This window comes from Amycolatopsis bullii (genome assembly GCF_014654205.1).
GTDB classification, from domain to species: Bacteria; Actinomycetota; Actinomycetes; order Mycobacteriales; family Pseudonocardiaceae; genus Amycolatopsis; species Amycolatopsis plumensis.
The window spans coordinates 224,541-315,558 of the sequence record NZ_BNAW01000006.1; the positions used below are offsets into that span (position 1 = coordinate 224,541).

General features: G+C 70.8%; 88 protein-coding genes and 3 tRNA genes (1 of these 91 running past the window's edge). 54 read left to right on the forward strand and 37 right to left on the reverse strand.

The window, feature by feature from the left end; all coding sequences use genetic code 11:
* On the forward strand, positions 1–603 hold the 3' portion of the coding sequence (locus IE317_RS11005) for an acyltransferase (protein WP_191308941.1). 24 nt of this gene lie to the left of the window's left edge; only the last 603 of its 627 coding nucleotides appear in the window; the start codon falls outside the window, past its left edge; it ends in the stop codon at positions 601–603.
* A 12-nt stretch (positions 604–615) separates the two neighbouring features.
* On the opposite strand, the gene IE317_RS11010 is transcribed toward IE317_RS11005, so the two are convergent.
* Entirely contained in the window at positions 616–1,203 is a 588-nt protein-coding gene (locus tag IE317_RS11010; RefSeq protein ID WP_191308943.1) for a hypothetical protein, read from the reverse strand.
* Between the two features lie 147 nt (positions 1,204–1,350).
* Between IE317_RS11010 and IE317_RS11015 the strand changes: the two genes are divergently transcribed.
* From IE317_RS11015 to IE317_RS11025, 3 genes are all read left to right on the forward strand, one after another.
* Positions 1,351–1,860, forward strand: a complete 510-nt coding sequence (locus tag IE317_RS11015; protein ID WP_191308945.1) for a SigE family RNA polymerase sigma factor — start codon at positions 1,351–1,353, stop codon at positions 1,858–1,860.
* On the forward strand, positions 1,857–2,567 hold the full coding sequence (locus IE317_RS11020) for a hypothetical protein (RefSeq protein ID WP_191308947.1): 711 nt from the start codon (positions 1,857–1,859) through the stop codon (positions 2,565–2,567). The genes IE317_RS11015 and IE317_RS11020 overlap by 4 nt, the downstream gene beginning before the upstream one ends.
* Positions 2,568–2,652: 85 nt before the next feature.
* Positions 2,653–3,993 (forward strand): M20/M25/M40 family metallo-hydrolase, encoded by a 1,341-nt coding sequence (locus tag IE317_RS11025; RefSeq protein ID WP_191309146.1) that lies wholly within the window; start codon positions 2,653–2,655, stop codon positions 3,991–3,993.
* Here IE317_RS11025 and IE317_RS11030 read toward each other — a convergent pair.
* Positions 3,990–4,946, reverse strand: coding sequence for a Gfo/Idh/MocA family protein (locus IE317_RS11030; protein ID WP_191308949.1), 957 nt, complete (start codon positions 4,944–4,946; stop codon positions 3,990–3,992). The genes IE317_RS11025 and IE317_RS11030 overlap by 4 nt on opposite strands.
* Positions 4,943–6,049 carry a DegT/DnrJ/EryC1/StrS family aminotransferase gene (locus tag IE317_RS11035; protein ID WP_191308951.1) on the reverse strand — a complete coding sequence of 369 codons (1,107 nt, stop codon included), beginning with the start codon at positions 6,047–6,049 and terminating at the stop codon, positions 4,943–4,945. The genes IE317_RS11030 and IE317_RS11035 overlap by 4 nt, the downstream gene beginning before the upstream one ends.
* A gap of 149 nt (positions 6,050–6,198) precedes the next feature.
* Here IE317_RS11035 and IE317_RS11040 point away from each other — a divergent pair, with 149 nt between their 5' ends.
* From IE317_RS11040 to IE317_RS11085, 10 genes are all read left to right on the forward strand, one after another.
* On the forward strand, positions 6,199–6,918 hold the full coding sequence (locus IE317_RS11040; protein WP_191308953.1) for a UDP-N-acetylglucosamine acyltransferase: 720 nt from the start codon (positions 6,199–6,201) through the stop codon (positions 6,916–6,918).
* Positions 6,919–6,928: 10 nt separating this feature from the next.
* Positions 6,929–7,174: an acyl carrier protein gene (locus IE317_RS11045; protein ID WP_003096467.1), complete on the forward strand. Its 246-nt coding sequence runs from the start codon at positions 6,929–6,931 to the stop codon at positions 7,172–7,174.
* The gene (locus IE317_RS11050; protein WP_191308955.1) at positions 7,167–7,901 is read left to right on the forward strand and encodes an SDR family NAD(P)-dependent oxidoreductase; all 735 of its coding nucleotides are present in this window, start codon (positions 7,167–7,169) and stop codon (positions 7,899–7,901) included. The genes IE317_RS11045 and IE317_RS11050 overlap by 8 nt, the downstream gene beginning before the upstream one ends.
* On the forward strand, positions 7,898–9,292 hold the full coding sequence (locus IE317_RS11055; protein ID WP_191308957.1) for an AMP-binding protein: 1,395 nt from the start codon (positions 7,898–7,900) through the stop codon (positions 9,290–9,292). Before IE317_RS11050 ends, IE317_RS11055 begins: the two co-directional genes overlap by 4 nt.
* A gap of 73 nt (positions 9,293–9,365) precedes the next feature.
* Positions 9,366–10,418 carry a LuxE/PaaK family acyltransferase gene (locus IE317_RS11060; RefSeq protein WP_191308959.1) on the forward strand — a complete coding sequence of 351 codons (1,053 nt, stop codon included), beginning with the start codon at positions 9,366–9,368 and terminating at the stop codon, positions 10,416–10,418.
* Positions 10,415–11,656 carry an acyl-CoA reductase gene (locus IE317_RS11065; RefSeq protein WP_191308961.1) on the forward strand — a complete coding sequence of 414 codons (1,242 nt, stop codon included), beginning with the start codon at positions 10,415–10,417 and terminating at the stop codon, positions 11,654–11,656. Before IE317_RS11060 ends, IE317_RS11065 begins: the two co-directional genes overlap by 4 nt.
* Positions 11,657–11,668: 12 nt before the next feature.
* Complete coding sequence (locus IE317_RS11070; protein WP_191308962.1) at positions 11,669–12,637, forward strand: lysylphosphatidylglycerol synthase transmembrane domain-containing protein; 969 nt, start codon at positions 11,669–11,671, stop codon at positions 12,635–12,637.
* A 158-nt stretch (positions 12,638–12,795) separates the two neighbouring features.
* Positions 12,796–14,661 carry a hypothetical protein gene (locus IE317_RS11075; protein ID WP_191308964.1) on the forward strand — a complete coding sequence of 622 codons (1,866 nt, stop codon included), beginning with the start codon at positions 12,796–12,798 and terminating at the stop codon, positions 14,659–14,661.
* Positions 14,658–16,097 carry a glycan biosynthesis hexose transferase WsfD gene (gene wsfD, locus IE317_RS11080; protein ID WP_191308966.1) on the forward strand — a complete coding sequence of 480 codons (1,440 nt, stop codon included), beginning with the start codon at positions 14,658–14,660 and terminating at the stop codon, positions 16,095–16,097. Before IE317_RS11075 ends, wsfD begins: the two co-directional genes overlap by 4 nt.
* Before the next feature lie 9 nt (positions 16,098–16,106).
* Entirely contained in the window at positions 16,107–16,835 is a 729-nt protein-coding gene (locus IE317_RS11085; protein ID WP_191308968.1) for a lysophospholipid acyltransferase family protein, read from the forward strand.
* Here IE317_RS11085 and IE317_RS11090 read toward each other — a convergent pair.
* Positions 16,832–17,632, reverse strand: coding sequence for an HAD family hydrolase (locus IE317_RS11090; RefSeq protein WP_191309148.1), 801 nt, complete (start codon positions 17,630–17,632; stop codon positions 16,832–16,834). The genes IE317_RS11085 and IE317_RS11090 overlap by 4 nt on opposite strands.
* Positions 17,633–17,728: 96 nt before the next feature.
* Here IE317_RS11090 and IE317_RS11095 point away from each other — a divergent pair, with 96 nt between their 5' ends.
* The gene (locus tag IE317_RS11095) at positions 17,729–18,610 is read left to right on the forward strand and encodes an LLM class flavin-dependent oxidoreductase (RefSeq protein WP_191308971.1); all 882 of its coding nucleotides are present in this window, start codon (positions 17,729–17,731) and stop codon (positions 18,608–18,610) included.
* Positions 18,611–18,737: 127 nt separating this feature from the next.
* Here IE317_RS11095 and IE317_RS11100 read toward each other — a convergent pair whose 3' ends face one another.
* Entirely contained in the window at positions 18,738–20,810 is a 2,073-nt protein-coding gene (locus IE317_RS11100; protein WP_191308972.1) for a DUF6541 family protein, read from the reverse strand.
* 79 nt (positions 20,811–20,889) lie between these two features.
* On the opposite strand from IE317_RS11100, the gene glf reads away from it, so the two are divergent.
* The 7 genes from glf (at position 20,890) to IE317_RS11135 (ending at position 29,181) form a co-directional block, all read left to right on the forward strand.
* Entirely contained in the window at positions 20,890–22,113 is a 1,224-nt protein-coding gene (glf, locus tag IE317_RS11105; protein ID WP_191308974.1) for a UDP-galactopyranose mutase, read from the forward strand.
* Positions 22,106–22,624, forward strand: coding sequence for a phosphatase PAP2 family protein (locus tag IE317_RS11110; protein WP_191308976.1), 519 nt, complete (start codon positions 22,106–22,108; stop codon positions 22,622–22,624). Before glf ends, IE317_RS11110 begins: the two co-directional genes overlap by 8 nt.
* Positions 22,621–23,580 carry a decaprenyl-phosphate phosphoribosyltransferase gene (locus IE317_RS11115; protein WP_191308978.1) on the forward strand — a complete coding sequence of 320 codons (960 nt, stop codon included), beginning with the start codon at positions 22,621–22,623 and terminating at the stop codon, positions 23,578–23,580. Before IE317_RS11110 ends, IE317_RS11115 begins: the two co-directional genes overlap by 4 nt.
* 108 nt (positions 23,581–23,688) lie before the next feature.
* Positions 23,689–24,303 (forward strand): hypothetical protein, encoded by a 615-nt coding sequence (locus IE317_RS11120; RefSeq protein ID WP_191308980.1) that lies wholly within the window; start codon positions 23,689–23,691, stop codon positions 24,301–24,303.
* A gap of 75 nt (positions 24,304–24,378) precedes the next feature.
* Positions 24,379–25,896 carry a glycosyltransferase family 87 protein gene (locus IE317_RS11125; RefSeq protein WP_191308982.1) on the forward strand — a complete coding sequence of 506 codons (1,518 nt, stop codon included), beginning with the start codon at positions 24,379–24,381 and terminating at the stop codon, positions 25,894–25,896.
* A gap of 112 nt (positions 25,897–26,008) precedes the next feature.
* Positions 26,009–26,533 carry a hypothetical protein gene (locus tag IE317_RS11130; RefSeq protein ID WP_191308983.1) on the forward strand — a complete coding sequence of 175 codons (525 nt, stop codon included), beginning with the start codon at positions 26,009–26,011 and terminating at the stop codon, positions 26,531–26,533.
* Positions 26,530–29,181, forward strand: a complete 2,652-nt coding sequence (locus IE317_RS11135) for a hypothetical protein (RefSeq protein ID WP_191308986.1) — start codon at positions 26,530–26,532, stop codon at positions 29,179–29,181. Before IE317_RS11130 ends, IE317_RS11135 begins: the two co-directional genes overlap by 4 nt.
* A 38-nt stretch (positions 29,182–29,219) precedes the next feature.
* On the opposite strand, the gene IE317_RS11140 is transcribed toward IE317_RS11135, so the two are convergent.
* Positions 29,220–29,975: a decaprenylphospho-beta-D-erythro-pentofuranosid-2-ulose 2-reductase gene (locus IE317_RS11140; protein WP_191308988.1), complete on the reverse strand. Its 756-nt coding sequence runs from the start codon at positions 29,973–29,975 to the stop codon at positions 29,220–29,222.
* The gene (locus tag IE317_RS11145; protein ID WP_191309150.1) at positions 29,972–31,306 is read right to left on the reverse strand and encodes an FAD-binding oxidoreductase; all 1,335 of its coding nucleotides are present in this window, start codon (positions 31,304–31,306) and stop codon (positions 29,972–29,974) included. The genes IE317_RS11140 and IE317_RS11145 overlap by 4 nt, the downstream gene beginning before the upstream one ends.
* 152 nt (positions 31,307–31,458) lie before the next feature.
* Between IE317_RS11145 and IE317_RS11150 the strand changes: the two genes are divergently transcribed.
* Positions 31,459–31,926, forward strand: coding sequence for a GtrA family protein (locus IE317_RS11150; protein WP_191308990.1), 468 nt, complete (start codon positions 31,459–31,461; stop codon positions 31,924–31,926).
* 8 nt (positions 31,927–31,934) lie between these two features.
* On the forward strand, positions 31,935–33,848 hold the full coding sequence (locus tag IE317_RS11155) for a glycosyltransferase (protein WP_191308992.1): 1,914 nt from the start codon (positions 31,935–31,937) through the stop codon (positions 33,846–33,848).
* Positions 33,849–33,899: 51 nt separating this feature from the next.
* Here IE317_RS11155 and IE317_RS11160 read toward each other — a convergent pair whose 3' ends face one another.
* A complete protein-coding gene (locus IE317_RS11160; RefSeq protein WP_191308994.1) occupies positions 33,900–34,145 on the reverse strand; it encodes a hypothetical protein in 246 nt (81 codons plus the stop codon).
* A 116-nt stretch (positions 34,146–34,261) separates the two neighbouring features.
* On the opposite strand from IE317_RS11160, the gene IE317_RS11165 reads away from it, so the two are divergent.
* The 4 genes from IE317_RS11165 (at position 34,262) to IE317_RS11180 (ending at position 37,686) form a co-directional block, all read left to right on the forward strand.
* Positions 34,262–35,026: an ESX secretion-associated protein EspG gene (locus tag IE317_RS11165; RefSeq protein ID WP_191308996.1), complete on the forward strand. Its 765-nt coding sequence runs from the start codon at positions 34,262–34,264 to the stop codon at positions 35,024–35,026.
* Between the two features lie 129 nt (positions 35,027–35,155).
* The gene (locus IE317_RS11170; RefSeq protein WP_191308998.1) at positions 35,156–35,602 is read left to right on the forward strand and encodes a hypothetical protein; all 447 of its coding nucleotides are present in this window, start codon (positions 35,156–35,158) and stop codon (positions 35,600–35,602) included.
* 6 nt (positions 35,603–35,608) lie between these two features.
* Entirely contained in the window at positions 35,609–36,178 is a 570-nt protein-coding gene (locus IE317_RS11175; RefSeq protein WP_229902634.1) for a DUF3558 domain-containing protein, read from the forward strand.
* A gap of 11 nt (positions 36,179–36,189) precedes the next feature.
* Entirely contained in the window at positions 36,190–37,686 is a 1,497-nt protein-coding gene (locus IE317_RS11180) for a hypothetical protein (RefSeq protein WP_191309002.1), read from the forward strand.
* A gap of 51 nt (positions 37,687–37,737) precedes the next feature.
* Here the strand turns inward: IE317_RS11180 and glfT1 are convergent, their stop codons facing one another.
* From glfT1 to IE317_RS11200, 4 genes are all read right to left on the reverse strand, one after another.
* Positions 37,738–38,646, reverse strand: coding sequence for a galactofuranosyltransferase GlfT1 (gene glfT1 / locus IE317_RS11185; RefSeq protein WP_191309004.1), 909 nt, complete (start codon positions 38,644–38,646; stop codon positions 37,738–37,740).
* Positions 38,646–39,461, reverse strand: coding sequence for a galactan export ABC transporter ATP-binding subunit Wzt/RfbE (gene wzt, locus IE317_RS11190; RefSeq protein ID WP_191309006.1), 816 nt, complete (start codon positions 39,459–39,461; stop codon positions 38,646–38,648). The genes glfT1 and wzt overlap by 1 nt, the downstream gene beginning before the upstream one ends.
* A gap of 3 nt (positions 39,462–39,464) precedes the next feature.
* Positions 39,465–40,415: a galactan export ABC transporter permease subunit Wzm/RfbD gene (gene wzm, locus IE317_RS11195; RefSeq protein ID WP_191309008.1), complete on the reverse strand. Its 951-nt coding sequence runs from the start codon at positions 40,413–40,415 to the stop codon at positions 39,465–39,467.
* A gap of 207 nt (positions 40,416–40,622) precedes the next feature.
* Positions 40,623–41,189, reverse strand: coding sequence for a bacterial proteasome activator family protein (locus tag IE317_RS11200; protein WP_191309010.1), 567 nt, complete (start codon positions 41,187–41,189; stop codon positions 40,623–40,625).
* A 134-nt stretch (positions 41,190–41,323) separates the two neighbouring features.
* On the opposite strand from IE317_RS11200, the gene IE317_RS11205 reads away from it, so the two are divergent.
* Entirely contained in the window at positions 41,324–42,523 is a 1,200-nt protein-coding gene (locus tag IE317_RS11205) for a cysteine desulfurase-like protein (protein ID WP_191309012.1), read from the forward strand.
* On the opposite strand, the gene IE317_RS11210 is transcribed toward IE317_RS11205, so the two are convergent.
* Positions 42,520–43,506, reverse strand: coding sequence for an NAD(P)H-quinone oxidoreductase (locus IE317_RS11210; RefSeq protein ID WP_191309014.1), 987 nt, complete (start codon positions 43,504–43,506; stop codon positions 42,520–42,522). The two genes, IE317_RS11205 and IE317_RS11210, sit on opposite strands and share 4 nt — an antisense overlap.
* Positions 43,507–43,587: 81 nt before the next feature.
* On the opposite strand from IE317_RS11210, the gene IE317_RS11215 reads away from it, so the two are divergent.
* Entirely contained in the window at positions 43,588–45,129 is a 1,542-nt protein-coding gene (locus IE317_RS11215; RefSeq protein ID WP_191309016.1) for a M28 family metallopeptidase, read from the forward strand.
* Between the two features lie 68 nt (positions 45,130–45,197).
* Here IE317_RS11215 and ypfJ read toward each other — a convergent pair whose 3' ends face one another.
* Positions 45,198–46,121 carry a KPN_02809 family neutral zinc metallopeptidase gene (ypfJ, locus tag IE317_RS11220; protein WP_191309018.1) on the reverse strand — a complete coding sequence of 308 codons (924 nt, stop codon included), beginning with the start codon at positions 46,119–46,121 and terminating at the stop codon, positions 45,198–45,200.
* 508 nt (positions 46,122–46,629) lie between these two features.
* Here ypfJ and IE317_RS11225 point away from each other — a divergent pair.
* Positions 46,630–47,103 (forward strand): MarR family winged helix-turn-helix transcriptional regulator, encoded by a 474-nt coding sequence (locus IE317_RS11225; protein ID WP_191309020.1) that lies wholly within the window; start codon positions 46,630–46,632, stop codon positions 47,101–47,103.
* A 33-nt stretch (positions 47,104–47,136) separates the two neighbouring features.
* Here the strand turns inward: IE317_RS11225 and IE317_RS11230 are convergent.
* Together IE317_RS11230 and IE317_RS11235 are read right to left on the reverse strand one after the other, a co-directional pair.
* Positions 47,137–47,223, reverse strand: a tRNA-Ser gene (locus IE317_RS11230).
* A 165-nt stretch (positions 47,224–47,388) separates the two neighbouring features.
* Complete coding sequence (locus IE317_RS11235) at positions 47,389–48,228, reverse strand: patatin-like phospholipase family protein (RefSeq protein ID WP_191309022.1); 840 nt, start codon at positions 48,226–48,228, stop codon at positions 47,389–47,391.
* A gap of 81 nt (positions 48,229–48,309) precedes the next feature.
* Between IE317_RS11235 and IE317_RS11240 the strand changes: the two genes are divergently transcribed.
* On the forward strand, positions 48,310–48,744 hold the full coding sequence (locus IE317_RS11240; RefSeq protein WP_191309024.1) for a VOC family protein: 435 nt from the start codon (positions 48,310–48,312) through the stop codon (positions 48,742–48,744).
* A 10-nt stretch (positions 48,745–48,754) separates the two neighbouring features.
* Here the strand turns inward: IE317_RS11240 and IE317_RS11245 are convergent, their stop codons facing one another.
* On the reverse strand, positions 48,755–49,036 hold the full coding sequence (locus IE317_RS11245; RefSeq protein WP_191309026.1) for a DUF2277 domain-containing protein: 282 nt from the start codon (positions 49,034–49,036) through the stop codon (positions 48,755–48,757).
* Between the two features lie 101 nt (positions 49,037–49,137).
* Between IE317_RS11245 and IE317_RS11250 the strand changes: the two genes are divergently transcribed.
* The gene (locus IE317_RS11250) at positions 49,138–50,079 is read left to right on the forward strand and encodes an Ldh family oxidoreductase (RefSeq protein WP_229902635.1); all 942 of its coding nucleotides are present in this window, start codon (positions 49,138–49,140) and stop codon (positions 50,077–50,079) included.
* Between the two features lie 429 nt (positions 50,080–50,508).
* Here the strand turns inward: IE317_RS11250 and IE317_RS11255 are convergent, their stop codons facing one another.
* Complete coding sequence (locus IE317_RS11255; RefSeq protein WP_191309030.1) at positions 50,509–50,733, reverse strand: RNA-binding S4 domain-containing protein; 225 nt, start codon at positions 50,731–50,733, stop codon at positions 50,509–50,511.
* 17 nt (positions 50,734–50,750) lie between these two features.
* Positions 50,751–51,551 (reverse strand): trypsin-like serine peptidase, encoded by an 801-nt coding sequence (locus IE317_RS11260; protein WP_191309032.1) that lies wholly within the window; start codon positions 51,549–51,551, stop codon positions 50,751–50,753.
* A gap of 132 nt (positions 51,552–51,683) precedes the next feature.
* Here IE317_RS11260 and IE317_RS11265 point away from each other — a divergent pair, with 132 nt between their 5' ends.
* On the forward strand, positions 51,684–52,493 hold the full coding sequence (locus IE317_RS11265) for an SDR family NAD(P)-dependent oxidoreductase (RefSeq protein ID WP_191309035.1): 810 nt from the start codon (positions 51,684–51,686) through the stop codon (positions 52,491–52,493).
* 118 nt (positions 52,494–52,611) lie between these two features.
* Positions 52,612–53,244: a hypothetical protein gene (locus tag IE317_RS11270; RefSeq protein WP_191309037.1), complete on the forward strand. Its 633-nt coding sequence runs from the start codon at positions 52,612–52,614 to the stop codon at positions 53,242–53,244.
* Position 53,245: 1 nt separating this feature from the next.
* On the opposite strand, the gene IE317_RS11275 is transcribed toward IE317_RS11270, so the two are convergent.
* Positions 53,246–53,905: a response regulator gene (locus IE317_RS11275; protein WP_191309039.1), complete on the reverse strand. Its 660-nt coding sequence runs from the start codon at positions 53,903–53,905 to the stop codon at positions 53,246–53,248.
* Positions 53,902–55,485 carry a sensor histidine kinase gene (locus IE317_RS11280; protein ID WP_191309152.1) on the reverse strand — a complete coding sequence of 528 codons (1,584 nt, stop codon included), beginning with the start codon at positions 55,483–55,485 and terminating at the stop codon, positions 53,902–53,904. The genes IE317_RS11275 and IE317_RS11280 overlap by 4 nt, the downstream gene beginning before the upstream one ends.
* 192 nt (positions 55,486–55,677) lie before the next feature.
* On the opposite strand from IE317_RS11280, the gene IE317_RS11285 reads away from it, so the two are divergent.
* The 4 genes from IE317_RS11285 (at position 55,678) to IE317_RS11300 (ending at position 59,300) form a co-directional block, all read left to right on the forward strand.
* Positions 55,678–56,484, forward strand: coding sequence for an ABC transporter ATP-binding protein (locus IE317_RS11285; protein ID WP_191309041.1), 807 nt, complete (start codon positions 55,678–55,680; stop codon positions 56,482–56,484).
* Positions 56,474–57,364 carry an ABC transporter permease gene (locus IE317_RS11290; RefSeq protein WP_191309043.1) on the forward strand — a complete coding sequence of 297 codons (891 nt, stop codon included), beginning with the start codon at positions 56,474–56,476 and terminating at the stop codon, positions 57,362–57,364. Before IE317_RS11285 ends, IE317_RS11290 begins: the two co-directional genes overlap by 11 nt.
* Before the next feature lie 25 nt (positions 57,365–57,389).
* Positions 57,390–58,421 carry an ABC transporter substrate-binding protein gene (locus IE317_RS11295; protein WP_444859538.1) on the forward strand — a complete coding sequence of 344 codons (1,032 nt, stop codon included), beginning with the start codon at positions 57,390–57,392 and terminating at the stop codon, positions 58,419–58,421.
* A gap of 186 nt (positions 58,422–58,607) precedes the next feature.
* Positions 58,608–59,300 carry a G1 family glutamic endopeptidase gene (locus IE317_RS11300; protein WP_191309047.1) on the forward strand — a complete coding sequence of 231 codons (693 nt, stop codon included), beginning with the start codon at positions 58,608–58,610 and terminating at the stop codon, positions 59,298–59,300.
* 1 nt (position 59,301) lies between these two features.
* On the opposite strand, the gene IE317_RS11305 is transcribed toward IE317_RS11300, so the two are convergent.
* Positions 59,302–59,910, reverse strand: a complete 609-nt coding sequence (locus tag IE317_RS11305) for a hypothetical protein (protein ID WP_191309154.1) — start codon at positions 59,908–59,910, stop codon at positions 59,302–59,304.
* A 107-nt stretch (positions 59,911–60,017) separates the two neighbouring features.
* A complete protein-coding gene (locus tag IE317_RS11310) occupies positions 60,018–62,927 on the reverse strand; it encodes an ATP-binding protein (RefSeq protein ID WP_191309049.1) in 2,910 nt (969 codons plus the stop codon).
* A gap of 449 nt (positions 62,928–63,376) precedes the next feature.
* Between IE317_RS11310 and IE317_RS11315 the strand changes: the two genes are divergently transcribed.
* Positions 63,377–64,480: a S1 family peptidase gene (locus tag IE317_RS11315; RefSeq protein WP_191309051.1), complete on the forward strand. Its 1,104-nt coding sequence runs from the start codon at positions 63,377–63,379 to the stop codon at positions 64,478–64,480.
* Between the two features lie 90 nt (positions 64,481–64,570).
* On the opposite strand, the gene IE317_RS11320 is transcribed toward IE317_RS11315, so the two are convergent.
* From IE317_RS11320 to IE317_RS11330, 3 genes are all read right to left on the reverse strand, one after another.
* A complete protein-coding gene (locus IE317_RS11320; RefSeq protein ID WP_191309054.1) occupies positions 64,571–64,975 on the reverse strand; it encodes an SsgA family sporulation/cell division regulator in 405 nt (134 codons plus the stop codon).
* Between the two features lie 154 nt (positions 64,976–65,129).
* Positions 65,130–66,338 (reverse strand): MFS transporter, encoded by a 1,209-nt coding sequence (locus tag IE317_RS11325; RefSeq protein WP_191309056.1) that lies wholly within the window; start codon positions 66,336–66,338, stop codon positions 65,130–65,132.
* 20 nt (positions 66,339–66,358) lie between these two features.
* Positions 66,359–66,832: an Lrp/AsnC family transcriptional regulator gene (locus IE317_RS11330; RefSeq protein ID WP_191309058.1), complete on the reverse strand. Its 474-nt coding sequence runs from the start codon at positions 66,830–66,832 to the stop codon at positions 66,359–66,361.
* Positions 66,833–67,033: 201 nt separating this feature from the next.
* Between IE317_RS11330 and IE317_RS11335 the strand changes: the two genes are divergently transcribed.
* Complete coding sequence (locus IE317_RS11335) at positions 67,034–68,023, forward strand: beta-ketoacyl-ACP synthase III (protein ID WP_191309060.1); 990 nt, start codon at positions 67,034–67,036, stop codon at positions 68,021–68,023.
* Here IE317_RS11335 and IE317_RS11340 read toward each other — a convergent pair.
* A complete protein-coding gene (locus IE317_RS11340; protein ID WP_191309062.1) occupies positions 68,011–69,504 on the reverse strand; it encodes an adenylate/guanylate cyclase domain-containing protein in 1,494 nt (497 codons plus the stop codon). The two genes, IE317_RS11335 and IE317_RS11340, sit on opposite strands and share 13 nt — an antisense overlap.
* Positions 69,505–69,568: 64 nt before the next feature.
* Between IE317_RS11340 and IE317_RS11345 the strand changes: the two genes are divergently transcribed.
* Positions 69,569–70,066: an FBP domain-containing protein gene (locus tag IE317_RS11345; protein ID WP_191309064.1), complete on the forward strand. Its 498-nt coding sequence runs from the start codon at positions 69,569–69,571 to the stop codon at positions 70,064–70,066.
* Here the strand turns inward: IE317_RS11345 and IE317_RS11350 are convergent.
* Positions 70,063–70,896 (reverse strand): class I SAM-dependent methyltransferase, encoded by an 834-nt coding sequence (locus tag IE317_RS11350; RefSeq protein ID WP_229902638.1) that lies wholly within the window; start codon positions 70,894–70,896, stop codon positions 70,063–70,065. The genes IE317_RS11345 and IE317_RS11350 overlap by 4 nt on opposite strands.
* A 15-nt stretch (positions 70,897–70,911) precedes the next feature.
* Entirely contained in the window at positions 70,912–71,601 is a 690-nt protein-coding gene (locus IE317_RS11355) for a FadR/GntR family transcriptional regulator (RefSeq protein WP_191309066.1), read from the reverse strand.
* 43 nt (positions 71,602–71,644) lie between these two features.
* Between IE317_RS11355 and IE317_RS11360 the strand changes: the two genes are divergently transcribed.
* Positions 71,645–72,268 carry a GNAT family N-acetyltransferase gene (locus IE317_RS11360; protein ID WP_191309068.1) on the forward strand — a complete coding sequence of 208 codons (624 nt, stop codon included), beginning with the start codon at positions 71,645–71,647 and terminating at the stop codon, positions 72,266–72,268.
* 118 nt (positions 72,269–72,386) lie between these two features.
* Here the strand turns inward: IE317_RS11360 and IE317_RS11365 are convergent, their stop codons facing one another.
* A complete protein-coding gene (locus IE317_RS11365) occupies positions 72,387–73,193 on the reverse strand; it encodes a hypothetical protein (protein ID WP_191309070.1) in 807 nt (268 codons plus the stop codon).
* Positions 73,193–73,717, reverse strand: coding sequence for an RNA polymerase sigma factor (locus tag IE317_RS11370; RefSeq protein WP_191309072.1), 525 nt, complete (start codon positions 73,715–73,717; stop codon positions 73,193–73,195). The genes IE317_RS11365 and IE317_RS11370 overlap by 1 nt, the downstream gene beginning before the upstream one ends.
* A 135-nt stretch (positions 73,718–73,852) precedes the next feature.
* Here IE317_RS11370 and IE317_RS11375 point away from each other — a divergent pair, with 135 nt between their 5' ends.
* Positions 73,853–74,626 carry a sulfite exporter TauE/SafE family protein gene (locus tag IE317_RS11375; RefSeq protein ID WP_191309074.1) on the forward strand — a complete coding sequence of 258 codons (774 nt, stop codon included), beginning with the start codon at positions 73,853–73,855 and terminating at the stop codon, positions 74,624–74,626.
* Here IE317_RS11375 and hisC read toward each other — a convergent pair.
* Complete coding sequence (hisC, locus tag IE317_RS11380) at positions 74,607–75,671, reverse strand: histidinol-phosphate transaminase (RefSeq protein ID WP_191309076.1); 1,065 nt, start codon at positions 75,669–75,671, stop codon at positions 74,607–74,609. The two genes, IE317_RS11375 and hisC, sit on opposite strands and share 20 nt — an antisense overlap.
* A gap of 135 nt (positions 75,672–75,806) precedes the next feature.
* Here hisC and IE317_RS11385 point away from each other — a divergent pair, with 135 nt between their 5' ends.
* The 5 genes from IE317_RS11385 to IE317_RS11405 all read left to right on the forward strand — a co-directional run bounded on the left by IE317_RS11385 (position 75,807) and on the right by IE317_RS11405 (position 80,525).
* Positions 75,807–76,436, forward strand: coding sequence for a dienelactone hydrolase family protein (locus IE317_RS11385; RefSeq protein WP_191309078.1), 630 nt, complete (start codon positions 75,807–75,809; stop codon positions 76,434–76,436).
* An 85-nt stretch (positions 76,437–76,521) separates the two neighbouring features.
* The gene (locus IE317_RS11390) at positions 76,522–78,501 is read left to right on the forward strand and encodes an acetoacetate--CoA ligase (protein WP_191309080.1); all 1,980 of its coding nucleotides are present in this window, start codon (positions 76,522–76,524) and stop codon (positions 78,499–78,501) included.
* Positions 78,502–78,539: 38 nt separating this feature from the next.
* Complete coding sequence (locus IE317_RS11395) at positions 78,540–80,255, forward strand: phosphatidylglycerol lysyltransferase domain-containing protein (protein WP_191309082.1); 1,716 nt, start codon at positions 78,540–78,542, stop codon at positions 80,253–80,255.
* Positions 80,256–80,320: 65 nt separating this feature from the next.
* Positions 80,321–80,410: transfer RNA gene (locus IE317_RS11400), tRNA-Ser, on the forward strand.
* A gap of 41 nt (positions 80,411–80,451) precedes the next feature.
* Positions 80,452–80,525 (forward strand) — tRNA-Arg (locus tag IE317_RS11405).
* A 94-nt stretch (positions 80,526–80,619) separates the two neighbouring features.
* Here the strand turns inward: IE317_RS11405 and IE317_RS11410 are convergent.
* Positions 80,620–80,841, reverse strand: coding sequence for a hypothetical protein (locus IE317_RS11410; protein ID WP_229902639.1), 222 nt, complete (start codon positions 80,839–80,841; stop codon positions 80,620–80,622).
* Positions 80,842–80,953: 112 nt separating this feature from the next.
* Positions 80,954–82,138: a cellulose binding domain-containing protein gene (locus tag IE317_RS11415; RefSeq protein WP_191309087.1), complete on the reverse strand. Its 1,185-nt coding sequence runs from the start codon at positions 82,136–82,138 to the stop codon at positions 80,954–80,956.
* Positions 82,139–82,542: 404 nt separating this feature from the next.
* Between IE317_RS11415 and IE317_RS11420 the strand changes: the two genes are divergently transcribed.
* Positions 82,543–84,162 carry a glycosyl hydrolase family 18 protein gene (locus IE317_RS11420; protein WP_191309089.1) on the forward strand — a complete coding sequence of 540 codons (1,620 nt, stop codon included), beginning with the start codon at positions 82,543–82,545 and terminating at the stop codon, positions 84,160–84,162.
* Positions 84,159–85,508 (forward strand): cellulose binding domain-containing protein, encoded by a 1,350-nt coding sequence (locus IE317_RS11425; protein ID WP_191309091.1) that lies wholly within the window; start codon positions 84,159–84,161, stop codon positions 85,506–85,508. The genes IE317_RS11420 and IE317_RS11425 overlap by 4 nt, the downstream gene beginning before the upstream one ends.
* A 54-nt stretch (positions 85,509–85,562) precedes the next feature.
* Here IE317_RS11425 and IE317_RS11430 read toward each other — a convergent pair whose 3' ends face one another.
* Positions 85,563–86,864, reverse strand: a complete 1,302-nt coding sequence (locus IE317_RS11430) for an aspartate aminotransferase family protein (protein WP_191309093.1) — start codon at positions 86,862–86,864, stop codon at positions 85,563–85,565.
* Positions 86,865–86,948: 84 nt separating this feature from the next.
* On the opposite strand from IE317_RS11430, the gene IE317_RS11435 reads away from it, so the two are divergent.
* Positions 86,949–87,854: a LysR family transcriptional regulator gene (locus tag IE317_RS11435; RefSeq protein WP_191309095.1), complete on the forward strand. Its 906-nt coding sequence runs from the start codon at positions 86,949–86,951 to the stop codon at positions 87,852–87,854.
* On the opposite strand, the gene IE317_RS11440 is transcribed toward IE317_RS11435, so the two are convergent.
* Both IE317_RS11440 and IE317_RS11445 read right to left on the reverse strand, forming a co-directional pair.
* Positions 87,781–88,299 (reverse strand): hydrogenase maturation protease, encoded by a 519-nt coding sequence (locus IE317_RS11440; RefSeq protein ID WP_191309097.1) that lies wholly within the window; start codon positions 88,297–88,299, stop codon positions 87,781–87,783. The two genes, IE317_RS11435 and IE317_RS11440, sit on opposite strands and share 74 nt — an antisense overlap.
* A 47-nt stretch (positions 88,300–88,346) precedes the next feature.
* Positions 88,347–89,390, reverse strand: a complete 1,044-nt coding sequence (locus IE317_RS11445; protein WP_191309099.1) for a tetratricopeptide repeat protein — start codon at positions 89,388–89,390, stop codon at positions 88,347–88,349.
* A 177-nt stretch (positions 89,391–89,567) separates the two neighbouring features.
* Here IE317_RS11445 and IE317_RS11450 point away from each other — a divergent pair, with 177 nt between their 5' ends.
* Both IE317_RS11450 and IE317_RS11455 read left to right on the forward strand, forming a co-directional pair.
* Positions 89,568–90,239 carry an HNH endonuclease family protein gene (locus IE317_RS11450; protein ID WP_191309101.1) on the forward strand — a complete coding sequence of 224 codons (672 nt, stop codon included), beginning with the start codon at positions 89,568–89,570 and terminating at the stop codon, positions 90,237–90,239.
* A gap of 10 nt (positions 90,240–90,249) precedes the next feature.
* Positions 90,250–90,894, forward strand: a complete 645-nt coding sequence (locus IE317_RS11455) for an alpha/beta fold hydrolase (RefSeq protein ID WP_191309104.1) — start codon at positions 90,250–90,252, stop codon at positions 90,892–90,894.
* The last annotated feature ends 124 nt before the right edge of the window (positions 90,895–91,018 follow it).

Here is a 91,018-nt window from a genome sequence, read left to right on the forward strand (position 1 = left end):
CACCGGCTGCGCCCGCAGATCCTGACCGAGCTCGTCTCGCAGTACATGAACGACGCCGAGCGGGCGCAGTTCTACGGGCTGCCTTCGACGTGCCGCGTGCGCGAGCGCGTGAAGATCATCAGCCCCGAGAACCTGAAGATGGGCGACCACTGCTGGGTGGGCGAAGGAGCGGCTCTCGACGCGAGCGGCGGCCTGGAGATCGGCGAGCACACCAGCATCGGCCTGAACACGCTGATCTTCACGCACTCGAGCTGGCTGGCGAACATGACGCTGCAGAACCATTCGGGCAGCGACCTGATCGAGCGCAAGCCGGTGAAGATCGGCAAGGGCTGCTTCATCGGCGGCCTGGTGGTGATCATGGCGGGCGTGACGATCGGCGACTTCGCGACGGTGCAGCCGAACTCGGTGGTGGCGAAGGACGTCCCGCCGAGAACGCTGGTGGCGGGGAATCCGGCGCGGGTGTTCCAGCGGTACGACGAGGAGTACATCCAGTCCGAAGTGGACCGGGTACGCGCCGAGAACGCGCGCCGGCGGGAGATCGCGGAGTCCCGCGGTGGCGACGCGTCGGGCTGGGGCGCGCCCTCGGGTGACTTCTCGGAGTAGCTTCCGCGGCGGCTAGAGCCGGTCTCCCAGGAGCTTCGCCACCGAGACGTACACGTCCTCGCGGTTCGTCGGCGTGTAGAACTGCGCGAACCGGCTCTGGCCGTGCCCGCGCTTCCCGATCGCGACCATCTCTTCGCCGTCCGGGAACTTGCAGTGGCTCGCGTACTCGCCCGCGCCCGGGATCGGCTTCGCGGGCTCCTTGCAGTCCTTGTTGAGCCGCCCGATGGTCGCCGACGGGCTCTGGGCGCCGGGGATCGCCACGACCACCAGTTCCCCGTTCAGCCCGTACCCGCAGTGGTAGGCCGTGCCCGGGTTCACCGCCTCGGACTCGCCCTCCTTGCCCTCACCGCTCTCACCCGGCCGGCCCGTGAGTTCCCGGACCTCCGAGCCGCCCAGGAACGGGCAGGCCGCGGTCACCTTGTCCGGTGACACGACCGCGGCGAAGGTCGGCGTCGGCGTGGCGGTGGTCGGCTTGCTCGCCGAAGTGGATGACGGCGGCGTCGGCCTCGGCGCCGACGCCGCCGTCGTGGAGCCGCCCGAACACGCTGTGACGCAGGTCAGCAGGCATGCGGCGGCGAAGATTCCCCCGTAATGGCGCACGCACCACAATCTAGTACGCAGTGACCCAGCGCGAGATATCGGTTACGCAACGTTTCGACCGCTGGTAGCCGCGGTGAACGGTAGCAGAGTGGCAGGCAACCTTTCCCCGCCCCGGCCGTCGCTGGGAAGGACGGAACGAGGTGACGCATGGCGCGGGGCGACGAAGAATTCGCGGAGTTCGTCCGCGCGTCGTCGGCCCGGCTCACGCACGCCGCGTTCCTGCTCACCGGCGACCGCCACCAGGCGGAAGACGCCGCTCAGACCGCCTTCACCCGCACCTACGCCGCCTGGTCGCGGGTGCGGCACAAGGACGCCTACGGCTACGCCCGGACCGTCCTGGTGAACCACGTCATCGACGGCTGGCGGCGGCCGATCCGCGAGTACGCCGCCGAGACCCTGCCCGAGCAGCAGGACCGCCTCGACGTCGGCAAGGCCGTCACCCAGCGCGAGTGGCTCACCGCGGTGCTCAAGAGGCTGACCGATCGTGAACGCGCCGTCGTCGTGCTGCGGCACTTCTTCGACCTCCCGGAAGCCGATGTGGCCCGTGAGCTCGGCGTTTCACTGGGTACCGTGAAGAGCACGAACTCGCGGGCACTGGCCAAGCTGCGGGTCGAGGCGGACCCGGAGGACACGCTGATCGGGAGGGGCGGGCGGTGAACGAGCTCGACGGCTTCCGCGCCGCCCTCCGGCAGCCGCCCGAGGAGCCCTTCGCCGAACCCGATCTGGCCAGGATCATGGCCGACGGCACGCGCCTGCGCCGTCGCCGCCGCGTGCTGACCGGCGCCGCGGGGGTGGCCGCGGCGGCCGCCGTCGTGCTCGTCGTCGTGTTCGCCATCCAGCTGCGGCAGCCCGCGCCCGCGCCGGTCGCGCAGCCGCCGTCACCGGCGCCCACCGTGTCCGCGACGTCGACGGCGGCACCCGCCGAGCAGCCGATGGGGGACGTCGTCGGCACCGGGATCCGGACCTCGGACGGCGAGATCGTCCTGTACGCGCGGGCTGTCAACGAGCCGACCCTGCCGAACGTCCGCTTCGGCCTGGTGGCCGGCCTCCGGTCCGGGAGCTCGCTGCAGGCCGTGCTGGCGACGAACGAGACCCGCGGAACCGACCTGTCGTTCGGGTTCCACGCCACCGACGGCGGCGAGGTGGTCCGCAACCAGCCCATCCCGGTCTTCGGCTACTTCTCCGGCCGGGCGGCGCGGATCACGACGACGGTGCACGGCAAGACGGTCGAGGCCCGCCTGGCGACGTGGACCGCGGACTCGACCGTGGTCATCTTCTGGTTCGATCCCGCCGAGGTCCCGAACTCCGCCGTCCTGACCCCCCTGATCGCCTACGACGCCGACGGCAAGCGGCTCACCAAGTAGGCGGTACCCGCCCACCCCATGCGGGCGTAAGACGTGAACCGTGACCTCTCGACGAGCGTTCCTTACCGCGTCGGCCGCGCTGGGCATGGTGGCCGCCGTCCCGGCCGGCGCCACCGAACTCGGCGACCGCGGACCCGGTGTCCCGACGCGGCCCCAGCGTCCCGACGCGGAGCTGCGGGCCCTGCTCCGCCAGGTCGACGAACGGCGGATCGAAGCGACCGTGCGGCGGCTGGCCGCGTTCGGCACCCGGCACACGCTGTCGGCGCAGGACGACCCCGTGTGCGGCATCGGCGCCGCGCGTGACTGGCTCTTCGCGCAGTTCCAGCAGGTCGCGGCGGCCTCCGCGGGACGGCTGACCGTCGAGCTGCAGTCGTACGTCCAGCCACCCGCCGACCGGATCCCGGTGCCGACGACGATCACCAACGTCGTCGCGACGCTGCACGGGTCCACCGATCCCGGCCGCGTGTACGTCGTTTCGGGGCACTACGACTCGCGCCGCTCCGACGTCATGGACTTCACCGGGGACGCGCCGGGTGCCGACGACGACGCTTCGGGCGTCGCGGTCGCCCTGGAGCTGGCCCGGGTGCTCTCGACCCGGCAGCCGGCCGCGACGATCGTCTTCGCCGCCGTCGCGGGCGAGGAACAGGGCCTGTACGGATCGCGGTTCATGGCCCAGCAGTTCAAGGCGGCCGGCACCGACGTCCAGGCGATGTTCACCGACGACATCGTCGGCTCGAGCCGCGCCGACGACGGCACGCGCGACCCCTTCACCATCCGCCTCTTCGCCGAGGGCGTCCCGACGGCCGAGACGCCGGCCGAGGCGAACCTGCGCCGCAGCATCGGCGGCGAGAACGACTCCCCGCCGCGGCAGCTGGCCCGGTTCGTGAAGTCGGTGGCCGAGAACGACGCGACCGGCATGACCGTCCGGGTGATCTACCGCCGCGACCGCTACCTGCGCGGCGGTGACCACATCGGCTTCCTGGAACAGGGCTACCCGGCGGCGCGGTTCACCGAGCCGAACGAGGACTTCGCCCACCAGCACCAGGACGTCCGCGTCGAAAACGGCGTCCAGTACGGCGATCTGCCCCGGTTCTGCGACTTCCCGTTCATCGCGCGGGTCGCCCGGGTGAACGGCGCCGCGCTGTGGTCGCTGGCCACCGCGCCGGGCACGCCGAAGGGCGTGAAGATCCGCACGGCGGCGCTGACCAACGACTCGGACCTGCTGTGGACCGCCACCCCGGGCGCGACCAGCTACGAAGTCGTCTGGCGCGAAACGACGGCCCCGGACTGGACGCACGCCATCGACGTCGGCCCGGCGCTGACGGCGAAGATCGACCTGTCGAAGGACAACGTCTTCTTCGGCGTCCGCGCGGTGGGGCCGGGCGGACGCCGGAGCCCGGCCGCGTTCCCGGCGCCGGTGAGCTAGGCCGCGGCCTGGGTCAGGACCTGCTCGACGACGTGGTGCGAGGGCAGGATCAGGTCGCGCTCGGTGTCGGCGTCGATCTTGCCCTCGAGCAGGTCGCAGAACCGGTCCAGCTGGGTCGCGAGAGGTTCCCGGGCCGTGACGAGCTCCGGGATCTCGATGACCGTCTGCTGCCGGTAGCCGAGGCCGTCCGGGGTGACCGAGTCGTGCGAGACGTGCCGGTAGATCGTGACGTCGCGGCGCAGCAGGTCGATCTCGATCAGCCGGTCGAGCTCGGACACCACCAGCGACCGGACCTTCTTCTGGCCCAGCCGGGACGCCGACACCGTGGCCAGGCCGGTCGGGAAGGACAGCACCGTCTCGATGGTGTCCTCCGCGCCCTCGACCGACTGCGGGTGGAAGTAGCCCGCGCCGGAGGTCACCCGCGACGGCGTCGCGCCGCCGAAGAACTGGATCGCCAGGTCGACGTCGTGCACCAGCAGGTCCCACGCCACGCCGGTCTTGATGCGGGGCGCGTACGGGCCGTGGCGGCGGGCCATCAGGTGCACCGGCTCCTGCACCAGCGCCCGCGCGGTCATCACCGCCGGGTTGTAGCGCTCCAGCAGCCCGCACATCAGCGGGATGTCGTTCTTCGCCGACAGCGCGACGATTTCCTGGGACTTCTCGAAGCTGTTGCAGACCGGCTTCTCGACCAGCATCGGCTTGCCCTGGCGGAAGATCTCCTGCGCCAGGTCGTAGTGCACCTCGGTGGCCGACGCGAGCACCACGGCGTCCACATCGGACAGTTCGCCGATCTCCGGTGTCCACTGCGTTTCGTACCGCTCGGCGACGGTCTTGCCCGCTTCCTCGCGCGGATCGATCACGCGGACCAGGTCGACGCGCTCGTTGCCGGCGAGCACGCGGGCGTGGAGGGAACCCATGTTCCCGGTACCGACCAGAGCGATCCGATGCGTCATGCGCCCAGTACCTCGCGAACGGTTTCGATGATGGTTTCCAGGTCGGATTCGGACAGGTGCGGGTGCACCGGCAGCGACAGCGCCTGCTCCGCAACGCTGCGAGCCACCGGGAAGTCCTCGACGCGTGCGCCCGGGATCAGCTCGTGCACCGCGTAGCAGTCGTAGTCGAAGACGATCTTCGGGTAGTAGATGCCGTTGCCGATGCCGCGCTCGGTCAGCGCCGCGGCCAGCTCGTCGCGCGAGAGCATCGCGTGCGGCCCGACTAGCACGGTGTACTGGTGCCACACGTGCTCGCGGCCCGGCAGCACCTGCGGGACTTCCAGGCCCGGCGTGCCGGCGAGCCCCTCCGAAAGCCGCTTCGCGTTCGCCTGGCGGGCCGCGGTCAGCTGGTCGAGCTTCGCCAGCTGCGGGATGCCGACGGCGGCGTGCAGGTCGGTCATCCGGTAGTTGTGGCCGGCGACCTCGTACTGGTAGCGGGCGCGCATGCCCTGGTTGCGCAGCACGCGCAGCTTGTCGGCCAGCTCGTCGTCGTCGGTGGTGATGACGCCGCCCTCGGCGGTGGTGATGTTCTTCGTCGCGTACAGCGAGAAGCAGCCGATGCCGAAGGAACCGGCCGGCTTGCCCTCGAACGACGCACCGACGGCCTGCGCCGAGTCCTCGATCACCTGCAGGCCGCGCTCGGCGGCCAGGGGAGCGAGCTTGCCCATGTCCGCCGTCTGGCCGTAGAGGTGCACCGGCATGAGCACCTTGGTGCGGTCCGTCACGGCGGCCGCGGTGTTCTCGGGGTCCATCGCGAAGTCGTCGCGCCGGATGTCGGCGAACCGGACGGTCGCGCCCGCCTCGAGGATCGCGTTCAGCGTCGCCACGAAGGTGAACGGCGAGGTGACGACCTCGTCGCCCGGCTGCAGGTCCAGCACCTGGAGCGCCGCGACCAGCGCGGTGGTCCCGTTGTTGACCGCGATCGCGTGCTTCGTCCCGGAGACCGCCGCGAAGGCGTCTTCGAAGCGCTTGACCATCGGTCCCTGTGCGATGGACCCGGAGCGCAGCACCTCGACGACGAGGTCCTCCGCGTCGCGGACGTCGACCACGGTGATGGGGATCATGGGCTGTCTCTCTCGGCAGGCGATTTCGGTGCGTCCGGTACAGTGAGCCGCCGGTTCTGCGCCCGGCTGCCCTGCAGCAACGCGGGCCACACGTTACCGGGCGCGGCAGCACGCCCAGTACCCAGCCGCCGACGAACGGATACCCGCCCGTGGCCAACCGCATCCACCCGACCGCCGTCATCGGCGAGGGCGTCGAACTCGGCGAGGGCAACGTCATCGGCCCGTTCGCGGTGATCGCCGGGCCGGCGCGGATCGGCGACGGCAACTGGATCGGCCCGCACGTGACGATCGGCACGCCCGGCGAGGACCGCGGCCGTCCCCACCCGGCGGCGTGGGAAGAGGCCCCGTCCGGTGACCCGGATCACGACGGCCACGGCGTCGTCATCGGCAGCCGCAACCGGATCCGCGAGTACGTGAGTGTCCACCAAGGGACCTGGCGGACGACGACGGTCGGCAGCGACGGCTACTACCTCCGCAACTCCCACATCGCACATGACTGCCTGGTCGGCGACGGCGTCACGATCGCCTCCAACGCGGTCACCGGCGGCCACTGCCACATCTGGGACGGCGCGAACCTCGGCATGGGCGCGATCCTGCACCAGAAGGTCGTGATCGGGCCGGGCGCGATGATCGGGATGGGCTCGGCGGTGCGGCGCGAGATCGGCGCGTTCACCATCGCCGTCGGCAACCCGGCCCGCGTCACCGGCATCAACGTCGTCGGCCTGTCCCGCCGCGGTCTCGACGAGGAGACGATCGAGGCACTCGGCCCGTGGCTGAAGGGCAAGGAAGGTCTCCCGGACGTCACGCTGCCCGGCGACCTCTCTACCTTGGTAAAGGCGTGGGACGCTCGCCCGCGCGAAGAGCACTAGGAGCTGTCAGATGTCGGAAGTCGCCCCCAAGCTGCGCGAGGTCTTCGTCGAGGCGCTGGACCTCGACGGCGGTGTGGACGTCGAAAACCTGAAGTACCGCGACATCGAGGCGTGGGACTCGGTCGGCCACATGGCGCTGGTCGCGGCGATCGAGGACGAGTTCGACGTCGAGTTCGACACCGACCAGGTCATCGACATGTCCAGCTTCAAGGTCGCCGTCGACATGGTGACCGAGCTGCAGTCGAAGAATGACTGATCAGGCCCTGTCCGGTCGCGTCGCGCTGGTCACCGGCGGGACGCGGGGGATCGGCCTGGCCACCGCCCGCGCTCTGGTGGAGGCGGGCGCGACGGTGGTGCTGACCGGCCGTGACGAGGCTCGCGCGAAAGAGGCGGCCGCCTCCGTGGGCGCCTCCGGGCTCGCCCTCGACGTCACCGATGCCAAGGCGGTGTCTTCGCTGGTCAGGGGAGTCGCGAAGGAGCACGGCAAGCTCGACATCGTCGTCGCGAACGCGGGGATCATGGAGGACGCGCTCCTCGGGATGATCCGCGAGGAGGCCGTCGACACGACGCTGAGCACGAACGTCGCCGGCACGCTGCACACCGTCCAGGCCGCGGCCCGGGCGATGATGCGGAAGAAGACCGGCTCGATCGTCGTGCTCGCTTCGATCGTGGGCGAGTACGGAAGCGCTGGTCAGACGCTGTACGCGGCCTCGAAGGCCGCGGTGGCGAACATCGCGCGGTCGGCGGCGAAGGAACTCGGCCGGTCCGGTATCCGCGTCAACGCGGTCGCGCCGGGCGTCATCGAGACCGACCTCACCGCGGGCCTGAGCGAGGACGCGAAGGCCGAAAACGCGAGCCGGACGCCGCTCGGGCGGCTGGGCCGTCCCGAAGAAGTGGCGAAGGCGATCCGGTTCCTGGTGAGCGACGAGGCGTCGTTCATCACCGGCCAGGTGCTGGGGATCGACGGAGGCTTGGTGCTGTGACGTTGCTGGGTGCGGGGGCTCGGCTGGTGGACGTGGCCGGGGGCCGCACGCTGGCGGGCGCGGAACTGGCGGCCGAGGTCGGACGGCGGATGGACGAGCTGGCGGCGCTGCCCGCCGGCGTCGTCTTCGCGCGGATGTCGGTCGACCTGCCGAGCGTGCTGACCTACCTGGGCGCCTTCGAATCCGGCCGGGCGATCGCGCTGATCGATCCGGCGCTGGACGCCGACGTGCTGGCCGGGCTGGTCTCGCGGTTCCGCCCGGCCGCGGTGCTGTCGGCTTCGGGTGACGCGCCGTCCGGCTACACCGGGCAGGGTTCCGACTGGGTCCGCGCTTCGGCCGACGGGGTGGTCCCGCACCCCGACCTCGCCGTCCTGCTGCCGACCAGCGGCTCGACCGGCAACCCGAAGCTCGTCCGGCTTTCCCGGCAGGCGATCCTCGCGAACGCCGACGCCATCGCGCAGGTGCTGCACATCGACGCCGACGAGGTCGCGCCCACCTGCCTGCCGCTGCACTACAGCTACGGCCTGTCGGTGCTGAACTCGCACCTGGTGCGCGACGCGACCATCGTGATCGAGCCGTCCGGCGTGCTCGGCCGCGGTTTCTGGGACGCGGTGGACACCTACGGCGTCACGTCGCTGTCCGGCGTGCCGTACCACTACGAAATGCTGCGGCGGCTCAAGTTCGACCCCGCGAAGTACCCGACGCTGCGGACGTTGACGCAGGCCGGCGGGAAGCTGCGCGACGAGCTGATCGCCGAGTTCAACGACAAGATGCTCGCCGTCGGCGGCCGGATGTACGTCATGTACGGCCAGACCGAGGCGTCGCCGCGGATGACGACGGTGCCCGCGGAGAGGCTGGCCGAAAAGCTCGGTTCCGCCGGGCCGGCGGTGCCGGGCGGGAAGTTTTCGGTGCGCCGGGACGACGGCTCGGAGACCACGCACCCGAAAATTGTCGGTGAGGTCGTCTACCGTGGGCCCAACGTGATGATGGGCTATGCGGACGACGAGTCCGGACTGGCCAAAGGCGACGAACACGGTGGCGTGCTGGCCACCGGTGACCTCGGGTACCTCGACGAAGAGGGGTACCTGTTCATCACCGGCCGGCTCAAGCGCATCGGCAAGGTCTTCGGCAACCGCGTCAGCCTCGACGACCTCGAGCAGGCCGTGCGCACGGCGGCGGTCGGGATCGACGTGGTCGCCGCGGTGGCCGCCGGCGACAAGGTGGTGCTGTTCGCCGAAGGGGCGGACAAGGAGATCTGCAAGGACGCGTCGCGGGCGCTGTCTGAGCGGCTGCACCTGCACGTCAGCGGGTTCGATGTCCGCCCGATCGACACCGTGCCGCTGCTGGCCAGCGGCAAGATCGACTACCGGACCTTGGAGGGGCGGGCATGAGGGAGCTTGCGAGCGAATCATTCAACACAGCGCTTGCCGCTCAGGCCGAACTGAGCGTCAGCGAGGTCGGCGCATGAGTGTGTTCACGCGGTCGCAGGCCGACCGGGAAGCCTTGCTGCTGCCCGAACTCGCCGACCTGACGGCCCACCACCGGGCGAATTCCGAGGGCTACGACCGGATCCTTTCCTCGCTGGGCATCGCTTCGGATGCGGCGTTCGGCTCGATCGCGGACCTGCCGTGGCTGCCGGTGCGGATGTTCAAGACGCACGACCTCAAGTCCATCCCGGACAGCGAGGTCTTCAAGACGCTGACGTCGTCGGGCACCACCGGCGCCGGCGCGTCGCGGATCTACCTGGACAAGGCGGCGGCGGGCGCGCAGACCAAGCAGCTGGGCGCGACGCTGCAGGAAGTCCTCGGCGGCGAGCGGCTGCCGATGCTGATGGTCGACACGATCGGCATCATCAAGAACCGCCGGTCGTTCTCCGCGCGGGGAGCCGGTGTGCTCGGCATGGCGAACTTCGGCCGCAAGCACACGTACGTGCTCGACGAGAACGACCAGCCGGACGTCGAGGCGGTCAAGAAGTTCCTGGCCGAGTACGGCGACAAGCCGTTCCTGATCTTCGGCTTCACGTTCATGGTGTGGCTGTACCTGTACGAAGTCGCGCGGGACCACAACCTCGACCTGTCGAACGGGATTCTCATCCACAGCGGTGGCTGGAAGAAGCTGATCGACCGCGCGGTGGACAACACGGAGTTCCGGCGGCGGTTCAAAGAGGACACCGGTCTCACCCGGATCCACAACTACTACGGGATGATCGAGCAGATCGGCACCGTGTTCCTCGAGGGCCCGTCCGGGAACTCGCTGTACTGCCCGGACTTCGCCGACGTCGTCATCCGGAACCCGGAGACGTGGGAAGAGCAGCCGGTCGGGGAGCCGGGCGTGATCGAGGTCGTCTCGACGCTGCCGCGGTCCTACCCCGGGCACGTGCTGCTCACCGAAGACCTGGGCGTCTGCAACGGCATCGACGACGGCGACTGGCCGGGCAAACACTTCTCCGTGCTCGGCCGGCTGCCGAAGGCCGAGGCACGCGGCTGCTCGGACACGTTCGCGGGAGCGGCGGCATGAGTCTCACCCAGCGATTCCCGGCCGGTCCTTCGGTCGAGGTCGGCGCGTTGGTCGACCAGCTGCGTGCCGAGCCGCCGGGCGGCCGGTTGCGCGTGGGCGACCCGCGGATCGTCGAGTTCGTCACGAAGTTCGCGCGCAAGCTGCTGGCCCCGGCCACCGCACGCCGGTTCCCGGAGCTGGCGTCGCTCGGCTTCTTCCTGCGCAAGGGCGAAATCGCCAAAGCGTTGTCCACACTGGACACTCCGGGTAGCGCGCTGCGGTTCCCGCGCGGGCTGGTGTTCCACGTGCCGCCGGCGAACGTCGACACGATCTTCGTCTACTCGTGGGCGCTGTCCGCGCTGGCGGGCAACCACAACGTCGTGCGGGTCTCCTCGCGTTCGGCCGGGGCCGCCGAGGCGGTACTGGAGGCGCTGAACGCGGCATTGTCCGAAGTGGACGCTTCGGTGGCGGAAGCCATCACGGCGACCCAGCGCATGGTGACCTACGACCGCAGCGACGAGGTGAGCGGCGCGCTGTCGCTGGCCGCCGACCTGCGCGTCATCTGGGGCGGCGACGGCTCGGTCGCGGCCCTGCGGAAGTACCCCCTCGCGCCGCACGCGCGGGACCTGACATTCCCGGACCGCTCGTCCTTCGCCGTCGCGTCGGTAGCGGGCTGGCAGCGCGCGTCCGCCGAAGAGCGCCGCACGGCCGCCGAGGGCTTCTACAACGACTCGTACTGGTTCGACCAGGCCGCCTGCTCGTCGCCGCGCGCGGTGTTCTGGGTCGGCGACGAGCCCGGCGCCCAGACGGCGGGGAGCGAGTTCCGCGCGCTGCTGGCGGCGGTGCTGGAGACTAAGCAGCACGTCACCGAGCCCGCGATGGCGGTCCAGAAGCGGGTCTCGGCGTACGGTGCGGCGGTCGACGGGCTGGTCAAGGAGATCGCGTTCGAGGGCAACGGCCTGGCGACGCTCGAGCTGACCGACCCGGCGGTGCTGCCGCGCGAGTGGCTGGGAGCGGGCACCTTCGCCAACGCGCGAGTGTCCTCTTTGTCCGATCTGGTGCCGATCGTGCTCCGGAAGGACCAGACGGTCAGCCAGTTCGGCTTCACCGTCGAGGAACTGACGGCGTTCGCGCACGAGCTCGCGGGCCGCGGCGTCGACCGGATCGTGCCGTTCGGCTCCGCCCTGACCTTCTCGGCGGTGTGGGACGGTTACGATCTGCTCTCCGAGTTCAGCCGCCTGGTCACGGTGCAGGCCTGAGGAGAGCCGTCGATGACGACAGTTGAGGACCTGCCGGCTGCGGGCAAGCAGCCGAAGTCCACCCGGGCGAGGATCCTCGACGTCGTCCGGTGGGTGGCGATCCTGCTGGTCCTCGGCTTCGCGGCGAAGCAGCTGGCGGCCAACTGGGGCGAGTTCTGGCACACCCTGCGTGACGTCGCCTGGGAGTCGTCGCTGCTCAGCCTGGCCGCCCTGGTCGCGGCGATCCTGGTGTCGACCTGGGGCTGGCAGATGATGGTCGACGACCTCGGCGAGCCGATCGGCTACGCCCGCGGCGCCCAGATCTGCCTGGTCGGCTCGCTCGGCAAGTACGTGCCGGGCTCGGTCTGGGCGTACCTGCTGCAGATGGAGCTCGGCCGCAAGGCGGGCCTGGCCCGCGCCCGGATCTTCACCGGCTCCCTGATCCAGCTCGGCGTGGGCGTGGTGTCGGCGCTGGTGGTGTCGCTGCTGGCGGCGCCGGCGGTGTTCAGCAACAGCCCCCGCGCGCTGTGGCTGTTCGTGCTCATCCCGCTCGGCCTGGCGATGCTGCACCCGAAGATCCTCACCTGGGGCACCTCGCTCGTCCTGCGGATCCTCCGCCGGCCGCCGCTGCAGCACCCCTTGGGCCGGCGGGTGATCGGCAAGGTGTTCGGCGCCTCGACGGCGGCGTGGTGCCTGCAGGGCGTCCACCTGTGGCTGCTGGCCAATTCGGTGGGCGCGCCGGGCCTCGGCGGCTTCGTCCTGTGCGTGGGCGCGATGGCCGTGGCGATGACGGTGGGCACGTTCGCGTTCATCCTCCCCAGCGGCGTCGGCGTCCGCGAGGTCGCCCAGGTCGCGGTCCTCACGGCCAGCGGCCTGACGGTCGGCCAGGCCACGGCGTTCGCGGTGGCCTCCCGCGTGATGTTCACGGTGGCGGACCTCCTGACGGCCGGCTTCGCGGCTGTCGCGGCCCGCTCGGCTCGTTCGGCGGCCACCTCCGCCTGATCTCCGGGGCGGTTGTCCACAGCCTGTCCCCAGCGTTCCGGTACTTGTGGACAACGCCGATCAGCTGGTGGGGTGACACTCGCCTGCCACGGGAAACGCCCCGCCGCCGCTGGTCGATAACCTGGCGGCAAGTGCGGGTGACGAGGTGAGGGGGCCGGGTGGTCTACGCGGTCGTGGTGGCGTGGCTGGTCGTCGCCGCGATCGTCGTGCTGACCTGGAACCGCCTCGACACCGACCGCGGCTGGCGCGGCTTCGTCCTCAGCCTCACGCTCGGGCTGTCCCTGCTGCACCAGCTGCTGTTCGCGACGGTCACCGAAGACGCGCTGGTCACCTTCCGCTACGCGCAGAACATCGCCGACGGCAACGGCCCGGTCTTCAACCCCGGCGAACGCGTCGAGGGTTACACGAACTTCTCCTGGCTGGTGCTGGTCGCCCTGCCGCGCGCCGCGTTCGGCGCCGACATCCGCACCACGGCCGTCGTCTTCGGAGTCCTCGCCGCGCTCGGCTGCGTGCTCCTGTCCTGCTTCCTGGTCAACCGGATCGTCGCCGCGGCCGCCCCGGACGGCGCGGCCCCGCGCCCCGCGATCGGGGTGGCCGCCGCGGTGCTCACCGCGAGCGCCGGCGGCCTCGCCGTCTACGGGGCTTCGGGCTCCGAAGTGCCGCTGTTCGTACTGCTGGTCCTCGCCGTCGGTTACGCGCTCGCGGCGCGGCGCCCGGTGGTCGCCGGGGTGCTCGTCGCCTTCGCCGTGATGACCAGCCCGGAAGGCCTCGTGATCGCCGTGCTGGCCGGCCTGTGGCTGGTGGGTGCCGCCCTCCGGGGGAGGCACAGCTGGTGGGCGCCGGTGGGGTACGCGCAGGGTGCGCTGGTCTTCCTGATCCCGAGGCTGGCCTGGCGCGCGACGTTCTACCAGCACTTCCTCCCCGCGCCGCTGGCCGCGAAGCTCGGTGGCCCGCTGGGCGAGCACGTCGCCACCGGCTGGCCGTACCTGGCCGGGTTCGCCCTGGCGCACCAGGGTTTCCTGCTGCTCGGCCTGGTCGCCGCGGTCGCGCTGGTGCTGCGTCGCACAGCTCCGTTTCGGGGGGTGCGGGTCGCGGTGTCGCGGACACGCGGTGAAGGCCGGGGTGACACCGCTCGTGCTTCGGGAGCTCCGGCGCAGGGCGAGGCTTCGGACGACTCCGTCCGCGTTTCGGCGGCCCGGGTGGCGGCGCCCCGGGCTCGCGGCGAATCCGCGCGTGGCACCGCCCGCGTTTCGGGGGCGCACGGCGAATCTTCGGATGACCCCGCTGTCGAGGCGCGGGCCCTGCTCTGGCTGCTGTTCGCGATGGCCGCCGGGCTGGCCGCGGCGGCCGTGCTCATCGGCGGCGATCCCGGTCCGTCGTGGCGGCTGCTGGCCCCGCTCCCGCCGCTGCTGGCCGTCGCGGCCACCGGGGCGTACGGCGTGCTCACCGCGGACTTCGTGGCGAAGCCGTCGCCGTGGCCGAAACCGCTCGCGCCGCGGCTGGTGCCGGTGACCGCCTGCGGGCTGGCCGGCATCGCGGTGCTCGTCTCGGTGTTCAGCCCCGAGATGCTCGACCGCGTGCGCGTTTGGCACTCGCACGGCACCGAACTCGCCGAAATCGGCGGCTGGCTCGGCGATTACCTGCCGCCCGGGTCGGTGGTCAGCGCCGCCGCGCCCGGCGCGCTCGCCGCCCACGGCGGGCAGCTGCTCATCATCGACGTCCTCGGCCGCACCGACGACCACATCGCCCGCGAGGGCCGGCACGACGGCGGCATCGCGACCGACTACGACTACGTCGTCAACGGCCGCCGTCCGACCGTCGCCGTGCCCGCCGACGGCGGCTACGCCGATCGGCAGCACTGCGCGATCGACCCGGTGTACGCGGGCAAGTACGAGGTCGCGACCTTCCGCCGCGTCGGCACGCCCTACTGGGTCTCGGTCTACCCGCGGGCGGAACAGGCGAAGTCCCTGGTCGCCGACCTCGACAAGGGTCCGGACTTCCGCTACGTACCCTGTCCTTCGTGAAGCTCGCGGCCCCGGACCGGCAGCTGGGCGCCGAGGCGCGGCTCGGGCTCGGGGTGTTCGGCGCGGCGTTCGCGCTGTTCGTGGTGCGCTTCCTGGTACCGCGGCCGATCGCGATGTCCAACAACGGCGACGGCGGCCGCGTGCTGTGCGGGGCCGGGATCACCTGGAAGGGCCTGCCCGAGCCGTTCGTCCACCTCGCCTACACGCCCGCGCCGGGCGCGCCGCCGTGCCGGCCGACGTACCTGCTGACGCAGAGCTGGCTCGCGGACCTAGCCGTCCGGATCGGACGGCTGATCGGTCTCCACGGCACGCTGAGCCTCGTCATCCTGGGCCTGCTGAGCAGCATCATCGCGGCGGCGGCGATCACCGCGATCGTGCTCGGCCTGCCGCACCCGCGCCGGACCCGGCTGTTCGTGGCGGCCGGATTGCTGCTGGTCGTCGCGGACTCGGCGTTCTTCGGGTACTTCGCCGCGATCCTCGGCGAAGGCGCGGCCTTCCTCGGCCTGCTGCTCGCCGCCGGCGGCCTGCTCCTGACCGCGCGCGAGGGCCGGTGGAGCTACGCGGGCATGGCCGTGACGTTCGCCGGCGGGGTCCTGGCCGTCAACGCCAAGGTCCAGACGCTCACCATCCTGCCGATCCTCGCGCTGGCGATCCTGCTGGCCCGGCCGGGCTCGCTGCGCGGGGTCAAGCGATGGGCGTCGGCGGCGCTGGTCATCGGCGCGATCGGCGCTGTCACGTTCTTCGCGCAGCAGAGCGTCGAGCCCGCGCGAGCGCCCGATGGCACGTACAGCGCTTTCCCGGGCGACGACTCGCGCGAGATCAACGCCTTCAACTCGATCTTCCTCAACATCGTCGACGGGAAGCACGACACGCAGGCCGACCTGGCCGCGCTCGGACTGCCGCCGGAGTTCGCGCAGTACGCCGGCAACGGCTGGTGGCACCCGCACCCGGCGACCATGGATCCGCAGTACCCGCGGTACCGGGACAGGATCAGCCGCCGGAACGTCGTCACGTACTTCGCGACCCATCCCGGCCGGACCCTCGAAGTGCTCGACCGCGCGGCCACCGACCAGCTCACCGCCCGCCCGGACTACCTCGGCAGCTTCGACCGGGAAGCCGGGTTCCCGCCGCACGCGCAGGAGTACCGGGTGCCGGTGGTCTCGTGGCTGACCGGCCTGATCGCCCCGCTCGGGCTCTTCGCGCTGGTGCCGATCTGGCTGCTCGTCCTGGTCAGGGCCGGGCTGCAACGCCGGACGGCGCTCGCGGTCCCCGTGGTGTTCCTGTTCGCGGTCTCGGTGACGCAGTTCGGCACCGCGGCGCTGGGCGACGGCATCGAGGGCATCAAGCACCAGTCCGTCGCGCTGTTCTCGATCTTGATCGCCCTCGGATTGTGTTCTTCCCCGCTGAACCGCCGTTCCGAACCTACGCTCCCGTAACCTGGCTGGATGGCCGACCTGGTTTACCCGCCCGTGATCGCGGCGGCCCGGACGATGTTCCGGGTACTCGACAACCGCATCCGGATCGAGGGCGCGGAGCACATCCCGCGCCGCGGCGGCGCGGTCATCGCGTGCAACCACATCAGCTACCTCGACTTCATCTTCTGCGGCCTCGGCGCGCGCCCGGCCAAGCGGCTGACGCGGTTCATGGCGAAGAAGGAGATCTTCGACAACAAGATCGCCGGGCCGCTGATGCGCGGCATGCACCACATCTCCGTCGACCGCTCCGCCGGGCTGGCCTCCTACCGCGAAGCGCTCGGAAAGCTGCAGGCCGGCGAGGTCGTCGGCGTCTTCCCGGAAGCCACCATCAGCCGGTCGTTCACCGTCAAGGAGATCAAGTCCGGCGCGGTCCGGATGGCCGCGGCGGCCGGCGTCCCGGTGGTGCCGATGGCGCTGTGGGGCACCCAGCGGCTCTGGACGAAGGGCCGTCCGAAGGACCTGACCCGGCGGCACGTGCCGATCTCCATCCTCATCGGCGAGCCGATGCATCCGGCGAAGGGCGACGACTGGGACGTCGTCACGAAGGAACTCCGCACCCGGATGAGCGCGCTGCTCGACCGGGCCCAGGCCGAGTACCCGGACCAGCCGGCGTCGGACGGGGAACGCTGGTGGCTGCCCGCGCACCTCGGCGGCACGGCGCCGACCCCGGCCGAAGCCGCCGAGCTCGACCTGAGCTAGAACCAGCGCTCGAGGACCTGCGCCACGCCGTCTTCGCCGGCCGGGCCGGTGACCTCGTCGGCCACCGCGAGCAGCTGCGGGTGGCCGTTCTGCATCGCGACGCCGTGGCCCGCCCAGCGCAGCATCTCGACGTCGTTGGGCATGTCCCCGAAGGCGATGACCCGCTCGGGCTCGACGTCGAACCGCGCAGCGACATCGGCCAGGCCGGTCGCCTTGGTGATGCCGTGCGCGGACAGTTCCACCAGGCCGCCCGACGACGAGTACGTGACGTCGACGTCCCGGTCGAAGAGGGCGGTGATCGCGTCCGCCATCTCCTGGGAGGACATCCCGCGGTGGCTGACCAGCAGCTTGATCGCCGGGTGCCCGAGGACCTCGGCGCGCGGCCCGGTGCGGCCCTCGCCGTCGCCCCACGGGTTGTGGTAGTCCGGCTCGATCACGAAGTTGCGCATGTCGTGGTCGACCGCGCCGGTGCTGACCCGCTCGGTCGCCAGCCGGCAGCCGGGCAGCGCCTTGTCGAGCGCGTGCGCGATGTCGTGCAGCAGCGTCGGCTCGAGCAGGCCGTGCACCTCGACGATCTCTTCGCGGCCGCAGTCGTACAGGACCGCGCCGTTCGCGCACACGGCGTACCCGGTGAGCTCGAGCGGCTTCGCGATCGGAGCGATCCACCGCGGCGGCCGCCCGCTGGCCAGCACGAACGGCACCCCGGCTTCGACCGCCCGGCGGACGGCGGCGATCGTGCGGGCGCTGAGCGATTCGGAGGGGCCGAGCAGGGTGCCGTCGACGTCGGACGCGATCAACTGGGGTCTCTCCACCCCGCCATTGTCCCTGACACGTTCGGGTGGGGCCGTCCCCGTCCGTGCGACAGTCGGCGGTTACCGATAGCGTCCGGAACTGTGCGAGTTGGCATCGTCATTCTTCCGGAAGATCGTTGGTGGGCCGCCGAGCCGAAGTGGCGCGCCGCCGAGGAGTACGGCTTCGACCACGCCTGGACCTACGACCACCTGGGCTGGCGCACCCTGGTCGACGGCCCGTGGTTCTCCGCGATCCCGACCCTGACCGCGGCGGCGATGGTGACGTCCCGCATCCGGCTGGGCACCTTCGTGGCGTCCCCGGTCGCCCGGCACCCGGTGCCGTTCATGCGCGAGCTGAACACCCTCGACGACGTCTCGGACGGCCGTCTCGTCCTCGGCATCGGCGCGGGCGTCGACCACACCCACTACGACGGCGCGGTGCTCGCCGCCCCCGAGCTGACGCCGAAGCAGCGCGTGGACCGCTTCACCGAGTTCGTCGAGGCGCTCGACGGGCTCCTCATGACCGACAAGTTCGGCTTCGACGGCGAGTACTACCGGGCCCGTGAGGCCCGCAACCTGCCGGGCCCGGTCCAGCGCCCGCGGCTGCCGTTCGTCGTCGCGGCGAACGGCCCGCGCACGATGACGCTCGCCGCGCGCTTCGGCGCCGGCTGGGTCACGACGGGCAAGGGCGGCGAGACCGCCGACGAGTGGTGGGCCGGGATCAAGCAGCTCACCGAGGTGTTCGACCAGCGGCTGGACGCGGTGGGCCGCGACCGGGCGAGCATCCAGCGGTTCGTCAGCCTGGACGCGTCGCCGGTGTTCTCGCTCAGCAGCGTGGAGGCGTTCCGCGACGCCGTGGGCCGCGCGCAGGAGCTCGGTTTCACCGACGTCGTCTCGCACTGGCCGCGGTCGTCGTCGCCCTACGAGGGCCGCGAAGCCGTCCTGGAGCAGGTCGCGAGCGATGTCCTGCCGGAGCTGCACTAGTCCGAACGAGTGACTTCGGGCTGATCGGGAAACCGATTGCCGCCCCTCGGGCGTCGGTACTGGCAGACACCCCGGGGGTGCGAGAGCCCTCGTGGCCGCGGAGGGGCGCAGCGGCCACGAGGGCGTTCTACTTCACGATCCGGTAGATGACCGCACCCGGGTTCCGGTACACGACCCGCAGGAAGTCGTGCCCGTCCAGGTGCTGCAGGCCCCGCGCGATCGGCGTGTCCCGGCGGATGGTGCCGCTGCCGACCAGCACGTAGTGGATGTTCAGCCGCTGCACGGCCGCGCGCACCTGCGGGTCGCTGTCGAAGTCGGCGAAGTGCTGGGCCAGGTAGAGCGCGTCCGGGGGAGCGACACCGGCGTCGTAGTGGCCGGCCACCGGGTGCACCCCGGTCAGGGCGTACATCCAGGCCGTGCCGTCGAGCCGGTCGTTGAGCACCTTCTGGTCGGCGGGGATGCCGAGCGTGCCGAGGTGGTCCATCGCGTCGATCTCGTCCCGGCTGACCGGCGGGACCACCTCACCGGGCAGGCCGTTGTAGTAGAGCAGCGACACGGTCTTGGCGTTGGCCGCGCGGTAGAACCCGCCGGTCAGCACCCCCATCGCGACGACGAGCAGCACCGCCGTCGCGAGTCCGACCCGGCCGGTCAGCCACGGCCGTGCGCGCACCCACGCGCGTCCGCTCGCCTGCTTCGCGAGCCACCGCTGGGTCTCGCTCATGCCGTGCGCGGCGAGCAGGCACATCGGGATCGACGCCAGCGCCATCAGCCGGAACCGGTCGTTCCACCAGGGCCGCGACAGGCTGATCACCCAGTCTTCGCCGCCGAAGCACGCGACGACCACGAACAACGCCGACAACCCGAGGGCCGAGAGCACCAGCCAGCGCATCCGCCGCAGCGCCACCAGCGTCAGCACGCCGACGGCGAGGAACACCGTCAGCCAGATCTGCGGCACCGGCAGCACCTGCTTGAAGGTCGCCAGCATGGCCAGCGCCTTCCACACCGGCATGTGCGAGCCCCAGGCGTGGTACGGGTACGAGCCGGACGTGAAGCCGATCGCGCCCAGGATCATCGGCGCGGCGATCACCCCGGCCACCGCCATCACCGGCAGCATCCGCAGCACGTCGCCGCCGACGACCCGCCAGGCGCGCGTGCCCTCGGGAACGCCGTCGACGCGGCGGCCGTGACAACCGGAGCTTCGCTCCGGGCCGGGGGCTTCGCCACCCGGACCCCCGAAAAGCCTGCCGCGCAGCGCCCGGTACCAGCGCTGCACCACCAGCGGGAAGGCGAACAGGATCGCCCCGAACAGCGCGCTCGAGTGGGCGGCGAGCAGGCCGGTCGCGCTGAGCGCCAGGACCGCGCCGGTGTCGACGCCCGGCCGCGCGAGGAACCGCTGGAGCGCGATGACCGCCAGCGGCGTCAACACGATGCCGAGGGCGAACGGCAGCAGGCCGCTGGACACCGACTCGTACGCCCCGGTCGTCGCGCCGCCGGCGACCAGCGCGGCACTGCCGGCGAACACCGCCCGGCCGCCGAGCTGGCGCACCAGCGCGGCCATGGCCAGCGCGAACAGCCCGGCGATCGGCATGGTGATCGCGTTCAGCGTGACCGGGATCGACGTCCCCGACAGCTCGTAGACCAGCGCGCCGACCAGGTGGTAGGCGTTCGGGTAGAAGGAGCCGCCGGGGTACCAGTTGATGGTGCCCATGCCGGTCAGCGAGCCGTCGCCGGTCTCGGCGATGTAGCGGATGCCGTTCGCGTGGAACACGGTGTCCCAGCGCTGGAACACCGCCGTCGTCCCGCCGCGGCCGGTGACGACCACGACGATCGACACGGCGACGGCGATCGTGACGCAGGCCGCCACGGCCAGGTGCGCCCGGCGCGTCCACGGCAGCCCCGGCCCCTCGGCGCCCGGGGTGAGCCGGCCGCGCGCGGTGACCAGGCGGCGCAGCCCGTAGAGCACGGCGGCGAGCAGCAGGGTGAGGGCGGCGACGCTGAGCGAGCCGTACGGGACGTGCGCGATCGCCAGCCACGGGCCGGCCAAGCCGGCGATGGCGTAGCTGAGCAGCGGCGCGAGCCCGGCCAGGGCCCAGCCACGCAGGCCGGCGGCCCACCCGGCCAGCCCGCCGGGGACCGCCAGCACGGCCACGTAGGTGGCCACCGCGGCGAAGTAGCTCCAGAAGTCCTCGGGTGCAGGCACTGCTTTCCAGGTGTGTCGTAGGCCGAAATGTGATAGTCGGGTGCGAGCCGGGTCAGCGACCCCCGTACCCTCGACGCCCGTGAGCGCGCACACGAACCCCGCACAGATTACTGAAGCCGATTTCGCAGGTTACGACCTCGTCGTCGTCGGGTCCGGCTTCTTCGGCCTGACCGTCGCCGAGCGGGCCGCGGCCGAGCTGGGCAAGAAGGTCCTCATCCTCGAGCGGCGCAGCCACCTCGGTGGCAACGCGTACTCGGAGCCCGACCCGGAGACCGGGATCGAGGTGCACAAGTACGGGGCGCACCTGTTCCACACGTCGAACAAGCGCGTGTGGGAGTACGTGAACCGCTTCACCGAGTTCACGAACTACCAGCACCGTGTGTTCGCGCGGGTCAAGGACCAGGTCTACTCGTTCCCGATGAACCTGGCCCTGATCAACCAGTTCTTCGGCAAGTCGCACACGCCGGACGAAGCGCGCGAGCTCATCGCGAAGCAGTCGTCGGAGTTCGAGACGGCCAACGCGCAGAACCTCGAGGAGAAGGCGATCTCGCTGATCGGCCGCCCGCTCTACGAGGCGTTCATCAAGGGCTACACCGCGAAGCAGTGGGAGAACGACCCCAAGAACCTGGGCGAGAACATCATCACGCGCCTGCCGGTCCGCTACAACTTCGACAACCGGTACTTCAACGACACCTACGAGGGCCTCCCCGTCAACGGGTACACCGCGTGGCTCGAGAAGATGGCCGAGCACGAGAACATCGAGATCCGGCTCAACGTCGACTACTTCGACGTCCGCGAGCACATCCCGGCCGGCACCCCGACCGTCTACACCGGGCCGCTGGACCGCTACTTCGGCTACTCGGCGGGCAAGTTCACCTGGCGCACGGTCGACTTCGAGTCCGAGGTCGCGCCGACCGGTGACTTCCAGGGCACCTCGGTCGTCAACTACAACGACCAGGAAGTCCCCTACACCCGGATCATCGAGTTCCGGCACTTCCACCCGGAGCGGGACTACCCCAAGGACAAGACGGTCATCTTCCGCGAGTACTCCCGCTTCGCGGGCGAGGACGACGAGCCGTACTACCCGATCAACACGCCGGAGAACCGCGAGAAGCTCGAGGCCTACCGCGAGCTGGCCAAGAAAGAGGCGCGCGAGAAGAACGTGCTGTTCGGCGGCCGCCTGGGCACGTACAAGTACCTCGACATGCACATGGCCATCGGCTCGGCGCTGTCGGCGTTCGACAACAAGATCGCCCCGCACCTGACCGACGGCGCGCCGCTCGACGGGTCGCTCGATGCTTGAGAAGGGACAGCCCGCCGGAGAGGTGGCCGTCCTCGCGAAGGCGCAGGGCTTTCTGAAGAGTGAAGCTTCGGTGAAGGCTGCGCGCGGCCTTTCGCACTTCGGCGAGCACAGCGCCGGGTGGTTCGCGCTCGGCCTGCTCGGGGCGGCGGTCGACAAGAAGCGGCGCAAGGACTGGCTGGTCGCGTCGGCGGGTGTCGTCGGCGCGCACGCCGCCTCCATCGCGGTGAAACGCGTGGTCAGGCGGCCGCGACCTGACCACCCGAGCGTCGAGGTCCTGGTCGGCACGCCGAGCAAGCTGAGCTTCCCGTCGTCGCACGCGACGTCCACGACGGCGGCGGCGGTGCTCTACTCCGGATTGACCGGGCGTAACCTGGTGCCCGCCCTGGTACCGCCGATGCTGGCCTCGAGGCTCGTGCTCGGCGTTCACTATCCGACAGACGTTCTGGCCGGTGCAGCTCTCGGGGGGCTCGTCGGTGGTCTGATACGACGGAAGCTGAAGAAGAACCCATGAGCGAGACGACCGAGCAGCGCGACAGCGACGAAACTGCCGTGACGCCCGAGGCTGTCGAGCCTCCTGCGTCGCGTGGGCCGTTGGGCCTGGTCGGCGGCGTCATCAAGACGGCGCGGCCCCGGCAGTGGGTGAAGAACGTCCTGGTCTTCGCGGCCCCGTTCTTCGCGTTCTCGAAGTCGACCGATCGCACCGGTCTCCTGATCGACGCGATCATCGCCTTCGTGGCCTTTTCGCTGACGGCGAGCTCGGTCTACCTCATCAACGACGCCATCGACGTCGAGGCCGACCGCGCCCACCCGACCAAGCGCAACCGGCCGATCGCGGCCGGGATCGTGCCGGTCCCCGTCGCGTACGGGGCCGCGGTCGTGTTCTTCCTGGCCGGCCTCGGCGTGTCGTTCCTCGCCAGCTGGCAGCTGGCGGTCGTGCTGGGCGTCTACGAGGCCGTCCAGCTCGGGTACTGCTTCGGCCTCAAGCACCAGCCGGTGGTCGACCTGGCCATCGTCGGCTCGGGCTTCCTGATGCGCTCGATCGCCGGCGGTGTGGCGGGCGGCATTGCGCTGTCGCAGTGGTTCCTGCTGGTCACGGCGTTCGGCTCGCTGTTCATGGTGGCGGGCAAGCGCTACGCGGAGATCATGCTCTTCGAGCGGACCGGCGCGAAGATCCGCTCGTCGCTGAAGAAGTATTCGGCGAGCTACCTGAGGTTCGTCTGGGCGACGTCGGCGGCGATCCTGATCATGTCGTACTGCCTGTGGGCGTTCGAGATCCGCCAGACCGAGCACAACTCGGTGTGGGCGCTCATCTCGATGGTCCCGTTCCTGGTGGCGGTGCTCAGGTACGCGGTCGACGTCGACGGCGGCATCGCGGGCGAGCCCGAGGAGATCGCGCTCAAGGACCGCATCCTGCAGGTGCTCGGCGCGACCTGGGTGATCACCCTGTTCCTCGCGTTCTACCTGTGAGCTCTTCGCGAATCGACAGCTTCGCTACAGGTCACGCACAGCTGAGCGGCGCACCCTGAGGTGGTGGGGGCGGGCACTGCGCCCGTCCCCGTGACCACAGGAGCGACGATGAACGACCAGCCGCGCGAGCAGAAGGCCCCGGACCAGCCCGAGCAGCCGACGGCCGAGCAGCCCACAGCGGCGCACCCCACCCCGGCCGCGGCACCGGCCGACCCAGCGGCCCCGCCTGCCTCGGCCGCTGCTGCTGACCAGGGCGATGCCGCAGCGCAAGCACCTCCCACGGCCGCGTTTGCTGCCGAGCCCGCGGAACCGCGCCAACCGGCAGGCCCAGCCGCCACCGCGCCGGCCGCGGGAGCGGCCGATCCGGCAGCGCCCGGATCTGCTCCGGCCGACCAGTCCGGCGTCCACGGCCGGCAACCGCCCCCCGGCGCCGGTCAGCCCTACCCCGCTTGGGGTCCGCCTCCGCCCGCCGCGCGGCAGCCCGGCGGATTCCGGCGGTTCGTCGGCCACCGGGCCACCCAGCTCGTCGCCGTCGGCGTGCTCGGCATGCTGGTCGGCGCCGGGATCGTCGGCGGGCTCGCCGCCGCGAGCCACCACGGCCCGCGGGACGGCCGCCCCGGCGTCCACCGCCAGTACAACGGCCCCGACCAGGGCTTCAACGGCCGCGGTCCCGGCTTCGGCGGCCGCGGGAACGGCGGCACCGGCTCCGGGGACGGCATCTGATCCCGCAGTGTGGCCTGGGCCACCCGTACCCCGCTCAGATCACGAAAGCATCACGGGCGGGGTACGGTGGCCGGGATGCGAAGCGCCTCCGCAGAAGTTCCCCACGCCGTCCGCGCGCTGCCGACGGCCATCCCCGTCGCCCGCTCGTGGGCCCTGCCGGCCGGCGCCGCAGCTGCCTCCGCGCTGGTGTTCGCCCTGGTCAGCAGCCATCTCATCGATGACACCTACATCACGCTGTCCTACGCGAAGAACCTCGCCTTCCACGGTCACTGGGGCCTGATCGAGCAGGGCACGGCGAACACCGCGACCTCCCCGCTGAACGTCCTGGCCCTCGGCGCGGTCACGTTCGTGCTGCGCGACGCCGTGCTGGCCGCCGGGGTCGTGTTCGTCGTCGCGCAGGTGGTGCTCGTGCTGGGCCTGCGCCGCCTGGGTGAGCGCACCGGCCTGCCGACGGCGTTCGCGCCGCTGACGTTCGCGTTGCTGCTGGTCAACCCGCTGTTGCTGTCGTCCGTCGGGCTGGAGGTGACGCTCGGCGCCACCGGCGTCGTGTGGACGCTGGTCTACGCGGGGGAGCGCCGGCCGGGTCGCCTGGGTGTCGTGATCGGGCTCCTCGCGCTCGTCCGGATCGACCTGCTGCTGATCGCCGCGGTGCTGTTCGCCGCCCGCCGCGAGTTCTGGACCGGCATCTGGCGGACGGCGTTCGCGGCGCTCGCCGTCACGCTGCCCTGGTTCGGGTTCAGCTGGGTGGTGCTCGGCTCGGCCGTGCCGGACACGCTCGTCATCAAGATCAGCCAGCAGTCGTGGGGACCGTTCAGCTTCACCAACGGCCCGCTGCTGTACTGGCGCAACTTCCCGGCCGCGGCCACGCTGTCGTTCCTGCCGCTGCTGCTCGCGGGCCTCGCCGGAGCGGCCTGGCTGGTCCAGTACCGCCGCGGCTCGGAGACGGCCCGCCGCCTGACACCGTTCGCGGCGCTCGCCGCCGCCGGCGCGCTGCACTACCTGGCCTACAGCCGGCTGGGCGTGCCGCCCTACCACTGGTACTACGCGCCGAGCATCATCGGCGCGACGATCTTCCTCGCCGCCTGTGCGTCCGCGGTCCCGGAGCGGATCCGGCGCGGAACGTGGACGCTGGCCGGAGCGGCCCTCGCGGCGAGCGTCGCGGTGTACGCGCTGCCGGGCCTGCCCCGCCAGTTCGCGCCGATCACGAGCAACCACGCGTCGACGACGGAGTACCGCGAGATCGGCCACGAGCTGGCGGCCATCGCCAACGGCCGCAAAGTCGAAACGGCGGGCGAGGTCGGCGCACTGGCGTACGCGTGCGACTGCGAGCTGGTAGACGAGTTCTCCGACCGCGGCGCGGTCGACCCGGCGATCACCGAGACCAAGCGCCGCAGCGACGACCTCGGCCGCGCGCTGCTGGAGGCCAACTTCCACAACTTCGACCACAGCGTCGCCCCGATCAGCCCGGACCTGGTCCTGGCGACCACCCGCCACACCCCACCCCGGACCGCGCTGGCGAGCTGGCACATCGACTCACCGTGGGTGGGCAGCCAGAACCTCTACCTGGTCCCCGCCCACGCCACCGGCGGCTGAGCCTCGACCATCCGGATCCAGCAGCTGTCGACCTGCGGCCGTTCAGGCTAAAGGGCTTGCTCCCCCGCGCGGGGGACGGTAGGACGAGTGCCGTCGAACGTGGGGAGGAACAATGGCGGATCCGTTGACGCTTTCCGTACTCGGGGCAACGGTGCTCACCGAAGGCATCAAGTTCGTGTACAACCAGGCAACCGAGCTTCTCAAACGCCGTCGCGAGAAGGCGGCCGCGGCACCGGACGTGTCGGCGCTGGAGGGACAGCTGGCTCCCCTGGACCCGGATCCCGCGGTGCTCGACCGGGTCGAACCCGATCTGCGCGAGCTGCGCAAGGTGCTGCAGGACTACGTCGACGAAATCGAACCCATCAGCACCGAGGACGGTCGGTTGCTCGAGACCACCGACGCCGTCCGGCGGTTGCTCGAAGCCGTTTACCGCCAGCGCATCACCTTCCGGGGTGAGCAGCGCCCGGCCTCCGGCCCGGTGGTCGAAGGCACGGTCGACGTCGCTGCGGTCTCCGGCTATGTCGCCGGGGTTCGCGCGCGGGTCGTCGGCGGAAACGCCCACGTGCGCGGCGCCGTCCGGGCGGACGAGGTTTCCGGGACCGCCGTGGGTGTCGATCTGGACCGGATCGGCGATTGACCGACGAGCAGCCCCGGCTCAGCCGGGACGAGTTGCTGTACGAAAAGGTCATCGCCCGCTACCTCGAGCAGGGGTTCGTCGAGCGCTTCTGGCTGGCCGCGAGGATCGAGCGGCACTTCCGTGACCCGGACTGCCGGTTCGTGCTGGTTTCCGGTGGCCCCGGGGCAGGCAAGAGCACTCTGCTGGCGTGGCTCACCCAGCGCCACGCCCTGTCGCCGCGGTACTTCCTGCGACGGCTCAGCAGCCACCCGCTGGCCAGCGGCGACGCGTGGTCGTTGCTGCTGAGCATCGGGCACCAGCTGGCGTTGCTGCGTCCGGAGCTGATGCGCGTCGACCTGGACGTCCAGGTGACCCAGGCGGTCGGCCGGGTGGCCGAAGCGGGTCGCGTCGTCGGCGCCCGCGTGGGCTTGCTGCACATCTCGCCGTTCCAGCACACGGCCGTGCAGGTGGCGCAGCAGGTCGAGGTCGCGGAAGGCAGTGTCGTCGGGTTCGAGATCGCGCGGATGGTCGCGGATTCGCGCCTCAACGACGTCGGCAACCTGCAGCACCTCGCGCTGATCGAGCCCGCCGTCCGGCTGGCCGCCAGTGACCCCACGGCCATGGTCGTGCTCTGCATCGACTCCGTGGACGAGCTTCGGCACCAAGGGCGTGACGCGGGACGGACGGACATCCTCGAATGGCTCGCCGACTGCCCGGAGCTGCCGGCGAACCTGCGGGTGGTCGTGTCCGCGCGGCCGGACACCGAGCTGCTGAGGCGGTTCCGGCTCGCCCAGGCGGACCGGCTGCGCGAGGAACGGATCGAACCTTCCGCGGCCGAAGTGCGCGAGGACCTGCTCAAGTACGCGCGGGCAGTGGTGTCCGATCCCGGCATCGCCGAGCTGCCGGAGGTGCGCAGAGTCGGCGTGGAGGCGGTCGCCCGGCGCATCGCGGACCACGCCGAAGGCAGCTTCCTTTACCTGACGCTGTGGGCGAGGGGGCTGCGGGACGCGGTGAGCGACGGCGACGGCGAACGGGTGGCGGGGCTCACCCGGCTCTCCGTGCTGCCCGCGGGGCTGGACGGTATCTACGAGTACTTCCTCGTGGTGATTCGTGACACGGTGAAGCGCCGTGAAGGTAACCAGTGGACGCACGTGTGGGCGCGCGTGCACCGGAAGCTGCTGGAGGTGCTCGCCGTCGCCCAGGCGCCGTTGCCGCTGAAGACGCTGCTCCTGCTCACGGATCTGGCCGGCGACCGCGCTCACGCCCGCCAGGCACTCGATGATCTGGCCCAGTTCCTGTCCGGGGACAACCGGGCCATCCGACTGCACCACGTCACGATGGCCGAGTTCCTGACGTCGGCGGACGAGGACCGGATCCTGGATGATTGGCATGTGGAAGCCGACGAAAGCCACCTCGCCCTCGCCCAGCGGCTGCTCACCGAACACGGTGACTCCTGGGCGACCTGCGACGACGCGTACGCCCTGAACAACACGGCCTCGCACCTCGTCGCGTCGATCCGGACCGCCGCCTCGGCCCGCACCCGCCGCCAGGCCGAGCAGCTGCTCACCGACCTGCTGGCCGTGCCCTCCTTCGGGCTCGCCAAGAGTCACCGGGTCGGCGTGGACGACATGCTGGGTGACTACGTGGCTGCCTACGTGGCCTTGTCCGGTTCGCCCGAACTGGAAGAGGGCCTCACCGCGGTGCTGGCACGGTTGATCAACGAAGGCCGGACCGACCTCGCGAGCAGCCTGCACGCGATGCTCCAGCACCGGCACGACGTGGCCGACCTCAACGCGGCGGTGCTGCGCCGGCTGAGCGACTCCGACTACCTCGAGCGGGCCATCCCCAACCCGAGGAACCGTGCGGCCGCGCGAATCGCGTTCTCCCACGGCGAGGCGGGACGGCTGCGCCGGCTGGGCGGCACGGACAACCTGGACGCCGCGCACCGGCTCCTCGCGCAGGCGATCGCGGATGTCGACGACGTCGACCACGTCACGTCGGCGCGGCAGCGATCTTCACTGTTCTACGACCTCGCCTACCTCGAGGCCCTGCACGGCCGGCTCGACCAGGCGCTGACCTGGTTCACCGAATCCGCGGAAGCTGCCGAGGAAGCCGGTGACCGGACCAGCGCATACATCTCCCGGCTGGTGGGCCTGCGGCACGGCTTGCTGGGCGGCGTCGTCGATCCGGAGGAGTACAAAACCGAGCACCTGTCCGCGCTGGAACACTTCGCCGGCGAGGACGCACAAGGGCCGAACGCGTCCCGCTGGGTGATGAACGCGCACGCCCACCTGGCCGACCTCGGGTTGCTGACCGGCGACCTCGACCTGGTCGTCACGCATCTCCAGGCGCTGGAAGACGACCCGTGGATCCAGCAGAACGCCCGCGCCGACCTGGTGCTCATCTTCCGGGCTCGTGCGGCGTGGGCCGCCGGCCACTGGGCCGTGGCCGCCGAGTTGTTCGCCCAAGCACTGGCCGACGACCTGACCGACCCGCCTTCGCACCGCGAGGCGCTCTCCCGCGACTTGTACTACTACGGGCAGGCGATGGCCGGTCTCGGTGACGTCGAACGGGCGCGCGAGCTGTGGCAACTCGGGCTTCGGTGCCCGGACCACGCCGGGAACTGGCCGTGGAAGCCGAAGATCACCGAGGCGCTGAACGAGCTGTGACGCTCAGCTGAGGGCATCCACCACGTCGGTGGCTGCCCTCAGATCGGGAGCTTGCGGAAGATCGGCCGCGGGACGTGCCGCAGCGCCGACATCACCAGGCGGAACTGCGCCGGCGCCCAGACCAGCTCCTTGCCCGCGCGCGCCGCGCTGACCGCGATTTCCGCGACCTGCTCGGCCGTCTGCGCCAGCGGGGCGTCCTTGAGCCCCTCGGTCATCTTGGTCTTGACGTGGCCAGGTCGCACGACCGTCACCTTCACGCCGTGCGGCGCGAGGGCCTCGCCGAGGCCCAGGTAGAAGCCGTCGAAGCCGGCCTTCGTCGAGCCGTAGACGAAGTTGGAGCGGCGGACGCGCTCGCCCGCCACCGACGACAGCGCGATCACCGTGCCGTGGCCCTGGGCCTTCAGCTTCTCCGACAGCGCGACGCCGACCGACACCGCCGCCGTGTAGTTCACCGTCGCCAGCTCGACGGCCTTCGCGTGGTCCTGCCAGACCTCTTCCGGGTCGCCGAGCAGGCCGAACGCCACCACCGCCACGTCGATGTCGCCGCCCTCGAACGCCTTGGCCAGCACGCCGGGGTGGGACGCCGTGTCCTTCGCGTCGAAGTCCACAGCGGACACCTCGGCGCCGCGGTCCTTCAGGCGCTGCGCGGCCGCATCGAGGCGCGGCGACGGGCGGGCGGCCAGCACCACGCGTAGCGGCTTCTCGGCCAGGTACTTCTCGGCGATCGCCAGCGCGATGTCGGACGTGCCGCCGAGCAGGAGCAGGGACTGGGGGTTGCCCACCGCGTCGATCACAGTTCGAGCCTCCGGCTCATGTCAGAGGCGAAAACGCCTTCGGGGTCGATGGAAGCGCGGACCTTGCGCCATTCTTCGAGCCGCGGGTACATCTTCGCGAACGTCTCGGGCGAGGTGCGCGAGTCCTTCGCCGTGTACAGCCGCCCGCCCAGCTCCAGGACGTCTTCGTCGAGCTCCTGGCAGAACCGGCTCAGGCCGTCCTTGATCGGGAAGTCGACGCAGACCATCCAGCCCGGGTGCGGGAACGACAGCGGCGCCGCGTTGCCCTCGCCCATGCGCTTGAAGACGTTGAGGAAGGACACGTGCCCCGACTCGGCGATCTTCTTGACGATCCTGCGCAGCGGCTCGTGCGCGTTCAGCGGCGTCGAGAACTGGTACTGCAGGAAACCCTTCGAGCCGTACGCCCGGTTCCACTCGCCGAACATGTCGAGCGGGTGGTAGAAGGCCGTCAGGTTCTGGATCACGCCGCGGGCGGCCTTCGGCGTCTTGCGGTAGTACAGCTCGCCGATGGCGCCGAAGGTCAGCTTGTTGGCCAGGCCGTTGGGGAAGATGTCCGGCAGCGTCGCCAGCTGCGGGGCGTCGAACTTCAGCGGGTTCGCGCGCAGCTTCGGCGGCAGTTCGTCCAGCTTCGCGAGCGAGCCGCGGCCGAAGGCGGCGCGGCCGAGCTTCGAGCCGGTGGAGATCGTGTCGAACCACGCCGACGAGTACGTGTAGTTGTCGTCGGAGCCGTTGCTGACCAGCTCCAAGGTCTCGTCGAGGTTGTTCGTGCGCTCGTTGTCCGCGAGGAAGTACGCGGTCTCGGTCTTCGTCATCCGGATCTTCGCCCGGACGATGATGCCGGTCAGGCCGATGCCGGCCACGGTCGCCCAGAACAGCTCCGCGTCCGGGCCCTCCGGCGTCAGCGTCCGGACCTGCCCGTCGGCGGTGATCAGGTCCATCGACACGACGTGGTTGCCGAAGCTGCCCGCGCTGTGGTGGTTCTTGCCGTGGATGTCGTTGGCGATCGCGCCGCCGATGGTGACCTGGCGCGTGCCCGGCAGCACCGGCACCCACAGGCCGTACGGCAGGGCTTCGCGCATCAGCTGGTCGAGGCTGACCCCGGCGTCGACGTCGACGAGCGCGCTGTCGGGGTCGATCGAGTGGATCCGGTTCAGTGCCGTCATGTCGACGACCAGGCCGCCGGCGTTCTGCGCCGGGTCGCCGTAGGACCGGCCGAGGCCGCGGGCGATCACGCCGCGCTCACCGGCCTGGGCCACGGCGCGGGCGATGACCTCCACATCGGCGGTGGTCAGCACGTCGGCGGTGGTCGGTGCGGTCCGCGCCCAGCCCATGAGCGTGCGACGCTGTGTGTTGGGTGCTTGGGTCACGCCGACCAGGGTAGCCACGCCCGGAACGTGGCACGGAAGCCCTCCTCTCTACACTTTGCGCATCAAGGCACAAGCGCCCGCGCGGGTGACCCGTGACTCAGTATCGAGGTAATGCAGTGGTGGCGACCGATCCGCAAGCCGACCTGACGGCTGCTCAGTCCTCCCCGGGACTGCTGGGCCAGCTCATCCGCTTTGCCCTGATCGGGGGATTCTGCGCCCTGGTCGACCTGGGCACCTACACCCTGCTGACCCAGGTGGCCGGGATGGCCACCTCACCGTGGGTCGACGTCGCCCGCGCTATCTCTTTCATCGTGGGCACGACCACGGCGTTCTTCCTGAACCGGAAGTTCACCTTCGCCGGCGGGCGCCGCGACGGCAAAGCGCAGATCGGCTCGTTCGTCCTGCTCTACACCGTGACGTTCTTCGTCGCGGTCGGGGTGAACCAGCTGGCGCTGCAGGTGTTGCCGGAGTCCGCCTGGCAGCACACGCTGTGCTGGGCCGTGTCGCAGGCCACCGCCACCGTGATCAACTTCGTGATGCTCAAGTGGGTCGTTTTCCGCGAGCCGTCGACCAAGGAGAACTGAGGACTTCCATGCCCGGCAAGACAGCTACCCCGGCGCCGACCACCGGCGCGGCCGCCGAGACGCGGTTCACCGAGCACACTCCGCAGGGTCGCCTGACGGCGCAGCGCGGGCTCTACGCCGGCCCGGCGCCGATCGTCAGCAAGGACCTCTACGCCGAGCTCGAGTGGGGCGCGGCCGTGCGGGAACGTGCGTCGATCACGCTCGACCCGGCCACCAAGGTGTCGGGCAACACCTACTTCGGCCGGTTCCCGGCCAGCTACTGGCAGCGCTGGACGAACGTGTCCGAGGTCTCGGTCGAGGCCGTCGTCACCGGCACCGGCCTGCTGTCCATGGGCGCGTCCGACGTCGAAGGCGAGCCCCGCGTGGTCGCCGCCGAGCAGATCAAGGACGCCAAGCAGGCGAAGGTGTCGCTGACCGGCAAACTCGACAAGTTCTACGACGGTGGCGCGCTCTGGCTCGACCTCGAGACCGAGGGCGGCCAGACGCTGCGCGTCGAGCAGGTCCGCTGGACGGTCGAGGCCCCGGAGAAGATCCGCCCGACCGCGGTGACGATCTGCACGATGAACCGCGCCGACGACTGCCTGAAGAACCTGCAGGCCCTCGCCGCGGACGTCTCCTCGCTGGACACCCTGGACGCGATCTACGTCGCCGACCAGGGCACCGATCTCGTCGAGTCGCGTGACGGCTTCGAGCAGGTCGCCAAGGACCTCGGCGACAAGCTGCACTACATCAAGCAGCCGAACCTCGGCGGCGCCGGCGGCTTCACCCGCGGCCTCTACGAGGTGGCCGGGCACACCGCCACCGAGCACGCGAACGTCCTGTTCATGGACGACGACGTCCTGCTCGAGCCGGACCTGGTCATCCGGATGACGGCGTTCTCGAACCGCGCCGCCCACCCGATCATCGTCGGTGGCCAGATGCTCAACCTGTTCCACCCGAACCAGCTGCACGTCGGCGCCGAGTACGCCCGCCTCAACACGCTGGAGCCCGGCCAGCCGGTCGAGCATTCGCTGACCACCGCCGACCTGCTCGGCGTGGACGAGGAAACGCTGAAGCCGAACCGCCAGGAACGCCGTCTCGACGCCGGCTACAACGGCTGGTGGTCGTGCCTGATCCCCTACGAGGTCGTCAAGGCCACCGGCTACCCGCTGCCGTTCTTCTTCCAGTGGGACGACGCGGAGTACTCCTACCGGGCCCGCGCGCACGGCTTCCCGACCGTCACCCTGCCGGGCGCGGGCGTGTGGCACGCGGACTTCCACATGAAGGACTGGGACGAGTGGCACCGGTACTTCAACCTGCGCAACTCCATCATCACCGCGGCCCTGCACTCGCCGTTCAACCTGAACCTGCTCTCGCGGGTGCTGATCGCGCAGCTGGTGCGCTACCTGCTCGGCATGCAGTACGGCCTGTCGGCCACCCTGATCAAGGCCGTCGAGGACTTCCTGAAGGGCCCGGAGATCCTGCGTGACGGCGGGGTCGAGGCGATGCAGGAGATCCGCCGGATCCGCGAGAACTACCCGGAGACCAAGCGCCACAAGGCGATCGACGTCCCGGGCATCGCCTCCAGCGACATCGGCATCATCAACACCCCGCCGCGGCCCACCCTGCAGCGCGTCGTGCTGCTCCGGCGGGTCATCGACCGGGTGCTCGGCCGCAGCAAGTTCGGGCTCGGCGCGGTGCCGATCGACGAGGCCAACTGGTGGCACATCGCGCAGTTCCAGACCGCGGTGGTGACCGACGCGAGCCAGGAAGGCGTCCGCGTCCGGTCCTACGACCGGGTGAAGATGTTCGCGCTGGCCAAGCAGGGCGCGCGGGTCGTCCAGCGGCTGCGCAAGGAAGGCGCGGCGGTGCAGGAGCAGTACAAGCGGGCCATGCCCGAGCTCACCTCGCGCGAGAACTGGAAGCGCCTGTACAAGCTCTGAGGTTCGCCGCGAAGGCCGTCTCACGCTCGTCGTGAGGCGGCCTTCGCCGTCTCAGGCGTGGAGGCCGAAGACCTTGCTCTTGCGGGTGAGGTCGTCGATGTAGGCGGCGGCGACGTGCGCGAAGTTCACCGCGACCACCGAGTCGTCCTTGGTCGTCACCGTTTCGACGGCGCCGGTCTTGACGAGCTGGGCGAGCTTGCCCGCCAGCTTCCCGGATTCTTCGGTGGTCAGCGCGAACAGCAGCGGTTCGCCGCCGGTGGCGAGGTGCAGGACGAGGGCGGGTTTCGGGTCAGCCATGCGTCCATCGGACCAGCGGCGATCTTGCCGGGGCAAGTGGGTTCGCTGAGGGCGCAGCTGCGGGGTGGACTACCGTTTTGCGAAGGCCGGACTCATCCGCGGGGGGTTGGAAGCGAATGCCGCACTCGTTCTCGCTGTCGCTGGCGGCGGTGGACATCCTGCTCGAACAGCTCGGGCTCGGGCGCGCGCCGACGCCGTTCGAGGTCCCGCACGTCGGCACGACCGTCGAACAGCGCGCGATGATCCGCGACGCCGTCATCCGCGACCTGACCGGCCGCGGGCTGTGGAGCCGCGGCCGCCTCGACCCGGACGCCGAGCTGGCACTGGCCACGTTCGTCCGCGGCAGCGTGACCATCAACGCGGCCGCTGAGCTGGGCGACCGCCACCTGTTCGCCCGCGTGGCCTCCGACGGGCAGTTCGCGGTGCTCGCCCGCCAGGAGGAGAACCTCATCGTCTTCGAGGAGGTCCGCCCGACCGGCATCGTGCCGGCGATCGTCGACCTGCTCCCGCTGACGCCGGCGGCGCCCGGCCAGTCGGTGACGATCTCGCGCCCGGCCCCGCAGCCCCGCCACCAGCGCCGCGACGAGGCGTACGACCCGTTCGCCGGTGTCACCGGCCCCCGCTCGCAAAGCGGCGGCGGTGGCCCGCAGCTCCGCATGATCGAGCGGGTCTTCCAGGAGCCGAAGAAGCGCGTCGGCCAGTTCACCGCCCAGACCCGCGGGGGGTCGTTCCCCCCGCTGGCCTGGTTCGACACCCCGAACGGCCGCTGGCTGATGTCCTCACGGGCGGCCGCCGACGGTCAGCGCTGGATCACCTACGCCCCGGCCGACAACGCCCGCCTGGCGCAGCAGCTGTACGCCCAGCTCGAAGGCCAGTTCTGACGTTGCGGAACCGCCCGCCCCGCAGCTGCGTCGAAGGTGAAGATCGGTGAACGGCCGTGGCGGAGGGTGCCCGGCTAGTAGACTTCCGGGTGCACACGCACGGGCGAAGCGATTCGGGGTGGAACAGCGATGCTGATTGCCGACGGCGGGGGCGGAGGCTCGATCGCCGACATTGTCAACCCGTTGTCTTCGGGCGCCATGGGCGCCGCGGTGCGCGCGGTCACCGCGGAGACGCAGAAGCTGGTCGACGCGGCCAAAAGCGGTGGTTTCAAGATCACCCCGGAGGGCGTGAAGCCGCTCACGACGGCGCTCCTCGCCCTGGTCGACGACCTGGACATGCTGAGCGACACGACGTACGTGCTCAACCAGGCACCGCAGCTCGGAAACCACCCGTACGGCCACACGATCGCGGCGCACGACCAGAAGGGCGCGGCGCAGGCCGAGGGGTCCGCGACCGTCGTGCTCGACCAGCTCAAGCAGGTGGCCCGGCAGGCCAACGAGGCGCTCGAGCGCGCCGCGGGTCTCTACAACGAATCCGAGAACGCCGCTCTCGGCGGCTTGAAGCCCAAGTCCTAGGGAATGATGAAACTCCTCGTACGCGCCGTTCTGCCCGTCGCCGCGGGTGCCCTGCTGCTGGCCGGGTGCACGGACACCCGGACCGGGACGCCCTCAGCCGCCGGCTCGGCGACGTCCGCGCCATCCACCGGGGAGTCGAGTTCGGCGGATCCGGGCGGCGCGACGACGACGTCGCTGGAGCCCTGCACGCTGCTGACCGCCGCCGACGTGGCCGCTTACGGCACCTTCAAGGACGGCGAGGAGCAGAAGCTCGGTAGTGCCCGAGTTTGCCGATATCAGAAGCAGCGCACCGACGCGAGCGAGGAAGGCGGCATCATCGGCGTCGCCATCCGCGACGATGCCCCGCTTGCCTCGGTCAACGACACCGGCGGCGGTATCAAGGACCTCGAAGTCAACGGCCGCAAGGCCAAACAGGCCTCGAGCCAGTCGCCGCTCGGGTGCACGGTCGCGCTCGGGGTCGGGGACAACGCGCGAGTGGACGTGAACGTGACCGCGGTCGACACCGTCGAGAAGGCTTGTCAGATGGCCAACGACGTGGCCACCAAGGCCGTCGAGCCCAAACTGCCCAAGGCGTGAGGGGAGTTCAGATGACCACGCGACAGAACCCGCCGCCGAAGACCGAGGACAAGTCGCCCCAGGAAGTGCAGAACATGGCGCCCGCCGAGCGGGACGCCTACCTGCAGAAGAAGGCCGAAGAGGGCGTCGACCCCGACAACTGGCTCTTCGGGTGGGTCCAGGACTTCATGGCGCGCGCCCAGGCCAAGAACCAGTCGCAGCAGATGGGCGACAAGAACGTCCGGGAAGCCACCACCGGCCGTGACGTCGAGTACGTCCAGGGGCTGCAGGCGCCGAACGCGGACTACAAGGGCAGCGACCACGCCCAGCTGCAGGCGTTCCTCCAGAGCAACCTCAACGTCGACCAGGTGTCGGAGGTGTCGACCGCCTACCACCAGGTCCACCAGGTCTTCGACAAGTTCGCGCAGTCGATGAACACCGCGGTCAACGCCTCCAAGGGCACTTGGGAAGGCAGCGCCGCCGAGAACGCGCAGCAGTACTTCACCAGCCTCAGCAAGTGGTCCGACGCCAACTCGCAGAACGCCAAGCTGGCCTCGGAAACCATCTACGACCAGGGCCAGGCCGCCGCCACGGCGAAGAACGCCATGCCGGCGCCGATCCCGTTCAGCTGGAAGGACGAGTTCAAGGACTGGGCGACCTCGAACCCCTTCAGCCTGCCCGACAACGTCGACAAGTCGATCCAGAAGCAGAAGGACAGCCAGGCGGCGCACGACGAGGCCGCCAGCGTCATGGCGACGTACGACAAGAACCTCTACGAGGCCGCTTCCAAGCAGCCCGCGTTCGCGCCGCCCCCGAGCTTCAGCACCGGTGGGGGCGGCGATGACCCCACCGGGACCGGCGACAAGAACGGCATCAACAACCCGTCCAGCGTGAACATGCCGGGCTCCCACTCGGTGAACACGCCCGGCGGCACCGCCCAGGGGTTCGTGTCCGGCAACGTCCCGGGCGGCACCGGCGCGCCGGTGCCGCACATCTCCGGCCCCGGTTCGACCACCGGGTCGGGGTTCGTGCCCGCGGGCACCACCACGCCGTCCGGCTTCACGCCCAGCTCGGTCCCGGCGGCCTCGACACAGAACCCGAACCAGCAGTTCGGCGGGATGCCGCCGATGAGCCCGATGCCGATGGGCGGCGGGATGAACTTCGGCGGCGACGAGGCCTACAACTCGAAGGTCGGCGGCGGTGGCGGTGGACGCGGTGGCGGCGGGTTCGGCCCCGGCGGCTCGGGTGCCGCCGGCAACGCGACGGGCGCGGGTGCCGCGTCGGGCGCCGCGCGGCCGGGCGGGATCGGTGCCGCGGAAGCGGCCGCGGGACGCGGGATGGGCGGTCTCGGCGCGGGTGGCGCCGGTCGCGGGGGCATGGGTCCCGGCGGCGGTGGCCTGGGCCGTGGCGCGAAGGGCGAAGGCGACGAAGACACCGAGCACTCGCGCCCGACGTACCTGGTCGAGGGTGACCCCGACGAGGTCTTCGGCACCGACATGCGCACCGCCCCGCCGGTCATCGGCGAATAAGTGTTCAGCAGAAAGGGCCCCCGCGGTGAGCGGGGGCCCTTTCCGTTGGACTCAGTAGCGGTAGAACTTCTCGGCGCGGCCCTGCCGCACCAGCTTCAGCCACTGCAGGAACGCCTTCGGATCCCGCTTCACGCCCACGAAGTACAGTCCGAAGCGGACGATCTCCAGCGCGCCGATCTTCCGCATGCCCGGCTGCGACAGCAGGTAGCCGCGGTTGCGGTAGGTGTAGTAGCGCTTGACCTCGTTCTCCGGGTCCTGCGCGTGGAACTTGCCGCCCAGCATCGGCTTGAACTCGTCGGAGCCGTCCGGGTGCAGGTACTTCGTCTTCAGCGACGTGCCGAACGGCAGCCCCGAGCGGGCCAGCCGGCGGTGCAGCTCGACCTCGTCGCCGCGGAAGAACAGGCGCAGGTCCGGAACGCCGACGACGTCCAAGGTGGACGCGCGGAAGAGGGCACCGTTCATCAGGGACGCGATGCCGGGCAGGAAGTCCGCGCCCAGCTCGGACTGTGACCGCTTCCAGGTCAGGCCGCGGCGCAGCGGGAACGCCAGCTTGTCCGGCGCGTCGATGTTCGACACCACCGGCGAAATCTCCGCCAGGCCCCGCTTTTCCGCTTCCTCGAGCAGGATGGCGAGCACGTTCTCGTCGGCCGGGCGCCCGTCGTCGTCGGCCAGCCAGATCCAGTCCGCGCCCAGCGACAGCGCGTGCAGCATGCCCAGCGCGAACCCGCCGGCGCCGCCGAGGTTCCGGTGCGACGGCAGGTACGTGTGCGGCAGCGGGTAGTTCTCGACGACTTCGCGCGCGGAGTCGTCCGGCCCGTTGTCGACGACCACCAGGTGGTCGACCGGGCGGGTCTGGGCCGCGATGACCTTCAGCGAGTCCGCGAGCAGCTCGCGCCGGTGCCGCGTGACGACCACGCCGACGACCGCGCCGTCGGGCAGCTGCCGGGTCTCGCTGGCCATCATTCCCCGCCGTTCGTCGTCGCCACCGGCTCGATGCCGAAGCGCTCCAAGGTTTCCTGGCTCATGTTTTCGAAGGGGTCACGGCCCTTGTACGACGTGAGGACGTCCCGCAGCGAACCCTGTTGCTTGAGGTGACCTTCGTCCATCCAGATGGCCGAATCGCACAGTTCGAACAGGAACTCGTCCGAGTGGCTGGCGAAGACCAGGATGCCGGAGCGCTTGACGAGGTCCTTGAGCCGGTCGCGCGCCTTGTTGAGGAACGCCGCGTCGACCGCGCCGATGCCCTCGTCGAGGATGAGGATCTCGGGGTCGATCGAGGTCACGACACCCAGCGCCAGCCGCACGCGCATGCCCGTCGAGTACGTTCGCAGCGGCATCTGCAGGTAGTCGCCGAGCTCGGTGAACTCCGCGATGTCGTCGACCCGCTTCTCCATCTCCTTGGCGCTCATGCCGAGGAAGAGGCCGCGGATGATGATGTTCTCGACGCCCGAAATCTCCGGGTCCATGCCGATGCCGAGGTCGAACACCGGCGCGATCTTGCCGTGGATCCGCGCCGAGCCACGGGTCGGCTCGTAGATGCCGGCGAGCAGGCGCAGCAGCGTGGACTTGCCGGCGCCGTTGTGCCCGACCAGGCCGACGCGGTCGCCTTCGCGCAGGGTGAGCGTCACGTCGTGCAGGGCTTCGATGATCGGCACCTTGGTGTCGGTGCCGATCTTGCCGCCGACCTTGCCGAGGACCTTCTTCTTCATCGACCGCGTCTTCGCGTCGAAGATCGGGAAGTCGACGAACGCGTTGTGGACGTCAATGGAGACCATGTGTCACACCCAATAGGAGACGCGGGCACGGTAGTTGCGCATCGCGACCAGCGCGAGAGCCCAACCGACGACGGTGATGGAGCCGACCACGATCCAGTTGCCGACCGAGAACTCCTGCCCCAGCAGCGGCGCGCGGACCACCTGCATGAAGTGGTACAGCGGGTTGATCTTGACGATCGGCAGGATCCAGGAGGCGGCCTCGCGGGTGCCGCCGGTCATCAGCTGGTCGACCGGCCAGACGATCGGCGTGCCGTAGAACAGCAGCTGGATCAGCGAGTTGATGACCTGCGGGATGTCGCGGAAGCGGGTCGAGATGATGCCGAACAGCAGCGTCACCCAGCCGGCGTTCAGCGCCAGCAGCAGGAAGCCGGGGATGGCCAGCAGGATGTTCCAGCTGAGGCCCGGGTGGCAGATGTGGTTGGGGACACACATCCCGTCCCCCAGCAACGAGTACTTGTTGCTGAGCGCGCTGAAGAAGATCGCCAGCACGGCGACGTAGACGATCATGTTGTGGGCGAGCATCAGGGTCTGCCGCCACACCGTGCGCAGCATGTACACGCTCAGCGGCGCCGGGAGCTGCTTGATCAGCCCCTCGTTCGCGATGAACGTCTCCATGCCCTCGGACAGGCAGCCGACGATGAAGCCCCAGATGATGAAGCCCGTGGAGATGTAGGGCAGGAACACCTCGACCGGCAGCTTGAACAGCTGGGAGTACAGCAGCCCGAGCCCGACGGCGAGGACGGCCTGCGTGATCGTGATCCAGAAGGGCCCGATCACCGACCTGCGGTACCGCTGCTTGATGTCCTGCCAGCCCAGGTGACCCCAGAGCTCGCGGGCGTGGAATCCGGCCTTGATATCGGCGAAGGCACGCGAGAACGTCTTGCTGTCCGACGCCGGGGGAGCCGACGTCGCCACGGGTGAGTCTGCGGCCTGAACCGTGCTGGTGGCATGCACGTGGACGAGGGTACCGATGGGCCCGGCACCGGCCTGGCCACCCCGCCCGCAACCAGCGCCCGCGGTGGTGCTGGAGCTGCTGCGGGGCCGGTAATGCCGTGAATGACTCATTCACCGCGTCGGATGTCAGGAATGAGTCATTCACGGCACCCGAGTTGTCCACAGAGGTTGTCCACAGGCCCTCCGGTCTGTGGACAACCTCCTCGGTCAGAGATACTGGCCCGTCCCCGAGATCCCCGGCCCGTGCTCGTGCCCGTGTCCGGCCATCCCCGACGGTCCCGCCGGCAGCCCACGCCGCATCTGCTCCAGCTGGACGCGGGCCGCCATCTGCTGGGCGAACAACGCCGTCTGGATGCCGCTGAACAGGCCCTCCAGCCAGCCCACCAGCTGGGCCTGGGCGATCCGCAGCTCCGCGTCCGACGGCGTCGAGTCGTCGGTGAACGGGCGCACCAACCGCTCCAGCTCGTCCTGCAGCTCCGGGGCCAGCGCCTTCTCCAGCTCGCGGATCGACGTCTGGTGGATCTCGCGCACCCGCGTGCGGGACGCGTCGTCCAGCGGGGCCGCCCGGACCTCCTCCAGGAGCTGCTTGATCATCGTGCCGATGCGCATCACCTTCGCCGGCTCTTCGACGAGGTCGCCCACCGACTCCGGGTGGTCGCCGTCGGGGGAGTGGGCGCCCACCGGCGTGCCGTCCGGTCCGACGACCACCACGTGGGGTGAAGGTTCCTGGCCCGGGTCACCCGCTGTGAAGTTCGGCTCGGTCATGTGCTCCATCCTGGCTTGCCTCCGCCACGCTCCGCGACACCCGCGGGGTGTCCGTCTCCGAGCGTAGCCGCAAACCGGGTTCCCGGTGGCTCTCCACCCAACCCCGGACGCACGGCGAAACCGCACGTCCGTACGGTGTCCCCATGGCGTTCGACGTCGCTCGTATCCGTGGGCTCTTTCCCGCGCTGGGTGACGGCTGGATTCACTTCGACGGCGCCGCCGGAATGCTGGTCCCGGAACAGGTCGCTTCGGCCGTTTCCACGGCGATGCGCGCCCCGGTGTCCGGGCCGGGCGGAGCGTTTCCGGCCTCACAACGCGCGGAAAGCATCGTGACCGCGGCCCGCCGGGCCGTGGCCGACCTGGTCGGGGCCGACCCGGCTGCCGTCGTGCTCGGGCCGAGCGCGCCGGTGATGCTGCGCCGGCTCGTCGACGCGCTCGCCGAGCGCTGGACCATCGGCGACGAACTCGTCGTGTCCCGGCTCGACGAGCAGGCCAACCTGGCGCCCTGGCAGCGGGCCGCCAAGCGCGTCGGGGCCGTCGTGCGCTGGGGCGAGATCGACATCGAGACCTGCGAGCTGCCCGCGTGGCAGTACGAGCAGCTCGTGTCGGCGCGAACCAAGGCCGTCGCCGTCACGCTCGCGTCCGGTTCCGTCGGCACCCGGCCGGACGTGCCGACGATCATCGAGTTCGCCAAGCGGGTCGGGGCGCTCGTCGTCGTCGACGCCACCTACGCCGCGCCCTTCCTGCCGCTCGACATCAACGCGCTCGGCGCCGACGTCATGGTCGTGTCCGCGCAGGCGTGGGGCGGCCCGTCGGTCGGTGCCCTCGTCTTCCGCGACCCCGAGCTCATCGAGCGGATCCCCCCGGCCTCGCTCGACCCGACGGCCCGCGGCGCCGCCCGGCTGGAGCTCGGCCCGCACGCCTACCCGCTGCTCGCCGGGCTGATCGCGTCGATCGACTACCTCTCCGGCCTCGACGACGCCGCCACCGGCTCACGCCGCGAGCGCCTGGTCACCTCGCTCGGGTCGGCGAAGTCCTACCACGCCGGCTTGCTCGCGCAGCTGTCCACGGAACTGCTGTCGCTGCGGCACATCATGGTCATCGGCAACGCCATGCGCCGGATCCCCGCGCTCGCCTTCGCCGTCGCCGGCAAGAAGGCGCCCGAGGTCGCCGAGTACCTGGCGAAGCAGGGATTGTGCGCCTTCGCCGACGACGGCACGAGCGGCGTCTTCGCGTCACTCGGCGTCGGAGAAGTGGGCGGCGCCGTGCGGATCGGGCTCGCCCACTACTCCAACGTCTTCGAGATCAACCAGCTCGTGCGAGTCCTGGAAGAACTGCGTTAAGACTTCGCGGCCAGCAGGACCTTGCCGAACACGCTGCCCTCTTCCAGGACGCGGTGGGCGGACGCGGCTTCGGCCATCGGCACGACCTGGCCGACGATCGGCTTGACCAGGCCGTCGGACACCAGCGGCCACAGGCGCTCACGGACGTCGGCGACGATCGCCGCCTTCTGGTCGAGCGGCCGGAACCGCAGGCCCGCGGCGAACACCGAAGCCCGCTTGCCGAGCAGCGCGCCGACGTTCAGCTCGCCCTTCACCCCGCCCTGCATGCCGATGATGACCAGCCGGCCGTCCTGCTTGAGCGCGTCGACGTTGCGGCCCAGGTAGGACGCGCCCATGTTGTCGAGGATGACGTCCGCGCCGCCGGTCTCCTCGCGGAGCACCTCGACGAAGTCCTGCTCCTTGTAGTTGATCGTGATGTCGGCGCCCAGCTGGCGGCAGCTCTCGAGCCGGTCCGGCGAACCCGCGGTGACGGCGACGGTGGCGCCGAGCGCCTTGCCGACCTGGATGGCGTGCGTGCCGATGCCGCCGGCGCCGCCGTGGACCAGCAGCACCTCGCCTTCGGTGAGGTTGGCGTGCATCACGACGTTCGCCCACACCGTGCAGGCCACCTCGGGCAGCGCGGCCGCGGTCAGCAGGTCGATCTCGCCCGGCACCGGCAGCAGCTGCCCGGCCGGGACGACGGCCTTCTCCGCGTAGCCGCCGCCGGAAAGCAGGGCGCAGACCTCGTCGCCGACTTTCCAGCCTGCAGTGTCTTCCACGCCTTCCCCGAGCTCCGCGATCGTGCCGGAGCATTCGAGGCCGAGGGTTTCGCTCGCGCCGGGCGGCGGCGGGTAGTGGCCCTGGCGCTGCAGCAGGTCCGCGCGGTTCACCGCGCTCGCCGCCACGTCCAGCAGCACCTCGCCGGGGCCGGGACGCGGATCCGCGACCTCCGCCCACTCGAGAACGTCCGGGTCACCTGGTTCACGGATGGTGATCGCGTACATGTGTCGACTGTATACCGCGGCCAAAGTTCCCGCCGAAAGGCGCATTGACGGACCTGACATATCGAACAAAGGTGAGCAACCATGTCACCCTTTAGAACGAGATTTCTTCCGCCGCTGGCGATAGCCACCGGCGCCACGCTCGTGCTCGGCCTCACCCCGGCCGTCGCCGCGAACACCCTCCCCGACGGTCCGGCCCTGGCGAAGCAGCTCGTCAAGAAGGTCGACGTCAACGGCGTCAACCGGCACCTGATCGCCCTCCAGCGCATCGCCGACACGAACGGCGGCACCCGGGCGGCGAGCACCGAGGGGCACAAGAAGTCCGCCGAGTACATCGCGACCAAGCTCGAAGCGGCCGGTTACCAGGTGACCCGCCAGGAGTTCCCGTTCACCTACTCGGAGACGCTCGCCGAGAAGCTGACCGCGGGCGGCGCGAACGTCCCGATCATCGCCATGGAGTACACGAAGTCGACGCCGGTCGGCGGCATCACCGCGCCGCTGTCCGTGGTCGCCGTCGACGACACCAGCGGCTGCGAGGCCGCCGACTACCCCGCCGACGTCGCGGGCAAGATCGCGCTGATCAAGCGCGGCGGCTGCTCGTTCGCGCAGAAGCAGCAGACGGCCGCGGCCGCGGGCGCGATCGGCGCCATCGTCTACAACAACACCGACGGCGACCTCAACGGGACGCTCGGCGGCCCGGAGAACGCGGTGATCCCGACCGGGGGCGTGACGGCGGCCGCGGGGGCGCAGCTGGCCACGCTCGGCGGGCAGAACGTGACGCTGGAGCTGCGGACCTTCCAGGAGGCGCGGACCAGCTACAACGTCATCGCCGAAACCAAGACCGGGCGCAAGGACAACGTCGTGATGCTGGGGTCGCACCTCGACAGCGTCCCGGCCGGCCCCGGCATCAACGACAACGGCTCCGGCTCGGCGACCCTGCTCGAGACCGCGCTGCAACTGGGGAGCAGCCCGAAGGTCAACAACGCCGTCCGCTTCGGCTTCTGGAGCGCGGAGGAGTTCGGCCTGATCGGCTCGACCTACTACGTCGACCAGCTGACCTTCGAGCAGCAGCTCGACATCGCGCTCTACCTGAACTTCGACATGATCGGGTCGCCGAACGCCGGCTACTTCGCCTACGACGGGGACAACTCCGACGGCGTCGGCGCGGGCGCCGGCCCGTACGGCTCGGCGCAGATCGAGAAGACCTTCGTCGACTTCATGCAGGCCGCGCGCGGGGTGTCCCTCGAGGGCACCGACTTCACCGGGCGGTCGGACTACGGCGAGTTCATCGCCGTCGGCATCCCGGCGGGCGGCCTCGACACCGGTGCCGAGGTGCTGAAGACCCCGGCGCAGGCGGCGAAGTGGGGCGGCACGGCCGGCATCGCGTTCGACCCGTGCTACCACCAGGCCTGCGACAACCTGGGCAACATCGACCGGGTCGCGCTGGACCGCAACGCCGACGGCGTCGCGTGGGCCCTCGGCCTCTACGCGACGAGCACCGAGAGCATCAACGGCGTCCAGCCGGGCAAGGCGAAGGCGGCCAAGCAGAAGGCCGCCGATCGCCAGGCGCAGCGGAACTTCTCCGCCCGTGCCGTCGCGGGTGACCCGCACGCACTGACTGCCTGACGACAGACCGAAGGGGCCGTCCCGGCTTGCGGGGCGGCCCCTTCGGCGTGTTCGCTCAGTGCCCAGGCCTAGCCCAGGTTGTTGGTGCCGAAGGTGTCGCAGCGGGCGGGTTCGCCGGTCTGGAAGCCGGTGGTGAACCACTTCTTGCGCTGCGCGGACGTGCCGTGGGTGAACTTCGAGCGGTCGACTTGGCCGCCGCCGAGGTTCTCCTGGATGTAGTCGTCGCCGATGCGGGACGCGGTGTCCAGCGCGGAGTTGATGTCGTCCTGGGTGACGTCGGTGATCAGCGGCTTGCCGCTCTCGGTCGGCGTCGTCGAGGCGTGGTTGGCCCAGACGCCGGCGTAGCAGTCGGCCTGCAGCTCCAGGCGCACCGACCCGGACGTGGGGCCGGTGCCGGTGCCCTTCTTCGACGTCCCGAGCAGGTTCTGCACGTGGTGGCCGTACTCGTGGGCGAGCACGTACGCCTCGGTGAAGAGCCCGCCCTGGGCGCCGAAGCGTGTCTTCAGCTCGTCGAAGAAGGAGAGGTCGATGTAGACCTCGGAGTCGGCCGGGCAGTAGAACGGGCCGGTGTCGGAGGTCGCGCTGCCGCAGCCGGTGCGCACGCCGCCGTTGAAGAAGTTGGTCGGCGCCTTCCGGTAGGTCGAGCCGGACCGCGCGAACTGCTGCGTCCAGTAGTCCTGGACCGAGTTGACGACCGCGACGATGGCGCAGTCGTGGTTCTTGTTGGCGTCGGCGCCGGTCCTGCACTCGCTGGACAGCTTCGAGTTGTCGACCTGCTGGCCGGACCCGACGCTGCCGAGCCCGCCGCCCAGGCCGCTGCCGCCCGTGCTGACCCCGCCCAGCTGGGACAGCACGAAGTAGATGATCAGCCCGACGATGCCGACCCCGCCGCCGCCGAGCGCCACGCGGCCGCCGATCCCGCCGCCTCCACCGCTTCCGCGCAGGTCCTGGACTTCCGAAGCGTCAAGGCCGGCGTTGTCGTCGAATCTCACCCCGGAAATACTAACGAGCCTGGGTGCGTCCGTCGCGCTGACGGGCGCACCCAGGCTGGTACCGAGGTATGTCTTTGGTCGAGCGGTTGGCCGCTTCCGGGGCCGGCGTTCAGGCGCTGTCGTCACGGCTTCCGAGGCCGTGACCGGAGCCAGGCCCGACCGACGCCGTATGCGTGATGCATGGAAGCCCGCTCATGAGCTGTTCACAGTCGCGGCCGACCCGGTAGAAGTCCGTTCCGGTCGCGGGGACGCAGCTGGCGGTCAACCGCGAGAATCACCCGCCACACAACCACCTGACCTCTCCTGGCGGGGAAGCCGGGCCGACGCGTCGCCGTCGCCGCGCCGCATACCTGGCCAACCATCCGCCGACAAGCAGAATGCGCCTTTCCCGGCCGAGTCTCAACCTTTTCGTAACCCCACCTTCGGGCGATGTTGCGACGGGGTTTTCACCGGCCGACGGATCGGCGTCGGAACGCGCGGCCCGTTGATCAGCGTTCTACGCTGTCTTATGACCGAGGAGCGTGCTGTGCGGTGGTTGAACGAAGCCGAGATGGCGGCGTGGCGCTCCTACATCGTGTCGACCCTGCTGCTGCGGCAGCGGCTGCACCGGGAGCTGGCCGAACGCCACGACGTGTCGCTGACCGACTATGAGGTGCTCGTCTGCCTGCAGTCCCAGCCCGACCGCCGGATGCGGATGTCCGAGCTGGCGATGTACATGGGGTCGACGAAGAGCAAGCTTTCGCACCAGGTGGCCAAGCTGGAGGAGGCGGGCCTGGTCCGGCGGGCCCGCGACCCGGAGGACAAGCGCGGCGTGATCACGGAGGTCACCGACGAGGGCCTGGCGCTGCTGGAGAAGGCGGCGCCGACGCACGTGGAAGGCGTGCGCGAGCACCTCATCGACCTGCTGAGCCCCGAGGAACAGGCCACGATCGCCGCGGCCTTCGAGCGGGTGCAGGCGCACCTGCTGGAGCCGGAAAACTGAACCCGGGCGCGGCGGGCGCCCGGGCTCTCAGTGCGGTAGCGGTGGGATTCGAACCCACGGAGAGGTTGCCCCCTCGCATGTTTTCAAGACATGTTCCTTCGGCCGCTCGGACACGCTACCCCTGCCCACGAGCGTAGCCGACGCTCTCCGGGGCGACCTGGGCCCCGCCGGGGGTGTTCCCGGCATGGGGACACCCGGGAACGATCCGGACGGCGGGCTGCGCCGCGGCGCAGCCCGATCGCGGCGACCGGCTTCGTGGTCTCGCTGCGGCGCAACCGGTTCCGGCTAGCTCCAGGTCAGCGTGAGCGCCGCACCCTGGGCGCGGCCCGCTTCGGCGGCCGGCGTGCGTGTGGCCGGGTCCAGCGGGTTCTCGCCGACCGCGGCCTGCGACGCCTCGTCCGGCGTGATCAGCGTGACCTCCGCACCCGCCGCACGCAGGTCGTCCAGCACCTCCAGCAGGGGCTTCTCCATCGGCAGCGGGGCGTCCGGCCCCAGCGGCGAGACCACGGTCACGCGCCGGTGGCCCGCCGCGTAGTCGGCGTTTTCGGCCGAGCGGACGCCGCCGTCGACGTACCGGCGGCCGTCGATGGTCACCGCCGGCCAGACGCCGGGGACCGCGCAGCTCGCCGCCACCGCGTCGACCAGGGAGACGCCGGACGCGCTGTCGAAGCGGCGGGGTTCGCCGGTCTCCGCGTCCACCCCCACGATCACGAGGCGCTGCGCGGGCCACTCGTGCACCGGCAGCCGCGCCTCGATCACCGCGCGCCGATCCGCTTCCGGCACGGTTTGCGCCGCCAGGGCCAGCTTCCCGACCGCCCGCCGCACCTCGGCCGGGTCGGTCGCGCCGGTGATCGCGCCGCCGAAGTCGGCGGCGAACTTCTCGAAGTCGATCTCCGCCGGGATCTCCGGTGCCTGCAGCGCCGGGTCGACCTGGCGCGCGTACAGCTCGGCCAGCGGAAGCCCGCTGGTCACCTGCGCCGCCACGACCGACCCCGCCGACGTCCCGACCAGCAGGTCCGCGCCCGTCAGGTCCTGGCCGTGCTCGGCCAAGCCCAGCAGCAGCCCCGTCGTCCACGCGATCCCGGCGACCCCGCCGCCACCCAAAACCAAAGCCTGTCCGCCCATACGGGCAGCCTAGCCACGGGGTCCGACAATTTTCGGCCGCCGCGGTCTACCCTCCAGGTCGGCGAAGCGAGAGGGACGGCGATGACCGCGAAGATCGAAGGCTTCCACCACGTCAAGTTCCCCGTGCGCGACCTGGCGCGCAGCCGCGAGTGGTACGAGCGCGTGCTCGGGCTCGACGTCACCCACGAGTTCCCGGACGACGACGGCGTCGTCCGCGGGGTGGCCGGAAGCGTCGACGGCGTGCCGGTGGCGTTGCGCGTGCAGGAGACGGCCGCCGCGGGGCTCGCCGGGTTCGACCCGGTCTGCTTCTCGATCGCCGACCGCGCGGCCGCCGACGCGTGGATCGCCCGGCTGGACGCGCTCGGCGTCGAGCACCCGCCGCTGTTCGAGGCCACCACCGGCTGGATGGTCCGCTTCAACGACCCCGACGGCACCGAAATCCGGCTCTACAGCCTGTCCAAGGACGACGGCGTCGACCACACCGGCGAGCAGGGCTACGCCCAGCGCGTGCGCTGACTCGGCTGGATCACGGCTGGCGCAGGGCCTTCGCGGCGATCCGCGCCTGCACCTCGGGACGGCGCAGCGGCGGCACGGTGGCCGGCGGCTGGCGGCGCTCGGGCAGCTGCTCCAGCAGCCGGGCGGTGATCTGCGTGATTTCGGCGACCGCCGCCTCGAACGGCTCGCGCGTGGCGTCCGACAGCGACTGCACACCGGTGACCTTGCGGACGTACTGGCGGGCCGCGGCCTCGATCTCCTCGCCCGTCGCGGCCGGCTGGAGCCCCCGCAGGGTGGTGATGTTTCGGCACATGCCGCCCAGCGTACGGCTTTTCACGGGCTCCGATCACACGGTCGGGTAGGCCGGGCCCGGCTTCGTTGACGCCCGAACCGGTGCTGGGCAAGGTCGGGGAAGTGCCCCTCAGACCGCGCCCGTTCCGCTCCGCCCGCGCCGAACCCGGCATCCTCGAAGAAGAACTCCCGGACACCCCCATCCCGGAACAGGCCTGGCCCCGCGTGCGGGCCGACGAACTGGTCACGCTCGTGGCGCACGTCTTCGCCGCGCACGGCCTCCCGGAAACCCGCGCCCGCATCGCCGCCGAAGCGCTTTGCCACGGTGATCTCACCGGGTCACCGGAGACCGGGGTCGCCGACCTGACCCGCGTGCACCTGCCACTGCTGAAGAACGGGTTCGTCGTGCCGCACGCCGAGCCGCTGATGATCGCCGACCGCGGGGCCGCCGCGCTGATCGACTACCGCCGCGCACCCGGGCTCTGGGCCGTGGGCGACGCGATGGACCGCGCGGTGACGCGGGCCGGCCGCTTCGGCGTGGGACTCGTCTCGCTGCGCGGCATCGGGCCGTTCGGCCGGGCCGGGCACCACGCCGCGCGGGCCCTGCCGCACGCCATGATCGGGCTGGTCCTGGCCGCGGGCGGCGAGCCCGGCCAGCCGATGAACCCGCTGGGCATGGCGGCGCCGGGCGGCGCGTACCCCGAGTTCGTCTTCGACATGGACCGCCCCGGCGCCGAAGCGGCCGGACTGACGCTGCTGGTCGAGGTCCTCGCCGGCGTGCTGTCCGGGGTCGCCGACCACGAGCACGACACCGGCCTGCTGGTGCTGGCGATCGCGCCGACGACGCTGCGCAGCGCCGACGGCTTCTACCGCGCGGCGAGCGCGCTGTTCGGCAGCATGCTGGGCTGGGACGGCGGTGCGCCGATCCGTTATCCGGGGTGGCGGGAGGCGCAGCATCTCGAGCAGTGCCGGGCGCTGGGTGTGCCATTGGCCGGGCCGGTGCGTCGGGAGCTGGATGCGCTGGCCGGGTCGCTTGGGCTGCCGGTGTTGACCAGTGTGGGGTAGGTGTCGGTGGTCGGTGTCTGCCGGGGCAGGGTTCTGGTGCTGGTCTCTGCCGGGGCAGTGTTCTGGCGCTGATCTCTGCCGCGGCAAGGGTTGAACGCTGATCTCTGCCGCGGCTGGGCGGGTCCGACCTCCCCCGCCCCTCCGGTGGGATTTTCAGCCGCCGGACGGGTTCGTCAAGGCGGGAAAGCGTGCCTTGACAAACCCGCCCGGCGGCTGAAGAGAAGGCTGGGATGAGGGGCGGGGGAGGTCTGGTGACGTCGTTGGTCGGCTTGCGTTGCCGGCCCCCGGTTCGCGATCACGTCGTTTGGTCGGCTTGCGTTGCCGGCCGGCGGTTCGCGTTTGGCCTGTGGATAACTCCTGTGGCAGGCGCCGGTTTTGTCGGTGCCCTCCGCTAGCGTGGAAGTCGGGGGCTGCTCAGTTCGGCCTCGGTCAGTGGACCAGGACTACCTTGCCGCGGTTGGGCCCGACCGCCACGATGTCGCCGTCGGTCAGCTGGCGGCCGCGGCGGGTCTCGACCTCGCCGTTGACCGTGACCTCTTCCGCGTCGATCAGGTCCTTGGCGTGGGAGCCGTCCTCGGCCAGGCCGGCCAGCTTGAGGAACTGGCCGAGCCGGATCGGCTCTCCGGTGATGGGTACGTCGACGGGCTCGCTCATGCCCGCATCATGCCGCCTCAGGTGCGGGCGGTCGTCTGCCGGTAGAGCGCCAGCACGTCGGTGTCGAAGTAGCTCGAGTACGACGTGTCGGCGTCGTCGCCGCCGAACTCGAAGCCGCCGATGACGCCGATGACCGTGCCGAGGCGGGTCTGCGGGTTCTCCCCGGTGACCCACGGGCCGCCGCTCGTGCCGGTCGGGAAGCCCGCGCAGTCCACCCGCAGCTGGAAGGTGTCCTGCTTGCGGGTGGTGTTCCGGCAGACCGCGGGGACCTCGGAGTCGTCCGGGTAGCCGGTGAGCGTGATGGGCTGCTCGAACGGGGTGCCGGTGGCCAGCAGGTTCGCCCCGACCAGGCTCTCCAGGGACTTCGTGGTGCCCGCCTGGTGCGCGGTGGCGAAGCCGACGTCGAGGTCCGGGTCCGACGACGCCGTCCAGCCCGGCGCGACGAGCTCGTCCGACACCGTCCAGTAGCCGAACGGCGCGATCCCGTCGTGGTAACCGGGCGCGAAGGTGACGCCGGTGAGGTAGCCGCCGCCCTCGCCGTTGTGGATGCAGTGGGCCGCGGTCAGCAGCACGTCACCCCGCTCGCTGTGCACGACGCTGGCCGTGCAGTAGTGCTGCCCCTCCGCGAACAGGGGGCCGACCGCGGCGCTCGACACCGCGGGCAGGTCGGTCGCCGGGGCCGCTTCGGCCGTGGCGCGCTCCGGCGTCGTCGCGTCCGCGAGCGGTGCCGGCCGGGCCGCGACGACCACGACGAAAGCCGCGCCGAGCAGCACGATCGCGGCGAGGGTGAGCAGGACGGGCGTGCGCCGCACGATCATCGCCTCCTCACCTCGGTGCTGCCGACGGGACCACCATAGGGCGACGCACCGGCACAATCAGCACACCCACAGCAAGCTCACAGCCGCTAGCATCGGCTACTCGGGAGTAGCACCGCACGGTCGGGAGGGCCGATGAAGCAGTTCGCGGACAAGGTCGTGGTGATCACCGGAGCGGGCTCGGGCATCGGCCGGGCGCTCGCGTGCGAGTTCGCCCGCCGCGGGGCCCGGGTCGCGCTGTCGGACGTCGTCACCGAGAACGCCGAGGAGACGGCCAAGCTGGCCGGCGACAACGCCCGCGCGTACACCTTGGACGTCGCCGACCGCAGTGCCGTGCTGGCCCACGCCGAAGACGTCGCCGACGAGTTCGGCGCGGTCAACGTCGTGGTGAACAACGCGGGCGTGGCGCTCGGCGCGACCGTCGAGGAAATGACGTTCGAGGACTACGACTGGCTGATGGGCATCAACCTCGGCGGCGTCGTGAACGGCACCAAGGCGTTCCTGCCGCACCTGATCGCGTCCGGCGACGGACACGTCGTCAACATTTCCAGCGTCTTCGGCTTCGTCGGTGTGCCGACGCAGAGCGCCTACAACGCGGCGAAGTTCGCGGTGCGCGGATTCACCGAAGCGCTGCGCGAGGAAATGCTGATGGCGCGGCACCCGGTCGCGGTGAGCTGCGTGCACCCGGGCGGGATCAAGACGAACATCGTGCGCAACTCCCGCAGCGCCGCCGAAGACCAGGAGAAGGCCGCGCAGGGCTTCGAGAAGATCGCCCGCACGACCCCGGAGAAGGCGGCGCAGACGATCCTGCGCGGGATCGAGCGGAAGTCGGCGCGGATCCTGATCGGACCGGACGCCTACTTCATCGACGCCGTTCCGCGGGTGCTCGGTTCGGCTTACCAGCGGCCGCTGGCGGCGCTCGCGCGGCTCGGGCTCAAGTCGTAACGGCAAAGCCGAATCTGTTTCAAGCTGCCATTCACTCAATGGAGTTGCGTTTCGGACAGCACCGTCCGAAATGGTCCAGAATGCGTGGGGTCCGCCAGCCCCGTCCCGGAGGTCCCCGATGCTTCGCACGGCACCGCGCAGTGCGACCCGTTCGTCCAGCGACCGCACCGCGGTGGAGCTGCTGGACCGCACCGGCATCGTCGCCGCGAGCCTGCCCCGGCGCCGCCGCACCGAAGCCGAGGCCCCCGCGGAGACGCCGATCTTCACCCGGCCGACGGTGTGCGACCAGGACCTGCGCGAGAAGTCGGTGGTGATCCGGCGCCGCGCCCGCACGTGGCTCGGCGGCGGGGCCGCGGTGCTGCTCGTCGCGGCCGGCTGGCTCGGCGGCGGCCTCTTCACCGGCGGCCTGTTCGCCCCGGAGCCGGAACGCGACGTCGCCCAGCTCGACGCGCGTCCGGCCGTCGCGGCGGCCCCCGCTCCGGAGCCACCGGCGCCGGCCCCGCAGGCGCCGGTCGTCGTCACGCCCGCGCCGACGACCGTGTACGTGCCGGTGCCCGCGAAACCGGCGCCGAAGCAGGCCCAGGTGCAGGCGCAGGCGCAGGCGAAACCGCAGCCGAAGAAGCCGGTGCCGGACGAGGAAGCCGAGGCGCGGGTCGACCTGCCACCGGCCACAGCCACGCCGACGACCAACCCGATCCAGGCCTGGGTCGAGGTCGCCGAGAGCATGGCGCAGCGCTACGGCGGGCGCTGACTCAGGCGTCTGACCAGCGGTATTCGTGCTCGGGGCGGCCCGTGGCGCCGTACCGCAGGCGCATCTGGACCGTCCCGGACTCGGCCAGCGCGGTGAGGTACCGCTGCGCGGTCGCCCGGGCCATGCCGAGTTCGCCCGCGACTTCCGCGGCCGACAGCGGCCGCCCGGCACGCCGGAGCTGCTCCGAGACCAGCCGGGAGGTCGCCGTCGACTGGCCCTTCGGCGCGGTCGTGCGGTCCTGGTCGTGCAGTACGCGGTACGCGCGGTCGACGTCGTCCTGGGCCAGCGCCCGGTCTTCGGCGAGCAGGCCGCGGAAGCGCGCGTACGACGTCAGCCGCTCCGCGAGCTGGCGGGTGGTGAACGGCTTGATCAGGTAGTTCAGCGCGCCGGCCCGGATCGCCGCGGCCACCGAAGCGCTGTCGGTGGCCGCGGAAAGCACGATCGTGTCGGTCTGCAGCTCCGGGAGCACCGCGAGGCCGGACTCGTCGGGCAGGTAGACGTCGAGCAGGATCAGGTCCGGCGCGAGCTCCCGGACGCGGGCGCGCGCCTCGGCGGCGGTGTGCGCGGTGCCGACCACCGCGAAGCCCTCGACCTCCTCGACGAACCCGGCGTGCACCCCGGCGACCCGGAAGTCGTCGTCGACGATCAGCGTGCGGATCATCCGTCCTCCGTCAGCATTCCGGGCAGTTTGGCGACGAACAGGGCACCCGTCTCGTCTTCGCCGGGGTCGGCCAGCCAGACGTCGCCACCGCGGGCGCGCGCGGCCTGCCGGGCGAGCGCGAGGCCGAGGCCGTGCCCGGGCGCGATCTTCGTCGAGACGCCTTCGTCGAACAACGTCCGCCGCAGCTCCGAGGGGACGCCGAGCCCACTGTCCACAACGGACACGTGCAGGGTGCCGCCCTCGGCGAGCAGGCTGATCTCGACGGTCGCGGGCCGCCGCGGGCCCATCCGGGCGGCGTGCAGGGCGTTGTCGACGAGGTTGCCGATCACGGTGTTCGCGGCGATCGGGTCGGTCACCGTCGTCGGCACCCAGGTGTCCTCGGCGAGCTTGAGCGTGAGGCCCTTTTCCTGCGCCTGCTCGGTTTTCGCGACGAGCAGCGCCTGCAGGTACGGGTCGGCGACCGCGTCTCCCAGCTCACTCGGCCGGGCCGACGACGAATCCGTCAGCGTCTGCAGGTACTCGACGGCCTCGGTGTGGTGGCCGAGCTGGAGCAGCCCGTAGAGGGTGTGGAGCCGGTTGGCGAACTCGTGCCGCTGGGCGCGCAGGCCGTCGGAGAGGGCGCGGATGCCGTCGAGCTCGCGGGTGAGCGTGTCGAGGTCGGTGCGGTCGCGGAAGGTGAGCACGGTGCCGATCGGCCGGTCGTCCAGGCGCACGGCCCGCGAATTGATCACCAGCACCCGGTTCCCGGCCACCGCGAGCAGGTTGTCGACCGGCCGCCCCTCTTCCACGGCCTTGTGGACCCGCGGCGAAAGCGGCAGCTCGGCCATCGCCGCGCCGATCGGGAGTTCGGTGCCGAGCAGGCGTTCGGCCTCGTCGTTGCGCACCGAGACGCGGTTGGCCTCGTCGACGGCGAGCACGCCTTCGCCGATCCCGTGCAGGACCGCTTCGCGTTCGTAGAGCAGCTCGGTCAGTTCGTGCGGTTCGAGGCCGTGGGTGACGCGCCGGAGCCGCCGGTTCAGCAGCGCCGACGCCCCCGCGCCGAGCAGCAGCGCGCCGCCCGCGAAGAGCAGCGTGATCGTCAGCAGGCGGTTGAAGTCGCCGGTCGGGTCGGCGATTTCGAAGCCGACACTGACTTCGCCGACCACCCGGCGGTGGTCCGGGGTCCAGATCGGCGTCTTGCTCCGGACGGAGAGGCCGAGGGTGCCGCTCGCCACGGTGTTGGTGTCGTCGAACCCGGCGAGCGCCCGATCGGCGGGAGTACTGACCTTTTTGCCGATCTCGCTGGGTGTCGGGTGCGCCAGGCGGATGCTGTTGTCATCGGTGATCACGACGAACAACGCGTTGGTCCGGTCTCGCACGGCCAGCGCGCGTTCCTGGAGCGCGCCGCCGGGGATCTTCGCGGCCGTGTCGGCCATGACGACCGGATCCACCGCCACCGACTTCGCGATGGCCAGGGCGCGCTCGCTGTACTGCTCGTTGAGCGTGCGGGAGAGGAGCACGCTGACCAGCGCCACACCGATCCCGACGACGAGGAGGACCACGCCGATCTGCAGCAGCAGGACCTGCCTGCTGAACCGCATCCGCGGGAAGAGCGCCCACTTTGGCATGGCCGGGACCATACCCCCAGGTCAAGCCGGTGCGCTAAATGAGCAAAACATTCAGAACGCACAGCTCGCGCGGAGAACGTCGACAAGCTTCACCTGCACGACTCGCGTACTTAACGTCCCTTCCCAACGTGAGCCCCACCACGTGACGAAGGAGTCACCTCCACCATGGTTCCCCCACTGATCGAACTCACCGGAGCCACCAAACGGTTCCCGAGCGGGTCCGGTTCCGTGCACACGGCCGTCCGCGATCTGACCATGACCGTCCAGCCCGGCGAGTTCGTCGCGGTCGTCGGCCCCACCGGCTGCGGCAAGTCGACGACGCTCTCGCTGGTCTCCGGCCTGCAGCCGCCGTCGGCCGGCCGGGTGCGGGTGAACGGCGAGGACGTGAAGTCGATCCCGGACGGGGTCGGCTACATGTTCCAGACCGACGCCGTGATGCCGTGGCGGTCGGTGCTGGAGAACGTCGCCTCCGGCCCGCGGTTCCGCGGGGTGCCCAAGGCCGAAGCCCGCGCGCAGGCGGTCGACTGGATCGCCCGCGTCGGGCTCGCCGGGTTCGAGAAGTACTACCCGCACCAGCTCTCCGGCGGCATGCGCAAGCGCGTCGCGCTGGCCCAGACGCTCGTCACCAAGCCGAAGATCCTGCTGATGGACGAGCCGTTCTCCGCGCTCGACGTCCAGACGCGGGCGCTGATGCAGGACGAGCTGCTGCGGCTGTGGTCCGGTTCGGGGGCCGCGGTGATCTTCGTGACGCACGACCTCGACGAGGCGATCGCGCTGGCGGACAAGGTCGTCGTGCTGACGACCGGGCCGGCCACCGTGAAGGACGTCTTCGAGATCCCCCTCGAGCGGCCGCGGAAGGTGGAGGAACTGCGGCTGACCGAGGACTTCCGCAAGCTCTACGCCGACATCTGGGAATCACTGCGCAGCGAGGTCGACAAGGCCCGTGAGAAGGGAGCGAGCAATGTCGCTTGAGACCCCCGCGGCGCCGTCCGCGGCTCCGTTGCCGGTCCTGGAGACCGAGCAGGACATCCTCGCCCGCGCGAAGCAGGCCACCGCGCGCCGCAAGCGCAACATCTGGCTGCTGCGCCTGGCGATCGTCGTCGTCTGGCTGGGCAGCTGGGAGCTGACCGCCACGTACTGGATCGACCCGTTCTTCTACTCGAAGCCGTCGAAGATCTGGGAACGGCTGGTCGAGTGGTTCAGCACCGGGACCGACTTCGGCTCGATCTGGTACCAGATCCTGGTGACCGTCGAGGAGGCCGCGCTCGGCTTCGTCATCGGCGCCATCTTCGGTGTGGTGTTCGGCGTGATCCTCGGCCGCAGCGCGTACCTGGCGCAGGTGCTCGCGCCGTTCATCAAGGCCGCCAACGCCCTGCCGCGCATCGTGCTCGCCGCGCTGTTCGTCATCTGGTTCGGGCTCGGCCTGTCGTCGAAGGTCGCGACCGTCGTCGTGCTCGTGTTCTTCGCGGTGTTCTTCAACGCCTTCACCGGCGCCCGCGAGGTGGACCGCAACCTGATCGACAACGCCCGCATCCTCGGCGCGACCCGTGGTCAGGTGCTGAAGTCGATCGTGCTGCCCAGTGCGACGTCGTGGATCCTGTCGTCGCTGCACGTGGCGTTCGGCTTCGCGCTGATCGGCGCGGTGGTCGGCGAGTACACCGGCGCGAAGGCCGGTATGGGCTTCCTGATCGCCAACGCGCAGGGCACGTTCGACACCGCGGGTGTGTACGCCGGGATGCTGATCATCACCGTGGTCGCGCTGCTGGCCGAGTGGGGGATCAGCACGCTGGAAGGCCGGCTGCTGCGGTGGCGGCCGCCGTCCGCCTCCGAAGCCGCGATCAAGGCGGTCTGACATGCGTCTTAAAAGGACAGTCGGGGTGGTGGCCGCGGTGGCGGTCGCCGCGGCCGGGCTCACCGCCTGCCGCGACTCGCGGGAGATCGCCCTCGGGACCACCGGCCGGCCGCACATCAAGATCATGGTCGGTGGCCTGTCGAAGGTGATCTACCTGCCGGGGCAGCTCGCGCAGCAGATCGGCGCCTACCAGCGGCAGGGGCTGGACGTCGAGCTCTTCGACCAGCCGTCCGGCGCGAACGCCGAGACGTCGCTGCTGGCCGGCGAGGTGCAGGCGGTGGTCGGGTTCTACGACCACACGATCGACCTGCAGGCCAAGGAGCAGTGCATCGAGAGCGTGGTGCAGTTCGCGAACGTTCCGGGCGAAGCCGAGATGGTCGCGACCGCCAAAGCGGGCGAGGTCAAGTCGGGCGCGGACTTCAAGGGCCGCAACCTCGGCGTCACGTCGCTGGGTTCGTCGACGGACTTCCTGACCAAGGCGCTGGCCCTGCGCGGCGGCGTCACGTCGAAGGAGTACACGCCGGTGAAGGTCGGCGCCGGGCAGACGTTCATCTCGGCGATGAACCAGGGCTCGATCGACGCCGGCATGACGACCGACCCGACGATCGCGCAGCTGACGAACACGGGCCAGGCGAAGGTGCTCTACGACATGCGCACGGTCGAAGGCACGAAAGCCGCTTTGGGCGGGTTGTACCCGGCGAGCTCGCTGTACATGGGCTGCGAAATCGTGAAACGCTATCCGGACATCGTGCAGAAACTGGCCAATGCGTACGTCGAAACCCTGAAGTGGATTTCTTCGCACAGCCCGGAACAGGTGGCCGCGATGATGCCGCCGTCGTTCGCCGGCGGGGACAAGGCGCTGTACGTGAAGTCGCTGCGGGACAGCCTGCCGATGTTCACCAAGGACGGCCGGATGGACCCGGCGGGCGCGCAGAACGTGCTCAAGGTGCTCGGCGAGTCGTCGAGCAACGTCAAGCCGAAGAAGGACAAAATCGACCTGTCGAAGACGTACACGACCCAGTTCGTGGACGCCGCGCACGCGCAGGCGCAGCAGTAGCCCCGCTCACCTGACCGGGCGGTGGGTGAGCGATATGGACCCGTAAAGGCCTCTTTCCCCCGCGGAGGCCTTTACGGGTCTTTTCGGACAATGGAAGACCATGCGAAAGTAGCTACCTTCTTTTCGGCGCGGCTCCAACACTGGGGACAGGTTTTCCCGGTCCCCCTCGGTGAACGGAGTCCCCGCATGTCCAAAACCCTCCGCATCCTCACGGTTGCCGCCGCCGCGGCGGCTTCGCTGGCCGTCTCGGGTACCGCCCACGCGGCCGTCTTCGGCGCCCACTTCCACGGGCAGGAGTTCTCCGGCGGCAACTGGGGTGGGTACGTCAGCTTCGGCAGTTTCACGACGGCGACGGCGAGCTGGACCGAACCGTCGGTGAGCTGCACGTCCACCAACGACCTGTTCGCGCCGTGGGTCGGCATCGACGGCGACGGATCATCCACTGTGGAGCAGACCGGCGTGGCCACCGACTGCTCCAGCGGCCGCCCGGTTTACCAAGCCTGGTACGAAATGTACCCGGCCGCGCCGGTGTACTACTCGAACTCAGTCAGCGCCGGCGACCACATCACCGCCACGGTGACCCGGACGGCGACGAACACCTACCGCCTCGACATCAGCGACACGACCAAGGGCTGGTCGAAGACGATCACCAAGTCGCTGACCTCGAAGCACGCGTCGGCCGAGGCGATCATCGAGTCGCCGACCGACTCCTACCCCTCGATCTCCGGTGGCATCAAGTTCACCGGCGTCAAGTTCAACGGCGCGAACCTGGCCTCGACGAGCCCGTCCGGCCTCAACGCCGACGACAAGGGCGCCTACACGTGGAGCCCGAGCGCGATCGGCTCCGACGGCCAGAGCTTCACGATGACCCGCCACTGAGTCACTTCAGGCCACCCACGGCCCAGGCGACCACCATCAGGGCGAGCACCAGCGAGATGGCCGCCTGGAGCATCATCGTCATCTTGGCCCAGATGCGCAGGGGCATCACGTCGGTGGGGCTGAAGGCGGCCGCGTTGGTGAACGAAAAGTACAGGTAGTCCAGATAGGACGGTTCCCAGTCGCGGTGCGCGAGGCCCGGGTCGGCCATCTGCGGGAACTGCAGGTCGGGGAACTCGGCCCGGCCCGTGGCCCGCCGGCCCGGGCCGCCGCGGTCGAACTCCCAGTACCACAGGGAGAAGACCACGACGTTCGTCCAGTAGACGACGCCGCCGGTGACGAGCACGGCGCCGGCCCGGTCGCCGATCGTGCCGGTGCCGATGCCGTAGACGAGGCTCGCCGCCGACCAGGCGTTGACCACGGTGACGAGGCCGACGATGAGCAACGCGATCGTTCGTTCGGTCGCGCTGAAGTGGCTCATCCGGCCCGGGTTGACCAGCAGCAGGGCCACGACGAGCAGCACGGAGACGCCGGGCAGCAACCACCACGGGCGCAGCGCCATGTCGTCGGGCAGGGCGACCTGCAGGACGAGCGTCGCGACGACGACGCCCATCGCGGGCCAGCGGGTCTCACCGGAGGTCCGCCGCCGCCACGCGGGAAGTGCCTCTTCAGTCACCGGCCCACGCTAAGCCACCCCCGCCCGCCAGACCACCCGGCTTGTCAGCCGGCGGGGGCGGTGGTCACTTCGCCGGGGAGCTTGCGGGCCACGTCCGTCCGTGAGCGGGCGCCGAGCTTCCGGAGAACCTTCGCCACGTGCTGTTCCACCGTCCGCGGTGAAAGGAACAGCCCGTCCGCGATCTCCCGGTTCGTCCGGCCCTCGGCGAGCATCCGCGCCACCTCACGCTCCCGCGGCGACAGCTCGCTCCCGTACCCGCGCCGCCCGCGCTGCGATGGTGCCCAAGCGCCGTGCTCGCGTAGCTGGTGACGGCAGCGTCCGGCGTCCCTGGTCGCCCCGAGCTGCTCGTACGCCTCGGCCGCCGAGGTCAGCTCGTCGACCGCCGTCCGGTTGCCCGCCGCCAGACGGCACATCGACGCGCGTTCGCGCATGGCCGTTGCCGGGTAGGGCATCGGGAGGGCCGCATAACCGGACGCCGCTTCGTCGAACAGCGCCGCCGCGGCCAGGTGCTTGCCGCGGGCTTCGAGCAGCACCGCACGGCCCGCCACCAGCGCGGCGGCGGCCACCGGCGCGTCACGGCCCTCGATGCCGCGCGCGAACGCTTCGACCACGTTGTCGGCATCCGGCCAGCGTTCGGCCCGCGCGTACGCCTGCGCCGCCGCGGGCACCAGCGCGGCCGCCCAGATCCAGACGCCCTTGCGCCCGGCCGCGGCCACCGCCGTGTCGGCCGCCGCGCACGCGCCGTCGACGTCGTCGGTCGCGAGCAGCACCGAAATCAGCACGCCGGCGGCCGAGAGCACCACCGGGATCGGGCCGCGGTCCGGCGCGTGCACGCTCGCCGCCGTCAGGTGCCGCTGGGCGGCGGCGAACTCGCCGCGCACGGCCGCGAGCCCGCCGAGCACCAGCGAGGACTCCATGACGATCGGCCCGAGCTCCGGGTAGCTGTCCCGCAGCTGCTCGGCGGCCTCGGCCAGGCCCGTCCAGCGCCCGCGCACCCAGTCCAGCCGGACGCGGGTGCCCTGGATCAGGCCGATCGCGTACAGCGCGCCGGCGTCGGTCGCCCGCCGGACGCCTTCGGTCACCAGCCGTTCGGCGCGGTCGAGGTGGCCGGCCCAGGACTGCCCGTCGGCGAGGTTGCACCACAGCCGGGCCAGCTGGACGCGCTCGGCGACCGTGCCGACGGTGTCCGAAAGCGCTTCGAACTCCGCCCACGCCGAGCCGTCGCCGACGTGCGAGGCGGCCGCGATGCGGTCGGCGGTCAGGGCGAGCCGCAGCTCGGGATCGTCGAGCCGCTCGTACACCTCGCCCGCGCGGGCACGCCAGGATTCGTGCCACGACAACGGCGTCAGGCCGTCGATGGGCTGGGCGAGCAGGGTGATCCCGCGCGCGGCGAGGTCCGGCCGGTCGGTCAGCTCGTCGACCGCGCGCTCGACCTCCAGCCGGCCGCGGCCCAGCCCGCCGATGGTCCGGACCAGCAGCATGCCGAGGCTCAGCCGGATCGACCCGCGGACTGACGGCGGCAGCGTCACCTCTTCGAGGACGCGCGCCAGCGTGCCGAGCACTTCGGGGCGGAACCCCCGCAGCGCGACCTGGCTGAGCTTGCCCGCCACGCGCCCGATGTCGGCCTGCGACGGGCCGGGTTCGGCGAGCACCGACTGCAGGAGGTCGATCGCGCGGGACGTCTCGCCGCGGGTGATGGCCTCGTCGGCGGCCGCCTCCGCGTAGTGCCGCCACTGGTCGACGCGGCCGGCGGCACGGGAGTGGCGGGCCAGCAGCGTCAGCGGTGGGGACGGCTGCGCGGCGAGCACGCGGATCGCCTGCGCGTGCAGCAAAGCGCGTTCGGGTCCGCTCACCGTGTCGTAGACCGCCTTGCGCGCCAGCGGGTGCCGGAAGCCGTACTTGCCGTCGCCGACTTCGCCGAGCACGCCGCCGGAGAGGGTGGCGAGCAGCGCGGTGCGGAGCGTGTCGCCGGTGAGCCCGGCCAGTTCGCCGAGCACGGCGGCTTCGGCGCCGACGCCGAGCACCGCGGCCGCGCCGGCCAGCCGGACGGCGTGCTCGGGCAGCGTGGCGAGCCGTTCGGTGACGGCTTCCCGCAGCAGCACCGGGACTTCGAGGTTCTCCAGCAAGCGGTCCGAAAGGACTTCGCCGACCGGGAGGCGTTCGGCCGCTTCCTTCAGCGCCCGCAGCGTTTCCTCGACCACGAACGGGATCCCGGCCGTGCACTCGTGCAGCTTCGCCGCGAAGTCGTCGGTCACCCGGGGCAGATCGAGGAGTTCGACGGCCAGTTCGCGCACGGCCGGGACGTCGAGCGCGCCGAGCGCGACGCGGGCGGAGTGGACCGCCGGGCCGGTGCGGAACGGCGCACCCCGGCCCACCGCCCCGGCCTCGGCCGCCGACCGGTAGGTGGCGACCACCGCCAGCTCGGGCGGCATCGAGCCGGCGAGGAACCGCATGAGGTCGCGGGTGTCCTCGTCGGCCCACTGCAGGTCGTCGATCAGCACGAGCGTCGGCCCGCAGGACTGGAGGAGTTCCCGCACCGCGCGGAACACGCGGTGGCGTTCGGCGACCGGGTCGGCGAGGGGTTCGGGCCGCTCGGGAAGCGCTTCCGCGAGTTCCGGCAGCAACGGCCGCAGCACGCCGGCGACCGGGCTGAGCGGCCCGAGCGGCCGGTCGCCCACCGCGCGAAGCGCTTCCAGGATCGGCCCGTAGGGGAAGGGTTCCCGCAGTGGCTGGCAGGCGCCGGTGAGCACGCGGCCGCCGTCGAACTCCTTGCGCCGCCCGATCTCCGCGAGCAGCCGGGTGCGGCCCATGCCCGGTTCGCCCTCGACGAGGACGGCGGCCGGGCGTCTGCGGAGCACGGCGACGATGGCGTCGAGCTCGGCGTCGCGGCCGGTCAGCCGGGCGGGTCCGGACCGGACGGACACCGAGGTGGGGCGGGGGGTGGTCAGCCACATATGACCCTCCTCGACGCGCACCGAAGCACTGGTGCGCGGAGCCTAAGCAGCGTTGATCCGTCCGTAAACCTTTCACCGAATACGTGGTGGGTGCGGCCGTCACACGTCTGCCTACGGGCCGTCACCGGTTTGCTGCGGGAACCGCGGGGATCGGCTCACCCTGCGTGCGAAACCCCGGCCGATCGCACGTTCGAACGTCGCTTAACGCTTTCGAGTGCAGACCGCGACTACTGAAAGTAGTTTACGGAAACCCTACTTACGGACCTGTCCGACCGGGTGACCCCTGGGCCGTGCGCCCGGCTGGAGCAGGGGATACGTCCGCTGTGAATGCGTATACCCATTCGCCGGGCGCCCGGATTGCACCGTAACGCCCCCTCCGGGGACGCTCACCCGGGGGAGTACCACTGCGTGGCCGGTGCGGAGCCGCGCGTAACCATCTAGGGAGAAGCATGAAGATCGCGAGACTTCTCGGTGCCGCTGCCACCGCGGTCATGGCGACGGGCGCGCTGGCCGCGACCGCCGTCCCCGCGTCGGGCCAGGACCTGCTGAACCCGGACATCGTGCCCGCCATGCAGCGGGACCTCGGCCTGACCCACGACCAGGCGATCGCGCGGCTGAAGAGCGAGGACGTCGCGAACCGGGTCACCGAATCGCTCACCGCGGCGCTCGGCGACGCGTTCGGCGGGGCCACCTACAACGCCGCCACGGGCAAGGCGCACGTCACCACGACGAACGCGGCGCTGGCCGGCAAGATCCGCGAAGCCGGTGCGGAAGCGGAAGTCGTGCGGTTCAGCGCCCGTCAGCTCAATTCCACTGTGGACACCCTGAACGCCGCCGACAAGGCCGCGCCGGCCGCGATCACCGGCTGGGGCGTCGACGACGCCACCAACCGCGTCACCCTGGACGTGCTGCGGGGCCAGCGCGCCGCCGCGGACGCGTTCCTCGCCAAGTCCGGTGTGGACACTTCCGTCGTGACGATCCGCGAGACGGCGTCGACGCCGACCACCTACGCCAACATCCGCGGTGGCGACCCCTACTACATCGGCGGGTCGTCGCGCTGCTCGGTCGGTTTCGCGACCACCACCGGCTTCGTCACCGCCGGGCACTGTGGCGCGCTCACCGGCGGCGGCTCGCTGACCGGGTCGAACGGCGCTTCGCTCGGCAGCTGGATCACCTACCGGTTCCCGGGTGTCGACTACGCGGCGGTCCGGACCAACAGCAACTGGACCCCGGTCGCCCAGATGAACAACGGCACCGCGGTGCGCGGCCAGTCGAACGCCGCGACCGGCTCGTCGGTCTGCAAGGCCGGTTCCACCACCGGCTGGACCTGCGGCACCATCGGCGCCAAGAACCAGAGCGTCCGCTACGCCGAGGGCACGGTCAACGGCATGACCGCGACCAACGTCCGCTCGGCCGCGGGTGACTCGGGCGGCGGCTTCATCGCCGGCAACTACGCGCAGGGCGTCCTGTCCGGCGGCAACACGTCCGTGACGTACTTCTACCCGATCGCCGGCGCGCTCTCCGGCACCGGCACCACCCTCAAGACCAGCTGATCCCGAGACGCGGAAGGGCGGGTTCCGGGCGCCTCCAGCGCGCCCGGAACCCGCCCTTCGTTCCTCGCCGCGGGAATGGGAGGTTCGGGGTCAGACGTTGCTGATCTCCTCGATCAGCCCGTCGACGTCGAAGTGCGCGCTCTCCTCGCCGAGCGGCACCAGTTCGATGGACGCGTCCAGGAAGTTCCGGACGTCTTCCACCTCGAGCTCGAACGACGCATAGCCGTCCGGTGACTCGATTTCCAGGGTGAGGAAGTCTTCGTCGTCGGAGAGGTCCGGGCGGATCCGGACGTCGCCGAGGCCGGCCGGCTCGTCGAGCCCGGCCACGAGGAGGTCACGCGCGAAGGTCCACTCGATCCACCGGCCGCGCTCGGTCCGGAAGGCCACGGTCACCGCGAAGGGCTCGTGGGCGTGGTAGGACAGGCGCGACAGGACGGGCGTGGTGCTCTCGTTCAGCAGCACGAACTGGCTCTGGTGTACGGCGTCGGTGTGCACGGCCCCTCCTGGAGTCTCGCGGTGGTTCGCGCGGCGCGAACTGTTCGGCAAGGAGATGACCAGGGGGAACGGTCATGACGGAGAAACTCTCACGTTCACTTGATCGGTTGCATCCGTCCATTGTGGTGTAACACCGGGCACATACCCCTTGCGCTCAGGCGGCCACGGGTGGTGACGGCTCCCGGAGGGCGTCCGGCAGCTTTTTCCGCAGCGCGAGCAGCGCGGGGACCGCGGATGCGCAGGTCAGGGCCAGGATCGTCCAGGTCAGCGCGTTGCTGGTGCTGAGCAGGGTGGCCAGCAGGCCCGGCGCGAGCGCGATGGGCAGGCCCCAGGAGAGCTGGAAGACGGAACTGGCCCGCCCTTCGGCCCCCGGCGGAGCGGCCGCGGCGGCCGCGGCGGTGGCGGTCGGGCCGAAGAGGGCTTCGGCGATCGAGAAGCCGAGGCTGGTGAGCAGGATGAGCACGGTGGCCACCGGCAGCGAGACGGCGGTCAGCGGGATCAGCAGCGCGAAGCAGATCGCGAAGAGCACGGCGGACCCGATCAGCCCGGCGGTCCGGCTCCGCCCGGCGAGCAGCGCGACGATCGGCCGCTGAGCCGTGACGACGACCACGGTCCCCACGCTGATCGCGGTCCCGGCGATCCACTGTGGACCGTGCAGCAGGTCACGGACGACGATCGGCAGCACGGAGAACTTGCTCGCGCTGGCCAGGGTGAAGGCCATGTGGGTGACGCAGAACCCGGTGAACGCCCGATCCCCGAGCACTGCCCGCCACCCTCCTCGTGAGTGGTAAGGCGGATTAGAACCCGCCTTACCACTCACGACCCGCGGAAGGAGGCGGATCAGGACCGCCGCGATTCCGAAGCTCGCCGCGTTCGCGTACGCGAGCAGGTGGAAGGCCCAGGGGCTCGTGATCGTCGGCAGCACCGCCATCGCCGCCGCGCCGAGGCCCGCTCCCGCGAACCGGCCGACCGTCTGCGTGGCCAGCACCCGGTCCGTGTCGGCGCCGGCGGTGAGGCGGGCCACCATCGGCGCGTTGCACGTCCAGAACAGCCGGTCGCCGAAGCCCGCCACCGCCGACACCACGACCACCTGCCAGCTCGTGTGCGCCAGCGGGTACGCCGCGAAGGCCGCGACCCGCACCAGGTTGCCCGCGATGAGCAGCGCCCGCGGCCCGAAGCGGTCCATCGCCGCTCCCGTGGCCGGGCCGGTGACCAGCGCCAGCAGCGCGCCGGTGGTCAGCGACGCGCCCGCGTCGACCAGGCCCATGCCCTGCCCGTGCACCAGGAACAACAGGGCGAACGGCACCCACAGCCCGCTGCCGAGCGCGTCGATCAGCGTCGCGGCCAGAAAGATCCGAAGCATGTCTCCCCCAGCGGGACAGCTTACGGGTCGAGCGGCAGGGCGAGCCCCACTTTCACGCGGTCCATCGCCACGCTCGTCGTGAAGTGCCGGACGTTCGGGTTGTCGAAGAACATCCGCCGGGTGAACGCCTCGAAGGCCACCATGTCCGGGCACGTCACGATCAGCACGAAGTCGGCCGTGCCGGTGACGTAGTAGCACTGCTGCACGGCGTCCTCGGCCAGGACCTGGCGGCGGAACCCGTCGAAGACCGCGAGGTTCTCGCGCTCCATCTCGACGGTCACCACGAACGTCATGCTCAGCCCGAGCGCCTCCGGCGACAGCACCGCCACCTCGCGCTCGATGACGCCGGCCTCGCGCAGCCGCTTGATCCGCCGCTGTACCGCCGCGGCCGAAAGCCCCACCTTGGCGCCGATCGTTTCGGCGATCGTGCGGGCGTCCGCCTGGAGGCAGGCGAGGATGGCGAGGTCCAGGTGGTCGAGGTCGGGTGTCCGCACCCCAGCAGGCTAACCGGCACCCCCGACAATTCGCCGGACGTCACTCCTCCGTGACGTCGCTCACTACTCCGTTCGCGGGGAAGATGAAACAACTTTTTGCGTGAGCTGGAACACAACTGACCGGTCTACCAGGGGGTAGCCCATAGAAGTGGAAGACCAGCCGGTCGCTTCGCCAACCCGCCGGCGTGGGGAGGCTCTCCCGTGCCCGCACCTGCCGCCGTGCTGACCGGTCTCGGTTCCTGGTTGCCGACGAAAGTCCTGGACAACCACGAAATCGCCGCCCGGCTCGACACCTCGGACGAGTGGATCCGGACCCGCACCGGGATCCGCGAACGCCGCGTCGCGGGCCCGGATGAGTCCACTGTGGACCTCGCGGTCGGGGCGGGCCGAGAAGCGCTCGCGGGCACCTCCGCCGACGCCGTCGTCCTCGCCACCTCCACGCCCGACCAGCCCTGCCCGGCCAGCGCGCCGCAGGTCGCCGCCCGGCTCGGGCTCGGCACGGCCGCGGCGTTCGACGTCAACGCCGTCTGCAGCGGCTTCGTCTACGCCCTCGCCACCGCGGCCGGGTTCATCGCGGGCGGGCTGGCCGAGCGCGTGCTCGTGATCGGCGCCGACACCTTCACCACGCTCATCGACCCCGGCGACCGCACCACCGTCCCGATCTTCGGCGACGGCGCCGGCGCGGTCCTCCTCCGCGCGGGTGACGCGGGCGAGCCGGGCGCGTTCGGCCCGTTCGACCTGCACAGCGAGGGCGAGCACGCCGAGCTGCTGTGGGTCGAGGCCGGTGGCGCCCGGAAACGCCTCTCGGACACGCCGGCCGACCGCTTCCTCGCCATGCAGGGCACCGCTGTGTTCCGCCACGCCTGCGCCCGGATGGCGGAGTCGTCCCGCACGGTCCTGGACCGCGCGGGCTGGATGGTCGGCGACGTCGACCGCTTCGTCGGGCACCAGGCGAACATCCGGATCCTCCAGGCGACGGCGAAGCAGCTCGGCATGCCCGCCGACGCCGTCGTCGCCAACATCGACCGCGTCGGCAACACCAGCGCCGCGTCCATCCCGCTCGCCCTGGCCGACGCCCACGCCGACGGCACCCTCGTCCCCGGCCACCGCGTCCTGCTCAGCGCGTTCGGGGCCGGCCTGACCTGGGGTTCGACGGTGCTGCGCTGGCCGGACCTGGGTCAGCTCTCCTGAGCGGCCGTCGTCCAGGTCGGCGTCGGTTCCTGGCGGCCGCGCAGCTCGAGCTCGCCGTGCTTCGCCCAGTGCGCGGCTTCGCCCGGTAGTGCCGCGGAGACGACAGCGTCGCTCGCGAGGACCCGCGACGGGACGGCCTTGGCGAGCTCGGTGAGCCGCGCGGCCTCGTTGACCGCGTCGCCGATCACCGTGTACTCGAGCCGGCTGCTGGAACCGAGCTGCCCCGCGAACACCGGGCCGCTGGAGACGCCGATGCCGAGGTCGAGCTCGCCGGCCTCGCGCACCGCGTCCCGGATCGCCCGCGCCGCGGCCAGCGCGGCGGTCGGGCCGTCCGCGAGCCGTGTCGGCGCGCCGAAGATGCACAACGCGGCGTCACCCTGGAACTTGTTGACCAGCCCGCCGCGCGCGTTGACCGCGGAGACGACCGCGGCGAACAGCCGGTTCAGCTTCCCGACCAGCTCCTCCGGCGGGGTGCGGTAGGCGAGCGCGGTCGAGTCGACGACGTCGACGAACAACGCCGTGACCTCGCGGACGTCGCCCGACAGCGAAGCGCCGTACTCCAGGGCGTGCCGGGCGACGTCGGCGCCGACGTGCCGCCCGAACAGGTCCCGCATCCGCGCCTGCTCGCGCAGGCCGGAGGCGAGCTGGTTCACCGACGTCTGGAGCCGGCCGATCTCGCTGGCGTCGTCGACGTCGACCGTGACGTCGTTGTTGCCGCGCGCGATCTCGTCGAGGGCCACGCGCAGCCGGTGTAGCGGCGCCGCGACGGCCCGGGCCAGCAGGGCCGTGCCGATCGCGCCGACGGCGAGGCCGATCACCGACAGCATGATCAGGCTGGCCTTGTGGTCGCCCGAGCCCAGCTCCGGCGGCGTGGCGACGAGCAGCACGCCCACGAACGGGACGCCGCTGGCCAGCGCCCAGGTGACGACCAGCCGGGTCAGCACGGTGACCGGCAGCGAACCGCGCGGCGGCAGGACGTCCAGGGCGATGGTCATCACCGGCCGCGCCACCCACTCGGCCGCGAGGTAGGTGAGGCCGACCGTGGTGAGCCCGCCGAGCCCGATGACGGTGGCCATGCCGCCGGCGTCGTCGGCCGAGCCGAGCGTCCCGGCGAGCACGGTGAGGATGATCGTGCCGATCAGCCAGAGCGTGCCGCTGACCACGGCCATGTCCACCGGCAGCCGCAGCGCGCGGCGCGCCTCGCTCTCCGACGGCGGGCGGCCGAGCACGAACCAGATCGCGGTGCGGCGCTGCAGCCACGCCGTCCACAGCGTCCCGGCGAGCAGGGCGGCGGCGACGATCCCGGCCGCGGTCAGGCCGAGCACCCAGCCGCGGTCGCCGACGTCGTTCGGCAGCCCCTGCAGCACCAGCAGCAGGGCGACCACGCCGGAGCCGGCGACGCTCGAGCCGATGCCGAGCCCGGCGAAGCCCAGGCTGGTGCGCAACACCACGCGGACGTTCTTCACGGCGATCTTGCGCACGGCGTTGATCGTACGGCCGAAAATGCGTGGCCACCGCGGGTGGCGGCTGGTTACCGTGCGGATCATGGAGTCACTCGGCCAGGACGAGATCCGGGCCTCGTTCGTCAACTGCACGCGCGGCGAAGCCAAGGGCGTCACGCTGCCCGCCCCGCCTTCGGAAATCCCGTGGGACCGGCGGGAGTTCCTCGGCTGGCGCGACCCGAAGGCGCCCGGGCGCGCCTACCTCGTGCTGCCCTACGGCGGTGAGGTGATCGGGCTCGCCCTGCGCGCGGCCGCGCCCCCGAAGTCACGCCTGCGCAGCAACATCTGCGGCTTCTGCACGACGACCCACGGGCTCGCGGACATCACGCTGTTCTCGGCCAAGCGCGCCGGGAAGTCCGGCCGCGAGGGCAACACGCTGGGCATGTACGCGTGCGGGAACCTGGGGTGCAGCCAGTACCTCCGCGGCGAGCTGAAGTCCGACGTGCCCCAGCCGTACGAGACGCTCACGCTGGAGCAGCGCATCGCGCGGCTGGAGGAGAAGCTGCACAAGTTCGTGGCGCGGGTGCTGGAGTCCCGCTAGAAGCGGTACCGCACGATGTGCGCTGTCCGGGCCAGGGGCCGGAATACCTTCAGCATCCGCAGCTGGAACCGGGTGATCGGGCCCATCTTGGCCAGGTCGTCCGGGGTCGCCCAATGTGCGGCGTCCAATGAGGACTCGAGCGTGAGGCCGCAGCTTTCGAGCTCGCGCGGGTCGTCGACGCCCCAGTACAGCGTCGCGCCCGCCTTGCGCACCGGGGCGTTGAGCTTCTGGATCCTGATGGCGGTCCGGTTGAACAGGTCGCAGATCACCTGGCCGGACGGGAACTGCGCGGCCAGCCGGCGGAACAGTTCGGTACCGGCCTCCGGTTTCAGGTACATCGTGAGGCCTTCGGCGACGATCAGCGCCGTCCGGTCCGAGGGCACCTGGTCGAGCCACCCGAAGTCGGTCACCGACGAGGCGATGTGCGTCTGGTTCGGCGCCTGGTCGTAGAGCTTCTCGCGCAGCTCGACGACCTCGGGGTAGTCGACGTCGTACCAGTGGACGGTCTCCGGCGGCGCGAGGCGCTGGAACCGCGTGTCCAGGCCGCAGCCGAGGTGCAGCACGATCGCGTCCGGGTGGGCGCGCAGGTACTCGGCGGCCCAGTCGTCGATCGGCTTCGCGCGCAGGACGACCGAGATCGCGCGGTCGGGGGAGATGCCGATCTTGGTGAAGTCGTAGTCGATCCGGCGGACGGCGTCGTCGGCCGCCTTGTCGCCGAGGATCGGGTGGGCGCTGCGGTAGTCGAGCGCGCGGCCGTACAGGGTGGCCAGGTTGGTGGCCTTTTCTTCGGTGAAGTGGACCTTCTCCATCACGACCCCCAGAAGTTTCACAACGTTGTGAAAATTCTAGCGCGGTTCGGGGTGGGCGGCGTAGTCGTGCGCGTAGGTCTTGGCGTCGACCAGGTGCTTGAGGGTCAGCTCCCGTGCGGCGGCGGGATCGGACCGGCGGATGGCGTCGAGGATGGCCCGGTGGTCGGCGACGGCCTTGCGGATCTGTCCGGGCAGCCGCAGCGCCGCCCGCCGCTCCTCGCCGACCAGGGCGAGCACGGACCGCAGCAGCCCGGCGACGTCGTCATTGCCGGCGTTCTGCGCGATCACCCGGTGGAACTCGGCGTCGGCGGCGATGACGTGCAGCATGTCGCCGTCCTCGGCGGCCTTCGCCATCTCGGCGACGTTGTCCTCGAGCCGGCTCACGGTTTTCGCGGTCGCGTGCCGGGCCAGCCGTTCGGCGAGCGTGGGTTCGACGGTCGCCCGCAGGTCGAAGAGCTTTTCCACGAGCTGGTCGTGCTCGGTGAACCAGGTCCGCAGCGGCTGTTCCTGCTGCTCGCGGACGTAGGTGCCGGAGCCGGCCCGGATCTGGACGTACCCGATGGAGTCGAGCACGCGCAGCGCCTGCCGCAGCGACCCGCGGCTGATCCCGAGCTCTTCGCAGAGAACGCGTTCGGCGGGCAGCCGGGAGCCGGGCGCCAGGTCGCCGGAGTCGATCCGCGCCCGCAGCCGGTCGACGGTCGCGCTCCAGACCTGCTCGGTGTCCACGGGCTCATCCTCTCAGCTCGCGGAACTGTCGGGGGTGGCTGCCATGATCACCGGCATGGAGATTCTGGGGTCCTGGGTCCGCGGCTGGGCGGTGTCGCGGGCCACGCCGGCACCGGTCACCGAGCCCGACGGCTACCGCGTCGACGTCGGCCTGCCCGGCCACCGCGTGCGCTACCTGCTGCACTCGCCGGCGGCGGTGGCCGCGCGGGCCCGGACGGTGGCGGCGCCGGGCACGTGGCTGAAGACGTGCGGCGCGCGGTCGTCGGTCTTGGCGTCCCTGACACCGGCGTGGACAGCGGGGGCGACGGAGTACTTGATGGCCTGCGACGGCCCGATGCCGGCGGTGGGGCTTCCGCCGGGGTACGCGGTGACGGTGACCGGCGAAGGGCCGGTGTGGAAGGTCCTGGTGTCGTCCGGCGGCGACCCGGCCGCCCACGGCCAGGTCGCGGTGGCGTCCGGCGTCGCGGTGTTCGACAAGATCGAAACGGAGCCGGAGCACCGCCGCCGCGGCCTGGGCCGGGTGGTGATGCACCGGCTGGGCGAGGCGGCTTCCGCGTCGTCGAGCGTGCTGCTGGCGTCCGAAGCCGGGCGCGGGTTGTACACCGCACTCGGCTGGCACGTGGTGTCCGAAGTCGTCCCTGCGTACGTCCCGGAAGGAGCGACATGACTGGCCGGTCCCGATCGTCGACCCGGCCGGCGAGGGGCCGCTGATCCGGCTCAACCCGGTGCCGGCGCGTAAGACCATGAAGAACCGGATGCACCTGGAGCGCGGTGACGGCCCGGCGCTACAAGGTCAGCCCCGGATCCCTCGCCAAGGTCGCGAGCTCCTCGGCGGTCAGCGGCAGCGGACCACGGACCCCGACCGTGCCCCCCAAGCTGACCACGACGTAGCTGCCGTCCGCCCGGAAGTCGGTCACCGTGATGCCGTGCTGCATCGTGCCCTCCCGGTCGGGGGTGTCCGCTTCCGACGTCATCAGGATCCCGCTCGTGCCGACGTCGGCGTAGCGGCAGGTCGTCGACGGGCTGATCTGGACCTTCATCTCCGCGCACAGCTGCCGCGGCTGGAACCGCGCCACCGGGTTGGTCGGCACGAACACCTCGACCGTGAGGGAGTAGCCGGTGGCTTCCGGCCCGCCGTGTTCGGTGATGGCCACCCCGCGCTGGCTGGTCGGCATGATGCCGCCGAAGTGGGCGGAAGTGACGGAATCGCGCCGGATCGGTTCGGCGGGCGGGCGCATCTTCCGCAGGACCTCTTCGAGGTGCTCCGCGATCCGGGGGGCCCGGGCGCTGATCCGCGCGTCGGACGGCTGGGCGATCTCGCCGGTGCCCGGCGGCCACCACCGTTCCCCGGCGGACGGCACGATCCGGGGCGCACCCCCGGGCGACGCCGGTTGCGCCGGGACGTCGGCCCGCGGGATGGCGACGGCGGCCACCGCGGCGGCCACCACCACACCGGCGCAGGCCAGCAGAATGGCGCGACGGCGGTGCCGTCGGCGGGCGACCCGGGTGACGACTTCGTCGGGGTCGAAGCCCAGTGGCGGTTCGGTGCGCACGGCCGCGGTGAACTCGCGGGCCAGCATCTGCTCGTCCATCACAGCTCGCTTCCTGCCAGTGAATCCGGGAAGGCGCCGCGGAGCGTCCGCAACGCCCGGGTGGCCTGACTCCGGACCGTGCTCTCCGAACACCGCAGCTCCCGGGCCACTTCGGCGACCGTCAGGTCGCAGAAGTACCGCAGCACCAGCACCGCCCGCTGCCGGGGCGCGAGCGCCGCCAGCGCCGTGGCCAGTTCGGCACGCAGGCCGGCGTGCTGCTGGCGCACGGCCGGATCCGCCGCCGCGTCCTCGACCTCGGGCACCGCGTCGGTGTTCCGTTCGGACCGCCGCCACGGCCGCCGTCGTTCGTCGAGCCAGCAGCGGGTCAGCGTCTGCCGCGCGTAGCTCACCGGCCGGTCGGTGCCGCGGACCCGCGGCCACGCGCCGTACAGCTTGTGCAGCGTGGTCTGGACGAGGTCTTCGGCCAGGTGCCAGTCGCCGCACAGCAGGTAGCCGTAGCGGCGCAGCGGCACGGCGTTGTCCCTGGCGAACTCGCGAAACCGATCCTCGTCGGCTGCCCGCATCGGGCCTCCTTCATGTCAGGTACGGCTTCTTACGCGGCGGGCGGCCGGAGCGCTGCACCGTCGTGAGTGTCTGGCCTGACACATCTGCGTCGCGGGAGCGGCCCACGGTGCTTAGGCTCCGCACGTGAATGCTTCATGACGTGGTGGCACGCGCTGATCGTCGTGGTCGCCGGGATCTGGGCGGGGACCATCAACGCCGTCGTGGGGTCGGGGACGCTGGTCACGTTCCCCGTGCTCGTCGCGCTCGGCTATCCGCCCGTGACCGCCACCACCTCGAACGCCATCGGCCTCGCGCCCGGCACGCTCAGCGGCGCGTGGGGTTACCGGCACGAGCTCAAGGGCTACTGGCGGCAGACCGCCAAGTTCGCCGTCGCGTCCTTCCTCGGGGCCATCGGCGGCACGATCCTGCTGCTCTCGCTGCCGAAGGACGCCTTCGAGGCCGTCGTCCCGGTGCTCGTCGGCCTGGCCGTGGTCCTCGTGATCATCCAGCCGAAGGTGTCGAAGTGGGTCGCCGAGCGGCGCGAACAGAACGGGACCGAGCACAAACCCGGGCCGCTGCTGATGTTCTTCATCTTCCTCATCGGCATCTACGGCGGGTACTTCACCGCCGCGCAGGGCGTGATGCTGATGGCCGTGATGGGGATGCTGCTGTCCGAGCCGCTGCAGAAGCTCAACGGCGTCAAGAACGTCCTGGCCGCCGTCGTCAACCTCGTCGCCGGGATCATCTACGCGTTCGTCGCGCCGATCAGCTGGGCCGTGGTGCTGTGGCTGGCCGTCGGCTCGCTCGCCGGCGGCTTCCTCGGCGCGAAGATCGGCCGGAAGCTGCCGCCGGCGGTGCTGCGCGGCGTGATCGTGGTGATCGGCGTCGCCGCCGTCATCGAGCTGGTGGTCAAGCAGTTCGCGAGCTGAATTCGCGGGCCGCGGCCAGGAACAGGTCGTTCTCCTCGGGGGTCCCGATGGTCACGCGGACGCCTTCGCCGGCGAACGGCCGCACCACCAGCTTGCGGTCCAGCGCGTGCTCGGCGAACGGGACGGCCTGGTCACCGAGCGGCAGCCAGACGAAGTTCGCCTGCGTCTCCGGCACCCGGTACCCCGCCGCCAGCAGCGCCTCCCGCACGCGCTCGCGCTCGACGACGATGTCCTGGCAGCGAGCCAGGAGCTCGTCGGCCGCGTCGAGCGAGGCCAGCGCCGCCACCTGGGCCAGCATGTTCACCGAGAAGGCCACGTACACCTGGCGAAGCGCGTCGGCGATCGGCTCGGGCGCCACCGCGTACCCGACGCGAAGGCCCGCGAGGCCGTACGCCTTCGAGAACGTCCGGAGCACCATGACGTTCGACCGGCTGCGCGTGTACTCGACGCCGTCGGGCACGTCTGGGTCGGTGACGAACTCCTTGTACGCCTCGTCGAGCACGACCAGCACGTGCTCGGGCACGGCGGCCAGGAACCGCTCCAGCTCGGCGCGGCGCACCGCCGTCCCGGTCGGGTTGTTCGGGTTGCAGACGAAGACCACGCGCGTCCGGTCGGTGATCGCCGCGAGCATCGCGTCGAGGTCGAGCTCTTGGCCCTCGGTGATCGGCACCTTCACCGAGACGGCGTTCGCGACCTGCGTGACGATCGGGTACGCCTCGAAGGAGCGCCAGCCGAAGATGACCTCGTCGCCGGGCGCGCAGACCGCCTGGATCGTCTGCTGGCACAGCGACACCGAGCCGCAGCCGATCGCGACGCGCTCCACCGGCACGTCCAGCTCGCGCGCCAGCCGCTCGCGCAGCGCCTGCGAGCCGGTGTCCGGGTAGCGGTTGACCCCGGCCGCGGCCTCGGCGATCGCCTGCGCGACGCTCGGCAGCGCACCGCCGGGCACCTCGTTGCTCGCCAGCTTGATCGCGCCTTCGATTGTCCGGCCGGGGACGTATTTCGGCAACGATTCGAGATCGGCACGCGGGGACACGGACGGCATCTTCGGCGCTCCTGGAGATCGACGGGACGACCCGCTCACCGTATCTTTTCCGTCGGCCGCCCCGCGACTCCCTTCTGGCGGACTGTGCCCGGGCCGGGCTTCCTCCCGTTCACCCGGAAGTGATTGAGTGAACCAATGACGTCGACCTCCACCGTGGATTACCAGCGCACCGACGGCGCCACCCTGCGCCTGACCTTTTCGGAACCCGAAGGCGCGCTACGCGGCGGCTTGGTGGTGCTCCACGAGGCCGACGGCGTCACCGAGGGCGTGAAACTGCTGCTCGCCAGCCTCGCCACGGAGGGCTGGCTGACCGTCACCCCGCACCTGGAGAACGAGGAACTCACCCAGCAGGACCTCCTGGAAGCGACCGACCGCACCCTCGCCTGGCTGGTCGAGCGGGGTGTCCAGGCCGACCTGCTCGGCGTGATGGGCTTCGACCTCGGCGGCACCGCGGCCCTCGTCGTCGCGTCGCACCGCAGGCTCGGTGCCGCGGTCAGCGTCGGCGGGCAGCAGGCCGCCGAACTGCCCGCGCTGGTCGAGATCGCCGGGAAGCTCACCAGCCCGTGGCTCGGCATGTACGGCGACGCCGGCGACGAGGCGGGCGGCGCCGACGTCGAGCGCCTGCGCGACGCCGCCGCGTCGGCGAACGTCGCCACGAACGTCGTCCACTACCCGGGCGCGAACCACCGCTTCGACGCCGACCCGGGCGCGGCCGCGGAGGCCTGGCAGCGCACGCTCAACTGGTTCGACGCGCACCTGCGGTGAGTGTGGGCGGCGCACACTCTTCGCCCCGGTTCCGTATCGGTTTCGACCACGGTGACTTCCTGATCCGAGGGATTAGGCTCGGGGCGTGACGCACACCGCCGACGCCCCCGAAGTGCTCTGGCGCCCCGAGCCGGGCCACGTTGCCGACACCAAGATCGAAGCCTTCCGCCGGTGGCTGCGCGCCGAGCGCGGCGTCGAGGTGGACGACTACCGCGCGCTGCACGAGTTCTCGGTCGAGCGCGGCCCGGACTTCTGGGCGGCGGTCGCGGACTTCCTCGGCGTCCGCTGGCACGACCAGCCCGGCGAGGTGCTGTCCGGCGCGATGCCGAACGCCGTCTGGTTCGAGGGCGGCACGCTCAACTACGCCGAACACGCCCTCACCCCCGGCGTCGCGGGCGCCGCGAAGGGGGACGACGAGACGGCGGTCATCTTCCACCGCGAAGACGGCTTCGCGAGCCACCTGACGTACGGCGAGCTTCGTGCGCAGGTCGCCGCCGCCCGGGCCGCGTTCCTCGAACTGGGCGTCGGCAAGGGCGACCGGGTCGTCGCGGTCGCGCCGAACTGCCCTCAGACGCTGGTCGCGTTCCTCGCCGCGGCGAGCATCGGGGCCATCTGGTCGTCCTGCTCGCCGGACTTCGGCGTCCGCGCGGTCGCGGACCGCTTCGTGCAGATCGAGCCGAAGGTGCTCTTCGCGGTCAATGCCTACGCGTACAACGGCCGCCAGTTCGACATCCGCACGACGATCGCCGACCTCCAGGCGCAGCTGCCGTCGCTGGCCGCGACCGTGCTCGTCGAGTACGTCGGCGAAGGCCGGATGGACGGCGCCCTCGACTGGGACGGGCTGCTTTCGAAGCACGCGGGCGCGCCGCTGCTGTTCGAACCGGTCGAGTTCGCGCACCCGCTGTGGGTGCTCTACTCGTCGGGCACCACCGGCCTGCCGAAGGGCATCGTGCACGGCCACGGCGGCATCACGCTCGAACACCTCAAGGCCCTCGCGCTGCAGACCGACCTCGGGCCCGGCGACCGGTTCTTCTGGTTCAGCACCACCGGCTGGATGATGTGGAACTTCCTCATCTCCGGCCTGCTGGTCGGCACCACGATCGTGCTCTACGACGGCAGCCCGGGCTTCCCGGACCTGAACGCGCTCTGGCACCTGGCCGAGCAGCACCGCGTCACCTACTTCGGCACGTCGGCGCCGTTCATCCAGAGCTGCCTCAAGGCCGGCATCAAACCCGCCGAGCGCTACGACCTGACCGGGCTGCGCGCGCTCGGCTCCACCGGCGCACCGCTGAGCGTCGAAGGTTTCCGGTGGATCGTGAACGAGGTCGGTTCGCACGTCCAGATCTGTTCCGTGTCCGGCGGCACCGACCTGTGCGCGGCGTTCGTCGCGTCGGCGCCCGACGTGCCGGTCTGGCTGGGCGAGCTGTCCTGCCCGGCGCTGGGTGCCGCGGTCAACGCCTTCGACGAGGCGGGCAAGGCCGTCGTCGAGGAGGTCGGCGAGCTCGTCATCACCAAGCCGATGCCGTCGATGCCGGTGTTCTTCTGGAACGACCCCGACGGCTCGCGCCTGCGGGAGGCCTACTTCGAGATGTACCCGGGCCTCTGGCGGCACGGGGACTGGATCCGGATCACGAACCGCGGCTCCGCGGTGATCTACGGCCGCAGCGACTCGACGCTCAACCGCGGCGGCGTCCGGATGGGCACGGCCGAGTTCTACCGGGTCGTCGAGGGCTACGACGAGATCGCGGATTCCCTGGTCGTGGACACCTCGGCGGCCGGGAACGAGGACGGGCAGCTGATCTGTTTCGTGGTGCTGGCCGGCGGCGTCGCGCTCGAAGACGTCGAACCGCGGCTGCGCAAGGAGCTCCGTAGCGCACTGTCACCACGCCATGTACCCGATCGGTTCGTCGTGGTTTCCGAGATACCTCGTACCTTGAACGGTAAAAAGTGTGAGGTACCGGTGAAGAAGATCCTCGCCGGAGTGGCTCCCGACCGGGCTGTCAGCCGCGACGCGCTGGCCAACCCGGCGGCACTGGCGCCGTTCGTGGAGCTGGCCGGGGGGTAGATGGGGGGAAGCATGATCAGCCACGTCGGGTTGTACGGGTGGTGACGGGGACACGCGCGCAGATCACCTGGAAGGTGGCGGGGACCACCACCGTGGGGGTGATCACCTGGGTGACCCGGCTGGCCGGGCTGCTGACCCTGGGCTCGATCCTGATCCCGGCCGGGCGGCGCAGCCTGCGCGGGCACCTGGCCGAGTGGCTCGAGCTGCCGCAGGAGGCCACGGTCGCGGCGGCGACGGTGGCGCTGGTCATGGGCGTGCTGCTGGTGCTGCTGGCCGCGGGGCTCCGGCGGCGCAAGCGCCGGGCCTGGCAGCTGGCCGTCGGCGCGACGGTGCTGCTCACGATGTCGCACCTCGGGCTGAAGCACGTCTTCGGCGCCGGCCTGGTGTCGGTGCTGCTGCTGGTGGGCCTGATCGCCAACCGGCGCTACTTCGTGGCGAAGCCGGACCCGGTGGTCGGGCGCTGGCGGGCGGTGCGCGTGTTCGTTCAGCTGGCGCTGGCCGGGTTCGTGATCAACGTCATCCTGCTGTCCGTAGCCCCGCGGGCGGCCGTGGAGCCGATGGGCTTCGGCGACCGGCTCGCGGAGTCCGCGCTCGCATTGGTTGGGGTCAGCGGGCCCGCGGTGTTCCACCAGATGTGGCTGGAGGACCTGGTCGCGGCCGTCGGCCTGCTGTTCGGCCTCGCCGCGGTCCTGGTATCGGCGTACTTCCTGCTGCGCTCGGCCGAGCCCGCGCCGCGGCTGACCGACGAGGAGGTCGAGCGGCTGCGCCGGCTCCTGGACGAGCACGGCGAGCGCGACTCGCTCGGCTACTTCGCGCTGCGGCGGGACAAGTTCGCGGTGTTCTCGAAGACGGGCAAGGCCGCGGTGACCTACCGCGTGATCGCCGGCGTCGCGCTCTGCTCGGCCGACCCGCTGGGCGACCACGAGGCCTGGCCGGGCGCGATCGAGGAGTACCTGGAGGTCTGCCGCCGCGGCGGCTGGGTCCCGGCGGCGATGGGCGTCTCGGAGCTCGGCGCGACGGTCTGGGCCCGGTTCGGCCTGGAGGTCCTGGAGATCGGCGACGAAGCTGTCGTCGACGCGGCCGCGTTCACCCTGGAGGGCCGCACCATGCGCGGCGTCCGCCAGGCGGCGGCCCGCACGAAGCGAGCGGGCTACAAGGTGCTGGTGCGCCGGGCCGAGGACCTGCGGCCGGGGGAGCTGGCCGAGCTGGAGGTCCTGGCGGCCAACTGGCGCGGCACGGACACCGAGCGCGGCTTCTCGATGGCACTGGGCCGCATGGGCGACCCCGGGTCGGTGCTGGTGACGGCCGAGCAGGGCGGCCGCGTCCGAGGCGTGCTCCAGTTCGTGCCGTGGGGCGAAACGGGCCTCTCGCTGGACGTCATGCGCCGGGACAGAACGGCGGACAACGGCGTCAACGAGCTGATGATCTCGGAGCTCCTGCTGTCGGCGGGCCGCCACGGCGTCACCCAGGTCTCGCTGAACTTCGCGGCGTTCCGCGCGCTGATGGAGCAGGGGCAGCGCATCGGCGCGGGGCCGGTCGCCCGCATGTCGGCGAAGGTCCTGCACTTCTTCTCGCGCTGGATCCAGATCGAGACGCTGTACCGCTTCAACGCGAAGTTCCAGCCGCGCTGGGTGCCCCGCTACCTGGTGTACCCGGGGGTGCGCGAGCTGCCCCGGGTGGGCATCGCGACGTTCGAGGCGGAAGGCCTCGGCGGCCGCTCTCCGCGCCTGCTCAGGCTGCTGCAGCGGGCATAAGGGGGGTCCCGTTCGGGGGTGATCGAGGGGTGTGTAACCTATCTGAGCAGTGGTCGTTGGGCCCAGGAGGCTTCGCCTAGTCTGGTCTATGGCGCCGCACTGCTAATGCGGTTGGGGGTAACCCCCCCTCCCGGGTTCAAATCCCGGAGCCTCCGCTGGTACTCGGTTCACCGGGTGCTAGGTTACAACTGAACACGCGCCCGTAGCTCAGCTGGATAGAGCATCTGACTACGGATCAGAAGGTCAGGGGTTCGAATCCCTTCGGGCGCACGTCTGGTTGAGACAGCAGTACCGAGCAGGGCCTCGTTTCCGGTGGGAGACGAGGCCCTGCTCTGTCTGCGGTGTCTACAGAGGACGCGACCGCTCAGGGACCCGGTGGCGGGCCTTCCTTGACCGGAATCTTCGCGCCGCGCTTGGAAAATGCCACCCAGAGGACGAACGGCACGACCAGCGCCGCGACCCCCAGCCAGACCCACACGAACGGCTCGTTCAACGGGAACTTGATCAGCACCGCGATGATCGCCCCCACGAAGATCACCGCGGTGCCGACGGCGCTCCCCTTGGACAGTCGTCTCTTCTGCGTCATGAGCATCACTCCCCAGTGAGAACTTTCCTGACTCAGTGCTACCCGGTGATCGATCCACCGAAACGCCTCAGGACCTGCCACCGGGGAAGGTGGCTGCCGTCTGGACGCGCCCTCAGAAGTTCTTCTTGGACACCGTCCACGGGTACCTGGACGCGAGTCCGGACGGGTCCAGGATGTAAGCGCGAGCCGTCGCGTTGCCGTTGAGGACCATGTCGAGGAACTGGACGACCGTCGTCATGCCATCCGACATCTGGTTGCCGGTGATGAAGCCGGTGTGCCCGGCCTGGGAGTGCACCGCCAGCACCGCGGGAACGGTGACCAAGTCGTAGTTGGCCCGGGTGTTGTCGTAGGCGATGTCGGACGGACCGCCGGCCATGAACAAGGTCGGTGAGTGGAGGCGGCCCAGCTCGGCTCGGGAGTAGCCGAAGGAGCCGTCGGCGAAGAAGCCGCTGTCGAGCGAGACGGCGGCGGAGACCCGGCTGTCCTGCGCGGCGACCAAGGCCTCGAGGCCGCCGCACGAGTGGCCCGCGGTGGCCACCTTCGTCAGGTCGAGCCGCTGCGTCAGCGGTGCCCCGGACCGGTTCTGCTCCCGCTCCGCCCACGTGATCGCCCCCGTCAACAGGGACGGGATGGGGGAGCCGCTCGGCACGCCGTTGGCCGAGCCGTTCGCCGATCCGGTGTCCACCACGACGAAGCCCTTCGACGCGATGAACGTCAACGCACGGGTGACCTCGCTGTTGTCGGTGTGCGCGCAGGCGCCGTTGCCGAACGCCAGCACCGGCATCGGCGCACCCACCGCCTGCGGGTTCGACGGCCGGAACACGGTGTACCGGTTGTCGCCGTACGCCGCCTCGCGGGTGACCGGGAAGTTGTTGTTCACCGCCGGATTGCCCTCCGCAGGCGGGGTCGGTGTCGAGCCGTTGCACGCGACGCCGTTCAGCGTGAACGCCGACGGGGTGATTGCGCTGCTGCCCGACGTGGCGTTGAAACCGAAGGAAACCGTCCCGCCCGTGGCGACGGCGCCGTTCCACGATGCGTTGGTCACCGACACCTGGGCGCCCGACTGCGTGTGGGTACCGTTCCACAGCTGGGTGATCCGCTCGTCGCCGGAGAACGTCCACGCCACCTGCCAGCCGTTCACCGGGCTGCCGAGGTTCGTCACCGCCACGGCGGCGCCGAACCCGCCTTGCCACTGGGAACCGATCGTGTAGTCGACCCGGCATCCGGCGTCGGCCTCTGTCGCGGCCGCCGCCGTACCGGTCACCGCAGGCGCGGCCGTCACAGCCATGGCCGTCATGACCGCCATGGTTCGCCGGAAACGGGAATTCGTTGCGCGCAAGATGATCTCCTCTTCGATGAGGGTGGCCAACCGGCTTGGGAGCGCTCCCAGTCGCCGTTCGGACTGTGGACTCTTCGCCGTACGCTCGTCAAGCAATGTGTCTCGTGATTTGCCGGTTTCACTCGGTTGGTCCAAGGGCGCGTCCGGACTCGGATCGCGGGCTTGGCTGCTTTGCGTAACCGGTCTGGACCAGTAAGACGCCCTCACCGAGCAGTGGTCCGGACTGCCCGCCACGCTCCGTGGTGCCCCTTCCGTAATTGGTCTGGACCACGTAACGTTTGCGCAAACGGCGCAAAACACCGCCCTGGTCCCCGCCGGTGGTGTTGGTGTCCGCCGTCCTGCACCTGGCTCAAGGGAGAGCGATGTCCAGAAAGAGATGGCACCTCCTCGGTCTTTTCACCGCGGTCGGCGCGCTCGCGGTCGGGATCGTCACCGTGCCGGCGAGCGCCGCCGGTGGCGTCGGCGCCGCCTTCAGCAAGGGCTCCGACTGGGGCACCGGGTACGAGGGCAAGTACACGATCAACAACGGCTCCGGCGCGACGCTGCCGAGCTGGACCGTCGAATTCGACCTGCCGAGCGGCGCGAAGATCGCCTCGCTGTGGGACGGCAGCTACACGGCGTCCGGCCAGCACGTCACGGTCAAGAACACCTGGAACGGCAACGTCGGCAACGGCTCGAGCGTCAGCTTCGGCTTCAACGTCAGCTACTCCGGCACCTACTCGGCCCCGGCGAACTGCAAGCTGAACGGCGGTTCGTGCGACGCCGGCGGCGGCACCCCCACCACCACGCCGACGCAGCCGACCACCACCCCGACGACGCCGACCACGCCCACCACCCCGACCACCACGACGCCGCCCCCGCCGGGCGGCCTGAAGAACGTCGGCTACTTCGTGCAGTGGGGCGTCTACGGGCGCAACTACCACGTCAAGAACATCGAGACGTCCGGCTCGGCGAGCAAGCTGACGCACATCAACTACGCGTTCGGCAACGTCAAGAACGGGCAGTGCACGGCGAACGACGACCCGTACGCCGACTACCAGAAGACCTACGACGCCGCGGGCAGCGTCGACGGCGTCGCCGACACCTGGGACCAGCCCGTCGCCGGCAACTTCAACCAGCTGCGCAAGCTGAAGAAGCTGCACCCGGGCCTGAAGGTGATCTGGTCGTTCGGCGGCTGGACCTACTCGGGCGGCTTCGGCCAGGCGTCGCAGAACGCGGCCGCGTTCGCGCAGTCCTGCTACAACCTGCTGAAGGACCCGCGCTGGGCCGACATCTGGGACGGCATCGACATCGACTGGGAGTACCCCAACGCGTGCGGCCTTTCCTGTGACACCAGCGGTGCCGCGGCCTACAAGAACCTGATGGGCGCGCTGCGGGCGAAGTTCGGCTCGTCGTTCCTGATCACCGCGGCGATCTCCGCCGACGGCAGCAACGGCGGCAAGCTCGACGTCGCCGACTACGGCGGCGCGGCGCAGTACATCGACTGGTACAACGTGATGACGTACGACTACTTCGGCGCCTGGGCCGCGCAGGGCCCGACGGCTCCGCACTCGCCGCTCACCAGCTACAACGGCATCCCGACGCCGGGCTTCTACTCCGACGCGGCGATCCAGAAGCTCAAGAGCAAGGGCGTTCCGTCGAGCAAGCTGCTGCTGGGCATCGGCTTCTACGGCCGCGGCTGGACCGGCGTCACGCAGGACGCGCCGGGTGGCACCGCGACCGGCGCCGCCCCGGGTACGTATGAGGCCGGCATTGAGGACTACAAGGTCCTCAAGAACACCTGCCCGTCGACCGGCACCATCGCCGGCACCGCGTACGCCAAGTGCGGCAGCAACTGGTGGAGCTACGACACGCCGTCGACGATCAACGGCAAGATGTCCTACGCCAAGCAGCAGGGTCTCGGCGGAGCCTTCTTCTGGGAGCTGACCGGCGACACCACCAACGGTGAGCTCATCACCGCGATGAAGAACGGCCTGTCATGAGGCGCCGGTGGTTGCCCGCACTCGGGCTGGCGGCCGCGGCCGCCACGATCGGCGCGATGGTCGTGATCGCCCCGGCGAACGCGGCGGGCGGCGTGTCCGCGACCTTCTCGAAGGGCTCCGACTGGGGCACCGGGTACGAGGGCAAGTACACGATCGCCAACGGCTCGGGCTCGACGTTGCCGAGCTGGACGGTCGAGTTCGACCTGCCCAGCGGCGCGAAGATCTCGTCGCTGTGGGACGGCAGCTACACGGCGTCCGGCCAGCACGTCACGGTCAAGAACACGTGGAACGGCAACGTCGCCAACGGCGGTAGCGCCAGCTTCGGGTTCAACGTGGCGTACTCCGGTTCGTACGCCGCGCCGTCGAACTGCAAGCTGAACGGGGGTGCGTGCTCCGCCGGGGGCACACCCCCCACGTCCACGACGCCTCCTACGACGACGACCCCGCCGACGACGACCACGCCGCCCCCGCCGGGTGGCCGTGGCGCGCCGTACCTGTACATGGGCTGGGGCAGCCCGCCGAACCCGCAGACGGTGATGAACGCGACCGGGATCAAGTGGTTCACCATGGCGTTCATCAACGCCTCCGGTGGCTGCAACCCGGCGTGGGACAGCAGCCGTCCGCTGTCGGGCAGCGCCGACGCCACCGCGATCTCGCAGATCAAGGCGGCGGGCGGCCAGGTCGTCCCGTCGTTCGGCGGCTGGAGCGGCAACAAGCTGGGCCCGAACTGCTCGACCCCGGAGGCGCTGGCCGGCGCGTACCAGCAGGTCATCAACGCCTACGGGCTGAAGGCGATCGACATCGACATCGAGAACTCCGACGAGTTCGAGAACGAGGCCGTGCAGGACCGCATCCTGAACGCGCTGAAGATCGTCAAGCAGAACAACCCGGGTATCCAGACGATCCTGACCTTCGGCACGTCGACGACCGGCCCGAACTACTACGGCAACCGGCTCATCGACCAGTCGAAGGCGCTGGGTGCGAACGTGGACGTGTTCACGATCATGCCGTTCGACTTCGGCGGCGGCGCGAACATGTACAACAGCACGGTGAGCGCGGCGAACGGCCTGCGTGACAAGCTGAAGTCGACGTTCGGGTGGTCCGACGCCACGGCGTACGCCCACCTCGGCATCTCGGGCATGAACGGCCTGTCCGACCAGCAGGAGCTGACCGACCTGTCGACGTGGACCCAGATCACCAACTGGGCCAAGTCGAACAAGATCGCCCGCCTGGCGTTCTGGTCGGTCAACCGCGACCGAGGCTGCCCCGGCGGCGGCGTCCAGTCGGCGTGCAGCGGCATCGCCCAGAACGACTGGGACTTCACGAAGGTGACAGCGGGCTTCTGACGCTGTCGCAAGCGGCCTCCTTGCCTGCTCCCCGGGCGGGCAAGGAGGCCGTTCTCATGCCATCTTCACGGCGTCACCGATCGCCTGGTCCAAAATGGACAGGCCCAGCGAGATCTCTTCTTCGGACGCCGTCAGCGGCGGCGCGATCCGGAACACCCCGCCCATCCCGGGCAGCTGCACGATGTTCATGTGCAGCCCCAGTTCGAGGCAGCGCTGCGTGACCCGGGCCCCCAGCTCGTCCGAGCTGCGCTTGGTCTCCCGGTCCACCACCAGTTCGACGCCCGCCAGCAGCCCGCGGCCACGGATGTCGCCGACCACCTCGTGACGTGCGGCGATCTCCTCCAGACCCTGGCGCAGCAACGCACCCAGCTCCAGCGCTCGCACGTCGAGGCGGTCCCGCGTCAGCACGTCCAGCACGGTGTTGCCGACCGCGGCCGGGAGCGGGTCCGACACGTGCGTCGTGAAGAACAGGAACCCGCGGTCGTGCGCCTCCTGCTCGATCGCGGCGCTCGTCAGCACCGCGGCCAGCGGCAGCCCGGCGCCGAGCGTCTTCGACAGCGTCAGGATGTCCGGGACGACGCCGTCGCGCTCGAACGCGTACCAGTTTCCGGTGCGGCACAAGCCCGTCTGGGCTTCGTCGAGGATCAGCAGCATCCCGCGCTCGCGGCACTTCTCGGCCAGCGCGGCGAAGTAGCCGGGCGGCGGCTCGATGATGCCGCCCGAGCTGAGGATCGGCTCGACCAGGCACGCCGCCAGGCTGCCCACCGACTGGGCGTCGATCATCTCGAACCCGAAGTCCAGCTGTCGCCGCCAATCCAGCGCACCCGAGGCGTCGGTGAAGTCCGGGCGGTAGGCGTTCGGCGCCGGGATGGCGAAGTTGCCGGGCGCGGCCGGGCCGTAGCCGCGACGGCCCGCGCTGTAGGTCGCGCTCGCGGCCGCCTGCGTCATGCCGTGCCAGGAGCGGGCGAACGAGACGAGCTCGTGCTTGCCCGTGACCAGCTTGGCCATCCGGACGGCGGCCTCGTTCGACTCGGCGCCCGTGGTCAGCAGCAACGCCTTCTCCAGCGGCGCCGGCAGCGTCTCGGCCAGCCGCCGGGCCAGGTCGACGACCGGGCGGCTCAGCATGCCGCTGAACAGGTGGTCGAGCTTGCGCACCTGCCGCTCGACGGTCTCGACGATCTCCGGATGTGAGTGCCCGAGGATCGCGCTCATCTGGCCGGACGTGAAGTCGAGGATCCGGCGGCCGTCCTCGGTGAAGACGAAACTGCCTTCGGCGTGGTCGATGATCTCGCGGGTGAAGGCGCCGCCGTAGCGCACGAGGTGCCGGTCGACGTCACCCCAGAAGGTGTCAGCCATGGCTTCGACGGTAAGTCCGCCGCGAGCGCCACGTCCATCTCACAATTCTGGCTTCGTTGTTCGGTTTTGCCGCACAATCGGAGGATGCTGAACCCGTGGCGCCTGCGCCTGCTGAGCCGGCTCGACACCCTGGGCACGGTCCGCGCGGTGGCGCAGGACGCGAACCTGAGCGCGTCGAGCGTGTCGCAGCAGCTGGCCGTGCTCGAAGCGGAAACCCGCACCCAGCTGCTGGAACGCACCGGCCGCCGGGTCCGGCTGACCCCGGCCGGGCTGATGCTGGCCCGGCGGGCGCGGGTGATCCTCGACCACATGGACACGGTCGAGGCGGAGCTGCGCAGCCTCGGCGAGGAGCCGGTCGGCCTGGTCCGGCTCGGCGCGTTCCAGAGCGCGATCCACACCCTGGCCGTGCCGGCGGTGACGCGGCTGGCGCACCCGCACCTCGAGGTCCAGCTGCTGGAGCTGGAACCGCACGAAAGCATTCCCGCCCTGCGCGGCGGCGACGCCGACGTCATCATCACCACGACCGACTTCGTCGAGCTTCCCCTGGGTCCCGACCTGGACATCGTCCCGCTGGCGACGGACCCGATCGTGCTGGTGACGCCGCCGGAGGCACCCCGCGGCCCGGCGGTCCTGTCGGCCTACGCGGACGCGGCGTGGGCGCTCGACATGCCGCAGTCGTACATGGCGAACCTGACGCTGCGCCTGTGCCGCGAGTCGGGTTTCGAGCCGCGGGTGGTCTGCCGGTTCAGCAACTACCTGATGACGCTGCAGCACGTCGAGGCCGGGTTGTCGATCGCCTTGCTGCCGGGGCTGGCGGTGGACCCGCGTTATCGCGTGGCCACGCGCGAACTGGCCACCCCGGTGACCCGCACGATCGTGGCGGTCACCCGCCGAGGCTCCCCACCCCGCGCGGCGGTCAACGTGGTGCTGGAAGCCCTGCGGCAGCCGCCGGACCTGCCGGAGTGGGCCACGCTTCGGCCTTCTCCTTGACCGGCAGCTCCGGACTGGCACCCCAAGCCAGTTCGGTGACCACCCGCACCGCCGTCGGGACGGCTGTCCGGACCGCCGCCGACAGCCCGATCCCGCCGTCGACGCACGCCGGCTCGCAGCTCAGGACCAGGACGCGGCCCGCGTCGCCGCCCAGGAGGCGGAGGAGGCGGACGACCGAATCTCCCGGCAGGTCGTGCGTGTCGATCGCCGAGGTGAGGGACAGCGTGCCCGGTGGGCTGCCGTGCGGGGTGGCGTCCAAGAGGATCGTCGTGTCGTAGCCGCCGGTCAGGTCGTACGCGAGGTGGACCGTGGCGATGTCGTAGTCGGCGATCTGCACCCACGGGGGCAGGCCCGCCCGGTCCAGCTCCCTGAGCACTTCGACCCCGAAGCCGTCGTCGTGCAGGAAGACGTTGCCGATACTCGCGACCAGGACTCGTGGCCTCATTGCGCAACCTCCTGGGGTGCGCTCTCAGGCTAGAATTGTGAAATGGATCACACAATAGGTTCGCGGTCGTCCTGCGCGGATTCCGCCCGGGCCAGCCACAGCTCGGCCTCGTGCGCGGCACCCCGCGCCCGCAGCATCCGCGCGAGGCTGAGCATGCCCTGGACGTCGCCGGTCTCGGCGGCGCGGCGGAACCACTGCTCGGCCGCCGCCAGGTCTTCGCGGTGCTCGGCCAGGTGACCCAGATTGGTGAGCGCGGGAATGCTGCCGTGCTCGGCGGCCTTGCGGTACCAGGCCGCGGCTTCCCCCTCGTCGCCGCGGTTGCGGGCCAGCACGCCGAGGTTGGTCATCGCCGCCGGGTCGCCGCGCTCGGCCGCCTCCAGGTACCAGTTCTCCGCCTCGTCCACGTCGCCGCGGCGGTGCAGCAGCAGCCCGAGCCGGGTGATCGCCTCGACGTGGCCGCCGCTCGCGCCCTGGCGGTACCACGATTCGGCGTCGCCCGGCCGGCCCAGCCGCTCGGCCTGCCTGCCGAGCTGGCAGGTGGCCGCGAGATCACCGGCCTGCACCGCGGACCGCCACCAGCGGGCGGCCTCGGCGGCCTGGCCGCGGTCGCGCAGCACGATGCCCAGGTCGATCATCGCGCCGGTGAAACCGGCTTCGGCGGCCTGGCGCAGCCACGACTCGGCCTCTCCGCCGCGCCCGTCTTCCCGCAGCAGACGGCCCAGCGCGGCCATCGACGGCAGGTCGCCGGTGCGGGCCGCCTCGCCGTACCAGTGCCGGGCGTCGTCGCGCTTGCCCCGGCGCTCGCAGGACTTGGCCAGGTGCTGCATCCCGTGCGGCTCGCCGGCCAGCGCGGCCTCGTGGTACCAGCGCTCGGCCTCTTCCTGCGCGCCGCGTTCGGCGAGGAGGTGGGCCAGCGCCGTCATCGAGACGCGGTCACCGCCCATCGCGGCCTTGCGGTACCACGACTCGGCCTCGGCGGCCTCTCCGCGCTCGCGCATCGCCTGACCCATGCGGGCCATGGCGACGACGTTGCCGCCCTCGGCGGCTTTGCGCTGGAAGAACTCGTCGAACTTCTTGAGCCGGCCGGGCATCGGCTGCTCCCTCCGGATGGGTCCTGCTCCGGTAGTCGCAGAAGATCGGCTCCCTGTGACACGTCTGCCGTGGGTGGGCGAGGTCACATTCGCGCCAGGTCGTCGTGTCGGCGCGTTGTCCCGCGCCGGCAGAGGTGAGACTACGCCGCGCGACCGCGCAGGTGAGAGGAGAAAATCGTGGCGGCCCGAGGCTTTCGGCTGAGCGTGACGCAGCGAACCCTGCTGGTAATCGCGATTCTGGCCGTCGCGCTCTTCGGGTACTGGGCGACGAGGGGCGCGGGCGCGGCCCCGCCGACGTCCGGCGCACCGGTGCCGGTCAGCGCGGCCGACGCGCAGAAGCAGCTCGACGAGCTGACCATCGCCGCGCGGACGTCCATGGGCGGCTACTCCCGTGAAAAGTTCCCGCACTGGGACAGCCAGGGGTCCAATTGCGACACCCGCGAAGTCGTCCTCAAGCGCGACGGCAAGGACGTCAAGACCGACAAGGACTGCAAGGCGATCTCCGGGACGTGGACCAGCGTCTACGACGACGAGACCTGGACCCAGCCGACCGACCTCGACATCGACCACATGGTCCCGCTCGGGCAGGCCTGGGCGAGCGGCGCGAAGGCGTGGACGACCGAGAAGCGCGAGCAGTTCGCCAACGACCTGACCCGGCCGCAGCTGTTCGCCGTCACCGACAACGTCAACCAGCAGAAGAGCGACAAGGCGCCCGACCAGTGGAAGCCGCCGCTGGTCGCCTTCTGGTGCACCTACGCGACCGACTGGATCGTCGTGAAGCACTACTACGGGCTGACGATCACGCAGGCCGAGAAGACCGCCTTGACGGACATGTTGCGCCGCTGCTGAGCTGACCCGCGTGACGACTTTCGCGCTCATCCACGGCGGTGGCGGCAGCGGCTGGGACTTCCACCTGCTCGTCCCGGAGCTCGAGGCCCGCGGGCACGACGCGGTCGCGCCCGACCTGCCGATCACCGACCCCGCGGCGGGGTTGACGGAGTTCACCGAGACGGTGCTGGCCGCGCTGGGCGATCGCACGGACGTCGCCGTCGTCGGCCACTCGTACGGCGGGTTCACCGCGCCGCTGGTCGCGGCGAAGGTCCGGGCGCGGCTGCTGGTGTACCTGGCCGGGATGATCCCGGCGCCCGGCGAACCGCCGGGGCAGTGGTGGGGCAACACCGGCTTCGAGTCGCCGAAGGGGCTGACCGAGACCGAGCAGTTCTTCAACGGCGTCCCGGCGGAGCTCGCCGAGGCGTGCCAGGCGCACGGGCGCGAGCAGGTCAGCAAGGAGTGGGACGAACCCTGGCCGCTCCCGGCCCACCCGGACGTCCCGACCCGCGTCCTGCTGGCCCGCGACGACCGGTTCTTCGTCCCGGACTTCCAGCGGCGGGTGGCGCGCGAGCGCATCGGCATCGAACCGGACGAGCTCGACGGCCCGCACTGCGTGCCGCTCAGCCACCCGGGAGCACTGGCCGACCGGTTGGTCGGCTACCTGCTGCCGTAGCCGGTCGTGGGTGCTAAGGCGGGTTCTGACCCGCCTTAGTCCAGCATGCGGACCCGCGCGGCGTCGGCGCCGAGTTCGCGTTCGATCAGCTCGAGGTTGCCGCCGGGGACCGCCACCGCCACCG

Excerpts from the sequence above, each read along its gene's own strand:
- IE317_RS11015 (WP_191308945.1), top strand. The coding sequence starts at position 1,351 with ATGGCGCGGGGCGACGAAGAATTCGCGGAGTTCGTCCGCGCGTCGTCG.
- IE317_RS11025 (WP_191309146.1), top strand. The coding sequence starts at position 2,653 with ATGGTGGCCGCCGTCCCGGCCGGCGCCACCGAACTCGGCGACCGCGGA.
- IE317_RS11030 (WP_191308949.1), bottom strand. The coding sequence starts at position 4,946 with ATGACGCATCGGATCGCTCTGGTCGGTACCGGGAACATGGGTTCCCTC.
- IE317_RS11035 (WP_191308951.1), bottom strand. The coding sequence starts at position 6,049 with ATGATCCCCATCACCGTGGTCGACGTCCGCGACGCGGAGGACCTCGTC.
- IE317_RS11045 (WP_003096467.1), top strand. The coding sequence starts at position 6,929 with ATGTCGGAAGTCGCCCCCAAGCTGCGCGAGGTCTTCGTCGAGGCGCTG.
- IE317_RS11050 (WP_191308955.1), top strand. The coding sequence starts at position 7,167 with ATGACTGATCAGGCCCTGTCCGGTCGCGTCGCGCTGGTCACCGGCGGG.
- IE317_RS11060 (WP_191308959.1), top strand. The coding sequence starts at position 9,366 with ATGAGTGTGTTCACGCGGTCGCAGGCCGACCGGGAAGCCTTGCTGCTG.
- IE317_RS11065 (WP_191308961.1), top strand. The coding sequence starts at position 10,415 with ATGAGTCTCACCCAGCGATTCCCGGCCGGTCCTTCGGTCGAGGTCGGC.
- IE317_RS11070 (WP_191308962.1), top strand. The coding sequence starts at position 11,669 with ATGACGACAGTTGAGGACCTGCCGGCTGCGGGCAAGCAGCCGAAGTCC.
- IE317_RS11085 (WP_191308968.1), top strand. The coding sequence starts at position 16,107 with ATGGCCGACCTGGTTTACCCGCCCGTGATCGCGGCGGCCCGGACGATG.
- IE317_RS11110 (WP_191308976.1), top strand. The coding sequence starts at position 22,106 with ATGCTTGAGAAGGGACAGCCCGCCGGAGAGGTGGCCGTCCTCGCGAAG.
- IE317_RS11115 (WP_191308978.1), top strand. The coding sequence starts at position 22,621 with ATGAGCGAGACGACCGAGCAGCGCGACAGCGACGAAACTGCCGTGACG.
- IE317_RS11120 (WP_191308980.1), top strand. The coding sequence starts at position 23,689 with ATGAACGACCAGCCGCGCGAGCAGAAGGCCCCGGACCAGCCCGAGCAG.
- IE317_RS11125 (WP_191308982.1), top strand. The coding sequence starts at position 24,379 with ATGCGAAGCGCCTCCGCAGAAGTTCCCCACGCCGTCCGCGCGCTGCCG.
- IE317_RS11130 (WP_191308983.1), top strand. The coding sequence starts at position 26,009 with ATGGCGGATCCGTTGACGCTTTCCGTACTCGGGGCAACGGTGCTCACC.
- IE317_RS11145 (WP_191309150.1), bottom strand. The coding sequence starts at position 31,306 with ATGGGCTGGGCGCGGACCGCACCGACCACCGCCGACGTGCTGACCACC.
- IE317_RS11155 (WP_191308992.1), top strand. The coding sequence starts at position 31,935 with ATGCCCGGCAAGACAGCTACCCCGGCGCCGACCACCGGCGCGGCCGCC.
- IE317_RS11160 (WP_191308994.1), bottom strand. The coding sequence starts at position 34,145 with ATGGCTGACCCGAAACCCGCCCTCGTCCTGCACCTCGCCACCGGCGGC.
- IE317_RS11165 (WP_191308996.1), top strand. The coding sequence starts at position 34,262 with ATGCCGCACTCGTTCTCGCTGTCGCTGGCGGCGGTGGACATCCTGCTC.
- IE317_RS11170 (WP_191308998.1), top strand. The coding sequence starts at position 35,156 with ATGCTGATTGCCGACGGCGGGGGCGGAGGCTCGATCGCCGACATTGTC.
- IE317_RS11175 (WP_229902634.1), top strand. The coding sequence starts at position 35,609 with ATGAAACTCCTCGTACGCGCCGTTCTGCCCGTCGCCGCGGGTGCCCTG.
- IE317_RS11180 (WP_191309002.1), top strand. The coding sequence starts at position 36,190 with ATGACCACGCGACAGAACCCGCCGCCGAAGACCGAGGACAAGTCGCCC.
- glfT1 (WP_191309004.1), bottom strand. The coding sequence starts at position 38,646 with ATGGCCAGCGAGACCCGGCAGCTGCCCGACGGCGCGGTCGTCGGCGTG.
- wzt (WP_191309006.1), bottom strand. The coding sequence starts at position 39,461 with ATGGTCTCCATTGACGTCCACAACGCGTTCGTCGACTTCCCGATCTTC.
- IE317_RS11200 (WP_191309010.1), bottom strand. The coding sequence starts at position 41,189 with ATGGAGCACATGACCGAGCCGAACTTCACAGCGGGTGACCCGGGCCAG.
- IE317_RS11205 (WP_191309012.1), top strand. The coding sequence starts at position 41,324 with ATGGCGTTCGACGTCGCTCGTATCCGTGGGCTCTTTCCCGCGCTGGGT.
- IE317_RS11210 (WP_191309014.1), bottom strand. The coding sequence starts at position 43,506 with ATGTACGCGATCACCATCCGTGAACCAGGTGACCCGGACGTTCTCGAG.
- IE317_RS11215 (WP_191309016.1), top strand. The coding sequence starts at position 43,588 with ATGTCACCCTTTAGAACGAGATTTCTTCCGCCGCTGGCGATAGCCACC.
- IE317_RS11225 (WP_191309020.1), top strand. The coding sequence starts at position 46,630 with ATGACCGAGGAGCGTGCTGTGCGGTGGTTGAACGAAGCCGAGATGGCG.
- IE317_RS11235 (WP_191309022.1), bottom strand. The coding sequence starts at position 48,228 with ATGGGCGGACAGGCTTTGGTTTTGGGTGGCGGCGGGGTCGCCGGGATC.
- IE317_RS11240 (WP_191309024.1), top strand. The coding sequence starts at position 48,310 with ATGACCGCGAAGATCGAAGGCTTCCACCACGTCAAGTTCCCCGTGCGC.
- IE317_RS11245 (WP_191309026.1), bottom strand. The coding sequence starts at position 49,036 with ATGTGCCGAAACATCACCACCCTGCGGGGGCTCCAGCCGGCCGCGACG.
- IE317_RS11255 (WP_191309030.1), bottom strand. The coding sequence starts at position 50,733 with ATGAGCGAGCCCGTCGACGTACCCATCACCGGAGAGCCGATCCGGCTC.
- IE317_RS11260 (WP_191309032.1), bottom strand. The coding sequence starts at position 51,551 with ATGATCGTGCGGCGCACGCCCGTCCTGCTCACCCTCGCCGCGATCGTG.
- IE317_RS11265 (WP_191309035.1), top strand. The coding sequence starts at position 51,684 with ATGAAGCAGTTCGCGGACAAGGTCGTGGTGATCACCGGAGCGGGCTCG.
- IE317_RS11270 (WP_191309037.1), top strand. The coding sequence starts at position 52,612 with ATGCTTCGCACGGCACCGCGCAGTGCGACCCGTTCGTCCAGCGACCGC.
- IE317_RS11275 (WP_191309039.1), bottom strand. The coding sequence starts at position 53,905 with ATGATCCGCACGCTGATCGTCGACGACGACTTCCGGGTCGCCGGGGTG.
- IE317_RS11280 (WP_191309152.1), bottom strand. The coding sequence starts at position 55,485 with ATGCGGTTCAGCAGGCAGGTCCTGCTGCTGCAGATCGGCGTGGTCCTC.
- IE317_RS11285 (WP_191309041.1), top strand. The coding sequence starts at position 55,678 with ATGGTTCCCCCACTGATCGAACTCACCGGAGCCACCAAACGGTTCCCG.
- IE317_RS11290 (WP_191309043.1), top strand. The coding sequence starts at position 56,474 with ATGTCGCTTGAGACCCCCGCGGCGCCGTCCGCGGCTCCGTTGCCGGTC.
- IE317_RS11300 (WP_191309047.1), top strand. The coding sequence starts at position 58,608 with ATGTCCAAAACCCTCCGCATCCTCACGGTTGCCGCCGCCGCGGCGGCT.
- IE317_RS11305 (WP_191309154.1), bottom strand. The coding sequence starts at position 59,910 with ATGGGCGTCGTCGTCGCGACGCTCGTCCTGCAGGTCGCCCTGCCCGAC.
- IE317_RS11310 (WP_191309049.1), bottom strand. The coding sequence starts at position 62,927 with ATGTGGCTGACCACCCCCCGCCCCACCTCGGTGTCCGTCCGGTCCGGA.
- IE317_RS11315 (WP_191309051.1), top strand. The coding sequence starts at position 63,377 with ATGAAGATCGCGAGACTTCTCGGTGCCGCTGCCACCGCGGTCATGGCG.
- IE317_RS11325 (WP_191309056.1), bottom strand. The coding sequence starts at position 66,338 with ATGCTTCGGATCTTTCTGGCCGCGACGCTGATCGACGCGCTCGGCAGC.
- IE317_RS11345 (WP_191309064.1), top strand. The coding sequence starts at position 69,569 with ATGGAGTCACTCGGCCAGGACGAGATCCGGGCCTCGTTCGTCAACTGC.
- IE317_RS11360 (WP_191309068.1), top strand. The coding sequence starts at position 71,645 with ATGATCACCGGCATGGAGATTCTGGGGTCCTGGGTCCGCGGCTGGGCG.
- IE317_RS11365 (WP_191309070.1), bottom strand. The coding sequence starts at position 73,193 with ATGGACGAGCAGATGCTGGCCCGCGAGTTCACCGCGGCCGTGCGCACC.
- IE317_RS11370 (WP_191309072.1), bottom strand. The coding sequence starts at position 73,717 with ATGCGGGCAGCCGACGAGGATCGGTTTCGCGAGTTCGCCAGGGACAAC.
- IE317_RS11375 (WP_191309074.1), top strand. The coding sequence starts at position 73,853 with ATGACGTGGTGGCACGCGCTGATCGTCGTGGTCGCCGGGATCTGGGCG.
- hisC (WP_191309076.1), bottom strand. The coding sequence starts at position 75,671 with ATGCCGTCCGTGTCCCCGCGTGCCGATCTCGAATCGTTGCCGAAATAC.
- IE317_RS11385 (WP_191309078.1), top strand. The coding sequence starts at position 75,807 with ATGACGTCGACCTCCACCGTGGATTACCAGCGCACCGACGGCGCCACC.
- IE317_RS11410 (WP_229902639.1), bottom strand. The coding sequence starts at position 80,841 with ATGACGCAGAAGAGACGACTGTCCAAGGGGAGCGCCGTCGGCACCGCG.
- IE317_RS11415 (WP_191309087.1), bottom strand. The coding sequence starts at position 82,138 with ATGACGGCCATGGCTGTGACGGCCGCGCCTGCGGTGACCGGTACGGCG.
- IE317_RS11420 (WP_191309089.1), top strand. The coding sequence starts at position 82,543 with ATGTCCAGAAAGAGATGGCACCTCCTCGGTCTTTTCACCGCGGTCGGC.
- IE317_RS11425 (WP_191309091.1), top strand. The coding sequence starts at position 84,159 with ATGAGGCGCCGGTGGTTGCCCGCACTCGGGCTGGCGGCCGCGGCCGCC.
- IE317_RS11430 (WP_191309093.1), bottom strand. The coding sequence starts at position 86,864 with ATGGCTGACACCTTCTGGGGTGACGTCGACCGGCACCTCGTGCGCTAC.
- IE317_RS11435 (WP_191309095.1), top strand. The coding sequence starts at position 86,949 with ATGCTGAACCCGTGGCGCCTGCGCCTGCTGAGCCGGCTCGACACCCTG.
- IE317_RS11440 (WP_191309097.1), bottom strand. The coding sequence starts at position 88,299 with ATGAGGCCACGAGTCCTGGTCGCGAGTATCGGCAACGTCTTCCTGCAC.
- IE317_RS11445 (WP_191309099.1), bottom strand. The coding sequence starts at position 89,390 with ATGCCCGGCCGGCTCAAGAAGTTCGACGAGTTCTTCCAGCGCAAAGCC.